The following is a 115,343-nucleotide window of genomic DNA, read 5'->3' on the forward strand; positions in this document are numbered from 1 at the left end:
CTCGAATACCGTTTTTATAGATTTTATTTATAAAATGCTGTATTGAATAACCTGTTGTAATCAATGCAATTCTGCGTAATAGTTTTATGTTATCTGTTTCATACTTTAAGTATCTCTGCGTAACAATTCTTATATTTTTCTTATCTTCATGCTTGCTAATCTAAATTTGACCACGCTTTATTTAAATAGACTTTTCGTCTGTTTTTATATATTGTGTTTACACTATAAATTCTATGAATAAACTTAACATTCATGCTCTAGCCTTAGGCTTAGCTATATTATTTTTCCTTATTAGCTTAGGTTTTATTTTTACTGGAAATATTGAAAACTCAGGACCTTTTATGATTGGGTTCTTTTGTTTACTGGCCTTTGGGTTTAAAGGTTATGAAGCCCTAGATGGTTTTGTTTTTACGGCTTGTGTTTTAGCCGGAGTTGTTCTGGCGTTGTACTATCCGCAATATTTTGTACAAGTAGGTGATGTGAAATTAACGATTCTCATCATTCCTTTAATTCAACTCATTATGTTTGGTATGGGGACTTCAATGGGTATTCAAGATTTTGGAGCTGTAATTAAGTCTCCTAAAGGTGTATTTGTTGGTGTTTCAGCCCAGTTGGGGATTATGCCTTTAATGGGCTTTTTCTTAGCAAATATCAGTGGTTTTTCACCTGAAATTGCTGCTGGGATTGTTTTAATAGGGTGTTCTCCTAGCGGTGTGGCTTCTAACGTGATGGCATATTTGGCTAAAGCTAATTTAGCCCTTTCGATTACTATTACCTCAATAGCTACTTTAATTGCGCCGTTTGTGACGCCGCTTTTAATGAAAGTCTTTGCAGGGGAATTTGTCGAAATCGATGTCTTAGCTATGATGTGGAGTATTGTTAAAATGATTATCCTCCCTATTGGCGCTGGTTTACTGGTTAATCATCTTTTTAAACATAAAATTGATGGTTTCAAAAAAGTTTTGCCCTTAATTTCTATGTTCGGTATTGCAGCTATTATTATCGTGATCACTGCTGCTGGTCGTGACAACCTTATTGATATTGGTGGTTTATTAATGGTTTTAGTCTTAATCCATAACCTGTTTGGGTACTTCTTGGGGTATTGGTATGCCAAATTACTAAAACTTAATGACCAGGATTCGCGTACAATTGCTTTAGAGGTAGGTATGCAAAATGGTGGCTTAGCTTCAGGTATTGCAAATTCGCTAGGAAAAATAGCTACTATGGGATTGGCTCCTGCTGTTTTCGGACCGTTAATGAATATTACAGGGTCTGTTTTAGCCTCTTATTGGCACAAAAGACCACCTAATGACGGCCGTGATAAATCTCAAGTTACAATGAGAAAGGTTTAAAGCACCATATCTTCATAAGAAATAATGGTTTCGAACTTTTTTGCTTTGAAATATGGAGTTGGGTCCTTTTCTGAAGCCACTAATACAAAATCACCTCCCCAAGCACCTAAACTTTTTATAGCGCCGTCGAAATCTTGAAAATAAACATCTTTTACCGGCGTTTGTTTTGTGATTTCCGAAATGTAATCTTCATGAAATTGCATCAATTCTTGGAATTCTTCAAGTTTTGTTGCTCTAATCATTTTTGACGTGATGTTATTAATCGTTTCCATGGAAAACTGAGAAGTTGATTTAGCTTCTTTGTAATGTTTTATGCCTTCTCGACTGTTTTGCTTTTTATTGAGATGAACAAAATAGAGGTTCTTTTTAAAAGGAGGATTAAAGTCAACTTGTTTTACAGCTGGTTTCTTCTTGAGAAGCTGATACCTTATAGGCGTATCATTTTCCGCACAAGCGATATCATATCCACTACCACCAAATGTTTGTTCTAAAAGTTGATAAGCATCAATATTGGCCCAATGGGCAATATTATTAATGAGTGTTGAAGAAGTGCCTAATCCCCAGTTTCTTGGAAAATCTAATCTAGTTTTTATTTCAAAACCTTCCGAAGCACTCAAAAACTGTGGGTTTAATGTTTTGGCTGCTTTTAGAATTTGAATAATACGTTTCGATATATCATTGTCTTCTTCCGTAGAAAAATTTTCTAAACTGAAAGTGCCTTCAAACCAAATGTGATTTTCGTGGTCATAACTGGTCCAAATAATTTTAGATTCAGCAATAGGAGTAATGCTTAATGATTGCCCATATTTCGTTGGAACCGCTAAAGAAACAGCACCATCAAGAACGACGTACTCTCCAGAAATCAACAATTTTCCGTTGCTATAAAAGGTATTACTATCAAACATAAATAAAGACATAACTTCCTAACTCCTTCAACTCCTTAACTTCTCAAAATCTTCAACTTCTCAATCACCGCATTGTGTGTTACGGCATGCTTTTGAAAATGGGCGACTAAATGTGTTTTCTCAGCGTCATTAGCACCACATTGATTTAATATATTCATTAAATGCATTTTCATGTGTCCTTGTTGAATACCAGTTGTTGTGAGTGAACGTAAGGCTGCAAAATTTTGAGCCAATCCAGCAACGGCCACAATTTTCATGAGTTCTTTGGCTGAAGGTTGATGAAGCATTTCTAAGGCTAGTTTCACTAAAGGATGTAATCCGGTTAACCCGCCAACGGTACCAAGGGCGAGTGGAATTTCAATCCAGAATTTAAAAATGCCATTTTCTAATTGAGCATGAGACAAACTGCTATAACGACCGTTTCTAGAAGCGTAAGCATGTACCCCAGCTTCAATCGCTCTAAAATCATTTCCTGTGGCGAGTACTACAGCATCAATACCATTCATAACCCCTTTGTTGTGCGTTACGGCGCGATAGGGTTCTATTTCAGCGATGTTCACTGCTTGAATAAATTTACGAGCAAAGGCTTCCCCTGAAACATTAGGGTCTTCGCTTAAATCTTCAACAGGACAGCTTACTTCGGCACGAACCAAACAATCTGGAACATAGTTGGATAATATGCTCATAATGATCTCGATTTGTTTTTCTTCCGCAGAAAATAAATCGAAAGTTAAGGCTTCAGTTTTAAAAGTTTTAGCAAACTGCTCTAAACAAGAGTTTATGAAGTTGGCACCCATGGCGTCTAGCGTTTCAAACGACACATGCAACTGATAATAGCTGGGCAGCTCTACTGTTTTATCACGTAGTTCAATATCTAAGATACCACCGCCACGTTTGGTCATATTTTTAGTAATGCCTTCGGCTTCCTTAATGAGATTAGGCTTTACCTGATTGAAAAATGACTTTAGTTTTTCAAAATTACCATCATAGATGAAGTGTACTTGTCCGATTTTAGTGGTAGAAAGTACGGAGGCTTTAAATCCGCCACGGTCCAACCAAAACTTTGCCGCTTTACTAGCAGCGGCAACAACCGAGCTCTCTTCAATAGCCATCGGGATGGTGTATAAGGTGTCGTTTATTAAAAAATTTGGAGCAACACCAAGGGGTAAATAATAATTGGTTATGGTATTTTCTATAAACTCATCATGAAGTTGTTGGAGTTTATCATTTGTATTCCAATATTGCTTTAATATGGTTTTGGCATCTTCAGCATTAGAAAAATACGTGTCAACAATCCAATCTATTTTATTTGATTTAGATAGTTTTGAAAAGCCAGAAATTGTTTTGCTCATAACCTTAAAATTTGCTGTGCAAAGATAGTACTCTTCAAAAGATTATCTATAATGGCTTTTTGATTAAACACGGTATTATGTCCTGTAATCATATAATTAAGGATAAAAAGTCTTGGTGTAGGGTATCAAATTAAAACCGAAAAGCGGAAATATTGTTTCAATCGTGTTATTTAAGTGTTAATAAACCTTGTTTTTTGTATATTTTTTAGTAATCTTGGGTTCATTTTGAAGGAAGCCTTTGTTTTTAATGAAACGCCTAGAATTGACAACATTTTTTGTATTGATTATGGCTTTTTTGACATTTCTTGTACTTCCTAGAACCAATTGAAAATACCACATGAATTATCTTAAATTATCGTTTTGTGTTTGTTTATTTGTAACTTCTTTAATTTCAGCACAAAACAAAGCTATTACCCTTGAAGATATTTGGAAAACCGGAAAATTTAGAACTGAAGGCATGGATGCTTTGCATTCTATGGCTAATGGTCAGCAGTATTCTGTTTTAGATTTTAATAGGTCAACGCGCAGTACTTCTGTTGATATCTATGATTACCAAACCCTTGAAAAAGTGAAGACTTTAGTGAGTTCATCTGATTTGGCAGAGATGCCTTATTTTACAAGTTACACGTTTAGTAATGATGAACAGAAAGTGATTTTAGCAGGGAACGAAGAAGCTATTTACAGGCATTCGGTGGTTGGTCATTATTATGTTTATGATATTGCTTCAGAAACTCTGACGCTAATTTCAGAAGACGGGATTCAAGAACCTACATTTTCTCCTGATGGTGAAAAAGTGGCCTTTGTGAAAGATAATAACCTATATGTTAAGGATTTAGTTTCTGGTGAAACTAAAATGGTGACTTCAGATGGTGAAAAAAATAAAATTATTAACGGTATCACCGACTGGGTTTATGAAGAGGAGTTTGCTTTTGTTCGTGCGTTCGATTGGAACGTCGATAGTGATAAAATAGCTTTTATAAAGTTTGATGAATCTGAAGTGCCTGAATTCTCTATGGATGTTTATGGTAAAACACTTTACCCGCAACAACAGGTTTTCAAATACCCAAAAGCTGGTGAAGCCAATTCAAAAGTATCATTGCATTTGTATGATTTAGAGTCTGAAAAATTATCAGATTTGAAGGTTGATAAAAAGTATAAAGATTTTTATATACCAAGAATTCTATGGACTAATGATGCTGATGTTTTAAGCGCTCAGTTTTTAAACAGACATCAAAATGCTTTAGATTTATGGGCTATTGATACGGAAAAAAATACTTCAGCTTTAATTCTTGCCGAAACGGATAAGGCTTATGTTGATGTCACCGATAATTTGACTTTTTTAGAGGATAATAGTTTTATCTGGACCAGTGAGAAAGACGGTTACAATCACATTTACCACTACGATAAAAAAGGAAAGTTAATCAATCAAGTCACCAAAGGAAACTGGGAAGTTACAGCCTACTATGGTTATAACGATGATAAGGACGTGATTTATTATCAATCGGTTGAAAACGGTTCGATTAACCGTGATGTTTACGCTATTAAATTGAACGGCCGTAGTAAAAAACGTTTAACTTCAGAAGAAGGGACGAACAATGCTTCCTTTAGTGCCGATTTCTCCTATTTCATAAATACTTTTTCAAATACTTCAACGCCGCCAGTGTATACTTTAAATAGTTCGAAATCTGGTGATGTTATTAAAAATATAAAAGATAACAAAGCTTTATCTCAGGCACTTAAAACTTATACATTTTCAAAAAAAGAGTTTAGCACCATTTCGATTAATGGAAACGAGTTAAACATGTGGATGATTAAACCGGCTGATTTTGATGCTAACAAGCAATATCCGCTATTTATGACCCAGTATTCTGGACCAGGTTCTCAGGAAGTGGCTAATTCTTGGAATTCTTATAATGATTATTGGTATCAGTATTTAGCGCAAAAAGGTATGGTTGTAGTCTGTATTGATGGACGAGGTACCGGATTTAAAGGTGCCGATTTTAAGAAAGTGACTCAAAACGAGTTAGGAAAGTACGAGGTAGAAGATCAGATAGAAGCTGCAAAAACCTTAGGGGCCCTACCTTATATTGATGCTGAAAAAATTGGTATTTGGGGTTGGAGCTATGGAGGTTTTATGAGTAGTAATTGTTTGTTTCAAGGGAATGATACCTTTAAAATGGCTGTTGCCGTTGCTCCGGTAACAAGTTGGCGATTTTATGATTCGGTTTATACCGAACGTTATATGACCACACCTCAAGAAAATGCGAGTGGGTATGATGAGAACTCACCCATTAATCACGTTGATAAATTAAAAGGTGATTTTCTTTTAATTCACGGTTCGGCTGATGATAATGTGCATGTGCAAAATACCATGCGATTAGTAGAAGCGCTAATTCAAGCCGATAAACAGTTTGAATGGGCCATCTATCCTGATAAAAACCACGGGATTTATGGCGGGAATACCAGGCTGCATTTATTTAAAAAAATGTCGGACTTTGTGATTGAAAAATTAATAGACTAATTTTAAGAACATCAATTAAAAATAATAACCAACTCAAAAGAATATTATGTCAGATACGGCACTGAAACCACATCAAAAAGAATTGTTTGGCCAACCTATAGGCTTGTATATTTTATTTTTAACCGAAATGTGGGAGCGTTTTTCGTACTATGGAATGCGTGCTATTTTGGTTTTATACATGACGGCGTCGACTTTAGGTGATGACGTGAGAGGTGTTGGTTTAGGTTGGACCAGCAAAGAAGCTCTTGCTTTGTACGGTTGGTATACCATGTTGGTTTATATTATTGCGATTCCCGGTGGAATGATTGCCGATAAGTTAATCGGACAGAAAAAAGCGGTGCTCTATGGGGCCATTATTCTTTGTTTGGGACATGGGGTATTAGTACTTACCGACATCTGGGCGTTCTATACCGGTTTAGGCTTAGTGATTTTAGGAGTAGGCTTGTTAAAACCGAATATTTCAACTATGGTTGGTGGTTTATACCAACAAGGGGATATTCGTCGAGATAAAGGCTTTAGTATTTTCTATATCGGTATTAATTTAGGTTCGCTCTTAGCTACTTTAATCGTTGGTGTTGTTGTTGCTAAATATGGCTGGCATGCTGGTTTCGGCCTAGCAGGCGTGGTTATGGTTTTAGGACTTATCAACTACATAGGCGGACAAAAATACCTGGCCCAAGTTGGTAACCATGCAGAAGTAACGAACGCTGAAGATGAAGTGTCTTACGGAAAGTTATATGGTAAGCTAATAAAATCTCCAAAACAACTTTTAATTACAGGAATTCTGGTTGTGGCATCTTTTGTAGGATGGTATTTCATGGATTGGGGCTATGGCTTGTTATTTTTGTTCTTAACAGCTATTGCAGCGCTTTTAATGATGATTTACAGAGAACTGGAATCACAAGTTTTTAAAGACCGTTTTATCGTTTTATTACTGTCTTTTATTATGGTAATTATTTTCTGGGGTGCTTTTGAGCAGGCTGGAGGATTAATGAATATTTACACTGATACCAAAACAGACCGTATGTTATTAGGCTGGCAAGTGCCAACCATTATGTTTCAAAGTTTAAATGCGGGGTTCATTATCATATTTGCCACGTTAGTCGCTGGGCTTTGGGCGAAACGTAAGTTAAAAGGTAATGAAGCTTCTTCATTATTTAAAATGGCTATGGGTATTATCATCATGGGCTTTGGTTTCCTTTTTATGGTATTTGCGGTTATGGAATTTGAAAAATCAGGTTCGTCTAGCATGCTTTGGTTAGTTTTAGCTTACTTATTTCATACCATAGGTGAGTTATGTTTATCGCCAGTAGCGTTATCATTCATTACAAAATTAGCTCCTGCAAAATACGCTTCCTTAATGATGGGGGTTTACTTTGCTTCTTCAGGACTAGGAAATAAAGTGGCTGGGATTTTAGGAGAGTCTGCTTCAGATTTTGGTGAATTTGCCATCTTTGCAGGAATATTTGTTTTTACAGTCATCATAGGAGGTTTGTTTATTTTAATATTGAAACCATTAAAGAGATTAACACATGGTGCTGAAGATAATGAACACGTTATTGAAGCTGAAGAAATAGAAATCGCAGAAAACTAAAATACATAAGTAATGGAAATGACGAAAGTAAGATTTGAAGGTTCTGATATCAACCGAAAACTTTTAATGGGCCACCCATCTGGTTTATTTGTTTTATTCTTTACTGAAATGTGGGAGCGCTTTTCATACTATGGAATGCGAGCTATTTTAGTGTTGTTTTTAACATCATCTATAATTGATGGTGGTTGGGCTTGGTCTAGAGAAGAAGCTCTAGGACTTTATGGAACTTATACCATGCTGGTATATTTTTCTCCAATTTTAGGAGGTTTGTTGGCTGATAAGTATTTAGGCTATAGAAAAGCTGTTGCTATTGGTGCTTTTATTATGACGTCTGGGCATGCAGCCATGGCTTTAGATACGCCTTGGAGTTTGTATTTAGGAATTGGCTTATTAGTGGCAGGTAACGGATTGTTTAAACCAAATATTACTTCTATCATTAATGGGGTTTATAAAAATGCTCAAGATAAAAAGGATGGTGCTTTTACTATTTTTTACATGGGGGTAAATGCCGGGGCCTTTTTAGGTATTTTACTTTGTGGTTACATCGGTGAAATGGTTGGATGGCATTATGGCTTTGGTTTAGCTGGAGTTTTTATGTTTTTTGGCATGTTACAGTTTTGGTTTTCTCAAAAGATTTTTGGTCGTATTGGATTGTCACCTTCAGATTCGCTAGAATATGATGACGCTATAGAGACTAAAAGTGAAGACCCTGTTGTTGAAGAAGAAGTCGTGCCTGCCAATGTGCAGCGTGATCGTTATATTGTGGTTGGGATTTTGGCCTTTTTCACCATTTTCTTTTGGGCAGCCTTTGAGCAAGCTGGTGGTTCTATGACCATTTTTGCGGCAGATTATACCGATCGTGTTTTAGAAGGTAATGCTGCTAATATTTTTAGAGTAGCCAATACGTTGCTTACTGTTGTGCCACTTTTAATCATTACTTACGTATTGTGGCAATTATTCAGAATAACATTCAGTAAATACGCTTTATCTAATATTTTCCTAGGAACGAGTTTTGTGATTATTTGGGGTATTGTAATTTGGATGCTTAAAAATCAATTTTCAGAAGTTGAAACTGAAGTACCAGCGTCATGGTTTTCTATTTTAAATTCATTTTATATTATTGCGTTTGCACCGCTAGTTTCAAAAATTTGGGAAAGTAAATACAATCCACCGGCAACGGTTAAATTTGGACTAGGTTTAGTGTTACTAGGATTAGGATTCGGTGTTTTAGCTTATGGCTCGGCAGGAATTCCTCAAGGGGCACAAACAGCCTCAGTAAGTATTATGTGGCTTATTCTAGCTTATTTATTACATACTTTAGGGGAACTTTCATTATCTCCAGTAGGACTCTCTTATGTGAGTAAACTAGTGCCAGCAGCAAAAATTGGTTTGATGTTTGGTCTTTGGTATATTGCCGTTGGTCTAGGAAACAAGGCTGCAGGAACCATGGGAGGTATGATTGATAAAATTACAGCTCAGTACGATTTAACAACGTTCTTCTTAATTTTCACAATTGTTCCAATTATAGCAGGACTCATTGTAATGGGGTTAACACCAGTGATGAAAAAATTGATGCATGGTGTAAAATAATTACAGAAACTATATATTTTATAAAGAATGCTCTGTTTTGGAGCATTTTTTGTAAGTTGAACCTCTGTATTACTACAAATAAGATTATGAAAAAAATAGTATTAGTGACCTTAGTTCTAAGTGTGTTTTCTTTTAAAGCTTTAGCTCAAGAAATAAATTGGGTGAGCTTTGAAAAAGCTTTAGAACTTCAAAAAAAGACACCTAAAAAAATCATGATGGACGTTTATACCGGTTGGTGTGGGCCATGTAAGATGTTAGATAAGAATACCTTTCATGACAGTGATGTGGTAGAATATGTCAATGCCAATTATTACGCTGTAAAGTTCGATGCTGAAGGGAACGATCAAGTGACTTATAAAGGGAAGACCTTTTCAAATCCAAAATACGATCCTAAATTAGCAAGTCGAAGAAATTCAGTACATGAATTAACCCGTTATTTACAGGTTAGTGCTTATCCTACCGTAGTGTTTTTTGATGAGAATGCAGAACTCATAGCGCCAATACGTGGGTATCAAGCGCCAGAACAAATTGAGTTGTACTTGAAAATGTTTTATAAAGACGATCATAAAAACATACAAACTCAGGAGCAGTTCGCAGAATACTCTAAAAAGTTTAAATCAGAATTTTAAAACCTTATGGTTTAAAAAGTTTTTAATATTTAATGATAAAAGCTCCTTTTTCGCCTGTGTGGTGAAAAGGGAGTTTTCTTTTTTTACAAATAGCTTTCCATTGGTTAATATAGGATTTGTAATTGCTGCCATCGGCAATAATATGATTCGGTTTGATGGAGTCAATAAGTCGGCTTAGGTTAATTCGCGGGGATTGGCGTAGTAATACATAATTTGGGCTGAAATCCTTGATGCCATAAAAGCCTAAGCTATCTACCAAAAAGAGCACCTTGTTATCAAGTTGATAGACGTTTTTGATGCTATCCTGTTTTGTCAAGGTTGCCTGGCTACCTATCAAATAATTTCGAATCATGTAATCTTCTGCAAGGTCAAGGGAGTCCAAATCATGATAGAGTTGAATGTTTTGATTTTTAGAATGCCCAATAATACTATGTCTATTTTTATGAAAAACAATGAATTCTTTTGAAGTCGGATTGTATTTGTTGTAAAGTCCTGTAGATTGAAATAATAGAATGGCACATAAGGCTAACGCTAAGGCTGGGTAGTTTTTCTTTATAGAAAATCTAAAGCAGGACGTAATAATTATATAAGACAGGAAAACATAAAAAAGTGTAAAAGGAATGTCTCTAAAAATGAAAGCTTCTTGCTGTGCTATCCAATTCATAAAAGTGTTCATCAGGCTTATTATTTTTCCGAAGAAATCAGCTAGAAAATGGGGGAGTAGGTTTACGAAAGCTAATAGAAGTACGATAAGTCCGAATGCTAAAACGACACTTAATACCGGTATAACGACGAGGTTTGAAATAAAAAATAAACCAGGAAATTGATGAAAATAGTAAAGACTTAACGGTAAAATTCCAATTTGAGCTGCTAGGGTTACCGTAAAGGTGTGCCAATACAAATCAAGGATTCTATGTTTAGGTTGCCATAATTTATACAAATGCGGGTCAATACTCACTATCGAAAACACAGCTATATAACTCAGTTGAAAGCCCACGTCAAATATGAAAAGTGGCTTGAAAAGCAAAAGCACAAACATGCTAATCGCTAGGGTATTGTATATGTTTGTGGGGCGCTTGAGATTTAATGCGATGGCTAATATGCTAAACATGGTTACGGCTCTGGTCACCGAGGCTGATAATCCTGCTATCACCGCAAAAGCCCATAATAAGGAAACTAGTAAAATGGTTTTTATGATTTTGCCGTGTTTAAGGGCGTCTATAGGTTTCAGTATAAAACTTAAAATCATTAATAAAATCCCTACATGCAAACCAGAAACAGCTAAAATATGAATGGCACCAGCATTGGTATAATCACTATAGAGTTCTTTACTGATATCTTGTCTTTGTCCTAACAAAAGGGCGTTAATGATAGCAAGCTGATTTGGTTGGAAATGGTAGGTTTCGAGGTTATGATTGATGTGTTTGCGTATGCGATCTGCGAGGCCGTAAATGCTTTGGGTATGAGTAGGGGCGTTTAAAAGAGCTTCGGGTTTTACTGAAATCTGATGATATACATATTGCTTTTCAAGATATTGTTTGTAATCGAATTGATACGGATTTAAAGGTGTATTTATCGGTTTAAAAGACGTTCTGCTTAAAAAGGTATCATCTACAGAAAGGGGAGGTGTTAAAGAATCTTTTTTGATGTATAATAATACCTTGCCTGTTGTTTTAACCTGGTCTATTTCCAGAATATCAACAATATATTTATCGTGGAAATGACTTGGTTTTAAAATGGTTTTTATTCGGAAGCTAAAGTTGTGTAATGTATTGACTTCTGGTGTTAGTTGCTTTGTATAGTGAGAACTGAAAAGCTTCTGGTCATGAAGTTGAACGCTTAGGACTCCAATAGTAGTCATGGCTATAAAAGCGGAAAGTCCGAACCAAATAGTTTTACGAAACTGGTTTTTGGCAAGGAAAAGACCTATTAGAACAAGCGCTAAAGTAGCCCCAGTGACACCTATTATAAATAAAGGAGTGGGCTGCGCGTAATAACCAACAAGAATACCTAGAATAAGGCAGACGGTTAGTTTTATAATGGTGAAATTTAGCAGCTTCATAGTTGCTAAATATATAAAAAATCTTACAAAATACGTCTAGCTTCTTCGAAAGCGTTTAACCAGTATTTTTCGTTTAAATGAGAAATAATAACTCCACGACTGCTTGTAGAATGAATAAATTCGATATCATTATCTCTAATGGCAACAATAAGGCCTACGTGATTTATAGAATTTCTTCGGCCACCGGTTTTAAAGAATAATAAATCACCAGTATTAACTTTTTTTAATGGAATTTTAGTGCCTTTTTTGGCCATATCCCGAGATATCCTTGGCAATAGTATATCGCTATCTCTAAAAGATTCAAACACCAAACCCGAGCAATCCATACCTGATTTTGTCGTGCCTCCCCATTTATATCGGGTGCCTTCAAACTGTTTGGCGAACGCAACAATATGATCAGCTTGAGATTTAGGGGACTTCTTTTTCTTCTTTTCTACTTTTTTCTCCTTGTCCTCTATTACTTCCTTCGAACTTATTTTGTATTCTGAAGAGGTTTCCTCAGCACTTTTTATTTCTGAAGTTTGTGAGCTTGTTGTACTTTGTTTTTTAGAACGTTTGGAAGATTTACAATTGCTAAAACAAATAATACATATAATAAGTAGGATACTTTTTTTCATATAAATTTAGGCTTTAATACCATTGTAAATCAATTGGGCTGTTTTTTTACTAGCACCTTTTCCGCCTAAGGCACGTTCTAACTCGTAGTAATCTAAAAATAATGGTTTACGAAAATCGGGATTTAAAATTTTATCGAGCTCTGTGCGAAGTCTTTTTTTATTGAAATCATTTTGAATGAGTTCTGTAACCACTTCACGATCCATGATAAGATTGACCAAAGAAATAAATTTCAAGGTGATGATACGCTTGGCAATTTGATATGAAATATTACTGCCTTTGTAGCAAACCACCTGAGGAACTTTAAAAAGAGCGGTTTCTAAAGTTGCGGTTCCCGAGGTTACTAATGCCGCGTATGAGATGCTTAATAAGTCGTAAGTTTTGTTTGCTATAAATTTCACATTATCAGAGTTCATAAAACTTTTGTAAAACGCATGTTCTTGACTTGGAGCACCAGCAATCACAAATTGATAATCGGGGTAATGTTCAACTAAGCTTAGCATCACCGAAAGCATTTTAGTAATTTCTTGTTTTCGGCTTCCAGGAAGTAAAGCAATTACGGGTTTATCACTAAGGTTGTGTGTTTTTCTAAACTCAAGTTCATTTGTTGGGTTTCTGTTAGCAATAGCATCAATTAAAGGATGCCCCACAAAATCTACCTCATAATCATATTTCTTGTAAAAGTCTTTTACAAAAGGCAAAATAACAAACATGTTGTCAATGTCGCGCTTGATGGCTGTGACTCTGCTCGCACGAGAGGCCCAAACTTGTGGTGAAATGTAGTAATTGGTTCTAAAGCCTTTTTCTTTAGCCCATTTGGCAATACGTAAGTTAAACCCTGAATTGTCAATAAAAACAATAACATCAGGCTTAAAATCTTCAATGTCACTTTTACAAAAGGCGATGAGTTTAAAGATTTTATTGAGGTTCATAATGACTTCTGAAAATCCCATAAAGGCGCGTTCCTTGTAGTGTTTTACCAAATCACCACCAGCATCTTGCATGAGGTCCCCACCCCAGCATCTAATATTTGCTTGGGAATCGGTGTCTTTCAAGGCTTTAATCAGGTTAGAACCGTGTAAATCGCCCGAAGCTTCGCCAGCTATGATGTAATACTTCATATTATGATATGATTTAAGTCAAAATGTGACCTTGATCCTTCCCTTTAAAACAATTTAATGACAAAAGTTAAAACGGCAATAAATACGGTGATGAGTAAAACACCACGCGCTCTGTAATCTTGTCGTTTTTTTATAAAAACAAAAAAGGCAATGAGGTTTAAAATAGCCCCTAAACTTATTAGTTTTCCAAGGAAACCTTCCTCAGAAGCGGCTTTAATAACAGTAATAAAATCATCACCTTGCCTCAATAATGTTGCCGTAAAATATAATCCGATGCTATTCGCGATTAAGCCAACTAGCATACCTATAATAACATCTTTTTTAATCATTTAAATTCCATGTGTTTAAGTCTTTAATAAAATGATGCGCAGTTAAATCAAATTGCGTAGGAACAATAGAAACATAACTATTTTCAAGCGCCCATTCATCGGTGTCTTCTCCGCCGTCTAAATTAACAAATTTCCCGGTAAGCCAATAATAATCCTTGCCTTGAGGGGTTTTACGCTTATCAAATTCTTCAACCCAATTCGCTTTCGCTTGGCGGCAAACTTTAATGCCTTTGATATCTGTTTCAGGAATGTTAGGAAGGTTTACATTTAAAACAATACCGTTAGGAATACCATTTTTTAATACGTTTTCAGTTATGGTTTTTACATAGCTTTTACAGGCTTCAAAATTGGCATTCCAGCTGTAATCCAAAAGTGAAAAACCAATAGCCGGAATTCCTTCAATACCCGCTTCAATCGCAGCACTCATGGTACCAGAATAAATAACATTAATCGAGGCATTTGAACCATGATTAATTCCTGATACACAAAGGTCTGGTTTACGGTCTAAAATTTCCCGAATGGCAATTTTCACACAATCAGCTGGAGTACCTGAGCAGGTAAATTCTTTTTGAGGGCCATCGTTCATGAAAACTTCTTCCGCGTAAAGCGTTGAATTTAGAGTTATGGCATGACCCATACCGCTTTGAGCACTATCGGGAGCTACCACAACCACATCACCTATGGTCTTCATTACAGAAATTAAAGTTCGTATTCCTGGTGCGCTAATGCCATCGTCATTAGTGACTAAAATAAGTGGTTTTTTTGTCATGTTTATCTTTTAAATAGCGTGGGCTAAAATACGGAATTTCGACTGTTTAACCCTAATTTCCTTGCTTTAACAAAAAATTAGTTGCTTGGCATGGTTTTTTCTTTATTTTAGTGGCAAATTGGCTATTCCCTCTATTGAACTAAATATTTATATGATGAAGAAAATTATGAAAAGGAATTATAAAGTATTCTCACTTTTGTTCTTATTAGCGTTCGCGTCTTGTAGCTTTACGACTAAAAAATTTAGTAACCCAGATAAAGATAAATTACTCATTCAAATCATAACCTTTGTTTTAGAACAGGGGCATGTAGATCCTATTAAAATTGATGATCAATTTTCAGAGAAATTATTTAATCATTACATTCAGACGGTAGACCCTGTGAAGCGTTATTTTTATGCTTCTGATATTGAGTATTTTGAAAAGTATAAGTACCTGTTAGATGAGCAAATTCAGAATAAAGAAATCACCTTTTTTAATGTGGTTCATGAGCGTTTATTAGAACGTATAGGAGAAGGCGAAGCTATGTATAAAGACATTCTGTCAAAACCTTTTGATTACCGAATTGATGAGACTTATGAAACAGATTATGAAAAAACGGATTTTGTGCGTTATAAAAAACAGATGCGTGAGCGCTGGAGACAACTGTTAAAGTTTTCTACCATTTCTAATTACGATGATTTAATAAAGCAAGAAGAAATGGCCAAGGAAAAGGATCCTTCTTACGTAATGAAGTCTAAAGAGGAATTGGAGAAAGAAGCGCGTGAATCCACTTTAAAATCTATAGATATACATTACCACGATAATATTGACGACTTAAGCCGTGAAGATTATTTTGCTGTTTACGTGAATTCTATTGTTGAAGAATACGACCCACACACCTATTATTTAGCTCCAAAAAGTAAGGAAGATTTTGATCAACGTATGTCAGGAAAGCTTGAAGGAATTGGCGCTAGGTTGCAAAAACGTATGGATTACATCAAAATTGTAGAGTTAATTTCTGGTGGGCCGGCTTGGCGCAGTAAAAAACTTGAAGTTGAAGATGTTATTTTAAAAGCGAGACAAGAACACGAAGACCATCCTGTAAGTCTTGTAGGTATGCGTATTGGTGATGCTATAAAGTATATTAAAGGTCCTAAAGGCAGCAAAGTCACATTAACCATAAAAAAGGTTGATGGTACCATTAAAGATGTTACCATTGTGAGAGATGTTGTTGAGTTGGTTGAAACTTATGCTAAGTCATCGGTTGTAGAAAAGGATGGGCATAAGTTTGGAATTATTAATTTACCAGCTTTTTATGTAGATTTTAAAGATTATAAAAACGTCAATGCCGCCAAGGATGTTAAAGAAGAGTTAGAGCGTCTTAAGGCTGATGGTATGGAAGGTTTGGTTTTAGACTTGCGTAACAATGGTGGAGGGTCTTTACCAACGGTGGTTGAAATGGCTGGTTTATTTATTAAGGATGGACCAATTGTTCAAGTAAGGTCTTCAGGTGAAAATAAAGAAGTTTTAAAAGATAAAGACAAATCAGTTACTTGGGATGGGCCTATGGTGATTTTAGTCAATGAAATTTCTGCTTCAGCCTCTGAAATTATGTCGGCTGCTATGCAAGATTATAAACGTGCCATTATTATCGGAGGAAAGCAAACCTATGGTAAAGGAACCGTTCAAAATGTGATTAATTTGAATAACATGTTAAGGAATAATACGAGTGGTGATTTAGGGGCGTTGGCCGTAACCACACAAAAGTATTATAGAATTACTGGAGGATCTGTGCAATTGGAAGGTGTTAAGAGTGATGTGGAAGTTCCTGGTCGTTTTAGTTATATTGATGTGGGTGAAAAGGATAAAGAAAACCCGTTGCCTTGGGATGAAATTGATGCCGCACCATTTACGCCATGGAAAAGTTATTACGATTACGATGAAACCGTAAAGCGAAGTAAACAGCGTATGAGAAAAAATGAACAATTGAGGCTTATCGCAGAAAATGCAAAATGGGTTAAAACCAAGATTGATGAAACGGTGTATTCATTAAATTATGATTCTTATAATGCCGAGAATAAACGTAATGAAAGTGAAGCAGAAAGTTTTAATGCGATTTCAGATTACCAAACGCATTTATTATTTCGTTCAACAAGCTACGAGCAATCACTTTTTAATAAAGACACTACAGATTTAAGAGAAAAACGTGAGCGCTGGCACGAGCATTTAAGTCAAGATGTGTATGTAGAAGAGGCTTTAAATGTGTTAGAAGATTTAAAAACCACGCTTCCAGCAAAAAAAGTAGCAGCCACTAATAGAAGCTCAGAAAAAAAGTAATTTGATTTATGACGCATAAATCAAAATCACTTAAACAATTAGCGCTCCAAAAGTTTAAAAAGAACTTTTGGGGCGTATTTAGTTTGTATTTTATTGTTTTTGTGGGGCTGATTTCGGTATTTGCCTATGTAGTGGCTCCTGATAATTCTCAGCATGCTAATCAAATGCATTTGGCAATACACTCTAAGAAACCTGGTTTTAACGTTACCATGCTTACTATTCCTTCTCAAATTAATGTTGAGCAAAATATTTTTGATAAGATTTTCTTCGGAAAAAAAAATACAGACACTGAAGTACCCATCACTGATTATGGACTAGAAGGTGATCAATTGGTTTATAAGGAATACGCTTCAGAAGGTATTGAAGGTGCTGAGAAATCGATTCAATTGGATGTCTTTCCTAGTGAATCAGTAGGAGCTTTTATTAAGGAGAAAACCTTCATATTTGGAACTGACAAATACGGACGCGATTTACTGAGTCGGGTTTTAGTCGGAGCGCGTATCTCGTTTTTTATAGGTTTTGTGGCTGTCTTTATTTCCTTACTTATTGGAATATTAATGGGGAGTTTGGCAGGTTATTTTGGAGGTAAGGTTGATGTTGTAATCATGTGGATAATAAATGTAACTTGGTCCATTCCAACCTTGCTATTGGTTATTGCAATAACCTTGGCACTGGGTAAAGGGTTTTGGCAAGTTTTTATTGCGGTTGGCCTGACCATGTGGGTAGAAGTGGCTAGGGTTGTTCGCGGACAAATTATTAGCGTTAAGGAAATGCAGTATGTTACCGCCGCTAGAGCACTGGGTTATAATGATTTTAGAATCATAACCAAACATATTTTACCCAATATTATGGCGCCGGTTATTGTGATTTCTGCAGCCAATTTTGCGGCAGCTATCTTAATTGAAAGCGGTCTAAGTTTTCTGGGTATAGGAGCGCAATCACCTATGGCTAGTTGGGGCGCTATGATTAAAGACCATTATAATTATATTATTCTAGGGAAACCTTATTTAGCCATTATTCCAGGGCTTTGTATCATGAGTTTAGTTATGGCTTTTATGCTTATAGGAAATGCCTTGCGTGATGCTTTAGACGTGAAAGGGTAGTGGAATAAACTAAAAAGAGGTAAGAAGATTGAAGATTAAAGACTATTTAATCTATAGCCATGTTATTGTTGAGTTCGTCAATATATTCCAAAAGGTCGTCCTTTCCAGTTTCATTACTTGATGAAGTGATAAAATAATTTGGCATGTCTTCCCAAGACTCTAAAAGAATGGTTTTATAAGCTTCAACATGATTTTCAATAGCCTTTGGTTTTAGTTTGTCAGCTTTCGTGAACACGATAGAAAAAGGAATACCATTTTCACCAAGCCACTGCATGAATTCTAAATCTACAGGTTGTGGGTTATGGCGAATATCAACCAAAACAAAAGCTGTAACCAGCTGTTCTCTTAGTCCGAAATACTGAGTAATAAACTTCTGGAATACCTTTTTAGCTGTTTTAGAAACGCGTGCATAACCATAACCAGGTAAATCGACAAGATGCCAGTTTTTATTAATTAAAAAGTGGTTTATTAATTGTGTTTTTCCTGGTCTCCCTGACGTTTTTGCTAAACTTTTTCTTTGGGTAAGCATGTTGATAAGCGAAGATTTTCCAACATTACTGCGTCCGATAAAGGCATATTCTGGTAGTCTGCTTTTTGGGCATTTCTCAACATCGGAATTACTCATTACAAATTCGGCAGACTTAATTTTCAAAACGTGCTAATTTTAGTTTTTCCGCTTAGGAATCTTAATTAATATTATAGAGAAGGTACTTTTTTTCTTAGAAACCCTTTTTTTCTAACCAATCACTCATGATTTTATTAAAGGTTTCAGGGTGTTCCATCATCGCTGCGTGACCGCATTTGTCTATCCAAAACAGGTCTGAATTAGGTAAAAGATCGTTGAACTCCACACCAACTTCAGGAGGTGTTACCTGATCATTTTTACCCCAAATGATACAAGTAGGGGTTTGCATATTCGGTAAGTCTTTAGACATATTATGTCTAATTGCACTTTTTGCGATAGCTAGAGTTTTAACCAGTTTATTGCGGTCATTTACGGTTTCAAAAACTTCATCAACAATTTCTTTTGTTGCTACTTCAGGATCGTAAAAAACATCTTGAGCCTTCTTTTTGATAACTTCATAATCACTACGTTTGGTGTATCCGCTGCCCATGGCGCTTTCGTAAAGCCCTGAACTGCCTGTGATTATCAGTGCTTTGACGGTTTCTGGATACATTTTAGTGTGATACAATCCAATGTGTCCACCTAATGAGTTTCCTAATAGAATCACTTCGTCGTATCCTTTAAAAACAACGAAATCATGCAGGTAATTAGCAAAAGTTTTTACGTTGGTTTTGAGTAAAGATAATGAGTAAAGTGGGAGCTCTGGAATAAGAACTTTATAACCTTTGTTACTGAAAAATTCAATCACAGCCTCAAAGTTACTTAGTCCTCCCATTAGTCCATGTAGTAGGATAATCGGAGTGCCTTCACCAGCTTCTATATAATTGAATTTACCTTCTTTTTTTAAATGATGCGTCATTAATCTAGTAGTCTATCATTAAAAACAAATATAGTTATTTCATTCATATATCCGCTAAAATAATTGGTTTCAAGGAAATGAATTGCCTAAGAAATTGAATTAAAAAGGGTTACGGGTGATTAAGATGTTAACAACGTATAAAAACCTAGTATTCAAACTTCAATATGCTGAAATATAGTGGTTGTGGGGATTTAGTGTGCTTTTTTTTGAGTTTTTGGTGTGAGATTGTGTACAATTTATTAACAATGTGGTACAAAGTGGTAATTAGTGGTATAATTTTCAATATATTTGACTTTGAAACGTTTAGATTCTTTAAAAACTACTTTGGACTTAATAACAGGCACATACGATTGTAAAGTTGATGCGAAAGGGCGCTTAATGATGCCTGCTTCGATCAAAAAACAGCTGTCTGAGATTATTGAAGAAGGATTTGTATTACGTCGATCTGTGTTTCAGCAGTGTTTGGAGTTGTATCCAATGGCTGAATGGCAGGCTTTAATGCGAAAAATGAATAAGCTGAATAAGTTTAAAAAGAAAAATAACGATTTCATTAGAAGATTTACTGCAGGAGCCAAAATGGTGGAGGTTGATGTGAACGGTCGTTTGTTGATTCCGAAGGATTTGACGGTTTTTGCAAATATTTCAAAAAATATTGTTGTGGCATCAGCTATCAATATCATTGAAATATGGGATAAAGATTTATATGAACAAGCTATTGATGATGCTGCAGTTGATTTTGCAGATTTAGCTGAAGAAGTAATGGGACAAGACGACGAAGATTATGGAATATCATAAGCCAGTACTGTTAGAGGAATCTGTAGATGGTTTGAATATCAAGCCTGATGGAGTGTATGTGGATGTGACTTTTGGTGGTGGCGGTCATAGTAAGGAGATTTTAAGTAGGTTGAATGAAAAAGGGAGGTTGTTTGCTTTCGATCAAGATCAGGATGCTTTAGAAAATGCGCTTGATGATAGTCGTTTTACTTTAATTCATGAGAATTTTAGGTTTATAAAACGTTTTTTGAGATTTCATGGTGTGAAAAAAGTAGATGGTGTTTTGGCAGATTTTGGAGTGTCTTCACATCAGTTTGATGTCGCTGAACGCGGATTTTCAACACGTTTTGAAGCCGATTTAGATATGCGCATGAATCAGAGTAGTGAACTTTCTGCTTTTAATGTGGTTAATGATTATGATGAGGAGCAGTTGAAAAATGTGTTTTATCAATATGGTGAGTTGCGAGCAGCTCCAGCCATGGCGAGGCTGATTGTAGAATATCGGGAAACAGTAAAACCTATTGTAACGAGTGAACAGTTGAAAACGGTGCTTGCTAAATTTTTGCCACCGAGACATATGAATAAGGTGTTGGCTCAAATTTATCAGGCGATACGTATTGAGGTGAATCAAGAAATTGAAGTGTTAAAGGAATTTCTGTTACAGACTCCGGAGCTGCTAAATGATAACGGTCGGTTGAGTTTTATATCCTATCACTCGCTTGAAGATCGTTTGGTTAAGCGTTTTATTAGAAACGGTTTGTTTGAAGGGGAGCCTGAACGTGATATGTTTGGGAATTTTGAAGTGCCTCTAAAAAAAGTTAACGGATTGATTGTGCCTTCAAAAGAAGAGATAAAAGAAAATAATCGCGCACGAAGTGCCAAATTGAGGTTAGCAGAGAAGAAGTCGTGAAAAAAAATATTAACAACATATTAAGAGGGACTTTTTTAGTTAGCGATGATTCGTTTAAAAATTGGCGTGTCATTCTTTTTATTTCTGGTCTGGCCTTGATTATGATTGCGAGCTCTCACAATGCTGATAAAAAGGTATACGAAATCGCGCGATTGAAAAACGAGGTAAAAGACATTCGTTCGCAATTTGTAGATGGGCGTTCCAGACTGATGCGATTGAAGATGGAGTCTCATGTGGTTGGTGTGATGAATGAAAAAGGATTGGCGTCTTCAGAGACACCACCAAAAAAAATAAAAGTAATAACAAAAGATAAGGATCAATAAAAGTAAAGTGGCAGATAACGACAAAGGCATATCAAACCGATTGTATTTTGTGGCAGGATGTATGTTCGTCTTCGCTGCTGCTGTCGTGTTTAAACTTTTGACTATCCAGTTTGTTCATGGTGAAAAATATAAAGCCTTAGCAACTAAACGAGTTGTGAAAAATGTGGTTATTCCTGCCAATCGTGGTAATGTGTATTCTGTAAATGGCAACCTATTAGCGACTTCTATTCCAAAATACGATATCCGTTTTGATGCTTTAACGCCTTCTGTTAGAGCTTTTGAAAAACACATCAAGCCTTTGTGTGATTCCCTTGCAAAGTATAAAGGCAATTCAAATTCTGCACAAATAGAAAAACGCTTAAGACGAGCTCGTGCTAATAGGAATAGATATTATTTGCTGGCTAGGAATATTGGTTATGGTGATTATGTGCGATTAAGAAAATTTCCATTATTAGAGTTGGGAGCTTTTAAAGGTGGATTGATTGTTGAGCAGACCACGAAACGTGAACATCCTATGGGTGGAATTGCTGAACGCACCATTGGTTACGAGCGTATAGATGATAAAGGAAATGTAACGCGTCCAGGAATTGATGGGGCGTTTGGAATAAAATACTTGAGAGGTGTTGATGGGCAGCGTAAAAAACAAAAAATAGGTAACGGACAATGGAAACCTTTAACCGATGCTAATGAAATTGAACCTCAAGATGGTTATGATGTTTATACAACCATCGATGTCAATATTCAAGATATCGCACATCATGCGCTTTTAGAACAGCTAGAAAAATACAAGGCCGATCATGGTTCTGTGGTGGTTATGGAAACCAAAACGGGTGAGATTCGTGCGATTTCAAATTTAGGAAGAAATAAAAATGGTCATTATTATGAACGCTTGAATTATGCTATAGGTGAAAGTCATGAGTCGGGTTCAACTTTCAAATTAATGGCTTTAGCGGCTGCTTTTGAAGATAGGGTGATTGATACTAGTGATGTGGTGGATACTGAGAATGGCATATTGACCTTTTACGGAAAAAAAGTACGTGACTCCAAGCGAGGTGGTTATGGAAAAGTCACGGTTTCAAGAGCTTTTGAGGTGTCTTCGAATACTGGGATTGTGAAAGTGATTGATCAGGGCTATAGCAAGCATCCAGAGAAATTTGTAGATCGTCTGTATGAAATGGGGCTTAATAGGAATTTGGATTTACCTCTAATTGGAGAGCCAGATCCTGTTATTCCTGATCCACGCGTGAAAAATAACAGATGGAGCGGTATTGCCTTGCAATGGATGGCTTATGGTTATGGAGTGTCTTTTACACCTTTACAAACACTGGCCTTTTATAACGCTGTGGCAAATGACGGTGTCATGGTAAAACCACGCTTTTTAAAAGAAGTTAAAGAGTTTGATAGAGTGGTAGAGTCTTTTGATCGTGAGGTTATCAATGAAAGGATTTGTTCTGAAGAAACTGTAGGGAAGTTGCAAGCATTGCTTAAAAATGTGGTAGAAAAAGAACACGGTACAGGGCATAGGTTGTATTCTGAGAATTTTTCAATGGCTGGAAAAACAGGGACCTGTCAGAAAAACTATTCCGATAAATCGAAATTAGCTTATATCTCATCTTTTGCAGGGTATTTTCCTGCTGATAACCCAAAATACTCATGTATCGTAGTGGTGCACGAGCCAGATAAAAGTGTGGGGTATTACGGTGCAGATGTATCTGGGCCTGTATTTAAAAAAGTAGCTCAAAAAATATTTACGGCCACACCAATTACGGATGAAGTTGAAACGCTTTCTGTGAAATCGGTGGCTGTTGAAAAGGATTATGAACATTTTTATGAAACGGCTCAGACCTATAAAACCATTATGCCTAACCTGATTGGGATGCCTGTCATGGATGCAGTTGTACTTCTAGAGAATATGCAAGTTGATGTAAGGGTAGAACTGGAAGGAAACGGTGTTGTTGAAGGGCAGTCTATTGCAAAAAACACAAAACTAAAGCAGAATCAAACGGTAATATTAAAAGCATCATGATCGCACTAAAAGATATACTATATAAGGTTACTATAAACGCAGTAACAGGCTGCACTGATTTAATGGTTAATCAGGTGGTGTTTGATTCGCGAAAAGTGGAAACTAATGATTTGTTTGTGGCTATAAACGGACTCCTTGCTGATGGTCATAAGTTTATTGATGTGGCTATAAAAAATGGCGCTAAGAGTGTTGTTTGTGAAGTCTTGCCAGAAAATCTTGTAGAAGGGGTGACATATGTTGAAGTAGATAACTCTCATAAAGCTTTAGCGGTAATGGCGGCTAATTTTTATCAGAAGCCTTCTGAGAACTTAAAATTAGTTGGTGTAACTGGAACCAATGGAAAAACAACTGTTGCGAGTTTGCTGTATCAACTATTTAAAAATGCAGGCTATAAAGTAGGTTTATTGTCAACCGTAAAAATTATGGTTGATGATGTCGAGTATAAAGCCACGCATACCACTCCAGACTCTTTGACGATTAATGGGTATTTGAGCATGATGAATGAAGCCGGAGTTGAGTTTTGTTTTATGGAGGTGAGTTCACATGGTATCCATCAGCAAAGAACGGAAGGTTTGCGATTTGAAGGTGGTATATTTACTAATATCACCCATGATCACCTCGATTATCATAAAACTTTTGCGGAATACCGCGATGTGAAAAAGAAGTTTTTTGACGGGCTTCCAAAAGACGCTTTTGCTGTAGTGAATGTAGACGACAAGAATGGCTTGTTTATGCTTCAAAATACTAAAGCTAAAAAATACACTTATGCCTTAAAACAGTATGCTGATTATAAATGTCAGATTCTAGAAAATCAGTTTAGCGGTTTACTGCTAAAGGTTAATGATAATGAGGTTTGGACCCGACTAATAGGTGAATTTAACGCCTATAATATTTTGGCTATTTACGCTACTGCGGAATTATTAGGACTTGAAAAAGTAGAAATTCTTCGCTTAATAAGTGACTTAGAAAGTGTGAGTGGGCGTTTTCAATATGTCATGTCTAATAATGATGAAATAACCGCTATCGTAGATTATGCACATACGCCAGATGCCTTAAAAAACGTGTTAGAAACTATAAATGGTATTCGTACTAAAAACGAAACGTTGATTACAGTGGTGGGTTGTGGTGGTGATAGAGATCGCACAAAAAGACCAGAAATGGGGCAAATAGCCTCCGTGCTAAGTGATCAAGTCATTTTTACTAGTGATAACCCAAGAACGGAAAAGCCAGAAGTGATTTTACAAGAAATTGAAGCGGGTGTGGAGCCTCAAAATTTCAAAAGGACAATCACGATAGCGGATAGAAAACAGGCTATTAAAACGGCTTGTCAAATGGCAAAAGGAAATGATATTATTCTAATTGCTGGAAAAGGGCATGAAACTTATCAAGAGGTAAACGGTGAGCGAATGCATTTTGATGATTTAGAAACGGTCACCGATTTGTTGAAACAATTGGAGAAATAATAATAAGGAATTAGGATAGAAGAAACCAACCAGAATAAAAATAAAAGATGTTATACTATTTATTTGAATATTTAGAAAAACAGTTTCAGTTTCCTGGAGCAACGCTTTTTGGGTTTATAACTTTTAGAGCAGCTTTAGCGGTGATTTTGTCCTTGCTTATTTCAACTATTTATGGAAAACGTGTAATCAGATTGTTGTTAAAACAGCAGGTAGGAGAAACCATTAGGGATTTGGGTTTAGAAGGTCAGCAAGAAAAAGCAGGTACGCCAACCATGGGTGGGATTATTGTTATTCTGGCCACCTTAATTCCGGTGCTTTTACTGTGTGATTTAGGAAATATCTATATCATTCTTTTAATTGTGACAACCATTTGGATGGGTGTTATCGGTTTTTTAGATGATTATAAAAAGAAGTTTAAAAATGATAAGGAAGGCCTAAAAGGAAAGTTTAAAGTGCTTGGTCAGGTAGGTCTCGGACTTATTGTTGGGGCAACCTTGTATTTTCATCAAGATGTCACGATGAAAGAGCAATTACCTGCTGATGTGCGTCAAGAGCTTAAAGCGGCTAACCCAAATATTCCAGCATCAAAATTATTTAGAGCAGAAGAACGAGCCCCTAAAACAACCATTCCGTTTGTTAAAAATAATGAGTTTAATTATAGCGATATGATTACTTGGATTGATCCAGCCTTAGCGAAGTATGCCTGGATTGTTTTTATTCTGGTAACCATTTTTATTATAACAGCAGTATCTAATGGCGCGAATCTTACCGATGGTATTGATGGCTTAGCCGCAGGGACATCATCCATTGTGGTGCTGACTTTAGGGATTTTTGCTTGGGTGTCAAGTAACATTGTTTTTGCTGATTACTTAAATATCATGTATATCCCAGGCACTGAAGAAATTACGATTTATATCGCCGCGTTTGTTGGAGCGCTTATCGGGTTCTTGTGGTATAACACCTATCCAGCTCAAGTTTTTATGGGTGATACTGGTAGTTTAACTATTGGAGGTATTATAGCAGTTATTGCTATTGCTGTACGTAAAGAATGGTTGATTCCTGTGTTGTGTGGTGTGTTTTTAGCTGAAAATTTATCGGTAGTGATGCAAGTAGGCTGGTTTAAGTATACTAAGAAGAAGTATGGGGAAGGCCGTCGACTTTTACAAATGTCGCCCCTACATCACCATTATCAGAAGTTGGGGTATCATGAAAGTAAAATAGTAACCCGTTTTTGGATCGTGGGTATTTTGCTTGCGATTGTATCAATTGTAACTCTTAAAATTAGATAAGCCATTTATGTTTCCGCGAAAGCGTAAAACAGAAGAAATATAGAGATTATGATAAAAAATAGATTAGTTGTTTTAGGAGGTGGAGAAAGTGGTGTTGGTACAGCGCTTTTAGGAAAAGCAAAAGGCTATGATGTTTTTGTTTCCGATAAAGGAAAAATAAAAGAGAAGTATAAAGAGGTTCTTATAAATAATGAGATTGATTGGGAAGATGAAAATCATACCGAGGCAAAAATTTTGAATGCCAATCTAGTCATGAAAAGTCCTGGAATTCCTGATAAAGTAGAGCTGATTAAAAAAATTAGAAATGCTGGGATTTCTGTGGTTTCTGAAATTGAATTCGCTTCAAAATTTACTAATGCGACCATTGTTGGGATCACTGGTAGTAACGGGAAAACAACCACAGCCACTCTAACGCATTACTTGTTAAAGAGTGAGTTGAATGTTGGTTTGGCAGGGAATATCGGCGATAGTTTTGCTAAGCAGATTTTAGAAGATGATTTTGAAAATTATGTTTTAGAAATAAGCAGCTTTCAACTGGATGATATTGTTGATTTTAGACCGCATATTGCAGTGTTAACCAATATCACTCCAGATCATTTAGATCGCTATGATTACAAGTTTGAAAATTATATCGAATCTAAGTTTAGAATCGCTATGAATCAAACAAAAGATGATTATTTGATTTATGATGCTGACGATGAGGTGATTGTGGATCATTTAAAAAACAATCCTATTCAATCCATTTTATTACCGTTTTCATTAGAGAAAACCATTGAAAACGGCGCCTATTTAGATAAAGAAAATATTAAAATAACAATAAATAATAATCAGATAATTATGCCAACATCAAAACTTGCACTAGAAGGGAAGCACAATGTTAAAAACGCTATGGCTGCTTCTACTGTGGCACATTTATTAAAGATCAGAAAACAAACCATTCGTGAGAGTTTAGAAAGCTTTCAAGGTGTAGAGCACCGTTTGGAGCAAGTTCTTAAAATAAATAAAGTACAATATATAAACGACTCTAAAGCAACCAATGTTAATGCTACTTATTATGCTCTTGAGAGTATGGCGGCACCAACGGTATGGATTGTAGGAGGTGTTGATAAAGGGAATAATTATAAAGAGTTGTTTTCTTTTGTGAATGAAAAAGTAAAGGCGATCATTTGCTTGGGTGTTGACAATGAGAAGTTAATGAGCACCTTTGGGAATATGGTTGATGTTATTGTAGAAACTCAATATATGAGTGAGGCTGTAAAAATCGCTTATAAATTAGCCGAAACTGGAGATAATGTGTTGTTGTCACCTGCTTGTGCTAGTTTTGATTTATTTGAAAATTATGAAGATCGCGGACGTCAATTTAAGGATGCGGTAAGAAACCTGTAAAAAATAAAATTTGCAAGCAGTATTTAAAAATATAAAAGGAGATCGACTCATTTGGGCTATTGTGGCATTGCTTGCTATATTGTCCTTCTTGCCTGTGTATAGCGCAGCTAGTAACTTGGCTTATAGAGGCGTTGGGAGTAATACCTTTTCTTATTTTATAAAACACTTTGTGCACTTGGCTTTAGGGTTTGCAGCGATTTATATGATTCATAAGGTGCCCTATAAATATTTTCAAAAGGCTTCGTTGTTTATGCTGCCTATTGTTTTGGTTTTGTTGATTATTACCTTGTCTCAAGGCACAACAATTGGAGGGGCAAATGCGAGTAGATGGATTCAAATACCGTTTGTGGGCGTATCATTTCAAACTTCTACTTTGGCTGGAGTTATATTAATGGTTTATGTGGCGCGCTATTTGTCAAAAGTATATGGTAAAAAAATTACGTTTAAAGAGTCTATATTGCCCTTGTGGCTTCCAGTGTTTTTGATCTTGATTTTTATTTTGCCAGCAAATTTTTCAACCACAGCTATTATTTTTAGTATGGTGGTGATATTGGTGTTTTTGGGCGGATACCCGCTTCGTTATTTAGCGGTGATTATAGGTTCTGGGCTGTTATTTTTATCCTTGTTTGTTATGGTGGCTAAAGCCTTTCCTGAAGCTATGCCGAATCGTGTAGATACCTGGATGGGACGTATTGAAAGTTTTTCAAACCCGGAAGATACTGAAGCCGATTATCAAATAGAAAAAGCTAAGATAGCCATAGCCTCAGGAGAAATTTGGGGAGTTGGTCCGGGGAAAAGTTCACAAAAAAACTTTTTGCCACAATCTTCTTCAGATTTCATATTTGCCATCATTATTGAGGAGTATGGTTTGTTGGGTGGTTTTTTTGTAATGTTTTTATATATGTTGCTGTTGTTTCGAATAGTGATTGTTGCTCATAAGTCAGATTCTGTTTTTGGAAAATTGGTCGTGCTAGGATTAGGGTTGCCTATTGTGTTTCAGGCCATCATTAATATGGCTGTAGCGGTAGAGTTGTTTCCTGTTACCGGGCAAACCTTGCCTTTGTTAAGTAGTGGTGGAACTTCAATCTGGATGACTTGTTTAAGTATTGGAATTATATTGAGCGTTAGCGCGAAAAGAGAAGAAATAAAAGAAAAGGAAATAAATAATGATAAGGCCTTAGATGTTTTGTCGGAAGCAATTTAGAATGTTATGTATAAAGTGATTTTATCAGGTGGAGGCACCGGAGGACATATTTACCCTGCTATTGCTATAGCAAACGAAATAAAATCAAGGTACCCAGATGCTGAGTTTTTGTTTGTTGGTGCTAAGGATCGTATGGAGATGGAAAAAGTTCCTCAGGCTGGATATAACATTAAGGGCTTATGGATTACGGGTATTCAACGTAGTTTTACCTTAAAGAATTTGAGCTTTCCTTTTAAAGTGATTAGTAGTCTTTTGGGGGCTCGAAAGATTATAAAGCAATTTAAGCCAGATATTGTTATTGGAACCGGAGGTTTTGCAAGTGGACCGTTACTTAAAATGGCTGAAATGGCTGGTGTTCCTGTTTTGATTCAGGAGCAGAATTCTTATCCTGGAATTACAAATAAGTTGCTCGCAAAACAAGCAAACAAAATATGTGTGGCTTATGATGGTTTAGAACGTTTCTTTCCGAAGGAAAAAATTGTAAAAACTGGAAACCCTGTTCGTAAAGGTTTGTTGCATATTGAAAATAATAGTGAAGAGGCTAAGAAGTTTTTTGATTTAAAAGAAGGAAAAACAACACTTTTAGTGATAGGAGGGTCTTTAGGGGCCAGACGTATTAATGAGCTCATCGAGAAGGAGCTTGATTATTTTGATACTCAAAATGTACAAGTGATTTGGCAATGTGGGAAACTCTACTATGATAAGTATAAGCTTTACGATAATACTAAAAATGTACAAGTTCATGAGTTTTTAAATAACATGGACATGGCTTATGGTGCTGCAGATGTAGTGATTTCTAGAGCGGGAGCAGGATCAGTTTCTGAGCTTTGTATTGTTGGTAAGCCCGTGATTTTTATTCCGTCGCCAAATGTAGCGGAAGATCATCAAACAAAAAACGCCATGGCTATTGTAGATCAAGATGCAGCTTTGATTATTAAGGAAGAGGATTTAAATGCCGATTTTGAAAATAAGTTCTCGCAGCTCATCGCACAGCCTGAACGAAAAATAGAATTAGGAGAAAATATAAAGAAATTAGCTTTGGTGGATGCAACCAAAGAAATTGTTAATGAGGTAGAAAAGCTTCTGAATAAATGAATTTAAACACCATACATAGGGTCTATTTTATCGGCATTGGAGGGATTGGAATGAGTGCTATTTCGCGATATTTCGAAGCTAACAAAAAGTTAGTCGCTGGCTACGATAAAACACAAACAGAGATTACAAACGGTTTGGTTGATTTGGGTATAGCGATTCACTTTGAAGATAGTATAGAACAAATTCCACAACCTTTTTTGGATCCAGAACATACCCTTGTGGTTTATACGCCTGCGGTTCCTAAAGATCATGCCGAGTTGAATTATTTCCAAAACAACGGATTTGATGTGGTTAAGCGTTCGGCGATTTTAGGTTTGATTACTGAGCATACTTTTTGTTTGGCGGTTGCTGGTACTCATGGTAAAACCACAACAACTAGTATTTTAGGACATTTGTTAAATACTTGTCATGTGCCACTTACCGCGTTTTTAGGTGGTATTAGTGAAAATTATAACTCCAATTTAATTTTAAATGGAACAGAGGTGTCTGTGGTAGAGGCCGATGAGTTTGATCGTTCGTTTTTAACCTTATCACCAGATTTTGCTTGTATCACCTCTATGGATGCTGATCATTTGGACATCTATGGTGATGCTTCCGAATTAAAAAAATCATTCGTTCAATTTTCAGAACGACTAAAGCCTGGCGGAAAGCTTTTTGTAAAGAATGGTTTGGATTTAGAAGGAATCACTTATGGTATTGAAGATGATGCTGATTATAGCATTCAAAATATAAGAGTACAAAACGGAGCTTATGTGTTTGATGTAAAAACACCAAAAGACCGTATTGAAAATTTAGAATTTAACCTGCCGGGAAGACATAATTTGTCTAATGCATTAATTGCCTTGGCGATGGCTGTAGAGTATGGTTGCCCTTACCAACAGCTCGCCGAGGGGTTAGCGTCTTATAAAGGTGTAAAGCGTAGGTTTTCGTATCAAATTAAAAGGGAAGATTTTGTGTATATCGACGATTATGCGCATCATCCTCAAGAGATAAATGCTGCGCATCAGGCGGTTAGAGAAATGTACCCTGGTAAAAAAGTGTTGGCTATTTTTCAGCCACATTTATTTAGTAGAACCCGTGATTTTATCGATGATTTTGCAGAAAGTTTATCACAGTTTGACAAATTAATATTGTTAGATATTTATCCAGCACGAGAGTTGCCTATTGAAGGGGTAACCTCAAATTGGTTGTTAGGTAAAATAAAGAATGAAAATAAACAATTGGTAAGTAAAGCCAATTTGTTGCAGGCTATTCACAATAGCGATGCGCAAGTGGTGTTAACTATTGGAGCAGGGGATATAGGAGCAGAGGTAAACCGAATTAAAAAAGAATTTAGTCTTGAGAATTAACTGGAATTACATAAAAATGATAGCCTTATTTGGGGTGGTGATTTTTCTTTTTGCTTTTGCTTCAGGCAGAAATGATAAAAGGGTAATCTCGCAGCCTCAGGTTAAGTTTTTAGGCGAAAACAATCTTTTTATAACCAGTAAGGCTGTTAGTAAATTGTTAATACAAAATTACGGAGGGGTTACAAACGTGCCAAAAGAAGCTTTAGCTTTGAATGAATTAGAGCAGGCCCTAAAATCTAATCCCATGATAAAGACGGCAGAAGTGTATGTTTCAGTAAGCGGGACACTTAAAGCCGATATAGAACAAAAAACACCTATTGCGCGAGTAAGCACTAATGCGTCTTATTATATTGATGCTGACGGTTTGTTCATGCCGTTATCCAATAATTATTCTGCAAGAGTACCCTTGGTTACAGGTTATGTTGAAAAAAATAATTTGAATAGCGTATACCAAGTCGCCCTAAAGACAGAAAATGACGCTTTTTTAAAAAAACACGTGTTTGAAATTCATCAAGATGAAAAGGCACAGCTTTTTTTAAAACTTAGAAAATGTAATTTTTTAGTGCAGTTGGGAGATGTGAGCGCTTTAGATAAAAAAATAAATAACCTTAAAGCTTTTTATAAAAAAGCACTTAAGGACCAAACATTAAAAAACTATAGTAAAGTTAATTTACAGTTTGATAACCAAGTAATATGTACCAAAATTTAGGCTATGGAGCATAATTTATCAGTAGGATTAGACATAGGAACCACGAAAATTGTGGCCATGATTGGTCGTAAAAACGACTACGGGAAGTTGGAAATTTTAGGTATAGGAAAATCTAAGAGTTTAGGCGTTCACCGTGGTGTCGTTAATAATATTACGCAAACCATCCAATCGATTCAACAAGCGGTTCAAGAGGCTGAAGCGGCATCAGGTTTAAAAATTGAAGATGTCACCGTAGGTATTGCTGGGCAGCATATTCGTAGTTTACAGCATAGTGATTATATCACTAGAGAAAACTCAGAAACGGTAATTGATGAAGAAGACATTGATCTGCTCATCAATCAAGTGCATAAACTGGTCATGCTTCCTGGAGAAGAAATTATTCACGTACTACCGCAAGAATATAAAGTCGATGGTCAAGCAGAAATAAAAGAACCAATTGGCATGTATGGTGGCCGTTTAGAAGCTAATTTTCATGTGGTTGTTGGTCAAATCACTTCCATTAGAAATGTTGGGCGTTGTATAAAAAGTTCTGGATTGAACCTTGAAGGGATCACACTAGAACCTTTAGCGTCATCAAATGCCGTATTAAGCCAAGAAGAGAAAGAGGCTGGTGTGGCTCTAATTGATATCGGTGGTGGAACTACTGATTTAGCTATTTTTAGAGATGGTATTATTCGTCATACTGCCGTGATTCCGTTTGGTGGAAATGTCATTACGGAAGATATCAAAGAAGGCTGCTCAATTATAGAAAAGCAAGCCGAATTATTAAAAATCAAATTTGGTTCAGCTTGGCCAGGAGAAAATAAAGACAATGAGATTGTTTCAATTCCTGGTTTAAGAGGAAGAGAACCGAAAGAGATTACCCTTAAAAATCTTTCTAAAATTATCCATGCCCGTGTGGTGGAGATTATAGAGCAGGTCTATGCCGAAATTAAAAATTACGGACATGAAGAACAAAAGAAAAAACTCATTGGCGGTATTGTTTTAACCGGTGGTGGAAGTCAGTTAAAACACCTAAAACAATTAGTTGAATATATCACCGGAATGGATACCAGAATCGGTTACCCTAATGAGCATTTAGCTGGTGATAGCGATGATGATATTACGAGTCCGTTATACGCCACAGCTGTTGGTTTAGTGTTAGACGGTTTAAAACGTCAGGAACGTAAAAAAATAGAAGAACAAGAGGAGGAAGAGATTGTAGAAGAAAAGATAGTTGAAGAGGGTACAACTGAACCTATTGAAGAGCCTACAGTGCAAAAACCAAAAAAGCAACGTTCTTCATTCCTCGAAAAGTTAACAGATCGTCTTAAAGATTTTTTGGACGATGCCGAATAGGCGATAAATATAGATGACAAAGTAGTACTAAAGTTGTTTAAGTAACAATTTTAAAATTATAGCCGAAAGGCGCAAATATTGATCCATAGAAATTAAAATAGTAAGTACAAACCCTAGTAAAACAGAATTTATGAGCAGCAATGAAAAATTCGAAACAAACATTTCATTTGATTTACCCAAAAATAAATCAAATGTTATTAAAGTGATTGGCGTTGGTGGCGGCGGTAGTAACGCCATTAACCACATGTTCCAACAAGGTATTAAAGGCGTAGATTTTTACGTGTGTAATACAGACTCCCAAGCCCTTGAAAATAGTGGAGTTCCAAATAAAATACAATTAGGAGTACACTTAACAGAAGGATTAGGTGCAGGTGCAAACCCTGAAATTGGTGAGCAGTCTGCTGTAGAAAGTGTAGAAGATATTTCTCAAATGCTAGATACCAACACTAAAATGGTATTTATAACAGCCGGAATGGGTGGAGGAACCGGAACAGGTGCTGCTCCTATCATTGCTAAAATGGCTAAAGAGAAAGATATCCTTACCGTGGGTATTGTAACCATGCCATTCCAGTTTGAAGGAAAAATGCGTTTAGAGCAATCTCAAAAAGGGATTGAAAACTTACGTGGGGTAGTAGATTCATTAATTGTAATTAATAACAATAAGCTTCGTGAAGTTTATGGAAACCTTGGTTTTAAAGCAGGTTTCTCTAAAGCAGATGAAGTTTTAGCTACCGCTGCTCGTGGTATAGCCGAAGTAATTACACACCACTACACTCAAAATATTGATTTACGTGATGCCAAAACAGTGTTAAGTAATAGTGGAACAGCTATTATGGGATCGGCTTTGGCTTCAGGTCAAAATCGTGCTCAAGAAGCCATTAGAAAAGCCCTTGACTCACCGCTATTAAATGATAATAAAATTACCGGAGCGAAAAAAGTATTGCTGCTAATCGTTTCTGGTGCTCAAGAAATTACCATTGATGAAATTGGTGAAATTAATGACCATATCCAAAGTGAGGCCGGACATAGTGCTGAAATTATTATGGGTGTTGGTGAAGACGAAGGTTTAGAAGAATCTATTGCTGTTACTATTATCGCTACGGGTTTTAACATCGAACAGCAAGACGAAATTTCTAATACAGAAACCAAAAAGGTAAAACACGTTCTTGGTGAAGATCAGGAAGCCGAAACTCAGGAGAAAGAGCCTGTGGTTATTGCGCCAAATGTTGAAATGAAAGCAAAACCACAAGCCCCTAAAGTGGTTCGCCATACTTTAGATCTTGAAGAAGAGACTCCAAAGCCTGTGCAGCAACCGAGAAAACCACAAGCTTCAAAAGACGATTTTGATTTAATACCAACTTCTGAAATTATCAGAAACATTGGTGTGACTTATGAAGAGGTTACCGATAAGGTTGATGAGGTACATGAAGATGATTTTGTTATTAATCCGGTTTCACGTACCACACCTCAAATTTCAGAAGAGAGCGAGGTTGAGCTGGAGTCAGACTTTATTGAAGACGAACAGCAAATTACTTTAACTTTTGATATGCCTATTTCATCAAATCAAGAGGTTTCAGAGCCCGTTGAGGATGAGTTTGAGAAGCCAGCTCAAGCAGAGGCAGAAGAAATTATTTCTCATGATTTAATGAGTGATGATGTAAAGGATATTCCGGTTAATGACCATATTGAAGTGATTTCAGTTACAGAAACCAATAAAGGTGGTGATATTCGATATGCTTTAGATGACTATGATGATACAGAGTCTTCAAAAGCACAACAAAAGTCTAATGAAGTCTTAGAACAAGAAGAAGATATTGTTTTTGAAAGAAAAGTGGTTGAGAAACCAGTAGCTGAAGAGGAAGAAAGAGAGGAGATTGATCCTATGAATACGCCTATTTCAGAACTACTTAAAGACCGTGCTGAGGAGCGTAGACGTAAAATGAAGGATTTCAATTATAAATTCAATAGTTCTAAAATTGATGATATTGAAAAGGTTCCTGCTTATAAGCGTCAAGGTGTGAATCTAAACGCGTCTAAGCATTCATCAGAAACCGATATGTCTAGAACGAGTATAGGTTTTGATGATAATGACGACATTCAATTAAGAAGTAATAATTCTTTTTTACACGATAATGTAGATTAATTTAGAGTGACTAACTTGGTAAGAAACCCGAAGTGAAAAAAAATATCGCTTCGGGTTTTTTGATGCTTAAATTTTACAATGTGATAGCTGTGAGTACAGCATTTTTCTTAGTATCTTCGCATATAAATATGTTAATAAAATGAGTTTACAAGCAGAAATAATGACGGCTTTAAAAGAAGCAATGAAATCTAAAGACCAAACGGCTTTAACAGCATTAAGAGCAGTTAAATCTGCGATTTTATTAGCTCAAACTGAAACCGGAGCCAAAGAAGAATTAAGTGAAGAACAGGAGTTGAAAATACTTCAAAAACAAGTGAAACAACGTCGTGATAGTGCCACGGTTTACCAAGAGCAAGGTCGCGAAGATTTAGCAGCACCAGAACTCGCTGAAGCCGATGTCATTTCACAATTTTTACCAGAAGCCTTATCTGAAGATGAAATTACTAAAGTTGTAGATGCTACTATTGAAAAACTCGGTGCAGTAGGCATGAGGGATATGGGTAAGGTCATGGGCGTGGTGAGTAAAGAACTGGCAGGAAAAGCTGATGGTAAAACCATTTCTAATGTGGTAAAAGCTAGATTGTCTTAAATTAAATTAATAATAGTGATACCGTGTCAACCACGGTATTTTGGCTGCGTAGTTCAACTGGATAGAATATCAGATTTCGGCTCTGAGGGTTGGGGGTTCGAATCCCTTCGCGGTCACAAGTAGCTTGTTTAAAAAGCATTAAAACCATGTAATTCTTATGAATTACAAAGGTTTTGAGAATTATGGCAATCCATTTGAATTGGTATAATTCCATCTTAAATGGTTGCCAATCGGTTACCTTTTTTTTAAGGTGTCTGCTTAGCAGACACCTTAAAGAAACTTTGTAATAGTATAGTTGAATTGACTTTCGTACTTAATCATTTTAATTACGACAACTATGCAAAAGCAAAACACTTTTTCTATACTCTTTTGGTTACAAACTTCAAGGGCTATAAACAATGAAGCATTAATTTATGCTAGAATTACTGTAAATGGTAAGCGTTTAAATATAAGTTTAAAACGTAAAGTAACTGTTTCACTCTGGGATTCTAGTAAAAAAAGGGTTAGAGGCAATTCAATTCAGGCTCGGCAAATAAATCAATCAATCGACCAGACCCACACCAAGCTTTTTCAAATTTATCAAGATTTAAAGTTTAAAGGTGAACTCATAACAGCTCATCTTATAAAATCACATTACACAGGTGAGACTAATGAGTCCAAAAGCCTTCAAGAGCTCCTTAAATATCATGCTAAAAAAATAGAAAATACTTTAGCAAAAGGATCTATAGAAAATTTTGGTGTTACCGAAAATTATATAAATCGATTTTTACTTAAGAGCAGAAGAACTACAGATATTTATTTAAACCAATTAGATTATAAATTTCTATGTGACTTTGAAAGTTACTTATACGATTATTGGCCAAAGGGGCATCCAAGGACTATGAGTCAAAATACGGTAATGAAACATATCCAACGGTTTCGTAAGATTATAACTTTAGCTTATCATATCGAGTGGATTGAAAAAGACCCCTTTGTTAAGTGGAAACAAGTATATGAGAAAAAAGAAAGAGAATTCCTTTCAGAAAATGAATTGTCTAATCTTGAAACGCTTTCATTTAAGATAGAGCGATTAGAGCGTGTTCGCGATTTGTTTGTCTTTAGTTGTTATACCGGTATTAGTTATGTCGATATTATGCAGCTAACAGATTCTAATTTAGTTAAGGGAATGGATGGCAGTACTTGGATTGTTACACACCGACAAAAAACGAAATCTAAGGTTAAAATCCCCTTATTGCAACAAGCAGAAAACCTCATAAAAAAGTATGAAAATCATCCGTTAACCACTAGTGCTCAAACCTTATTTCCAATAATTACAAACCAAAAACTAAATGCTTATTTGAAGGAGTTAGCAGATATCTGTGGTATTAAAAAGAATCTAACTTTTCACATGGCAAGACATACATTTGCTACAACGGTCACATTAAGTAATGGTATGCCAATTGAAACTGTTTCCAAATTGCTTGGCCACACTAAAATAGCAACCACTCAAATATACGCCCGTGTATTAGAAGACAAGCTAAGCCAAGATATGAACAATTTAAGGCAGCAATTAGAAGGTAAATCTAAAAATAATGATAGTGCTTCCAAATTAGGTTAAAGAAGGGTGTTATGTTTTAAAAAGCAAGATAGTTTTATTTGTCTTGCTTTTTTTTCATACAAATTAAAGTTGTTTGTTATTTAGGAGTTGTTAGTTTTAGGCCTCAATTTATATTAAACTAAATAACCAACCCAAAACTATGGAATTAACGATTTACAAAACTATTACAAACCTTTTAAATCAAAAACTAGAAGACATTGATCAATCCAACGATGATACCATCCAAAAATTAGAGAGAAGTTATTCAGTGTCTTACAAAGCTCTTAAAGAACTTAAACAACATTATTCTAATAGTAATTTACTCAATCAACAAAAGGAAATAGAGTTTTTTAAACACATAAAGCCTTATGTCTTGAGCAAAGTTATTACCTTTTCTCAGCTTTATAATTTAGAAAATAGAAAACCAACAATTTCAGATAAGGCCATTTTAAAATACTACAAAAGTTATATTGTAGGTCTTCAGGAGTATATCGATTCAAATATTAGTTTTTATAACTATTACCGAACGGAGAGCTCGATGTATGATCAACAATATTTCACTAGAAGTGAAATCGATTTAAAACTCTATCCAGAAGCTGCGTATTTCTGTACAGACAATAATTTTTCAACAAGCCATGATACCATTCTTGCCACTATTATGGCAAATGAAGAGATTATTATGTATGTAAAGCAGGAGATGACAAACTATAGTCAGCAGGTTTTAAATAGCCATAAAGGTTTTAATAATAATTTAAAATGGACGGCAACCAAAAGTGATTTAGTGGAGTTATTGTATGCGCTGCATTCAAGTAATGCTATAAATAATGGGAATGTCACATTAAAGGAATTAGCAACTTTTTTAAAGGAAGCTTTTAGCTTGAAATTAGATGATTATTCCAGAGTTTATTACGAACTACAATCTCGAACACAAAAAACTAAGTTTATAGACAATTTAAAAGAAACTTTAGAAAATAGGATTGAAAATTCGTTAGAAACGAGAAGGTAAATCCTTTTACATTTCATACGTTTTTTAGCTAAAAATAATGAGCATTTAGCCTTAGAAAGTAATTTTTTGTAGAGCTATGGTATTTTATTAAGAAAAAAAAATAAAAATTTTTAATTCATTTTATTCTAATTAAGTTCTATTTGGAGGTAATACTCTAAAATTACGAACATGTTTGCATGTTACTTGATTTTCTTGCTGCGGGTTTCCCGTAATTTATTGACTTTTAAATGTGTTTTATAGTTCTGTTTACTAAAGTAAAATAGTCTAAACCATTAATAGACAACTATGTTTTTTAGGTTTATTGTTTATAGTCATAAACACCCAACTAGTACCCAACTTGTGTATAGGTAAATTTGTTTGTAAATAAAATCATACACATGAATTTTATTGAAATAAGTTTAAAAGCTCAATTATATAGTAATATAATATGTTACAAATTATACCAAACATTACTGCACACATATAATCCCAACTTCGATATCATTGTGGATAATTTTCAAAAAGGAGTTGCAAATTTGCCAAACGAAAGTCAAATTCAACTAATACTAACCATTAAAAACCTTTTTTTAAAAAGGTAAACTTTTAAACTCAATTATTAACGAAACTATGAGCATTAAAATTTTAACGCTAGAGGATTTAAATGAATTTAAATCAGAATTACTTGGTGATATCCAAAACTTAATGGCCGAGCCTCAGAACGAAAAACCTAAAAAATGGATTAAGTCATCAGAAGTTCGAAAGATGCTAAGTATATCAGCAGGAACACTTCAAAATCTTAGAATCAATGGTACTTTACCCTACACAAAATTTGGAAGTGTCATTTATTACAATGCCCACTTAATTAATGAAATCCTCGAAAGTAATCACATTCAAGGTTCCTAAATAGATTTAGTTCTCCAGTTTAATATTTAAAAAGCAATCGCTTTTAAATTCTCTCTCTTAAGTTTTAATCAATGCTAAACCTCCAGTTTTATGAAATTGGAGGGTATTAGTCATGCCGTAATTTAAATAAAGAGCTATGCAATCCATTAATTATATAAGCCATTTAAATCAAGTCTTTAATGTGTTTTCATCAGATAGCAGATTAAACACGACCCATGTAAGCATGTATATGGCGCTTTTTCATTTCTGGAATAATGCCCGATTTGCTGATGAGTTTTTTATAAACCGTAACGATGTTATGTTGTTGTCTAAAATAGGCTCTAAAGGAACCTATCATAAATGCATGAGGGATTTAGATACCTGGCAATATTTTAAATATCTGCCTTCAAGGAACCCGCAAATGGGAAGTAAAATTAAGATGTTCGATTTAGGTACAAGTACAGAACAAGTAGAGGTGCGGCATTGTACCAAAAATGGTACAAGCCCTGTACAAGTATCGGGGCGTTATATAAACAATACTAAACATAAAAAACCGGTAAACATTTTTAAACCAAAAAATTTAGAAAATGTTACTGATTTTTTTATTTCAAAAAATTGGCATACTAATCATGCTGCGAAATTTTTCAATCATTACGAGTCTGTAGGTTGGAAAAAAGGAAAAAGTCAAATTGAAAATTGGCAAGCAGCAGCACAAAGTTGGATGCTTCAAGCTGAAGCTTTAGAGAAAACAAAAAATGTCGAACAAAAAGCAACAGACAGCCTGCATACTATCCGCAATAAAAATTATAACCAACCGCTATGAATCATTCAACAACCATTTTCAATGCACAAAAACCGCACATTATCGTTGAAGGTGCAATTACCTATCAGTTGGGCGAATTAAAGGGAAATCAAATCAATTACAACTTTCAGAAAATTTTAATCTACCTAGAAGCTAAAGGTAAATTGCTTTTTGGCAAGCATTTTAAAATCCATCAAGAAGACCATGAAGTGCTATTAAAATTAATAAGTTATTATGTGCATGACGAGGCCTTTTGTGTCAACCTGGGTATCGATATCCAAAAAGGTATTCTTTTATCGGGTCCCGTGGGCTGTGGTAAAACAACATTAATGAAACTCCTTCCTTTTGTCGCACCTCATAAACGACCATTCAAATGTATTCCAGCAAGAAACATTGTGTTTAGTTTTAATAACATTGGGTATAAAACTATTGAAGATTACACCGACCAGGATACTTACTGTTTCGACGATTTAGGAGTCGAACAAAAAGGAAAACATTACGGTGCCGACTGCAATGTCATGGGGGAAATTATTTTGTCACGTTACGATCTCTTTTGCGATTCTGGTCGTATTCCAAACCAAACATCTAAAAGGAAAATTTTCACCCACATTACCACCAACCTCAACGCTCAAGAGTTAGAAGAAAAATACGGCGAGCGTGTTCGTTCCCGAATGCGCAGTATGTTTAATCTTGTTGCTTTCGATGGTAATACTAGAGATAAGAGAAAATAATGTAGTTCGTCGTAATTTCTAGTTTTTGGTGTGTTCAATTTCTTAAGTAAAAGTGAAAGTAATATATTTATGAACTTAATTTATACCTCTTAGGATAATCCGAACAAATTTTAAGTCTATTTTTTTTAAAGGCTAGACTAATGACGTTTAAAATTGTAATTAATGAAGCCTAAAATTTGGACATCTATTTTATTATTCATAAGTGCCTATTCTCCTCTCTTTTTGATATTGGCTGTAAAAGATTTTGACTTTGATTATACTTGCAGATTTCAACACCCTTTTGTGATTTATGTCATGTTAGGATTAAGTATTTTGAGTGTTTTAATTCTTTTTTTAATAATAAAATTTATGCCAAGAGGCAATATGCCTGTAGTTATTAAAACAGTCAGTAATCGCTCTGTAGACTTAATTAATTACACCATTCCTTATATACTTTCCTTTTTTGGGTTTGATCTTTCAAAGTATGAAGATATTATATCACTTGCTATTTTCTTGACTATAATGTTAGTTTTGACAATTACTAGTCGCTCATTATTTCTTAATCCTATACTTGCATTTGCAGGATATGGCCTTTATGATATTGAGTATCAATTTAACGAAAGAACAAAATCAATTGCTGTACTAAGCAAGCATGAATTAAAATCAGGACAAAAGTTTTATATAAAAAGTCTCACACGCTTTTTATATCTCGTAAAAGAAAAAGTTAAAAATGACTAATCAACAAAAATTTATCGAACTCAAGGAATTGAATCTTAATGAGTCATTAGTTTCCTTAGCAATAGTAAAGGAATATAAAAAAGACCGAATTTCTCACTATAATATAGAATATGTAGAAATCGAAGAAGAACTAGAGTCAAAGCTTCGCAATATAATAGTAAACCGAGTAGAGAAGGCTGGTAGTTTTGAAGAATATACGTTCGATTGTCCTGAACCAGAAGAAGATTTGGTTAGGACTATTCCGTATGAAAGTACAGATTTTTATAAAATAATGGAATCACTTTTAACTTTAAATCCTGAAGAAGATAAAGTGGATTCTGTTGAAGATTTGGTTAAGGCCAAATCATATATAATTTTATTGAGAAATAATGAAGGTATTCAAGTAGCAGCTTTTAAAGCTATACCCGAAAATTGGAAACTTAAAAAATCAAAAGGGCTGATTCCTTTACTATTTGAGAACAATACTTTTAAAGATTTGGAGACAGATAATATTTTCAGTATTTCTAGTACAGTGGATTTTTTATACTATAAAGAGTTACTCTTCATATTATCAAAAAAGGCGTTTGAGCAAGGAATGAATTTTAGAGACGGTATGATTGCCAAAGCCAATTCACTTTATAAGGAAACCGAGGAATTAAATCTTTTTGTAAATATGGATATCCTTAAAAGTAGAGTAGGTAACAACCAGAGATATTTAAGGAAATTAGCAACAATTAAGAATTTAGGTTATTATAAAGATCAAAATTATTTGACAAAATTTAAGGTGATTAATGAAGCGAAAAACTGGGGTGTTGTATTTGAAAATGGACAAATTGTAATAACTGAAGATACTCTAGATGATGTTTTGACTGTTTTGCAAAATAAAAGATTACACTCGGAATTGTCAGAGGAAGATTTTGATGTAGAAAGTGTAAAGAAGTTGGGGTAACTTCAGGTTTCAAACCCTCATTCAAGTTGAATTAACCAAATTATCCCACAACCCTAAATCGCTATACATGACAACTAAATAGGGCTTAAAACAATATTGAAGCGAAATTCGGCTTGAAATCACTACGCTCCCATTCAAAATGAAACAATAACACCATCTCCTGGGTTTTAAATCCTTATTACGGATGCGATAAATTTACATGTACAGATTTTTTGGTAGTCAATTGAAAATTCGGAAAATCTTGAGATATATCGACTAGGAATAATTATATAGAATGAATCCAAAAAACTATACTAATAGAATTTGTGAAATAATTAATGCTCCTTCATTTAGTGAAAAAATGGGGGCTATAATTGAGAACTATTCTAATCTTAAACAAGAAAGTTTTATTCGTAATCAAATATTGGTAGAATTAAATAAATTATTTACAAAAGAGAGTGGTAGTCTTAGAGCATTTGCAGAGCACCCTCGAATAAATAAATCTAGAGTAGATTTATCTATAGTAAACAGTGCTGATAATAAGAATCCATATAAAATTGAGTTTAAATTTCAATTTTCTAAAGATTGTTGTAACATGCTAAACTATCAAGGAGTAATTAATAAGGATTTTGAAAATAGGCAAAGTGATTTATTTATCCTAACCATCGCGCATTGGGATATCAATGAGAAAAAAGATTTTGATAAAAAATGGGGTATAACATCAAACTTATCAAGGTATATTTCGAAAACCGATACCTGGAAGCAAAATATTCTTAATTCCTTTAAGCAATTTCAAAATACCGAGTTAATTGAGTTTGAGAAAATAGTAATATCTAAGCCATACAATATCGAATACTACTTTTATATCCTTAGAAGGCAATAATCAATTTCCCTCCAAAACCAACCATCCCAATACAATTAAATATCCTATTTTTAAGCTTTCTTATACAATCCAATACAATCAATGTCAGAAGAACAGAAAAAACAACTCGAAAAACAATTATGGGCTATAGCTAACTTGTTAAGAGGCAAGATGGATGCAGACGATTACAGAAATTACATCTTAGGCTTTATATTCTTTAAATACCTTTCAGAGAAGTTACATCTATATGCCGATGAGATTTTAGAACCAGACAATATAACCTACGAGCAAATAGACGAGAATACTGCAGATGGCAAATTATATATCGATGCTGTTAAAAAAGCATGTATTAAAAATTTAGGCTACTTCTTAAAACCCAGCGAATTATTTACCTCTATTGCTCAAAAAGGAAATAACCTAAGTGATATACAAACCAACGATAACGACGAAGCAACACAGTTTTTTATTATCGAAGATTTAGAACACATCCTAAATAATATCGAACAAAGTACTATGGGTACCGACTCCGAAGACGATTTCATCCGACTCTTCGAAGACTTAGACCTAACATCTTCCAAATTAGGAAAAACCGTAAAAGCTAAAAATGAAATCATAGCCAAAATCATTACCCATTTAGATGAAATAGACTTTCAGTTACAAGATACAGAAAGCGATTTGTTAGGCGATGCCTACGAATATTTAATCGGTGAGTTTGCGGCAGGAGCAGGTAAAAAAGCAGGCGAATTTTATACCCCTCAGGAAGTATCAACCATATTAGCAAAAATTGTAACCACACGTAAAAAACGAATCAAATCGGTGTACGATCCAACATGTGGTAGTGGGTCCTTATTACTGCGTGTAGCTAAAGAAGTAGACGATGTAGGTATGTTTTACGGTCAAGAACTTAACCGTACCACTTACAACTTAGCACGTATGAATATGATTCTGCACGAAGTACACTACTCCAAGTTCGACATCAAGCAGGAAGACACCCTAGAAGAACCGCAGCACCTCGATATCGATTTAAAAGCAGAAGCCATTGTAGCAAATCCACCTTTTTCTGCAAACTGGTCGGCAAAAGGCATTTTTAGTACAGACGATAGGTTTAGCCAATACGGTAAACTAGCCCCAAAAACCAAAGCCGATTTCGCATTTGTGCAACACATGGTACATCATTTAGACGAAAACGGAATCATGGCAACCGTACTGCCACACGGCGTGTTATTTAGAGGAAGTGCCGAGGGCCATATTAGGCGATATTTAATAGAAGACCGCAATTATATCGATGCCGTTATAGGTTTACCGGCAAACATCTTTTTTGGCACCAGCATACCAACCTGTATCCTGGTACTTAAAAAATGCCGAGAGGCAAACGAAGATGTTCTGTTTATAGACGCCTCCAATCATTTCGAAAAACAAGGCAATCAAAATAAGCTATTACCAGAGCATATTGCCGAAATTACAAACACCTATGCCAATAGGGAGGTGAAAGACAAGTACAGTTATAGAGCCACCTTACAAGAAATAGCCGATAACGATTACAACCTCAACATCCCCCGTTATGTCGATACCTTTGAAGAAGAAGAGCCCATCGATATTAATGCAGTTGCAGAAGAGATACAAGCTTTAGATTTAGAAATTGTTGAAACAGATAAACGCATCGCTTCTTATTGTGCTGAGCTAAATATTAAAACCCCTTTTTAATGATGGAAAAACAATTAAGTTCTATTGTGCCTAGTCGAAATATACCACAGTTGAGGTTTCCAGAGTTTGAAGGGGTATGGGAAACAATCAAGTTAGATAAAATTGTAAGTAAAGTGGGTAGTGGTAGCACACCAAAAGGAGGTGTTGAAGTTTATACAAAAACAGGAATCCCCTTTATTAGAAGTCAAAATATATTTAGTAATACACTAAATTTAGATGAAACACATATTCCAAAGACTTTACATGAGAAAATGAAAGGGAGTAAAGTATTGTCTAATGATATTTTATTAAATATTACTGGCGGTTCAATTGGTAGAAGTTGTGTTGTTCCCAATTCATTCGAAGAAGGTAACGTAAATCAACACGTTTCAATTATCAGATTGAAAAAGGATAGCCCTAAGTTCTTACAAGCATTGCTTTCATCTTTTCATGGGCAAAAACTTATATTTCAAGGTATGACAGGAAGCGGTAGGGAAGGTTTGAATTTTCAAAGTATAAGAGCTTTTAAATTTAAATTACCCCAATTCCCAGAACAACAAAAAATAGCAGCATTCCTTACAGATGTAGATACTAAAATAACCCAACTCACAAAAAAGAAAACTCTTTTAGAGCAATACAAAAAAGGGGTAATGCAAAAAATCTTTAATCAAGAATTAAGATTTAAAGATGATAATGGGAATGAGTTTCCTGATTGGGAAGAGAAAAAGCTTAAAAAATTTATATTAGATTTTATAGTGCCAATGAGAGATAAGCCTAAAGATTTAACAGGTGATATTCCTTGGTGTAGAATTGAGGACTTTGATGGTAAATATCTATCCACATCAAAATCGAATCAAGGGGTAACAATGGAGACAGTTAAGGATATGAAGTTAAAAGTATATCCAGTTAATACGTTACTTGTTTCTTGTAGTGCTAACTTGGGGTTTTGTGCTATTGTTAAAAAAGAGCTTGTTACTAATCAAACATTTATTGGTCTTTTCCCAGATCAAGAGAAAGTTGATGTCAGCTATTTATATCACATTATGAAACTATCAAGTAGGAGATTGAATGTGTTGTCAAGCGGTACTACTATTTCTTACCTGTCAAGAAAACAATTTGAGAATTTTTCTATCCAATTTCCTTGCCTTGAAGAACAAACCAAAATAGCCAATTTCTTATCAGATATCGATAAAAAAATAGAAGCCGTAACCACTAAAATAGAAAAGGCACAAAGCTTTAAAAAGGGCTTGTTACAGCAAATGTTTGTGTGAGGTCATTTCAAGGCACGAAGTGGTCTCATCCTACAGTATTGAATATAATAGCGGCCGTATTGAAAAACTAGGCTTAAAAAAAAATATGATTTAATGCCTTACATCAAGTTAGGGAAATAAAATGAAAATTATGTTGGAAGAAGTTAAGAAGGTAGGAAAGCCATTTGTTTTCAGGTATAGGCCTAATAATGATTTTACTTTGGATGAAATTAAAAAATCTTATGTTTACTTTCAAAAACGTGAATTATTAAATGACCCTTTAGATTCTACACCAGATTTAATTGACTTAAAAAAGATAAACTATACTAAACTATTTAAAGCATTTGAATTAATCGTTGGGAAAGAGAAAAAAGAGTATCTGGAAAGGCGATTAAGTCCAGTACACTTGGAAACAACTATACGTGAGTTAATTCCTAAATTTATAAACAAGCACGGAATAGCTTGTTTTTCAATGCTTCCAGGTATAAACATGCCTTTGCTTACGAATTATGCTAACAATCATGAAGGATTATATTTACAATATAATATAGACTTAGATTCAGAGTTTTTTAAAGGTTTAAGACTTATAAATTATCAAAATGAATTGAAAAAAATTCCTGTTGAACTGGTTGAAAATGAAAATGATATTTTCAAAATTTTTTACCTCAAGCAAAAGAACTGGGAATATGAACAAGAATTGAGACTAATAAAAGAAGATTTTGGTAAACATAAGATAAATAGGAAATCATTAAGGAATATAGTATGTGGTTATAATTGTAGTGAAGAGTATCTTGGTAAGGTGCTGGAGGCTAACATGTTAAATGATCATGTTTCTGTTTGGATAATGGAGAAACCTACTGAACACAATAGGTTGAAATTACATTTAATAAAGTAATATTGTCCTGTTTAGGTGTAACCTTTAATACGTTCGCAAAGAAGGTAAGGATGTCTTGAAATTATAAACAAAAAATACGAAACCAGGGTTTATTTATAAAACAACCACTAAAAACTTCGAGATTATTGTTAAATCTCGAAGTTTTTAGTAGTTTTACCTCCATGATAGAACAAGCACCAAAATTTGAGTTCTCTAAAAAAGTGGTCACTAACCTGCAAGAGTCAGAAATACTAAGTACCATTAAAAGTATTAATGATGACTATTTGTATTGGGATAAAGTAAAGTACAAAAAAACCAAGTTTAAACCCCATGAGCTTTGGAATATTGTTAAGCTAAGTAGGCTTTTAAAGTCCGATTCTTTAGCTTTTGGTAATTACACTTTTAAATATGTAAATACAGATTACATACAAAAAGTAGTACATTTTTTCGACATGAATATTGGTGGCTATATGGGCGCTAAAAACATTATTCCAGAAGAAGACAAAACACGATATTTAGTAAGTTCTATTATGGAAGAAGCTATTTCTAGTAGTCAAATAGAAGGAGCTAACACCACTAGAAAACATGCAAAAGAAATGTTGCGTAAAGAAATTAAACCGCATACAAAATCTGAGCAAATGATTGTGAATAATTACCTTACAATCAAGCATATTACACAAAATAAATTAGAAAATTTAACACCTCAAAATTTATTAGAGATACACCGTTTAATTTCTAAAGATACTTTAGAGACTAAAAGCGAAGAAGGTGCTTTTAGAACAAGTAACGATATTTATGTGGTCGATCATTTAAAAAGCGAAGTAGTGCATACACCACCACACTATAAAGAGGTGCCAGATCTAATAAATGAATTATGTGTGTTTTTTAATGAAGATGTAGATAAAGATAATTTTATTCACCCCTTGCTAAAAGGTATAATTATTCATTTTATGATTGGTTTTATCCATCCTTTTACAGATGGTAATGGACGTACTGCAAGGGCTTTGTTTTATTGGTACTTACTAAAAAAAGGTTATTGGTTAACAGAGTATTTGTCTATATCTAAAATAATTCAAGATACTAAAAATCAATACGAAAAGGCGTTTATTTATACCGAAAACGATGAAAATGATTTGTCTTATTTCATTACCTATAACTTAAAAGTTATGGAGAAAGCTTTTGAGGCTTTAAAAAATTATATTCAAGAAAAGCAAAAAAATCATTTTAAAATCGCACGTTTTATTAAAATTCCAAATATTAACGAACGTCAAGCTCAGTTACTTAAATTAGTGTACGACAATCCAGAAATAGTTTTTAATACTAAAGAAATAGAAAACAGGTTTAATGTCTCTAATTACACTGCCAGAACAGATTTAAAAGGTTTGGTTGAATTAGGGTTTTTAGAAATTATTCCAGTCAATAAAGTAAAAAGAAATTTTATAAAATCTATTCACTTTAATGAACTTTTAAAAAAACATAAAATCGTGTAAATACTTCGAGATTATTAAAGAATCTCGAAGTATTTAAAAGAGGAAACGAATGACAACCCAACCAGAACAAGTACTCGAGGTCGCCTTACTTAGTGAAGTTCAAGCAACAAAAATAAGGCTTCAAGACGTTCACAATGGCCGTAATGGAAAAAGCCATAACCACCAAAATAGAAAAGGCACAAAGCTTTAAAAAGGGCTTGTTACAGCAAATGTTTGTGTAGCATAAAATTTAAAAACTTTAATAAAAATGTTAATACCTATGGCTAAATGGTATAAAAAGTATACTTTTGTGGCAACAGTACACACCACGCTACCCATTAGAACAGCGTCCCAGGGTGTGTCTTTTGCTTTTTATAAGGTACGTTTAGCTCAAAATCAACCTTATGTTTAGTAAACCTGCATTTACACTTTCCCAACAAGTAGAGCAACTACAAGAGCGTGGTTTAATTATTAAGCACCCACGTATTGCCGAAAAATACCTGATAAATATTAGCTATTACCGTTTAGGTGAATATTGGTATGTCATGCAATCCGATAAAGAAAAACATATATTTAAGCCTAATAGTAAATTCGAAGACGCTATTGCTTTATATAATTTTGATGCCGAACTCAGGCTCCTGCTTTTTGATGTGATAGAGAAAATTGAAATTAGTTTACGTACCAAATTAATTTACTATTTATCCCATGAATCAGATCCGTGGTGGTTTCAAAATTTCGAACTATTTAATGATTGTAAGGCCTTAGTAAAAACACTTTCTAATTTAGAAGAAGAAATTACCCGTACTAAAGACGAATCAATAAAAAAACACCTTAAAAAACATAAGGACGATGGTAGGTTTCCACCAGCATGGAAATCTTTAGAGCAAACCAGTTTTGGTGCATTATCAAAGTTGTATGGTAATTTAAAAAATGGTGTTAAAGCTAAAAATGATATAGCTAAAGATTTTGGTGCTGTAAATCATACCTATTTGCCAAGTTGGTTACAGTCTATTGCTCAAATTCGTAACTTTTGTGCGCACCATTCAAGATTATGGAACCGTAATTTACCAGGTACCGTAAAATTATTACCTAAACCTCCAAACTCTTGGATACTAGACCCTTTAAACGTGCCTAAACAACATGAGTTTTCAAAACTATATGTGCACATGTGTTTAATGAGGTATATGCTAAATACGATTTTGCCTAAAAATGAATTCGCTAATAAATTGAATGCCCTGTTTGTTAAATACCCTAACGTCGACCCAAACGCTTTAGGTATGAAACCCAATTGGCAAAATGAACCTTTGTGGAAATAATAATTTATGACAACCCAACCAGAACAAGTACTCGAAAATAATTTAGTAAGCCAGTTAATAGCGCTAGGTCATAAACCAATTACTATTAAAACGGAAGATGATTTATTAAGCAACCTAAAAACACAGTTAGAAAAGCATAATAAAACCACCTTTACCACACCAGAGTTTAACCGTATTCTATTACACCTTTCTAAAGGTAATATTTTCGATAAGGCGAAAACATTACGCGATAAATATGTTCTTCAAAAAGATAATGGCGACAAGGCATATATCGAGTTTATCAATCAAGATTTCTGGTGTCAAAATCAGTTCCAGGTTACCAATCAAGTAACTATAAATGGCAAACGAGAAAACCGTTACGATGTTACTGTTCTAATAAACGGATTGCCACTAGTTCAAATTGAGCTAAAGCGAAGAGGTATTGAACTTAAAGAAGCCTTTAATCAAATTCAACGCTACCAAAAGGAATCCTTTGCTTTCAATAATGCACTGTTCAATTACGTACAAATTTTTGTTATAAGTAATGGGGTCGATACTAAGTATTATGCGAATAGTCAAAAACAAAGTTTCAAATTTACTTCGTTCTGGAGTGATGAAAAGAATAAAAAAATCACACAATTAGAGCCCTTTGCCAATATCTTTTTAGAGCCTTGTCACATCGCAAAAATGATAACCAAATACGTGGTACTGCATGAAAGCGATAAAACTCTTATGGTACTTAGGCCATATCAGTTTTATGCAGTCGAATCAATTATTGATAGGGTAAAAAATAGCGATAAAAACGGCTATATCTGGCACACAACAGGATCGGGTAAAACACTTACATCCTTTAAAGCAAGTCAAATATTAACACATAACCCTAAAATTAAAAAGGTTGTTTTTGTGGTAGACAGACAAGATTTAGACGACCAAACCGTTAGAGAATTTCAGGCATTCGATAAAGAAAGTATCGATGGTACCGAAGATACCAAAACACTAGTAAAACAATTTTTAGATAACAGTAGGCCACTTTTAGTAACCACAATACAAAAATTGAATAGTGCCATATCTAAAGCCAAATTTAAAAAACAAATCGAAGCTTTAAAAGATGAAAAAATAGTCTTTATTTTCGATGAGTGTCACCGTTCTCAATTTGGCGATACTCATAGACGTATTGTTAATTTCTTTACCAACCATCAATTATTTGGCTTCACGGGTACACCTATTTTTGTTAAAAATGCCATTAGTAAAAAAAGCATAAAACAAACCACCGCAAACCTATTTCACGAGTGTTTACACCAATACGTAATCACAGATGCTATTAGAGATGAAAATGTTTTAAAATTTTCAATTGAATATTACAATGTTTTCAAAAATAAAGAAGGCATAGAAGATGTTAAAGTTGAAGATATCAATAAGCAAGAAGTATATGAAAGTAATGAATATTTAAATTCCATTACCAATTACATCATAGCAAACCACAACCGTAAAACACATCACAGAGCATTTACAGCCATGTTTTGTGTAAGCAGTGTCGATATTCTAATTAAATATTACGAGCTATTAAAGGCTAAAAAAGAAGCTGGAGAACACCGTCTAAATATTGCAACAATTTTTTCCTATGCCCCAAATCCAGAAGATAAGGAGGCTACTGGTGAAATTCCAGAAGAAGATTTTCCAGATCAACCCATGGCAGCAGAACCTAGAGCAGCCTATGGCATCATGCCTCATAAAGATAAATTAGACGAATACATTACAGATTATAACCTGCAATTTGGCTCTAAACATTCGGCTAAAGACGGTAAAACCTTTCTTAGCTATAAAAAGGACATTTCGCAGCGTGTAAAAAACAAACAAATTGATATTTTATTGGTGGTAAACATGTTTCTTACTGGTTTTGATAGTAAGACCTTAAACACCCTTTACGTAGATAAAAATTTAAATTACCATGGCTTAATTCAAGCCTATTCCCGCACTAACAGAATCTTAAACGAAAAGAAATCTCAAGGAAACATTTTAGCCTTTCGTAACCTAAAACAAAACACCGACGACGCCATTGCTTTGTTTTCAGATAAGAACGCTCAAGAAACTATAATTATAGCGCCATATGAAGAACAAATAAAGAAATTTAATGAAGCATATAAGGTCTTAATGAGTATTGCGCCAACGGTAGACAGTGTAAACGATTTAGTTACCGAAAATGATGAATTAGAGTTTGCCAAAGCCTTTCGTGAAATTATGCGGTTAAAAAACATCCTGTCTTCTTTCGTCGAATTCACTTTTGATGATACCTATATGAAAGATCAGGAATTCGCAGATTATACAAGTAAGTATTTAGACCTCTACGATAAAATTAAAACCAATAGCCAAAAAGAATCGGTATCTATATTAGATGAAATTGATTTCGAATTAGAGTTAATTCATCGCGATGAAATCAATGTAGCATACATCATGAAACTGTTAGCCAAATTAAAAGATGCCAAACCTAAAGACCAGGCAAAACAGAAAAAGCAAATTATCGATTTAATAGCAGGCGAATCAGAATTAAGAAGCAAGCGCGTTTTAATAGAAAAATTCATTCAAAACAATCTGCCTAAAATCACCGATAACGATAATGTAGAAGATGAATTTAAAACTTATTGGAAAGAAGAAACTAAAAATGCATTAGCCGAATTAAGTACAACCGAAGCTTTAAAGCAAGAGAAGGTAGAAAACATTATAAACGATTTACTTTTTACAGGAAGAATGGCTACTGAAGATGAGGTTATTGCCGCCCTAGAAAAACGCCCAAGTGTATTGCATAGAGAATCTATAAGTACAAGAGTAACTCAAAAAATTAAAGATTTCATTCAAACATTCATCAACGGAATGGATAATTAATGAAACACAGTAGCATGTAAGGAATAAATTCCGAGTTGAGTTTTCTTATGGGGGGCAAATACACTTTTCATATCGAACGCAGTGGGATATCTCAACATCATAAATCTTGTTTTAACTACCAAAATCAACTAATTTACACCCTTAAAATGTAACCCTTATCAATTGCCTAAATTACTGAATCTACTTTTTCTTTTCCCGTTATGTTGTTTTGCTCAAATCCCAGAGTATTACAATAGCATCGACTTCACTAAAACCCCAATTGAAATAAAAGAGCAGCTTTCAAACCTAATTATACAAACGCATACAGACCAAATTCCTTATACCTCAACAAGTACCGATACCTGGGATATCTTAAAAGAAAGCGATTTAGTAGTAGTAAATTCTGCTGAGGTGCTACTCGTTTATGGTAACAATAATGCCGATTCTAATATTAGAAATCACAGAACCCGAAGTAAAAATCTATCCTGTCATACAAACTCTTGTAAAGGCTATTGGACAAGAGAACATATTTTTCCAAAATCATTAGCAGCACCAAAATTAGCAACCAGTTATGCAGGTGCTGGTACCGATGTACATAATCTAAAGCCAGCCGATAGCGATATGAATTCATACCGTAGCAATAGAATGTACAATGTTGGTTCTGGTAATGCAACAGTAACTAGTATGGGTGATTTTTATCCAGGAGAAGAGTGGGTAGGTGATGTCGCTAGAATAATCATGTATATGTATCTACGTTACCCAACACAATGCTTGCCAACCGCCGTTGCAGGTGGGTCCATCAATTACTCTAAAAACGATGCTTTGCCCGATATCCTATTAACTTGGAACGAACAAGATCCTGTGTCTCAAGAAGAAATATACCGAAATAATAAAATAGCCGAGTACCAAGGTAATAGAAACCCATTTATCGACAATCCTTATTTAGCAACGTTAATTTGGAATGGTCCTAAAGCTATTGATACTTGGGGGATTTTCACTATTGATGATTTTTCACAAATTGAAATTGCAATTTATCCCATAATAAAATCGGTTCATATCTGTGTTAAAAATCAGCCAAACAAGATAGCACCTAAGAAGTTTGTAGTTCCCATGGTTAAAAGGTAGGCGTACCAACATTAACCCCAATAGAGAGGACTAACAGGTGTTAAGAAATTTATTTTCTAAACTTATTCAATCAAACCATCATCCAACCTATTAAAGTTAAGGTCAAACCATAGCTTTATATTCAATACTCTTTTTTGAAAATGTAATGATACATTAAAAGCAATGTGTGTTTTCCATAGATTTTAAAATTGAAAATAAAAGTTAATAAAATGAATGAGGTTTTTTGCACAACCATTGCATTAATTAATTTATATATTTGTTTAAATTATATGAAAATATTCTTTTCCATATCAATGTCTATTTTATTCCTTTTTCAAGGAATTAGTTTAGATATGGACTTTTGTGGGTCAATTAAAGAAATTTCAAGCATCATTGCCCATTATCAAGATCATAAAGTCTATGGAGACTCTTTCCTTGAATATGTCGTTGAAGACTACTTTGCCAGTGAAACTAAAAATGAAGAGCATCCTCATAACCACGATAAGGAAAATATACCAGTCCATTCACATAATCAATGTTGCCACCCTTTGGTATTAATTATAGCGAACAACACTTTGGCTATAACCAATCAACTAAAATTTGATGAGAAAAAACAGTATAACTTACATAAAGTAAACTTTACTTCCAGATATTTGGAATCGCTTTTCCAGCCTCCAAGGGCATAATTCAGTTTTTTTAAGGATAACTCTATCCAATTTTGAACCTATAAGGTTCTTTTCATTTCGCGCAATTCTATTTTCTTATCAGAATTGTATCGAAAAGTTTAACTGAATTAAAACATTTTCTATGATTAATAAAATCATTGATTTTTCAATCAATAATAAATTCATTATTGGTTTGCTAACGCTTACCATAATAGGAGCGGGCATTTGGAGTATGACCCAAGTACCCATCGACGCTGTTCCAGATATTACCAATAACCAAGTTCAAGTGATTACGCAAGCACCTAATTTAGGGACCGAGGACATTGAGCAATTTGTAACCTACCCAGTAGAAGTGGCCATGAGTAATTTGCCCCAGGTTCAGGAAATTCGATCCATTTCTCGTTTTGGTTTATCTGTAGTTACTATAGTTTTCGACGATGATATGGGTACCTATTTACCACGTCAATTAGTGGCTGAAAAGCTAAACGAAGTCAAAGACCAAATACCAAATGGTTTTGGTGAGCCCTCAATGGGACCAATTTCTTCAGGTTTGGGAGAAATTTATCAATACACACTTAAAGTAAAACCGGAATATAAAAACAAATATTCGGTAACAGATTTACGAACGATGCAAGATTGGATTGTGCAACGTCAAATGGCAATGGTAGAGGGAGTAGTTGAAGTTAATGCCATTGGTGGCAAAATTAAGCAATATGAAGTCGCTGTCGACCCCAACGAGCTCCAAGCGATCGGCTTAACAATTACCGAGGTTTTTGAAGCCCTTGAAGCCAACAATCAAAACACAGGTGGTGCATATATCGAGAAAAACCATCAAGCTAATTTTATTAGAGGTGAAGGTTTGGTACGAAGCTTAGATGATATTAAAAAAATCACCGTGAAAACCATCAATAATATTCCAATTACCATTGGAGATATTGCTAAAGTACAATTTGGTTCTGCTATTCGTTATGGCGCATTAACCCAAGATGGCGAAGGCGAAGTTGTTGGGGGGTTAGTAATGATGCTTAAAGGTGCAAATTCAAATGATGTTATCGAGAATGTAAAAGAACGAATGGCTCAAATCGAAAAATCATTGCCAGAAGGTGTGATTATCGAACCCTTGTTAGACCGTAGTAAATTAATAGCAGAAACAACTTCAACAGTGTCAGGAAACCTTATTGAAGGTGCACTAATAGTAATATTTGTTCTAATTTTTTTATTAGGTAATTGGAGAGGTGGTTTAATAGTCGCTTCAACAATTCCTTTATCGCTATTATTCGCATTTATACTAATGAATGTGTTTGATGTATGGGCTAATTTAATGAGTCTAGGCGCCATAGATTTCGGTATCATTGTCGACGGGGCAGTAATTATTGTAGAAAGCACTGTTTTTTTAATAGCTTCTCAAGTCTTAAAAAAACGAAAATTGACATCAAAAGAACGTGATAATGTTGCTGCCGATGCCTCAAAAAAAATGATGAATGCTGCATTTTTTGGTCAGCTAATTATTCTAATAGTATTCCTGCCCATATTGGCATTAGAAGGCATTGAGGGCAAGATGTTCAAACCAATGGCATTAACTTTTATTTTTGCAATGATTGGAGCCATGGTACTTTGTTTGACGTATGTACCAATGATGTCCGCCTTGATTTTAAGAGCACCTAAAAATAACAAACTGTCGTATGGCGATAAATTTGTGCATTGGGTTGAGGACAAATACCAACCCTTATTGGTAAAAGCCTTACATAAAGGAAAATGGATTATTGGCATTGCTGTCATGCTATTTGGTATTACAGTCTTTATGTTCACGAAAATGGGTGGAGAATTCATTCCTCAATTGGATGAAGGTGACATTGCCTTCCATGCCATTTTAAAACCAGGAAGTTCCCTTACAGAAACTATTGAAACAACGACAAAAATTGAGCAAATTGTAAAAGCTAAATTTCCTGAAGTCGAAAAAATTGTTAGTCGTATTGGAGTTGCCGAAATTCCAACCGATCCCATGCCTATGGATATTGCAGATGTATTTGTAATACTGAAACCAAAAAGCGAATGGACTACTGTAACATCTAAAGATGAACTCATCGAACAAATGAAAAAAGCCGTAGAAATGGTTCCTGGAGTAAATTATGAATTTACACAACCTATTGAAATGCGTTTTAATGAGTTACTTGAAGGTGTTAGAGAAGATATTGCTATAAAACTCTATGGAGAAGATATCAATGTATTGTCGCAAAAGGCAGAAGAAATAAGTAAAATTATAGCAGGTACAGATGGTATTGGCGATATGAAAGCAGAGGCTACAACCGGATTGCCACAATTAACAATCACCTATAACAGAAATAAATTAGCCCAATATGGACTGAAAATAAATACCTTAAATCAAATCGTTCAAACAGCCTTTGCAGGTGGTACAGCAGGTGTTATTTTTGAAGGTGAAAAGCGATTTGATTTAGTAGTTAGATTAAGTTCTCGTAATCGTAAAGACATAACAGATGTGCAAAATTTGTATATCAACTTGCCTTCTGGTGCGCAAATTCCGCTTCGCGAAGTAGCTGATATAAGTTACAAAGCTGGTCCAATGCAAATCAGTAGAGACAATACAAACCGAAGAACTTATGTAGGGATTAATGTAAGAGGTCGTGATGTAAAATCCTTGGTAGGTGAAATTAAAACTAAACTAGATGCAAAATTAGAACTGCCTTCAGGTTATTTTATTCGCTATGGAGGAGCTTTTGAAAATTTAGAGCGTGCCAGTAATCGCTTGCTAACGGTTGTGCCAATAGCGCTTTTACTCATTTTTGTTCTTATTTATTTTGCTTTAAAATCCTTACCTCAAACTTTAATGATCTATATCGCAATTCCTATGGCAACCATTGGTGGAGTCGTAGCATTGTGGTTAAGAGATATGCCATTTAGCATTTCGGCAGGTGTTGGGTTTATTGTTTTGTTTGGTGTTGCTGTTTTAAACGGCTTGGTTATGATTAGTGGACTTAATGAATTAAAAGAGGAGGGCGTAACAAACTTAAAAGATAGAATTGTAGAAGGAACTAAACGAAGAATTAGGCCTATTATGTTAACCGCTTTTACAGATGTTTTAGGCTTTTTACCTATGGCAATTTCAGCATCAGCTGGAGCCGAAGTACAACGGCCTTTAGCAACAGTTGTAATAGGTGGCTTGTTAACTTCTACATTATTAACCTTATTCGTTTTACCTATATTGTATCATTGGGTAGAAAACAAATCATTCCATTTTAGAGCTAACAAAAAAGTAATTACAGTTACTACCATTATAGCTTTTATCTTTTTGTTCCCAATATCTGGAAACGCACAGCAAGAAACAGACAAGTTGCCTACAATTTCTATGCAAGAAGCTGTGAACTTGGCCAAAAAAAACTATCCAAGCTTAAAACAACGACAGCTTGAAATTGATAAGCAGAAACAGTTAAAAGGTACGGCTTTCGATTTTGGTACCACACAAATTTTTACAGGGGGAGAAGAACTAAAGAATGATTCTGGTATTTACACGACTATTGGTCTTGGTCAGTCAAATATTGATGTATTTGGCATAGCACCAAAACAAAAATTATTTGAGCAACGTATTCAATTAGCAGAAAAAGCTTTTCAGCTTTCAGAGTTGGAATTAGAGTTGGAAGTTAAAAAAATGTGGGCAAATGCCTTTAAAAGTAAGCGAAATTATAATCTATATAAAGAGCTGGATTCCATTTATGTAAACTTTGAAAATGCAGTAGCATTAAATTATGAAGTAGAAGCTATATCAAAATTGGAATATTCCGCTGCTAAAAACCAAGCCTTACAGATAAGAAGTAAGTTAATGCAATCAAAAAGTGAATACACTATGGCATTACAGCAATTAAACCTTTGGCTGGTTTCAGATGTACTTTATACGGTATCAGATAACATTGAGATAGCGAGCGAAATAAATGTAGAAACCTTTAATTTAGAAGCGCACCCTTTATATGCATTTTCGCAACTTCAAGTAGCAGAAGCCGAAGCAAACTATAAAGCTGCTAAAGCTGAAAACCTGCCAAAATTCAATATTCAAGGTGGCTTGCAAAAAGTTAATGGGAATTCTGGATTTTATACCTATCAAGCAGGTATTTCCATGCCGTTTTTATCTGGTACAACTAAATCACAGATTAGAACTGCACAGATCGATAAACAAATTGCCGAAACCAATATGCTGTTTAAACAACAGGAAGTGCAATCTAGATTTAATCAAGCCAAAGAGAATTACAAAAAATGGGAAACGACCTGGCTGTTCTATAAGAATGAGGTATTACCACTTATTAAGGATCAAAAAACAGGAGCTTTGTTTGCTTATCGAGAAGGCGAAATTGATTACTCAGCTTTCACGCAACTTATAAATGAAGCAATTCAATCAGAATTGCAAGCACAAATAGCTTTAGTAAACTATCTAGAAAGCATATTTCAACTACAATATTTTAATCAATAAGAAAATGAAGCCCATAATGGGTATTTGTAAATAAAGGTCAATACACTTACAAAATTTTAGACAATGAAAAATATACTAAATATAATCCTCACACTTTTTATAGTATCAATTATAGCAACAGCGTGTGGAAATAAAGAAAGCCATAAAGAAGGTGATGGTCATGCACATAATGAAGATGCAAAACCAGAAAATGATGACCACCATAATGAAGAAGAAGTGATGCTATCACAAAATCAGTTTGATGCGTTAAAAATGAAAATAGACGCCCTAGCAATGCGTAATATGAGTGGTTATGTAGAAGCCAATGGTACATTAGAAGTGCCTCCGCAAAGTGAAGCGGCAATAACTTCGGTAGTTGGTGCAAATGTCGTATCAATAAAAGTAATTGAAGGTGATAAAGTAAATAAAGGTCAGGTTGTTGCCTATCTATCGCATCCTAACATAATAAAAATACAGACCGATTATTTGAATGCTTTTAGCAATAGTAATTTTTTAAAGAAGAATTTCGAACGTCAACAAAAGTTATATGATGCAGGAGTTGGTTCTGGTGCAAATTTTCAAAAAGCTGAAGCCGAATATGAGGCTTCTAAAGCTATGGTAAATGGTTTGGAGGCCCAGTTGAAACTATTAAATATTAATACGTTAGCTGTACGAAATGGAACTATAGTACAAAGTATTTCATTGCGAAGCCCAATAGATGGTTTTGTTCAAAAGGTTGAAGTCAAAACAGGGCAATTTGTAGAACCCCAAACCGAACTTTTTGAAATCGTAAATACAGATCACGTTCATGCAGATTTAATGGTGTTTGAAAAAGATGTGCATAAAGTAAAAAAAGGTCAAAAAGTAATCTTTAATGTCCAAACAATGCAGGGTGAAGAACTAACAGCAGAAATCTATTCGGTAAGTAAAACATTTGAAGACAACCCTAAAGCGGTACATGTGCACGCAGAGATTGAAAATAAAAAAAATAGCCTTATTCCCGGAATGTATATACAAGGGAAAATCTTAATAGAAAATTCGGAAATAGTGGCCTTGCCCGAAAGTGCAATAGTAAAAGAGGGTAATAAATTTTTTGCGTTTTCCGCTGAAAGGGAAAATGAAGCATGGGCTTTTAAACCAGTAGAAGTGATTTTGGGCGCAAAAGATGGCGATTGGGTAGCTATCCAATTTGTGGAAGAAATTAAACCAGATATAAAATTTGCTTATAATAATGCCTATTACCTTATAGCAGAAATGAAAAAGGGAGAAGCAGAGCACGCACATTAATTATGCAAACAATCGAACAATTATTAGAGTCAAAAAATATTCGCGTTACGGCAATGCGCTTATTAATTTATAAGTTTCTTGTAAATAAACAAGTAGCGGTGACCTTAAGTGATATAGAAAATACTTTTGAAAAAGCAGATAGAACCACCTTGTACAGAACTATTAAAACATTTGAGGAAAATGCTATTGTACATCAGATAGATGATGGAACAGGAATTACAAAATATGCTTTGTGTGAAATTGGATGTAATTGCGAAATTGAAACCGATTTACATTTGCATTTTCATTGCAATAACTGTGGTGAAACCATTTGCTTAACAGAACATAAAATTCCACAAATTAAAGTGCCTGAAGGTTTCGTTTCTGAAAACGTAAACTTGGTTGTTAAAGGTGTTTGTGATAAATGTAGCGGACAATAATTGCACTTCCATTGCACGAATTATTAAACTACTTTTAATCAAAAGTATAAGGACATGAAGTTTAATGTAAAAATTCCAAAACATCTTAAACAAGTCTACCATAAAGAATTGAAATATTATCGCTACTATTTAAGAGTTAAGCAGTATAGCAAGGCTTGGTATCATTTAGAAAGAAGTCATATTATTGGCCAATCTTACCCTGTTCAGCACATGAATTCGCATTGGTTAATGCTAAAGTTTGGTTTGATGCAAAAAGATACTAAAGAAGTATTCGGACAAATATTAAGGTTGCTTGTTGGTGGTTGGAAATCATTTATAAACCACGTGCCTCTTGGTAATACCGGAGGTGCCAATGTGCCTCCATTAAAGCCTATGCCTATTCCTGATGATATTAAGAATTTAATGCAAATGAGATGAAAAAAAAGAAAGTCAATTTAAGACATTTAAAACCAAATTCAGAAGAGCAACATAGTTACGATGATGGTCACAATCATAGTGGCAGTTCAAGTAATATTAAAGCCTATATTCCAGCAATCATAAGTTTTACAATGCTAATTATTGGTATCGCATTAGATTATTTTGATGTTAACTTCTTCAAGGATTGGGTGCGTATTATTTGGTATGGCATAGCTTATTTGCCAGTGGGGTTACCTGTAGTTAAAGAGGGTTGGGAGAGCATTAAAAAAGGTGATGTGTTTACAGAGTTTTTATTAATGTCTATAGCCACTATTGGAGCATTCATTATTGGCGAATACCCAGAGGGGGTTGCGGTTATGTTATTTTATGCTGTTGGTGAATTATTTCAAAATGCAGCAGTTAACAGAGCAAAAGGAAATATAAAAGCTTTATTGGATGTCAGACCAAATGAAGCCTTAGTATATCGAAATAATGATTATGTATCTGTAAATCCAGAAACGGTTCAAATTGGTGAAAAAGTGCAAGTACGTGTTGGCGAAAAAATCCCTTTAGATGGTGTTCTACTTTCCGACAAAGGTTCATTCAACACAGCAGCATTAACAGGAGAAAGTAAACCAAGTACGATTTTAAAAGGAGAAAAAGTATTTGCAGGAAGCATCAATTTAGATGGTGTCATTGAAATAGAAACCACCAAAGAATTTAAGGATAGTTCCATTGCACGTATTCTCGATATGGTGCAGAATGCAACATCTCGTAAATCTAAAACAGAATTGTTCATTAGAAAATTTGCTAGAATATATACACCAATTGTCGTGTTTTTAGCAATAGGTGTTACGTTACTACCGTATTTTTTTGTAGACGATTATGTGTTTAGAGATTGGCTGTATAGAGCATTAATATTCTTGGTAATCTCTTGTCCGTGTGCATTAGTTATTTCTATTCCGTTAGGCTATTTCGGTGGCTTGGGCGCCGCTTCAAAAAATGGAATTTTATTTAAAGGCGCTTCGTTCTTGGATGTCATGACCAAGGTAAATACTTTGGTAATGGACAAGACAGGAACGGTTACTAAAGGTGTTTTTAAAATAAAAGAAATCAAAGCTATTGGATGGGATGAAAAAGAATTTATGAAGTACCTAATGGCTATGGAGGAGCAATCCACGCATCCCATCGCAAAGGCTATTTTAGAATATAAAGATGAAAGTTCAGCTTGTAAAGCTTCAGACGTTACTGAAATAGCTGGAAAAGGATTAAAAGGTAACATAAATAGTAAGATTGTTTTAGTTGGAAATAAAGCGTTGATGACTGCTAATAAAATCGATGTACCAACCGAAACCCAATCTATTGTAGAGTCCATTGTATTAGTTGCTATAGATAATAAATTCGCAGGTTATGTGGTTATTGCAGATCAATTAAAAGAAGACGCAAAAGAAACAATTACAGCCTTACATAAAGTTGGTGTTAATAGTATAATGATGCTCTCTGGAGATAAAGATTCCATTACGCAACAAGTAGCAAGAGAATTAAATATTGAAAAGGCTAAAGGTGGTTTGTTACCAGAAGATAAATTAAATGAAGTTGAGCTTTTAAAACAAAATCCTGAAAATAAAATTGCTTTTATAGGTGATGGTATTAATGACGCACCAGTTTTAGCAGCAAGTGATGTAGGAATAGCAATGGGTGGTTTAGGAAGTGATGTCGCTATTGAAACAGCAGATGTTATCATTCAAACAGACCAACCTTCAAAAGTGGTAAAGGCGATTAAAATTAGTCGTTCCACACGTAAAATCGTTTGGCAAAATATCGTATTAGCTTTTGGGGTAAAAGTAATTGTAATGATTTTAGGAGCAGGAGGTTTGGCTACCATGTGGGAAGCGGTATTTGCAGATGTAGGAGTGGCATTATTGGCTATTTTAAATGCGGTTAGGTTGCAGCGCATGCATTGGGATTAATAGTTTAAACTTTTGTTAATCAAATCAACATATTATTAAATTTTGTAACTTCGCATTCAGTATGAAGCAAGTAACCCATAAAATAATGTCCGTGTTAATGGCTTTTGTAGTGTTATTCTCTACATTGTCATTTACGCTCAATATCCATTATTGTGGGGATAATTTGGTTGAAACAGCTATATTCCATAAAGCGAAAGGTTGTGGAATGGAAATGCAAAACCCTTTAGCCGAAGGTTGTTCGATTACTAAAAAGAACTGCTGTAATGATGTGCAATTGCTAGTCGATGGTCAAGACGAACTACAACTTCAACTTGACAAAATTACTTTTGAGCAACAAGTTTTTATCGCCACCTTCGTTTACACATACATTAATCTTTTTGAAGGTTTAGATAACAATGTATCTTCTTACGAAGAATACAAGCCGCCACTCGTCATAAAAGAAATCTTCAAGATTGACGAGACTTATTTAATTTGATTTTTAAACAATAGACTGTTTTATCCTATGGCTGTATGTCATAAGGATATTTTGTTGTATTCGGTGTTTTCTCAATGCCAATGTCTAACTGTTTAATAATCAAATAATATGCTTAATAAAGCAATCAAATTTCTTATCGAGAATAAACTCGTTGCCGTGCTATTGCTCGTCCTTTTTGTGGGCTGGGGAACGGTAAATGCACCTTTTAATTGGGATACAGGATTTTTGCCAAGTCATCCTGTGGCTGTTGATGCCATACCAGATATTGGCGAAAATCAACAAATAGTATTTACAAAGTGGGATGGTCGTTCACCCCAAGATATAGAAGACCAAATTACTTATCCATTAACCACTTCGTTGCTTGGTATTCCTGGAGTAAAAACCATTCGTAGTTCTTCAATGTTTGGCTTTTCAAGCATCTATATCATATTTGAAGAAGATATAGAATTTTATTGGAGTCGAAGTCGCATACTTGAAAAGCTCAATTCATTGCCAAGTGGGTTATTGCCCGAAGGTGTAAATCCTGCATTAGGTCCAGATGCCACTGGCTTAGGACAAATATTTTGGTATACGCTGGAGGGACGTGATGAAAACGGAAAGGTTACTGGTGGTTGGGATTTACATGAATTGCGTAGTATTCAAGATTACTATGTAAAGTACGCTTTGTCTTCAGCAAGTGGCGTTTCTGAAGTAGCTTCCATTGGAGGGTATGTTCAGGAGTATCAAGTGGATGTCAATCCGGAGTTAATGCGTCAATATAACATAAGCTTAAATCAGATCGTAAAAGCTGTTAAAAGTAGTAATCAGGATATTGGTGCGCAGACTTTAGAAATCAATCAAGCCGAATATTTAGTGCGTGGCTTGGGCTATGTAAAGTCTATTTCAGACATTGAAAATGCAGTTGTTACTTCCGCAGATTTTACTTCAATTAAAATTAAAGATATTGGTAAAGTATCATTGGGACCAGCAACCCGAAGAGGTTTATTGGATAAGGAAGGTGCAGAAGTCGTTGGTGGTGTGGTTGTGGCACGATACGGTGCTAATCCCATGGAAGTCATTAACAATGTAAAATCACAAATTGAAGAATTGAAAGGAGGGTTGCCAACAAAAGTACTGGCAGATGGCCGCACTTCTCAAATAACCATTGTTCCATTTTATGACCGAACAGAATTGATTCAAGAAACTTTAGGAACTCTTAATGAAGCATTAACCTTAGAAATATTAATTACTATTCTGGTTATTATTGTGATGGTTTTCAATTTAAGAGCATCCATTTTAATTTCTGGGTTATTGCCTGTTGCTGTATTAATGGTTTTTATTACCATGAAACTGTTTCATGTAGATGCTAATATTGTGGCGCTTTCGGGTATTGCTATCGCTATTGGTACCATGGTAGATGTAGGGGTTATACTTGCAGAGAATATGATTCGCCATCTTGATGATGATAAATTACGCCTGCGAGAAGACGGTACAGCGTTAACTACAAATGAAGTGATATATAATGCAACAGCAGAAGTATCTGGCGCTATTTTGACTGCAGTATTAACTACAATTATCAGTTTTGTTCCGGTATTTACTATGATTGGAGCAGAAGGGAAACTCTTTAGACCTCTTGCTTTTACTAAAACCATGGCGCTGTCTGCCTCATTAGTTATAGCTTTGTTTTTAATCCCTCCTTTCGCAGCTTATTTATTCAGGAAAACTAGCTTTAAAAAGTCGTATAAATACATTTTAAACGGTGTATTAATAGTCGCAGGAATCGTGTTTATGGCATTTGGTTACTGGTTAGGTGCCATATTAGTGGCTTTTGGGGTTACAGGATTATTGAGTGTTTTGGGTAAACTGAACAAAAAAAATAGCAACCTTGTAAATATTATTATTTCATGTGCTGCTATTGTTTTCCTACTTGCAGAATATTGGAGACCACTAGGTTTTGATAGAAGTATCTTTATAAACTTAATTTTTGTAGCTATTATCTGCTTCGGGATTTTAGGGATATTTTCAATTTTTAGAAAGTATTACGAACAGATTTTAAACTGGGCTTTAGCTAATAAAATTTTGTTTCTAATGATACCAACGACGGTGCTTATTTCTGGAATTTGGATAATGAATAACACAGGAAAGGAATTTATGCCGTCTTTAAATGAAGGTTCGTTTTTGTTAATGCCAACCTCATTACCTCATTCGGGGGTAGAAGAAAACAAAAGAGTACTTCAGCAATTAGATATGGCAGTAGCCACAATTCCAGAAATTGAAACTGTAGTTGGAAAAGCTGGTCGAACCGAATCAGCTTTAGATCCTGCACCTTTGTCAATGTATGAAAATATCATTCAATACAAATCAGAATATCTGCGAGATTCCGAAGGAAAAAAACAACGTTATAAAGTAAATGAGGATGGATTATTCGAGTTACAAGCCGGTGGTTATATAGCAAATCCTAATAACACTAAAAATGTCAATATAAGTGACATCAAAAGTTCTCAATTAATTGAAGATGATAACGGAGAGTTCTACAGAAACTGGCGCCCAGAAATTCAATCACCAGACGATATTTGGAATGAAATTGTTAGAGTTACCAAACTACCTGGTGTTACTTCTGCACCAAAATTACAACCCATAGAAACCAGGTTGGTCATGCTTCAAACAGGTATGCGCGCACCAATGGGCATAAAAGTAAAAGGCCAAGATTTAAAACAAATTGAAGCATTTGGTTTGCAATTAGAAACTCTTCTTAAACACGCAGAAGGTGTTAAAGTTGAAGCTGTTTTTGCAGATAGAATTGTTGGAAAACCGTATTTGCTAATTGATATTGATAGAGAAAAAATAGCACGCTACGGTGTGTCAATTGAAACGGTGCAAAACGTACTAAAAGTAGCCATAGGAGGTATGGCTTTAACCCAAACTGTTGAAGGTAGAGAACGTTATGCTGTTCGTGTACGTTATCCAAGAGAATTACGTAGTAACCCTGAAGCTATAAAAGGTATTTATATTCCTGTTGAAAAAGGAAGTCCTGTGCCTTTAAGTGAATTGGCAACCATCCGGTATGAGCAAGGTCCGCAAGTCATAAAAAGTGAAGACACCTTTTTAGTTGGGTATGTGTTGTTTGATAAATTAGATGGGTTTGCAGAAGTTGATGTGGTTGAAAATGCGCAAGCCTTATTTCAGCAGAAAATTGATTCAGGAGCATTGACGGTTCCAAAAGGTATCAGTTATAAATTCACAGGAACTTATGAAAATCAATTAAGAGCAGAAAAAACATTGTCTGTCGTTGTTCCATTAGCCCTGATTATTATTTTCTTAATTCTTTATTTTCAATTTAAATCTGTTACCACCTCATTAATGGTATTTACTGGAATAGCAGTGGCTTTTGCTGGTGGTTTTATTATGCTATGGCTGTATGGTCAAGATTGGTTTTTCAACTTCAGTTTGTTTGGCGAAAACATGAGAGACCTATTTAATATGAAAACGGTCAATCTAAGTGTGGCTGTTTGGGTTGGGTTTATTGCGCTTTTCGGTATTGCTACCGATGATGGTGTGGTCATGGCAACATACCTCACGCAAACTTTTGAGCGAGACAAACCAACTGATAAAAAGAATATTAGAATGGCTGCTTTGCAAGCAGCAGGAAAACGTATTCGCCCGTGTTTAATGACAACCGTTACTACAATTTTGGCGCTTTTGCCTGTACTAACATCCACAGGTAAAGGAAGTGATATAATGATACCTATGGCAATTCCAATTTTTGGAGGTATGGTAATTGACATTACTTCTTATTTTATTGTACCTGTTTTATATAGCTGGAGAGAAGAGTTTAAGTTAAAAAGAGTAAACAAATGAAAAGACTAATTTATACACTACTAGGTTTATTCATTTTTAGTATTTCTAATGCACAGGAATTGGAAACACTTGTTAATGAAGCATTGAACAACAATCCAGAAATACAAAAGTTTGAATTGCAATACAGCATAGCTTCAGAAAAAGTCAATGAAGTTAATACCATTCCTAATACAGAATTTGGGGTAGGTTACTTTGTAAGTGAACCAGAAACACGTACTGGGGCGCAGCGATTTAAATTGTCGGCCAAACAAATGATACCCTGGTTTGGTTCAATTACCTCACGAGAAAATTACGTTAATGCTTTAGCTGATGCAAAATTTGAAGACATTGTTATTGCTAAGCGAAAACTAATGGCTTCGGTATCACAATCTTATTATAATTTATATGCTAATAAAGCAAAGCAAGAAGTGTTACAGGAAAATATCAAGTTGTTAGAAACTTATGAAACATTAGCATTAACAGCTGTTGAGGTTGGTAAAGCATCTGCTGTAGATGTGTTGCGATTGCAAATGCGTCAAAATGAAATGAAACAATTAAAAGATGTATTGCATCAACAATTTTTAGCTGAACAAACTAAATTTAATAAGCTTTTGAATAGAAAAAGTGATGTCGCTGTAGTGGTAGTAGATAATTTAATGTTGCCTTCAGAAGACTTTGAAATGAGTACAAATAATCTAGAGTTGCACCCAGAATTGTTGAAGTACGATAAACTATATCAATCCATAGAACACTCAGAGTTACTAAATCAAAAAGAAAGTAGCCCAATGATTGGTTTTGGTTTGGACTACATAAATGTAGAGCCAAGACCAGACATGAATTTCTCCGATAACGGTAAAGATATTGTAATGCCTATGGTTACACTTTCAATTCCAATTTTTAATAAAAAATATAAGTCTCAAACGAAACAAAATGTGTTAGCGCAACAAGAATTAAAAACTCAAAAGCAAGAACGTTTAAACATATTGGAAACACTTTTAAGCAAAGCGATTAACGATCGTATTTCTGCTAAAATAAGTTTTGAAACGCAAACCAAGAATTTAAAACAAGCTAAAGACGCAGAGGATATTTTAATTAAAAGTTACGAAACAGGAACCATAGATTTTAATGATGTTTTAGATATTCAAGAACTACAACTCAAGTTTCAAATGAACCAAATTGAATCTGTGAAGACCTACTATGTTCAAAGTACTATAATTAATTATTTAATTCAGTAATAATGAAATGAGCGGTTGTATTAATATGAACCGATTAAAGGTTTTTTAAAAGAATTAATGACATCTGATCATTGAGAAAATATATAACAACAAATGAAACATACATATCACATACACGGCATGACATGCAACGGCTGTCGCAGTCACGTTGAAAAAACACTGTCAGAAGTTTCAGGTGTGTCAAAGGCTTCTGTTAATTTAGAAAAGGCTGAAGCAACCATCGAAATGGATTCTCATATTCCTTTAGAAACGTTTCAAAAAGCGTTAGAGGAAGATGGCGGCAATTACAGTATTCATAACCAAGGAGAACACCAACATACCAAAGAGGAAAAAGCGCCAAAGCCAAAAGGTAAGGGTACAGGCACATTTTATTGTCCAATGCATTGCGAAGGCGATAAAACTTATAACCAACCAGGAGACTGTCCTGTTTGCGGAATGGATTTGGTTGAAGAACAAAACCTTTCAACTTTACATTCAGAACAATGGACATGCCCTATGCATCCAGAAATTATAAAAGATGAAGCAGGTGCTTGTCCTAAGTGTGGAATGGATTTGGTGCCCTTGGAAGCCGATAGTTCGGCAGAAGAGAAAGCCTATAAAAAGTTATTGAAGAAGTTTAAAATAGCCGTTGCTTTTACATTGCCAATTTTTCTTATTGCAATGAGTGAGATGCTTACCAATAATCCATTATTTGACATTATGGAGCAAAAATATTGGAATTGGGTGCAATTCGCTCTGTCCATTCCTGTCGTGTTTTATGCAACATGGATGTTTTTTGAGCGTGCCTACAAAAGTATAAAAACATGGAATCTAAATATGTTTACACTCATTGGAATAGGAGCAGGTGTAGCTTGGTTGTTTAGTGTTTTTGGCATGTTTTTTCCAAATGTATTTCCTGCACAGTTTAAAACAGAATCGGGTGCAGTGCATGTTTATTTTGAAGCAGCAACAGTAATTCTAACCTTGGTGCTTTTAGGTCAGCTTTTAGAAGCGCGTGCTCATAGTAAAACCAATTCTGCAGTTAAGGAACTATTAAAGTTAGCGCCTAATAAAGCTATAAAAATAATAGATGGTGAAGAGATTGAAGTCAGTATTGATAAGATCGCATTAAATGATATTCTCAAAGTAAAACCTGGTGATAAAATACCTGTTGATGGTGTGATTACCGAAGGCGAAACAACCATTGATGAATCTATGATAACAGGGGAACCTATTCCTGTGAACAAATCACAAGATGATAAAGTTAGTAGCGGAACCATTAATGGCAATCAATCCTTTTTGATGAAAGCTGAAAAGGTAGGAAGCGATACGTTACTTTCACAAATCATTCATATGGTTAACGATGCGAGCAGAAGTCGCGCTCCAATTCAAAATTTAGCAGATAAAGTATCTGGATTTTTTGTGCCAGTGGTCGTACTCATTTCTGTAATTACATTTATTGTTTGGGCCATTTGGGGGCCAGAGCCGGTGTATGTATATGCGTTTGTCAATGCCATAGCAGTTCTAATTATTGCATGCCCATGTGCTTTAGGGCTAGCAACACCAATGTCTGTAATGGTTGGTGTAGGCAAAGGGGCTCAAAATGGTGTGTTAATTAAAAACGCCGAAGCACTTGAAAAAATGGATAAGGTAGATGCTTTAATTGTCGATAAAACAGGTACGATCACAGAAGGTAAACCAACAGTAGTAACTATAGGTGCTTTTGGAGAGGGTTTCAATGAGAAAGAAGTACTTCAATACATAATGTCATTGAATACGAATAGCGAACATCCTTTAGCTGAAGCCACAGTAAAATACGGAAAGGAGCATCAGGTAGAAATACTAAAATCAGATAATTTTAGTGCCATCACAGGAAAAGGTGTTGAAGCTATAATTAATGATAAAAAAGTAGCATTAGGAAACCCTAAAATGATGGAATATGCGAAGGCAGACATTACATCTAAAATGGAAGCCAAAGCTCAATCTTATCAAAAGCAAGGTAAAACAGTGTCATATTTATCATGGGGAGAAACTGTTATTGGGTATGTTGTTATAGGTGATAAAATTAAGGAAACTAGTGCAAAAGCCATTAAAGAACTGCAAAGTAACGGTATTGAAGTCATCATGTTAACAGGCGATAATTACGATACAGCACAAGCTGTAGCAGCAGAACTTAATTTGGCAGATTTTAAAGCCAGTATGCTTCCAGAAAATAAACTTAAAGAAGTAGAAAAACTTCAAGAAAAAGGAAAAGTAGTTGCCATGGCAGGTGATGGTATTAATGATGCACCAGCATTGGCTAAAAGTGACATTGGTATCGCCATGGGAACGGGTACATCTGTAGCTATTGAAAGTGCCATGATAACATTGGTTAAAGGTGACTTACATGGCATTGTGAAAGCAAAAAACTTGAGTCATGCTGTTATGAGAAATATTAAACAGAATTTATTTTTTGCCCTCATTTATAACACTTTAGGAGTGCCTATTGCAGCGGGAGTGTTATTTCCATTTTTTGGCATTTTATTGTCTCCAATGATTGCAGCATTAGCCATGAGTTTCAGCTCGGTTTCAGTAATAGCCAATGCCTTAAGATTAAGAACAATTAAAATTTAACTATAAAATCAAATAATTATGAAAAATTCAAAGGATAATCATAAAAAGGGAAATTATAAAACTTTCTTTTTAATGTTGGCTTGCTCTTTTGTAGCAATGTATATAACGATGTATTTAAATACGTATGCAATAGATCATGTTTGGTTTAGCTTAACACGTTTCTATATGACCTGTTTAGGGATTTCTACAATGGCAGTCATTATGTGGTTTTTTATGCGAAAAATGTATAATGATAAAAAAAAGAATATAGCAATACTTGCAGGAAGTTTTATTCTGTTTGTAAGCGCATTAGGTTTAGTAAGAACGCAAGCTCCAATAATTGGTGATGTACTCTGGATGAAAGCCATGATTCCACATCATTCTATAGCCATTTTAACAAGTGAAAGGGCAGATATAAAAGACCCAGAAGTTAAAAAATTGGCTGAAGATATCATTAAAGCACAGCGTAAAGAAATAGAAGAAATGAAAGGAATGATAAAACGATTAGAAAATGAAAAATAATAAAATAGTGATATACATAGGCTTAGTTGCCACTGGCCTTTTGTTGGGATGGTTACTTTTTAGTGGTTCGTCTAAACAAGAAAAAGTTCATAATCACGATGAGGTTGCAGAAACCAATCAAATGTGGACCTGCTCAATGCATCCACAAATTATGCAACCTGAACCGGGCGATTGCCCTATTTGTGGTATGGATTTAATTCCTGCCGAAGCTGGAGCAGATGGTTTACTTGCAGATCAATTTAAACTTACTGAAAATGCGATGGCATTGGCTAATATTCAAACTACAGTTGTAGGTAAAGATTTAACAGCTGATGGAATCGTTAAACTATCAGGAAAAATAGTCGAAAACGAAGAAACCAATGTTGTTCAGGTCAGTTACTTTTCTGGTAGAATAGAACGCTTAAATATTAGTTTTACAGGTGAAAAAGTGCGTAAAGGACAATTGTTGGCTTCTATTTATTCGCCAGAACTGTATGCAGCACAACAAGAATTGATTACTGCAGCTTCCTTAAAAGAGTCACAACCTACCTTGTACAAAGCGGTACGTAATAAATTAAAACTTTGGAAACTTTCTGAAAACCAAATCAACCAAATAGAAACGTCAGGTAAAGTCATTGAAAATTTCCCTGTACACGCCACGGTTTCAGGTACAGTTACCAAAAAATTGGTAGAACAGGGAGATTATATTAAACAAGGGCAAGCTTTGTTTAATATAACAAACCTAAATACGGTTTGGGCAAACTTTGATGTGTATGAAAATCAAATTGAACAATTTAAAAAAGGTCAAGAAATTAATGTGATTTCAAACGCTTACCCTAATAAAGATTTTAAAGGAAAAGTTGACTTTATTGATCCTGTTTTAAATACTAATACACGTACTATAGATTTACGAGTAGTTTTAAATAACAAGGAAGCCCTTTTTAAGCCAGGTATGTTTGTAACCGCAGAAATTAAAAGTGGTAAAGCCAATTCCAATGAAACCATAACCATTCCAGCTTCAGCAGTGCTTTGGACAGGCGAACGCTCTGTTGTATACATCAAAACATCACCTAATGAACCTGTTTTTGAATTGAAAGAAGTGACTTTAGGTAGTAAAATAGGTGCTAATTATGAGGTGCTAGAAGGGTTGAGTAGTGGTGATGAAATAGTAACCAATGGCACATTTACAGTTGATGCAGCAGCACAATTACAAGGTAAAAAATCTATGATGAATAAGCATGGTGGTAAAACAATGACAGGTCATGAAGGACATTCAGGAATGGAAAAAAATAATTCCAGTACCGAAAATGAGCGTTCTGGTATAAATAAACGTGTAACTGTTTCAGAGAAATTTCAAGAACAATTAAAAGCTGTGTTTAACGACTATATCAAATTAAAAGATGCGTTAGTAAAAGATGACTCAGAAGGAAGTTCCAAAACAGCATCCTCATTATTATCTAGTTTAAGTCGGGTAGATATGAAATTGCTTAAAGGTGAGGCGCATAATCATTGGATGTCACTAATGAAAGAAATAAAACCCTCTGCAATGTCCGTTTCTAAAACCTCAGATATAAATGAGCAAAGAAACCATTTCAAACACCTCACAACACAACTAATAACTGCAGTACAGCTGTTTGGGGTTAATGAGAAAGTTTATGTGGAATTTTGTCCGATGGCAGATAACAATAATGGTGCATATTGGTTGAGTAGAGAAAAAAAAGTAGTTAACCCATATTTTGGTAGTGCCATGATAACTTGCGGTGAAGTAAAACAAGTCATAGAATAATAAATTAAGTAGTAATAATTAAATTTTAAAACAATGAAAGTAATTTTAAGCGTAGCGGTAATAGCAGTATTAGGTTTAACAAGTTGTAAAAACGAAACCAAAAAAGAAATGGATACTCCAACTACTGAAATGTCAAAGGAAATGGCATATACAGACATATCCTTTGGTGTTAGAGGTAATTGTGGTATGTGTAAAAATACCATTGAAAAGGCGGTCAATAGTGTAGAAGGTGTTGCAAGTGCTAACTGGGATGTTGATAAGAAAAAAATTGACGTTTCTTTTGATGAAAGCAAAACGGATGCCATGGCAATTCATAAGGCCATAGCAGCTTCAGGTTACGACACCGAAAAAGTTGCAGGTAGTGAAGAAGCCTATAAGGAATTGCCAGGTTGTTGTCAATACGATCGTGAAATGATGATGAATCAATCTGGAGATAAAAAGGAAGAAGGGCATTCAAATCACGATCATTAATTTTATATTTTAAGAGTCTTTTTCGGAAGGCTCTTTTTTTATTCCCCACAACACAAAACCCAGCATTTTGCGAAAAGCAAAACACCTCTGTCTTTTGTGTTGTTCCCCGCGCCACCGCCATGTTGTTTTTATATCACGGTATTTGTAGCCACCGCGCAAATAGCACATTACTTTTTTTAGCTCGACCTGTCTCGAGCCGCCAGGTCGAGCTAAAAAAAGCAATAAGCTATTGCCAAACACCAAAACAAATACAGCGCCATAAAAACAACCCCAAGCTATATTTACATAACGGGTAGTTATAATAGCAGCCGCTACACCCACCACATTACCAAAGCTGTAGTTATAACGCCATTATGTAAAATAGCCGCTTATCCCAGGCTCACATCCGAACTTTTAACCATATTTTGAACAAGCTTTAAGCAGTCGGTCATTTCAAGAGTTGCGATAATTGAACATCATATTCGTTATCTCATTCAAGCTGCACAAAACCATCGTTAAGTCCAGGTATTCCTTACCTCAAGTCTTTGCTTGTTTCTTTTCGTTAACAAATATTAAAGGCCACTTTTCCCCACCACCCCAAGTAATAGGTTATAAAAAAACAGGTTTAAGAAGCTTTCGTTTACTATGGCACATTGCTTTTTTAACCAACCACTTCATCAAAAAGAACAGTCAGGTTTAAAAAAGTAATAAGCCATTTAAGTTGTCCGGTACAAGTACCTTAATTATAAGCTAGGCTATGGCCTAACCATATAATTAAGGCACCTATACTCTCGCACCACCCATCTCTAAATCCAGTCGAATAAACCTGTTTTTTTAAATGTTAATTCCCCAGAAAAGTTTGAAGTTTTAGTTGTAATACAACGTCTAAGTAAATTATAATTATTTAAGGTAAATAGGTATATAAAAATAAAAAAGGATGCAAATATATGTGGATCCCATCAGCCAACCCGCAAGGCTGTAAAGGTCAAGCCCTACGGGTTTTGAATAAAATTTTTTTAATAGATTTCTTTTATTTAATTAATGTTCAAACTCAAAAAACTTTGATCCAAAAACCTTGACAGCCTCATCCTCACCACAACAGACATGGCTTTCTTTTTTATTCTTTCTAAAAAAATATTGGCGCGAAATGAGCGTAAGCGAATTCGCGAATCCGTTAAGAAACAAATAGAAGATTGAGCAAACGTAGCGAAGCAATTAATTTTAAATTGTATAGCTATGTCAAGTTTTGAAATCAAGACGCACCAAATCGGAAGAACCTACTCAAACCCTCACTTTTTTATTTTGAATAAAGGTCAAAACAGCGGAAAACCGTTAGAGCAGCCATGCCCAAATTGTTTTGTGATAATTACAACTTCAGAAGAAGTTAAAAACAACCTGTATCATTTAACTATGATGCTTCAATTGGGGCAATATTTTTCATATTGTCTAAAGGGGAGTGTGATACCCTTTATAACCAAAAACGATTGTTCAAAAATCATAAACAAGGCCTTTAATATGAATAACCTGATCCTTAAAAAACAGCTTAAAACAATGCAGATATTGAATCAAAAAGAAGCGGAGTATCTGTTTTTGCTTCAAAAAATCCAGCAACTTAAATTGGCTTATATTAAGGGAGCTTTTAAAAAGATGATATAAATAGCAAAAAAAAAGAGACTTTTAAGGAGTCTCTTTTTTAGTTTTACTTTTCAATCTAATCTGAATAATTCGGTATAATTTTTTCAAAATTAAAGATGCTATAAAACTTACCACAGCACCAAACACAGCCATGATAAATGTGGTTAAAAATTGATCGGAACCTATATTAGGTAAGGCCGAAAAAACCGTTCCACCAATAATCGTGTGTTTAGCATGTAAATCGAAATAGGACACCTTTTTACTATTAATAATTAAACGAATTCTATACTTTAGAATCTGAATTCTGAGTTTTCAAACTTGTGTTTGAAGTATCAGTAACCGCAGTCTGACTTACAGCTGTGGCAACCGTTCCTGCAACTGTTAGATAGGTTGCAATAGTTACAACTAAAGAAGGTAGTGAAATAGGGGCAGATAGTATAGCTCCTCCTGCAGCAGCTAAGCCGAGGCCAATATTTCGTAGTACTCTAAAAAATTTAGGTGTAGGTCCTGTTAATCTTTGAATAATAGTCATGATTTTATGATTTTATAGTGAGTGTTAATGTATTGTTGAGGTCGAGGTGTTGATAACACAACGAAATTAATTTGGTGTGTAATGCTCTTGATAAGGCACCTTTTCCGATACCAGATAACTGCGTAACAGGAGCGATACAACCCCTAAGGTCTTTTTTAGCATCATTACCAGGATGGATTAATATGAGCTTCCTATTATAGACATCAATAAGTTGTAAGTGATGTTTGAATTTGGAAGAATACCTTTTTTTAACCGTATAAGTTCCTTCCTTTATGCACGATATATTTCTTTCGTTATCATGCCAAGGCAGCTCAATAGTAAATCCTAGAAATGTGTTATTAAAGAAGAGCGCACCATTGGTGCCCTCTTCAAAATAGGTTCGGTGCAAGATTAGCATAATCTATACAGTGTCCATAGTAGCCACCATAAGGGCATTATACGAACCGTTTTTTAGTGGGTACATTTGCCCATTTACCTCTTGAAAAAACTCAACACCAACAACCTGTAAAACAGGTAGAACGGAGTTTTCTGTAATATCGGCGCTCAAATTAATAGCAGCTGTATCAGCACCATCATACGGTAAAATAGCCGTTTCATCACTTTCGAAAGTTGAAGTTTCATTAACGAAATCTAATTCAGCAGCACCAGAAACCACTTTAAAATGTGTAGTTCCATTAGGAGCAGCAATTCGAATAGTAGGAGCGAAGGGTGCTAAATCGGTGGTCGCGGTACCCGTCACACGATCAAAAGCAGTAACAAATGGAGCAAAAAGGGTAGCACCAAGTTTGGCGTTGGCGTTAAAATTGAACCCCTCCAAAACAGTCATGTTACCATCTTGAATAGTACGTGAACCACGTGGATTAGTTGGGTCTGTTTTAACAACGGCTAATAAGTTTTTTGTCAAACGGCTTACCACTTGTTTGTCTTTAGCATTCTGTAAAAGAATACGGATGGCATTTCTAATAACCTTGCCGCCTTTTCCTGCGCGACCAAACTCCGAACCGTTTTCACGAGTTCTTTGAAATGCGGGGTCAGTAGCAATTCTACTCGCATCAACACCTCCTTTAGCACGAGCTAAATGCCCGTCTGCACTTTTGTAAAAGGAAATATCTCCGATAGTTCCCTTTAATTTAATAATACCTGTTTGTTTTGCCATAATATTTAATATTTTAAATTCTCAACAAAACACAGTAGATTTATAGAACAAATCAAAAAAGTGACGTCACCCATGCCGTTAGTGAATACTTCTTCCGAAAAAGAATATGGATTCCTCAACCTAACAGTACGGATAAAGCATAGATAAAGTACCAATGAAGATAATTAGAGCTTGCATATATCCAAAGGACATTCAGCGTATCACAGGCAGAAGTGAACGCTACGGACGCAAGTTATTAAACGACATAAAAACTTACCTGGGCAAAGACCAACATCAATTCATTACCGTTGAAGAATTCGCAGACTACACAGGCATAACTAAAGAGATAGTTAAAGAGTATTTATAACAACTTTAATACAGTTTGTATGATTCTAGTGCCTTTTGTTTCGTATCTTTATTGAGTATTGAAGTTCAAAATACTTCTAATCTATTACAAAGTATATGTGTGCTATTCGGTTACCTTTTTATTAGTATAAAAATAAACCTAGCGCTATAAAGGGCTTACAACGAGGGGTACAATCCCTTCGCGGTCACGAATAAAAAGAAAAGGAAAAAATTAATTTGAGCTTGCTCAAGGTTTAATTTTTTCCTTTTCTTTTTTCAAAGCGGAGCTTTGAGGGAAGCGCGCAGCGAATCCCCTTCGTGTATAAAAAATGTAACGCTCTATTATGTTCTAATCGCGCGCATTTGCAGTTTAAATTTGCATGTTCGAATTTGTAAGAGAAGCTTTTTGAGTGTCAGCACGACCTGTTGAGGGATATTCAATCCCTTCGGTCAAATCAAGTTTACTTGAATTTGTAAGTGGAACTTTTTGATTTTCAACATGGAGTGTTGAGGGATATTTAATCCCTTCACGGTACAAAAAGCTAAAATTAATAAGTTGTTTTTTTTATTCTTTAGCAAATTTTTTGTCTTATAAATTAAGTTATAGATTTGTGTAAATAATGTAAAAAAGACCATTAACGCTCTTCATTGTACTTTTTTTAAATTGTAAAATAAATTAATTTTAGTTTGCCATTTGAAAAAGGTAGTAGTTGCACCGCAGTCAATAAATCATACGAATATGGAAAAGAACACCACTGTAAAATGCCCAAATTGTAAAGAAGCCTTTAAAGTTGATGATTCGGTGTACACTGATATTGTTAAGCAGGTTCGTGACCAGGAGTTTTCTGCAGAATTAAGCAATAGATTGACAGCAGCCGAAAAAGAAAAAACATCAGCGATACAACTTAAAGAATCACAGTTACAACAAGTTTTTCAGCAGCAATTAGCAGCCAAACAAAGTGAATTGGAAGCGCTAAAGCTTAAGTCTAGAACAGCATTGATTGATGAGGTTTCTAAAAAAGATCAGTTAATAAATGAACTAAAGACTAAAATTCAAATGGCTGAAACCGAAAAGAAACTAGATGTGTCTTCGGCGGTGAGTCAAATAGAAAAGGAACGCGATCAGCTTAAAAATGAATTAAAGTATAAGGATACTGAAAAAGAACTGTTAGAAAGTTCGCTAAAACAACAATTTAGCAATCAATTGGTGGGTAAAGATGCCTTAATAAAGGTTCGTGACGAAGAAATAGAGCGCTTAAAAGACTACAAGCAAAAACTTTCGACTAAAATGATTGGGGAATCTCTTGAGCAGCATTGTGAAACCGAGTTTAATAAGTTGCGTGCTACAGCTTTTCAGCAAGCTTATTTTGAAAAGGATAATGATGCTTCTGCAGGTACAAAAGGCGATTATATTTTTAAGGAAACTGATGTAAATGGTAATGAGATTGTTTCTATCATGTTTGAAATGAAAAACGAAAACGATCAAACAGCCACTAAAAAGAAAAACGAAGACTTTTTTGCAAAACTTGATAAGGACCGTCGTGATAAAGGCTGTGAATATGCAGTATTGGTGTCGTTATTAGAGGCAGACAATGAGTTTTATAACACAGGTATTGTAGATGTGTCTTATAAATACGAAAAAATGTATGTGGTGCGTCCGCAGTTTTTTATACCAATGATTACCTTGCTACGAAATGCAGGAATGAAATCTTTAGAGTATAAACAGGAGCTGCATGTGATTAAAAATCAAAACATAGATATTGCCAATTTTGAAGAAAAGATTGATGCGTTTAAAACTGGTTTTGCTAGAAATTACGATTTAGCGAGTCGTCAGTTTAAAACAGCTATTGATGAAATTGATAAAACTATGAATCACCTTCAAAAAACGAAGGATGCCTTGTTGTCTTCAGTGAATAACCTGCGTTTAGCAAATAATAAAGCAGATGATTTAACCATAAAAAAACTGACTCATGGTAATCCTACTATGAAGCAGAAGTTTAATGATTTGAAATAACCAGGTGAAATAATTGTTATTTTGTTGATTATCAGCTCTTAATGTTGTTTGTTTTCTGTGAAATTTTGTAACTTCAGCATAAAACAATGAGCTGTGTTTTAAGGGCACAAATCATGAATTACGCTGAGTTATGCCAAACATTTTAGATCAACCGCCGTTAGAAGTGATACAAAATGTAGAACTACTAAAACAAGATTTACATCATCATATCCCTTCTAAAAAGTTAGATGAAAATTTACTGATAGCCAGTTGGAACATTAGAGCCTTTGGTAATTTAACACGGAAGTGGGAGAGTGTTGATAGCGATAGTCCAAAACGAGATCTTCATGCCATATTATGTATTGCTGAAATCATAAAACGCTTTGATGTCATAGCTATTCAAGAGGTGAAAGCTAATATTCGAGCTTTACGAGATACTTTAAAGGTTTTAGGGGTTCATTGGTCACTTATTTTAACCGATGTGAACAAAGGTGACGCCGGGAATGGTGAGCGTATGGCTTATTTGTTTGATACGCGCCGTGTGCAACTTTCAGGCTTAGCGGGAGAGCTTGTGGTACCTCAAGAGTGGTTAAACGCGACTTCACAAGAAGCCCTAACCGAACAGTTTGTAAGATCACCCTATGCGGTTAGTTTTAAATCGAATCATCAAACTTTTATTTTGGTAACCTTACATATTCTCTATGGTAAAAAATCTAGCGACCGCGTAAAAGAATTGAAAGGCGTGGCAAAATGGTTAAGTGATTGGTCTGAAGATGTTAACGCTTACCACCAGAATATGATGGTGTTGGGAGACTTTAATATTGATGAGCGCGGCGATCTATTAGACGAAACCTTTTTGTCTGAAGGCTTGTTTGTGCCTTCGCAACTTCAAAACCCCGATGTAACCCGTTCAATTTTCAACGAAACCAAATATTACGATCAAATCGCCTGGTTTAATGGAGACAACAATAAACCACGATTGTCCATGAATTTTCTAAATGGAGGGAATTTTGATTTTATGAAAACCGCTTTAATAAATAGAAATTTATCGAAACAAAGCTTGTCTTTTCATATCTCCGATCACTATCCGCTGTGGGCAGAGTTTCAATTGTGAAGGAAATCGAAAGAGTACTTTCTCTATATATTTAAACAAGGTTCTTAAAACCAACTTATTTTGAACGTATTGTATGATGTGATATTTCTTATCTTTATAATATAATCAATCAAATAAAGTTTAATATCATGAAAAAAAATAGAGGCATCATTAAGTACTTTTTTACAGGTATGTTCTTTTGTGTTGTGCCTACATTTTTGGCTATAATTTTATTCTCTAAAGTTTTACATATCTTAGGGCCAGTTACTCATAAAGTAACAACGGCTTTAGACTTAAAATCGGTTTTTGGCTCAGCAGCAGTGTTAATTGTAGGTGTTTCTATTATTTTTCTAATTGGCTTATTGTTTGGTTATTTTTTGCTGAACGGTTTTTTAAAACGTTGGAGCAATAGTTTTGAAGAACGTTTGTTTTACTTTATACCTTCGTTTCAAATCATGAAATATCGCATGGTGGAGGAAGATGTTTATAAAGAGCAGCAGTTTTGGGAACCTATTTTACTAAAAGAAGACGCTTTTTACCGCGTCGCTTTTATCACAGATAAGAGCAACCCTGATTTACTGGTGGTTTATGTGCCAGATGCACCAAGAATGGATGCGGGTGAAGTTCGTTATTTTCCAAAAAACTCCTGTGAATATGTTTCAATTACTATGAAACAAGCCATGAATACCTTGCATCATTTTGGTCGAGGGGTGGATATTAAACTGCCACAAACATAATTTTTACATAGAATAGTTTTTATGCCTATTAACCTCTTTTGCTGATATGCATTTTAGTTCTTTTGCCTAAAATAGCTTAATATTGATATTTAATACATGGTATGAACCTCCCCATAATCATAGAGAACGAAAACCTTACAGGTCAAATTATTTTAGGTGTTTTATTTGCGATATTATTTTACATGATATTGCATTTTTTAGTTAAAACCCTAGAAATGGGTTATGTGTTGCGTAACATGAGGCCTTGGTATACTCATTTGTACCTCTTCCCGAAGAAACTGAATAAAAATCAGAAAGAGATTTTAAAGAATAATTTTCCGTTTTACAATAGACTAGATAAAAAACGACAGGGTTATTTTGAGCATCGGGTAGCTTGCTTTAAAGCAGATAAAGATTTTATAGGCAGAGATGGTTTCGTGATTACCGATGAAGTAACGATTTTAATTTCCGCTACAGCGGTGATGTTAACCTTTGGGTTTAGAGATTTTTATATCAGTATCATTTCTAAAATTGTAGTATATCCTGATGCCTATTATTCTAATTTAAACAAAGCTTACCATAAAGGGGAGTTTAATCCGCACTTACAGACCTTGGTTTTATGCTGGAAAGATTTTAAACAAGGCATCGATATCGATGATGATAATCTTAATTTAGGTATTCATGAGTTTACTCATGCTATTCATATTAACAGCATCAAAGAACGTGATATAAGTTCAACGATTTTCAGCGATACTTTCAAAGAACTTACAGAACTCTTGCAAAATGAACCCGAATTACGCGCAAGGCTAATCGATTCGCATTATTTTAGAAAGTATGCTTTTACCAATCAGTTTGAGTTTTTAGCAGTTCTTATGGAAACTTTTATTGAAACCCCTGCTGAGTTTAGGTCTAAGTTTCCTAAGGTTTACAAGAAAACCAAACAGATGCTAAATTTTCATTTTGCGGGGTATTAAAAATTGATGCGATTGCGTTAAACTTACATCTGTTTTTTATACATATTGCTTTACCTTTATACATGAACCTGAAGGGGTAGGAAGTGTGTTAATCATTTAAAAAAAAGCGGTTGTTATGAAAATATTTCAGTGTAGTAGATGTGATTTTCCTGTGTTTTTTGAGAATACAATATGTGAAAATTGTGACGCTAATTTAGGATATTTAGATTCTGAAAATGACATATTTGCCAAACCCCCTGAGGATGAAAACTGGCTCGTTAAAGGAAAGCAGTATAGCTATTGTAAAAATGAAGCCTTAAATACGTGCAACTGGTTGGTTCCTGCCGAAAGCGAAATCGGACTTTGTCAATCCTGCTACTTAAACCGTACCATTCCTGATACTTCTAATCATAAACTCCATGAGCGCTTGCAAAACATGGAAGCAGCTAAACACCGCTTGGTTTACACGTTGCAGTGTTTAGGACTTCCTGTAAAAAGTCGTTTTGAGGATACGCAATCAGGTTTGTTTTTTGATTTTTTATCTAAAGGAGATGTTAATGTAGAGGGGAATAAAGTGATGACTGGTCATGCCAATGGGGTGGTTACCATTTTATTAGGTGAAGCTGATGTGGTGAATAGAGAAACCATGCGTGTGTCACTTAATGAAAAGTATCGCACCTTAATCGGGCATTTCAGACATGAAGTGGGACATTATTATTGGGATGTTATCTTTCAGAATAACGATGAGTTTTTATCTGAGTTCAGAACATTATTCGGTGATGAACGCGAAAGTTATGCTGATGCTTTAGAAGTTCATTACCAGAATGGCGCTCCTAAAAACTGGAAAACAGATTTTATTAGTGAGTATGCTTCATCTCACCCTTGGGAAGATTGGGCTGAAACCTGGGCACATTACTTACACATTTTAGATACTATGGAAACGGCTTATTATTTTGGGTTAAATGGTGACCCTAAGCTTAGAAATTCACCACACATGCGGGTGGAGACGCTTTATCCTTATCGAGAAGATTTATCTTTTAAAACCATTTTAGAAGAAACGATTCCTTTGTTTTACGCGGTGAATAGTATAAACCGTTCAATGGGCATTAAAGATGTGTATCCTTTTGCGATTTCCGCTAAGGTGAAGGATAAATTAGAGTATGTTCACTATATTTTACAGCGTTTTAAAGCTGAAAAAAAATAAAGCTGTAACCTGTTTAATTATTTTCTTCAGCATTCATGTGAATAAGATGCGCTAAGTTTTTAACTAAACGGTCGTGCTTTTTTACAAATGGATTGCTCTCATCCCAAACATACCCTGCTAGAACAGCGCAAATTTGTTTTTTAATATCAGGGTTTTCTGGGCGATGAAAAAATAAGGTTTGTAAATTTCCGGTGTACCATTCTTTCACGTAAGTAGCAAATACTTCTACGCCTTTCATGATATAATCACTGTATTCTACTTGCCAGTTTACCTCCTGATTGTTTAAGGCTTTGTCTATTAATTTGGCAGCTTTTAAAGCAGATTCTGTAGCAAAAGTAACCCCTGATGAAAAAACAGGATCTAAAAACTCAGCACTGTTTCCTGTTAAAATATAACCTTTTCCAAATAATTGGGTTACTGATTTGGCGTAGTTTTTTATAGAGATAGGCTCGAATTTAAAATCAACACCTTCAAAACGCTTATGGTAATATTTAGAAAGTTTCAGCATGTCCTTCATGTTACCTTCGTAAGATTCAATAAGCTCTGTTTTTCCAACAAAACCAATGCTAGTATCGCCATTTGAAAAAGGAATCACCCAAAACCAAGTATCGCGGTCAAGCACATCAAAAGTAATCAAGGTGCCTTCTTCTCCTTCAGGACGCTTGATGTCTTTAACGTGGGTAAACATTGAGGAGTGTTCTGGAATAGCAGAGGGTTTGTCTAGGCCCAACAAACGTGGTAAAACACGTCCGTAACCACTCGAATCAATAATGTATTGTGCTTTTACGGTGTATTCTTCACCGTTTTCATCTTTTATACGTGTTATAGAAACACCTTCATCGTTTATATCAGTGTCAATAACCTCGTGTTCAAAACTGAGGTCAACACCTTGCTTTTGTATTTCTGTTGCTAATAAATTGTCAAAATCGGCACGCGGTACTTGCCAAGTCCAATCCCAGCCGGGTGTATGTTTTTTACTGAAATCAAAATTACAAACTATATCATCTCTTAAAAAACGCGCACCACGCTTAATTTCAAAGCCGTGGTTTTCCAAAACATGCAATAAACCGGCCTCTTCAAAATGTTCCATACACTTAGGAAGCAAACTTTCACCAATCACAAAACGCGGAAATTTACTTTTTTCTACCACCTTAACCTGTATACCTTTTTTGTTGAGGTAGGCAGCAGCCACACAGCCTGAAGGTCCGGCGCCAATAATTAAAACATCAACTTCTATTAGATTTGATTTCATAGGGAATAATTATTTGTTGCAATATTTTGGTAAATCAAAATTAAGGGAAATTTAGTAATAGAAGACCTCCAAGTTCACATTAATTAAAATTATGGAAGTCAAAATTCTTAGAGTTTATGAGCATAGCTATGTGGTTTCTAGGTGCGTTTTCTGGAGAGGTAAGTGAAGGATGGTGTTTAAAAGGTTTATTTTGTGGTGGTTACATGTCAAAATGTTGAAATATTTTTTAACTGAAGTCAAGGGTGTTTCGTAATTTGTTGTTATATTTACTATACAATTTTATCTCTCCCTTCTTTTTAATAGCGTTAAACGACAAATATTCTTTTAAAATCTTAACGTTAAAACAATTCTATTATGAAAACAAAAGCATTTTTAAGCATACTATTTTTATGTGCTATTTTTAGTCATGCCCAAGAATTAGCGCTTGCCAGTGTTGATGACAAGGCTGGTTATTTAACTAAAACAGGAGCTTGGGGGATTGAACCTACATTTGAAATGGCTAAGAGTTTTTCTGGTGATTTGGCCGAAGCTATGAATGATGACAAACAGTGGGGCTTTATTAACCGCTCTGGTGAATGGGTGATTGAACCTCAATTTGACAAAACAAAAGCCTTCAATTCAGGATACGCCTTGGTTTACAAGGATAAAAATTGGTTTTATATCAATGAGAAGGGGGAAAAGGCACTTACTAATGTAAAAACCGATAAGTATTATGATTTTAGCGAAGGGATGGCGATTGTTAGAAACGGAGATTATGTAGGTTTTATAAACATCAGCGGAGAAGTGGCTGTGGCTACAAAGTTCAAAAAGGTGTTCGGTTTTGTAAATGGCTATGCTAAAGTTCTAGAAAATGATAAATGGGGCTTAGTTGATAAAACAGGAAATTATTTTGTTAAAACCGAGTATGATGGGGTAAGTAACAATTATCACGGGAATGTTGTAGCAGAAAAAGGTGATGTTTATGGTTTAATTATTGACGGAACATTTAAACCTGTTGACGGAGCTGAAAAAATTTGGGATTTTTCTGTTCATGAAGATATGGCTTATGCCAAAAAAGATGGAAAAATGGGTTTCATTAATGGTCAAGGGGAGTGGGTTATTCAGCCAGAATATGAGAAAGCTCGTGCTTTTGTGAATGGTTTGGCTCCTGTTTATGACGGTAAAAAATGGGGCGCCGTTAATCCTTCTGGTTCCGTTGTAGTACCTTTTGAATTTAAGGATATGGAAATTTTTAGTGATGACGGCTATGCGCCTGCAAAACCTAAAAAAGAATGGGGTTTTATTGATAAAACAGGGAAGTTGGTGGTTGAAGATAAGTATGATATTTCAGCTTTTGGTATGAGTATGTTTGAGAAAAATGCCGTAAAAGGTTTTGTTGATGGGTTAGCTCGTGTGAAACATAAAAAGAAATGGGCGTTTATAGATACTAGTGGAAAGGTGTTAAATGATACTTGGTACGAACACCTTGAGCTGTTTAACTAAAGGATATAAACATGAATAAGGCTGTATGAAACTCGTTTTTATACAGCTTTTTATTTTGTGAGTAAATTGTAATTAACTCACTATCAATCCGTAATATGCAAGAATGTTAATTAAATTTAATGAGGGAAACTATAGATGGAAAAATTGATGTATTTTTGCAAATCTCACTTGGATTTGATACCCTCGATTAATTAAATAGAAATATTGATAGAAATGAATAAAGCGCTTATTGTTGAAAAGATAAACGACTTTCTTGTTGATGAGTTTGAAGTAGATGAAGAGGCTATTACTTCTGATGCTAACCTTAAAGAAACCTTAGATTTAGATAGCTTAGATTTTGTAGACCTTGTGGTGGCCATTGAATCTAATTTTGGTGTGAAACTAAAAGGAGAAGACTTTGTAGAAGTGACTACGCTTGAAGATTTTTATAATCTTATTGAAAATAAACTTAGTTAATTGATGCCATGTTAAAGGAGTGGCGAGGAAAGTCAAGAGGTACCGTTCTTGGTTACAGGATTTTCGTTTTTTGTATTAAAAAACTAGGCTTAAGGTCAGCCTATTTTGTATTGTACTTTGTTTCTTTTTATTTCTTCTTTTTTGCTTGGGGAAATACACAGTCAAATTATCACTACTTCAGAAAAAGACAACAGTTTTCAGCGTTTAAAAGTATTATTAGCATTTTTAAAAGTTATTATGTTTTCGGTCAAACCATCATAGATAAAATTGCTATTTCTTCTGGGTTAAGGGATAAATTCACCTATCATTTTGATGGAGGGGAACTCATTAATGACACTCTAAAAGAGAAAAAAGGCGGTATTTTAATTAGTGCCCATGTTGGGAATTTTGAAATCGCCGAGTACTTTTTTGGTGAATTAGAAGAAAAAGCTGCTATAAATATCTTGACTACAGATTCAGAACACTCTGATATTAAAACCTACCTGGAGACGGTAACCAACAAGCCTAACGTCAACTTTATTTATATTCAAGAAGACTTGTCTCATGTTTTTGAAATTAATGCAGCTTTAGCTAGAAACGAATTGGTTTGCATTACCGGTGACCGCTATGTAAAAGGTTCGAAATATTTAGCAGAATTATTTTTAGGTGAAGAAGCCGCTTTTCCGGCAGGACCTTTTTTAATATCTTCACGCCTTCGTGTTCCTGTTTTGTTTGTTTATGTGATGAAAGAAACAAGAACACATTATCATTTGTACACCAGAATGGCCGATTTTAAACAGCGTGACGCTAAGGCCTTGCTGAAGGAATATACAAAAAGTTTAAGCTGGATTTTAGGGAAGTACCCTTTACAGTGGTTTAACTATTTTCACTTTTGGAGTACACATAAATAATAAAGCTTTTGAAAAATATTTTAGTCATACACTATTCGCAGTCTGGGCAGCTCACCGAAATATTAAAAAACATCGTGTCGCCGCTTGAACAGGATGTATCAATTCAAGTTGATTTTCATAATATTAAAATGGTAAACGATTTTCCGTTTCCATGGACCAAAGATAAATTTATGGGGGTGTTTCCTGAAACATTCCTTCAAGAACCGGCAGAAATTTATCCGCCAGATTCTGAAATTCTTAATAAAACTTACGATCTAATTATTTTAGGTTATCAAGTTTGGTACTTGTCGCCATCTATTCCTATAAATTCATTTTTAAAAAGTATTGAAGCCAAACAACTTCTTGCAAACACGCCTGTAATTACAGTAAGCGGAAGTAGGAATATGTGGATTATGGCTCAGGAAAAAATAAAGCAGGAACTAAAAACATTACAAGCTAATTTAGTCGGGAATATCGCCTTAGTTGATAGACATATTAATCACATTAGTGTGATTACAATTGTACAATGGATGTTCTCTGGAAAGAAGGAACGGTTCTTAAACATTTTTCCAAAACCAGGGGTGTCTCAGAAAGATATTGATGAAGCGACCAAGTTTGGTGAGGTCATTCTAAACCATATAAATTCTTGTGATTACAGTACCTTACAAGAAGGGTTGTTAAAAAAAGATGCGGTAAAGATCAAACCTTTTTTAGTAGTCACAGATAAGCGTGGCAACGTTATTTTCAGCAAATGGGCGAAGTTTTTAAAGTCCAAAGGTGAAATAAATGATGATAAACGTAAGATTTGGGTCAAGATTTTCACGAAATATTTGTTAATTGCCATCTGGGTCATTGCTCCTATCGTTTTTATCTTATTTTTGCTAACCTATTTACCAAGCTATAGAAGGATTAAAAGAGAAAAGGTCTATTACGAATCGGTAGCATTAAAATAGAAGACTTTTACATATGAAAGACGTTTACATTACACGAACATCTAAGTTTTTACCGAATAATCCTGTTAGTAATGAGGAAATGGAGTCTAAACTAGGGATGCTTAACGGTAAAGCTTCAAAAGGAAGACGTATTGTTTTACGCAATAATAAAATTACAACGAGATACTATGCCTTGGATGATCAAGGTAATATGACGCATAATAATGCCGAACTCACCAAAGAAGCGGTTCAAAATCTTTGTGATGCAGATTTTACTTTACAAGATATCGAACTTTTATCTTGTGGTACTACAAGTCCAGATCAACTCATACCTTCACATGCAGCCATGGTTCATGGTGAATTAAAAAATGGAAATTTAGAAGTTAATTCACCTTCAGGCGCTTGTTGTTCTGGTATGAATGCTCTGAAATATGGTTATATGTCAGTCAAATCGAATCAAACGAATAACGCTGTATGTACCGGGTCTGAAAGGTCTTCATCATGGTTGATGTCAAGTACCTATGAAGAGGAAATGAAGCATTTGAAAACTTTAGAAGAAGATCCTATTTTAGCCTTTAATAAAGATTTTTTACGCTGGATGCTTTCTGATGGAGCTGGCGCTTTTTTATTAGAAAGTGAACCTAAAGGTGAACAACCATTAAAAATCGAATGGATGGAAGGCTATTCTTATGCTTTTGAAATGGATGCCTGTATGTATGCAGGTGGTGAAAAGCAGGAGGACGGTTCGTTGAAATCGTGGACTGATCATACAGCTGCAGAATGGAGTACCAAATCTTTATTTGCCGTAAAACAAGATGTTAAACTGTTAAGTGAAAATATTCTTGTAAAAGGGGTTGATAGCTTTAAAAAAACATTAAAAAAGCACCAATTAAAGCTTACAGATGTCGATTACTATTTACCACATATTTCTTCATACTATTTTAAAGAAAGCTTATATCAAGAAATGGTTAATCAGGGCGTTGAAATCCCTTGGGAAAAATGGTTCATGAACTTAAGTAAAGTAGGTAATGTTGGAGCGGGATCTATTTATTTGATGCTAGAAGAATTGGTGGCTTCAGGGAAACTTAAAAAAGGTGAAAAGATATTATTGTCGGTACCTGAAAGTGCTAGATTTTCTTATGCTTACGCACTTTTAACAGTATGTTAGCTTATGAACGATAAACAATTACCGCTTAATCAAATCGGCCATCTTATTCCGCAAAAGGCCCCTTTCGTTATGGTAGACCACTTGCTAGACTTTACTTCAGATAAAGTGAGCTCTAGTTTTTTAATTTCAAAAGAAAATATCTTTGTTAAAGATGACCAGTTTTTAGAGCCTGGTCTCATAGAAAACATGGCACAATCGGTAGCCCTGCATACGGGGTATGATTATTTTTTAAAAGGTGAAGCTGCTCCTACAGGTTATATCGGTGCGATAAAAAAAGTTGAGGTATTTAGTTTGCCTAAATTGAATGATACTATTAGAACTGAAGTAAAAATTCTTCAAGAATTTATGGGTGTGACTATGGTTGAGGTCGCGGTTTTTAATGCTCATGATGAAAAATTAGCTCAAGCAGAAATGAAAACCGTAATAGCACCAGATGCGTAATATTCAATCCCTTGATATCAAAAAATTCCTTCCGCATAGGGCGCCATTTTTAATGGTAGACTATGTCATTTCTATTACAGATGAACATGTAGCGACAGCTTTTGAAATTCGAGAGGATGATATTTTTGTGGTGGATGGACTTTTTAGTGAAGTGGGATTGGTTGAAAATGCTGCACAAACCTGTTCTTCCATAGTTGGAAAAAGTTATTTTGATGAGGATGACATTGAAGGGAAAGGCGCAAAACTCATTGGTTTTATTAGCGCTATTAAAAGTGTGAAAGTTAGTGCCTGCCCAAAAGTTGGGGAAACCATCAGGTCTGATGCTAATTTAGTCTCTCGCTTTGATGCCGATGATTACAGCATATGCACCTTATCATGTACCGTTTCTACTTCAGGTAAAGAATTATTATCTTGTGTTTTGAATTTGTTTATTCAAAAAATAGATGAATATTAAGTTATGAAGAAACAAGATGTACCTCAGGATAAAAGTAGTTTAGAAACCACCAATTCAAAAGAATTGTGTTATGCGGTTAACGAAGATGGTGAATATACTACAGCGCACAGTTCGGGCTGGGCACCTAAAACCATTGCTTTAGATAATGCTATTGCTGAAATTAATGAACGCATCGCACATGCTAAAGAAAACGTAGAGCAGGGGAAATCTAGTCCTTTAGAATATTATATGGAAGTTCATAAAATGGATATCGGTATTCTAGCTAGCTACGTAGGACTTTGGAAATGGCGTGTAAAACGTCATTTTAAACCCAAAGTTTTTAATAAGTTATCAAATAAAATACTTCAAAAATACGCTGATGTTTTTGAAATCACTATAGAGGAATTAAAAGAGATAAAGCATGGAAATTAAATTTACACACCATCAATCGGCACATTGTGAGAATGGTGTTGTATCTAACTTAATGAAGCATAATGGCTTTGATGTTAGTGAGCCTATGGTATTTGGAATAGGTTCCGGATTGCTTTTTTGTTACATTCCTTTTTTAAAGGTCAATCATGCACCTGCCATAACCTATCGTGCGATGCCTGGTGCTATTTTTAAACGTTTTGCTAAACGCGTAGGGATAAAAATTAAGCATGAAAAGTTTAAGAGTCCGCAAAAAGCCAAAGCCAGATTAGATGAGAATCTTCAAAACAACAATCCGGTAGGTTTGCAAGTCGGGGTCTATAACCTCGAGTACTTTCCTGATGAATACCGCTTTCATTTCAATGCGCACAACTTAGTGGTTTACGGCAAGGAAGATTCGAATTATCTCATTAGTGACCCCGTTATGGAAACCGTAACGACGCTTAGTGATAAACAACTTGAAAAAGTAAGATTTGCCAAAGGCGCTTTTGCTCCTAAAGGTCATATTTATTACCCAACTGGTTTTCCTGACACTTTAAGTTTAGAATCGGCCATTAAAAAAGGCATCAAGCATACTTGTAAAGATATGTTGGCTCCTGTTCCTATTGTTGGGGTGAAGGGTATTCGCATGGTAGCCAAACTGATTCGTAAATGGCCAAAGAAGAAAGGGGTTCGTAAAGCCAATCACTATCTGGGGCAGATTGTAAGAATGCAGGAGGAAATTGGTACCGGTGGCGGCGGTTTTCGTTATATTTATGCCGCTTTTCTACAAGAAGCGAGTAAAGTTTTAAAAAATGATACCTTAGCAGAATTATCTAAAGAAATGACCGTAATTGGTGATTTATGGCGTGATTTTGCACTAGACCTTTCACGCATTTATAGAAATAGAAAAGCAAAGATGGACGCTTATAACGATGTCGCGTCACAATTGGAAGCCATTGCTGAAAAGGAAGAATTGTTTTTTAAAAAATTAAGGAAAGCCATAAAGAACGATGATTAATATTGAACAAATTTCTAAAAAATATAAATCTGCTGAATCGTATTCGGTTAAGGATTTAGATTTGTTCATTGCTGAAAAAGAAATTTTTGGCTTGCTTGGACCTAACGGTGCGGGAAAAACGACCTTGATCTCCATGTTGTGTTCACTCATTAAACCAACTTCAGGGGCTTTCACTATTAATGGTTTGAATTATAAAAATCATAAAAATCAATTAAAACAACTTATAGGCATTGTACCTCAAGAGTACGCTTTATACCCAACACTTACAGCTTTTGAAAATTTAAAATACTTTGGAAGTATGTACGGTTTAAAAGGGAAAAGTTTAGATGATAAAATCAAAGACAAACTCGATCAATTAGGCTTGTTAAAGTTTTCAGATAAAAAAATAGAAACCTTTTCAGGAGGGATGAAACGTCGTGTAAACCTCATTGCTAGCTTGCTGCATGAACCACGTGTGCTGTTTTTAGATGAACCTACAGTAGGGGTAGATGTGCAGTCGAAAAACGTCATCATAGATTTTCTTCAGAATTTAAATCAAGCCGGTGCTACAATCATTTATACCTCACATCACTTAAATGAAGCCGAATTGTTTTGTACTAAAGTAGCGATTATTGACCAAGGGAAACTCATTGCAGAAGGCAAGCCGAAAGCCTTAGTAGAAAGTCAAGAAGGCGCCCATAATTTAGAAGATGTGTTTTTAGGATTAACGGGTAAAGGATTAAGAGATAGTGCATAAACTTTGGGCCTCAACATATAAGGAACTGTTATTACTAAGTCGAGATATTGGTGGTGTAGCGATTTTATTCGTGATGCCGTTGGTCTTGATAATTACTGTGACTCTTATACAAGATAGCACCTTTAAAACGGTTTCAGATACTAATATTCCTATCATATTAGTAAATAATGATAAAGGAGACGTTTCAAAAACCATTGAAGAAGGACTAGAAACGGCTAATGCTTTTAAAATTATTTCAGATAAAACCGAAGCACAAGCTAAAGAATTGGTGTATAAAGGCACTTACCAATTAGCCATTGTCATTCCGGAAAATTTATCGGTTGACCTCGAGCGAAAGGTCAATCAAAATGTAAGCAGTATTATCGCTAAATTCATGATGGAAGAAACGTCAGAAGAAGATTTAGTTGAGATTCCTAAAAAAGAAGTGCGCCTTTATTTTGATCCAGCAACGCAGCAGTCTTTTAAGTCTTCCGTGAAAAACGGTATTGATAAAATGGTGTCTCAAATAGAAACAGAATCTATTTACAAAGCCTTTCAAAAGCAAATCACTGACGACCCTTCCGAAGCTATTTTTGAAACTGAAAACTATATAACCTTCAAAGAAGTACTCGCAAAAAAGGGCGATCAAGTATTGTTACCTAACTCGGTGCAACATAATGTGCCAGCTTGGACACTCTTTGCCATCTTTTTTATCATCGTGCCACTTTCCATCAATATCGTGAAGGAGAAAAGTCAGGGCACCTTTGTTCGCTTACGTACTAACCCCGTGTCTTATACCACGGTTTTAGCTGGTAAGACCTTAGTGTATTTAGTGGTTTGTATCATTCAATTTATATTGATGCTCCTGGTGGGGATTTTCGTTTTCCCTGAGATAGGCTTGCCTACTTTAGATGTGTCAGGACGCTTGCCTTTATTACTGTTAGTAACTATTTTTACAGGATTGGCAGCTATTGGTTTAGGGTTGTTATTAGGAACCATAGCAACAACGCAAGAACAATCTGCCCCTTTTGGCGCCACCTTAGTGGTTATCTTGGCTGCCCTTGGAGGTGTGTGGGTGCCTGTTTTTATTATGCCGGAAATCATGCAAATATTATCAAATATTTCACCCATGAATTGGGGTTTAAATGCCTATCTTGATATCTTTTTAAGACATACCAGCCTTGTGGAGATTCTCCCTGAGTTAGGTTTGCTATTTTTGTTTTTTATAGCAACCACTTTAATTGCCATAATATATAATGAAAAGAAACATGCCGTCTAAGCACAAAGAAATTGAACATATTAGTGAAGTGAGAGTGCGTTTTGTTGAAACCGACCCGTTGGGAATCGTTTGGCACGGCAATTATATTCAATATTTTGAGGATGGTAGAGAGTCCTTCGGAAGGGAGCATGGTATTTCGTATTTAAATCAGAAAGAACACGGTTTTGCAACACCTATTATAAAATCAAGTACCGACCATAAGAGACCATTACGTTACGGCGATGTGGCAACGATTAAAACCATTTATGTAGATAGTCCAGCGGCAAAAATGATTTTTAGATACGAAATCTATAATCAAAATAAAGCGTTGGTTTGCACTGGAGAAACCGTTCAGGTTTTTGTAGATGATATTGGTAATGGCGAACTGTGGTTAAATATTCCGGAGTTTTTTATGGACTGGAAAAAACAAGTAGGACTCCTTTAAATTAAGATTAATAAAGCATTGCATAAAGTTCACGTTTCATATAATAATATCGTTTCTGCTCTCGGTTTTTCAACCGATGAGGTTGTTAAAAATATAGCTTCCGGGAAAACCGGACTTCAGGTTATTGATGATAAAAATATTTTTCAAGAAGCGTTTTGTGGAGCCCTGATAGATAATCAAGCTTTAGATTCAGCTTTTAATACACTAGCGCCACAAAAGGACTATACACGCTTAGAAAAAATGATGATTACCTCTTTAAATGAAGTGGTAAAATCTTCAGGTATAGACTTAAATGAACGAGTTGGCCTTATCATTTCAAGTACAAAAGGTAATATTGATGTTTTAGAGCCTAATAATCCCTTTGATGATTCTCGAGCTTACCTAGCAGAGTTAGGGCAACAAATCAAATCTTATTTCAATTTTAAAAACGAAGCCATAGTGGTTTCTAACGCTTGCGTTTCGGGAGTATTGGCGGTTTCAATAGCAAAACGTTATATCGATTACGGCGTTTATGATCATGTATTTATAGCTAGCGGAGATGTGGTGAGTGCCTTTACGTTGTCTGGCTTTCATTCGTTTCAGGCTTTAAGTAAAGCACCTTGTAAGCCCTACGATGCCAATCGTATAGGGATAAATATCGGTGAAGTAGCCGCTTCGGCACTAATCACAAATGATACAAACAGCCTTTCAAATGATGCCGTTGAGGTTTTAGGTGAAGGCTCAAGTAATGATGCTAATCACATTTCAGGGCCTTCAAGAACAGGTGAAGGGCTTTATCGTAGCATGCAATTGGCTTTTAAAGAAGCGCAAATCACTTCAAAAGACGTCGACTATATTTCCGCACACGGCACAGCTACCTTGTTTAATGATGAAATGGAGGCCATTGCCTTTAATCGTATGGACTTGGCTGAGGTACCACTTAATAGTTTGAAAGGTTATTTCGGACATACACTTGGGGCTTCAGGACTCGTTGAAACTATTGTTGGGATGCAGTCTTTAAAAAACCAAACGCTCTATAAATCGGCTGGTTTTGAAACTTTAGGGGTCACACAACCACTAAATATTATAGAAAAAACAGAACAAAAACCATTACAAATATTTTTAAAAACAGCCTCTGGTTTCGGGGGGTGTAACACCGCAGTATTATTTAAAAAAGTAAATTAAAATATGTCAAATCAAAGCATTAAAGCTATAGACGCTATTCAGGAAGCTCAAAAAATTGCCTTTGCACCATTCGTTTTTCAAGCGGTTGTGGCCCTTCGAAAACTGGGTGTTTTCCAACTTATTTTTGATCGCCGAAGTAAAGGAGGGATCACACTTGAAGAACTTTCTGAAAAACTAGATATTAGTGATTATGGCATTGGCGTGTTATTAGAAATTTCAGAATCCTCAGAGATTGTTAGTCAAAGCGAAACCGGTCATTATGAGTTAACAACGACAGGTTATTTTTTAGCTTTTAACGAAACGGTAAATGTGAATATTAACTTCACGAATGAAGTGTGCTATAAAGGTTTGTTTCATTTAGATGAAGCCATTAAAACAGGGAAACCTGAAGGTTTGAAAGAACTAGGAGCGTGGAAGACTATATATGAAGGCTTGTCAAAATTAACACCTTTACAACAGAAATCATGGTTTGAGTTTGATCACCATTATTCTGATGATATTTTTAGTGATGCGGTGAAATTTGTGTTTGAAAAAGATAGAAAAAACATCTTTGATATTGGTGCTAATACCGGAAAGTTCACTATTAAATGCTGCCAAAGTAACGATGCTGCACACATGACCATGATTGACCTTCCGGGGCAGTTAAATAAAGCTTTAAAAAATGTAAAAGATGCTGGTTTTGAAAATCGTGTGACTGGTCATGAAATTGATTGGCTGTCTGAAAATCCACAAATTCCAACTGGAGCAGATACCATTTGGATGAGTCAGTTTTTAGATTGTTTTTCCAAAGGAGAAATTTATAAAGTGCTGAAAACTTGTGTAGATGCCATGGATGATGATGCCGAGTTAATCATTGTCGAAACTTTTACCGATAGACAAAAATTTGATAATGCGAAGTTTATTTTAGAGGCGACCTCTATTTACTTTACGGCTTTAGCCAATGGGAACTCTAAAATGTATAAGGCCACCGAGTTTATGGATATCGCTGCTGCTGCAGGTTTAGAACTTCAAGAGGATATTGCTTTTGGAGAGTATCACACCATGCTTACTTTCAATAAAAAATAACATGTCACAAGCATATAAAATAAAATCATATTGTCACATTGAGGAAGGGGGGTTATCACTTAACGGTCAGGTTTTATATGCAGATACATCAAAACCATTTGCTGAATTTATAAAAGCGGCCTATAAGGCTGAAAACACCAAGTATTCCAAGTTTTTTAAAATGGATAACTTGAGCAAGTTGGCCTTTTTAGCGGCTGATGTTTTACTGAAAAATGAAAAAATAAACCCTGAAGAAGCACAGGATATTGCCATTGTGTTTTCTAACAAATCTTCCAGTTTAAACACCGATAGAAAACACCAAAATACTATTGAAGATTCATCAAATTACTTTCCTAGTCCAGCCATATTTGTGTACACTTTACCTAATATTTGCATCGGGGAGATTAGTATAAAATATAAATTGAATTCCGAAAATAGTTTCTTTATCTTTGAGCGGTTTAATGCCAATCATTTAAAGACCTATTCCGATATTTTGTTGTCTAAAAATAAGGCTAAAGAAGTACTTTGCGGATGGGTGGATTTTGATGATGAAGGCCATTATAAAGCCTTTTTATATTTGGTTGCTTTGGAAGGAGATATAGACAATAACGAACAAGAAATTAACAAATTATACAATATTTAATATGGATGCTTTAAAGCAAGAATTAAAAGAATTTATCATAGAACAATTAAACCTAGAAGATATCAATGTTGAAGATATAGGGAATGACGATGCGCTTTTTGGAGATGGCCTAGGTTTAGACTCTATTGATGCTCTAGAACTTATTGTAATGTTAGATAAAAACTATGGTATTAAATTAACTGACCCAAAGCAAGGGCGTGCAATTTTCGAATCGATTAATACGATGGCCGATTATATTACAGCACACAGAACAACAAACTAAAAAACGCTTAAAGTATTCTAAATTTATGAGTAAAGGCGTTGCTATAACGGGAATGGGAATCATTTCTGCCATTGGAAACAATGTTGCAGAAAACTATCAGTCTTTAATTGAAGGCCGAAAGGGGATTTCTAGAGTCTCAAAAATAAAAACCAATCATGTGAATGATATTATGGTTGGTGAAATTGCCTTTACAAATGAAGAACTTATTGCGCAAATAGGTTTAAATCCTGATAACAGCTTTACAAGAACGGCTTTACTGGGATGTTTAGCTGCTAAAGAAGCGGTTAACAATGCTGGAATAGATAATATAACAGCATATAATACAGGGTTAATTTCCTCAACTAGTGTTGGGGGTATGGACATGACCGAGCAGTATTACTACGAGTCTTTTGAAAATGAAGCTGTTCAAAAGTATATTGAGAGTCATCATGCTGGCGATTCTACCCAAAAAATAGCACAGCAATTAGGTATTGATAAGAGTTTAGTGACTACCATTAGTACGGCTTGCTCTTCCGCAGCAAATGCGATTATGCTAGGGGCGCGTTTAATTAAATCAGGAGAGCTTGATCGTGTCGTGGTTGGTGGTGCAGATTGCCTATCTAAGTTCACGATAAACGGATTTAAAACCCTGATGATTTTATCAGATACTTACAATACGCCTTTTGATGAAAATCGTAAGGGGTTGAACTTAGGCGAAGCTGCGGCTTACTTAGTTTTAGAGTCTGATGCTATTGTTCAAAAAGAAAACAAAGCAGTTTTAGCTTACGTAAAGGGCTATGGTAACGCGAATGATGCTTTTCATCAAACCGCGTCATCTGAGAATGGTGATGGCGCCACTTTAGCCATGCAAAAAGCCTTAAAGGTAGCAGGTTATACTCCTGAGAATATCGATTATATTAATGCTCACGGTACGGCAACAGGAAATAATGATTTATCGGAAGGCCGGGCGATTATTCGAGTTTTTGAAGATAGAGTACCTGATTTTAGCTCTACAAAAGCCTATACAGGACACACCTTAGCAGCAGCCGGAGCGATTGAAGCGGTTTATTCCATTTTAGCACTTCAGAATGATGTGATTTACCCAAATTTGAACTTCAAAACGCAAATGAAAGAGTTTGATATACGTCCACAACTTGAGGTCAAGAAAAAAACATTAAATGCTGTGATGTCGAATTCCTTTGGTTTTGGTGGGAATTGTTCCACGGTAATTTTTTCAAAAGAATCCTAAATAAAAAACATTGAAAAAGGTTTACATAAATAGTATCGCTTCTATTTCAGCTCAAAAAACATTTGATCAAGCTGAGTTTTTAACTGATCTTATAGATCATGAAGCAATTGTGATTCCTGTTGTAAACCCTAATTATAAAGCTTTTATTCCACCAGCGGCAGCAAGACGTATGGCTAAAGGAATAAAAATGAGTATTGTGGCTTCAAAAATGGCTGTTCAAGAAGCAGGACTAGAGCAAGTTGATGCGATTATTACCGGAACAGGTATGGGCTGTTTACGAGATTCTGAAAAATTCTTAAGCAACCTCATTGATAATGATGAGCAGTATTTAACACCAACGTCTTTTATCCAGTCAACGCATAATACGGTTGGCGGACAAGTGGCATTAGAATTAAAATGCAAAGGTTATAACTTCACGTACGTTCACTCGAGCAATTCGTTTGAGTCGGCCCTGTTAGATGCAAAACTGCAACTAGCCTCAGGAGAAGAAGACGATATTTTGGTTGGTGGTATTGATGAAATTGGAGACCACACGTTCAAGCTTCAAGAGTTAGTTGGTCATGTGAAACGAGAAGCTGTAAAGACTTCAGAATTATTAAAATCTAAAACTTCGGGTGCTGTTTTTGGAGAAGGTGCCAACTTTTTTGTGCTTTCTAACAAAAAACAAGCCTCGTCATATGCTGAGTTAATAGCAGTAAAGATGTTTAATACTTTGCCTAAAATTAGCGTGCCGGAAACAGCAACCGCTTTTTTAGCCAATAATGGTTTCTCAGCAGAAGATATTGACTTAGTGGTTCTTGGCTATAACGGTGATGTAGATTATGATAGCTGCTATGATGTTTTAAGTCATGAGCTATTTAATGATACCCAACAAGCCTATTACAAACATCTCTCTGGAGAGTTTAATACGGCTTCGTCATTCGGTTTTTGGTTGGCTTCAAAAGTTTTAAAGCTTCAGTCGCTTCCAGAAGTAGTTAAGTTAAACGACATCAAGTCTTCAGGGTTTAAAACCGTTTTACTCTACAACCAATATCGTGGTGAAAATCATAGTTTTACTTTATTAAAAACATGCTAAATTTTAAATCGGTAAATATTATAGCAGGCTTAACGTGTTTGGGTTTGTTAGCATTATGCCTTTTTTATGATTTATCTCTAATCTACCTTTTTATTATATTATTGCTGTGGCTTTTAATCACAGGTTTAGGTTCTGCTTTTATTGGTTGGAACTACCATTTGTCTTCTTTAAACGCGAATTACAAAACCAACAAAAACCAAATAGCCATTACCTTTGATGATGGTCCGAATCCCGAATTCACACCAAAAGTTCTAAAACTCCTTAAAACTTATAATGCCAAAGCGACCTTCTTTTGCATAGGAAAACATATAGAAGCATACCCTGAGATTTTTAAGAGTATTTTAGAAGCCCAACATGTGGTTGGTAACCATACGTATTCGCATAGCAATCGTTTTGGTTTTTTCGGAACTGAAGAAGTGGTTAAAGAGTTGCAACGCACTAATACTGTTATTGAAAAACAATGCGGACTAAAAATGAACCTGTATCGTCCGGCTTTCGGAGTTACAAACCCCAATATAAGACGCGCTTTGGGAATAACCGGGCTCCAATCGGTGGGCTGGAGTAAACGTTCATTAGATACTACCAAATTAGGCAAAAAGGCGATTTTAAAATGTATTACAACTAATTTAAAAGCGGGAGACGTCATTCTATTGCATGACAGCAGTGAGAAAACTGTTCTTGTTTTGGAACAGTTATTGTTATTTTTGCAGGAACAAAACTTGAAACCCGTCACTATAGACACCTTATTTGATATCAAAGCCTATGCGTAACCTTGTATTTCTAATCTTTTTTATTGTTTTCGCAACGCAAGGACAAACTAAAATGACGACCGAAGAAGCTTCGGCTCTAAAATTGAAAGCCCAGGCTTTTGCCAAGGATACTGAAAGCATCTTTAGTGATTTCACCCAATACAAGCACCTCGATTTTTTAGATAATGATATCAAATCAACCGGAAAGTTAGCCTTTAAAGCGCCCGATCTTGTAAAATGGGCTTATGAAACACCGTTTTCTTATGCCATTATTTTTAGAGATAACAAGATTTTCATAAACGATGAAGGCCGTAAAAGTGATATTGATATTGGGCGAAACAAAATGTTTAAGCAATTAAATAACCTCATAGTTAGTAGCGTTAAAGGCGACATGTTTGATGATGAAAAGTTCGTCATTGATTATTACAAACTTGAAAATGCAAGTTTAGTACATTTCAAACCCAAAGATGAAAAGCTAGCTAAATTTATAAAAGCCTTCCACATCACTTTTAATGAAGCTGCCGATGTGGTAGAAGTTAAAATGATAGAATCTTCTCAAGATTACACTAAAATTGTATTTACTAATAAAGTTTTAAACCAGCCTATAGATGATACGGTTTTTAAGCCTTAGCCTGGTTTTACTTTTTGTTTCTTGTGCCTCGTATCCTGAGAAACAGCAATTTCAATCCATAAACGACCAAGCTGACTTCCATAATGTGTATTTTTCAAATGTAGAAAAGGACTATGTTTACAAGGCTTCTATTGAAGTTTATGACAAAGTTTTTGGAGGAATTTTTATTGTAAAAAAGATTGATGACCTACATCATAGAGTAGTTTTTACTACCGAAATGGGAAATAAAATATTAGATTTTTCCTTTGATAAAGAAGCCTTTAAAGTCAATTCTATATTAGAAGCCCTTGATAAAAAAATACTCATTAATGTCTTAAAAAAAGACTTTAAAGTATTAATTACCGAAAATTTAAAGCTAAAGGCAGCCTTTAAGAGTGATAAACAAACGGTGGGTCAAACGGTTATCGATTCTGATGATTATTTTTACTTCGGAACAAACCCCTTGAATAAAATAGTGAAGAGTAAATGCGGAAAGGCACAAGTTGTGTTTACATTCTCAGAAATTAGTAATAATATTGCCCATAATATTAACATACAACATTTTAATATTAAGTTTAAAATGGGACTCAAATCAATCAACTAAAAGGAACCAATTTTTATGAAAAAAACGATATTAGCACTCTGCTTATCTACATTAATGACAGTGTCTTATGCTCAAAATAAAGCCTCTTTTGGATTAAAAGGCGGTGTTAATTTATCAAATATATCAAAGGCCAACCTGGAGACTAAAACTGGATTTAACTTGAGTATGTTTGCTAATATTCAATTCACAGAACTTTATGCCCTTCAACCAGAATTAGGCTATTCGCTTCAAGGCGGACAAAGTGATGGGTATTCAGAAGCCGATATGGATATTCACTACATCTCGGTGGCTGTTGCTAATAAATTTTTTATAAAGGATTCTGGGCTCCATTTTATCGTAGCGCCTGGTTTAGATTTTGATGCCGATGATACTTTGGTGGGCTTATACAATGACGCCGACGGGAATGATGTGACTTTTGTGGATCTTACCTTTGCCTTTGGTCTTGGTTATGAGTTTGATAACGGATTAGGTTTTGAGGCGCGATATAAACAAGGAACTATAGATGTTTTCTCTGATGCTTTTAATAGTTTTGATTCTGATCTACTGAGCAGAGAAACCCAATTGAATTCGACCTTTCAAATAGGGGTGTTTTATAAATTCAAGTTTTAATGATATGCAACTAAAAGATTTTTATACGGTAAATGATTTATTAGTAGATGACGCGGTAACAACTGCACAAATTACAATTAATAAAGATCATGATATTTTTAAAGGACATTTCCCTGGTAATCCGGTAACCCCAGGGGTTTGCATGATGCAAATCATTAAAGAACTGACCGAAGAAGTAGTTGGTAAAAAGTTATTTATGCAAAGCTCGAGTAATATCAAGTTTATGGCAATTATTAACCCTGAAAAAACACCAGATTTAGAAATTCAATTGAATATCACCGAAACTGAAACAGGGTATAAGGTTAAAAACACAACACGTTTTGAAGATACTGTGGCATTAAAATTGTCGAGTAGTTATACTGAAAAACAATAGTTATGAAGTATGTATTGGCATTTACTCTTTTATTTATAGCTCAGTCTGTCGATTTAGACACGATTAGAGCGGCCTATAAATATGCGGCTCAGGATTCCAGTAAAATTGAAACGCTTTACAACGATTTAGAAGGTGTGACTAAAGCCGATAGCGTAGAGCTTGTAGCCTACAAAGGGGCTATAGTGGCGCTTATGGCTAGGAGTGCCAAAAGCATAAAGGGAAAGAAGGAAGGTTTTCTAGACGGTGTTGGCTTGGTTGAATATGCGGTAGATAAAGATTCAAGTAACATTGAAGTACGTTTTGTAAGGCTTAGTATTCAACAGAATGTGCCAAAATTTTTGAGGTATAATGATGCTATTGAAAACGACAAAGCGTTTATTTTAGAGAATTTTAACGGAATTACCAGTCGTTCTTTAAAAAGTCATATTGCAGATTATGTTTCCCATTCCAAACACTTTACAGACGAAGAAAAAGCACGAATGATAGGCTTATAAATAACTGTAGTTTTCCATGGCTTTTCCTTACTCTAAAAAAGTAGTGATTGCTTTGTTTACAGCTTCCGATTGGTCAATACTTAGAAAATGCCCTGCACTCTCAATAACTTCTGTTTTGTCTCTAAATAATAATTCATCAGCTTTTTCTAAACTTTCTTCAGAATTAATAACATCAGCATCGCCTATTAAAACCAATACAGGAATGGTAATAGATCTTAATTCTTCGTCAGAAAAAGGTTTCATCTGCAGCATACTGGTATTGGTTTTTGCATATTTATTAGCCAGATAAAACTGTTTTTTATAAATCGAATTAATTTTTTCTGGATGTGATGAAAAGGTTTCTAAGGTGCGCTCAAATTTTTTCTTACTTGGAAATAGTTTTAAAAATAAAGCTTGAGAAGTTTGTCTCAAATTATCTACATATTCAAAAGTTTGCGCCGGACTTAGCAGTACCAATTTGTTAATGTTTTGGTTTTGTTGAATAGCTAACAAGGTGGCTATCCAACCGCCACGAGAGGCTGCCACTAAATCAAAGTTTTTTAAATGGTAGTGTTCAAAAATACTGTTGTACCAAATGATAATTTCTTCAGAAGTTAAGGCGTTTTTGGTTAAGGCTGACTTTCCAGGTTCCATTAAAAAGTCAATCGCATATACGCGGTGTTTTTCAGATAAGGCTTTTATATTAGGATACCACATAGTTGAACTCGCGTCCATACCGTGTAATAGCACCATTTGTTTGCCGTCTTCGGGTCCAGAAATAATAACATGAGCTGGGCCGTATGGCGTATCTACGGTATCTTCTGTATACGGTACTGGCCATAAGTTTAGAGCTTGGTTATAAGCGTTGATATAGGTGTTTTTTTCTTTTTTATTCTGAAAAACATAATCATCAAACCCCGTTTGCTTAGAGGAAGCACATCCGAAGCATAAAATTAGTATGGTAACTTTTAAAATTAACTTTCTCATTAATTTGTAATTCAAATGGTAAATGCACTTTTCCTAAAAGGCATATGATTGACCTAATATAGCTAAAAAAACGAGTGGTAAATTTAATTTAATTAACCCTATAGCTTTAAAAAGGCATAAAAAAACCTCGATTTAGCGTAATGGAGCCAATAGAGGTTTGATTAATAAAAAATGGCTTTTTGCTATTATGAATTAGCAATCGCTTTTAAGTCTTTTATAGTTTCTATTTGAGTACTGCTTTTAAACACGTAACTTCCAGCAACTAAAACATCGGCACCGGCATCTGTTAGTTGCTTGGCGTTTTTATCGGTTACACCACCATCTATTTCAATAAGTGTATTGGCACCTCTTGTCACAATAAGTTCTTTAAGTTGTTGTACTTTTTTATAGGTGTTCTCAATGAAACTTTGCCCGCCAAAGCCAGGGTTTACACTCATGATACATACCAAGTCAATATCGTTAATTACGTCTTCTAAAACGTTGATATTAGTGTGTGGATTTAGTGCCACACCAGCTTTCATGCCTTCAGCCTTTATAGCTTGTAGCGTGCGGTGTAAGTGGGTACAAGCTTCGTAGTGTACAGTTAAAATATCACTACCTAGTTCTGCAAAAGTTTTGATGTATCTATCAGGATCGACAATCATTAAATGCACATCAATGGTTTTTTTAGCATGTTTGGAGATGGCTTGTAAAACAGGCATACCAAAGGAAATGTTTGGTACAAAAACACCATCCATAATATCAATATGAAACCAATCGGCTTCACTTTGATTAACCATTTCTATATCACGTTGAAGGTTAGCAAAATCTGCTGCTAATACCGATGGAGCAATTAATTTAGAACTCATGAGATTGTTGATTATAATTTCGGCAAAAATAAAGGTTTTGTGTTTGTTAGGGGATTAGTTTTCAATAAAATTTTCAACCATCCCAATAACTTCATTGGCTATTTTGTTGTGGCCTAACTTTAGCCATTCGAGGTATTCGTAAAGGTTTTTTAGGTCGGCCTTTTCATTAATGATAGTAAAACCAAAGTTATAATCTTCAAAAATACGTTCGTCAATATTGGTGTTGATGACCTTAAAAAGATTATCGTGTCGAGGGTCTGAACTTATTTTTTTGTAGACGCTATCTACGACTTCTTCTTCACCTTCTAATACCTGAAGGAAATTAGAGTTTTTATACACAAGAACACCAGTAATGTTGTTTATTGTGTTGTTAGACTTAGCTTTTAAATAAATATTATCTTTAATGTTGTAATCAAGGGGTCTAGCGGCATCACTTATATAACAAATGGTTTTTAGCATGGTTCTTTATGGGTGAGATAGGTTGGTATTTTCTATAAAAATATTGAAATGTATCAACTTAGAAAAACTATTTCCTTTTTAATCTCAAATCAATAGTTCATTAAAAAATAAACCCTCGGTAATCAGCCGAGGGTTCTTTCATCAATCAAACAACGAACAGTTATGAGTAACTGTTTGTTGTTGTCATTTAGTCGTAAATTAAATGTATTACTAACCTAAATAAGTCTTTAAAATTTTACTGCGTGAGGTATGTTTTAGCCTTCTAATCGCTTTTTCTTTAATTTGTCTAACACGTTCACGGGTTAAATCGAAAGTTTCTCCAATTTCTTCTAAGGTCATTGGGTGTTGGTTTCCTAAACCAAAGTATAAACGAATAACATCGGCTTCACGAGGTGTAAGCGTTTCTAAAGCACGTTCAATTTCAGTGCGTAAAGATTCGTGTAATAATTCTTTATCTGGATTTGGTGACTCACCACTATTTAATACATCGTATAAGTTAGAATCTTCACCTTCAACTAATGGGGCATCCATACTTACGTGACGGCCAGAGTTTTTCATCGACTCTTTAACATCGTTGATAGTCATGTCTAATTCTTTTGCGATTTCTTCTGCAGAAGGCGGACGCTCATGACTTTGTTCTAAAAAGGCAAAGGTTTTATTGATTTTGTTAATCGACCCAATTTTGTTTAGCGGTAAACGTACAATACGAGATTGTTCAGCTAAAGCTTGAAGAATGGATTGACGAATCCACCATACGGCATACGATATAAATTTAAAACCACGTGTTTCATCAAAACGTTGTGCTGCCTTAATTAACCCTAAGTTACCTTCATTAATTAAATCTGGTAAGGTTAAACCTTGATTTTGGTATTGCTTAGCCACAGATACTACGAAACGTAAATTCGCCTTTGTTAATTTTTCAAGAGCAATTTGGTCTCCCGCTTTAATACGCTGTGCTAATTCAACTTCCTCATCGGCAGTAATTAAATCTACTTTACCAATTTCTTGTAAATATTTGTCTAACGAAGCGGTTTCTCTATTGGTTACCTGCTTCGTAATTTTTAGCTGTCTCATTTAATGTTCTCCTGTAATTTTAATTGTGAATAATTGGGCATTCAATAGTTATACGTATATAAAAAAGATAATGTTACAAAAAAGAGGATCTTTTTTGTAACATTATTATAAAGTACCTATTATGGTCTATTTAATTACTTGAGAATAGTTCTTATTTTTTTATTGCTAGTTCACGGGTTAACCAACCACTTTTACTAGCTGTAGCAATGGCGTAAGGTGTGATCCAAAATAGTGCGAAGGTGTATAAAATACTATAAGTATATGCCCAAAATGATTCTGAAACATCATAGCGATTAGCATAAAATAACATAGAAAATGTAGATAGTATTAATGTACCAACAAGGGTTGAGCTAATAAATAATAGAGGATGCGTTACTACGAAAAACATCATAAAGATTAAGAATGGGTAAGTCATTATAATTTCTGAAGACTGACTTAAGAATAGAAGACGTGTTCCAAGTTTTGATTCTTTTTTGAAGTTTGTGAAAACATATTTAGACATTTCAATATTTTCACGAACGTTACTACGACCCCATCTGATAAACATCTTATATAATCCCTGATATTTCTCAGGCACATTAGTATAAGCATAAGCGTTTCTTTGAAACAAAACATGCTTTCCTTGTTTTAAAATCATGTTAGTCATGGCACGGTCTTCACCAATATCTGATGGTTTACCCATAAACGTTTGGTTAATCCATTCAGGAAGGCAAGCAAAAACAGTAGAAGCTCTATAGGCAGCTAGGGCTCCAGGAGTACAAAGTACGGAGTTAAGTGTACTTTCTGCAGAACGTACAAACTCAAAACTTAAAACAAAACTCACGTCAAGCATTTTTGGGAGTAATGCTTTTTTATTGTTTAATACACGAATGTTTCCTGCAACAGCACCACATTTTTCATTCTTAACAAACGGGCTTACTAAAAGTCTTATAGTATCTGGGTTAACTATAGAATCACTATCAACGGTAACAAAAATTTCACCTGAACCTTGATTAAAACCACGGTATAATGCATGACGTTTTCCTTTGTTTTCAGGTTGTTGAAAAATTTCTAGTCGGTCACCTAACTGTTCTTTAGCTTTAAGCATCCATTGCCAAGTATCGTCTTTACTACCATCATCAATGGCAAGTAACTGTAGTTTTTCATCTGGAAAATCACTATTAGCTAAACTTAAAAGGGTATCCCAAACTTGTTTGCCCTCATTATAAGCAGGAACAATAACTGTACAGGTTGGAAGTTCGTCGTCTGAAACGGATTCAACAGGTTTATAGCAGAAATATTTGTATAAGGTGTAAATAAAAAAACTAGCCTTAAAAACAAGTAAACCTGTACAGAAGATTAAAAAGACAGATCCAAATGTTGAGCTAGATTGTTGTAAATTAAATTCGTAGAAATCACTTTGAACTAAATAAAACAGATAAACAGCATTAGCCATTAATAAAAAGGTACTCACTAAAACCAAAAAGCCCCATGTGCGTCCTGTTTTATTTGTGAGTAGGTTTTTTATAGAGTCAACTGTTTTGTTGACGGGAGGTGTCTTTTTTGTTTCGGAGATTTCGTTTTGTACTGAATTTAATGTGGTTCTAGTTCCCATAGTTTTTAAGCTTGTGTTTGTTGATTATACGAGGGGGTGTAGGGTTTAGATTTTTTTTAGTTCAGTTTAACATTTTCATAACATGAAGTGGTCAGTAGATTAAAGACATGTTTTTTGTCTTAAGTTGTGTTTTGTAATAATTTGTAGAATAATTCTGTGGTTTTTGCTACGATTATTTACCTTTGAAAACACTTATTAAAAGTGAAATACCACAAGTACAGAAAATGAGTGCATCAAAACCAAACCCACCTGAATGGAGACACCATTTAAATACCGAATACATTTATATTGATTTTTCAGGATTGTCATCAGATCATGAAATTTTGGATCAAATAGAGTTAGCTGTAGCTATGGGACTTGAGCGTCCAGACAAATCTGTTCGCGCTATGGTTTCAATTAAAGGAGCGAGAACAAACCATGGTACGACAAGGCAGATGGCGGTATTAGGCAAAAAGGTGCAACCTAAGATAAAGAGATCAGTTATTGTTGGGTCTAATGGATTTATGGCTTTGTTAGTTAAAATCTATACTTCAAATACAGGGAGTAAAATTAAATACTTTACAGATAGTAATGTGGCCTTAGATTATTTAACAAGTGATTAAAATGCCTAATCTAGAACATATTGTTAAGGTTTTATTGTTGTCTGATAAAATCGAAGGTGAAGAGAGCGCATACCTTAAAAAGTTTGGTTTTGAGTTGATGGTGACTCAAGAATTTTCTGATATATCATTTCAAAATACAGAAGTGTTCATAGTTGATTATGGTTTTGCAACTGACATTGAGAGCACTATTGAAAAATTGAAATCTTTCGGAGAAACAACGGTGCCTATAATACTTTTAACTCTTGTTTCAAACGAAACATTACTACAAACCACCTTGGAATACGATGTGTTTTGTGTCGTAAATTCTTTAAAGTCTCAAAACGCTGTTATGATTTTACATGCGGCAAAGCGGCAGTTCCAGAGAGACATTGAAAACAAATTAAAAAATAACGAACTTAACAGGCTATTGAGTACCAATTATCTTGTTTTAGATACTAAAAATCAGTTTTTGGAGCAAACTAATACGCGTTTAGAAAAGTTAATAATTGACGATATTAAGCTAAATAGAGGTGAGTTAGAAAAGCTTAGAGATGGCATTCAAAAACATCTCAAAGACGAGTATCAATACCAGTTATTTAAAGTGCATTTTGAGGAAGTACATCCTTTATTTTACAAACGATTATTAGTTTTAAACCCGGGTTTTACAGATAGTAATTTAAAATTAGCGTCCTTTATAAAAATGGGGTTTAATAACTCTGAGATTGCCTTTTTTCTAAATATTACACTAGCTGCTGTAAAGAAAGGCATACAACGTATGAAACATAAATTAAATTTAGCACCTGAAGATTCCTTAAGGTTATTTCTTTTCAATATATAATACCATTTATAACCTAAAATGTGTCCTATAATTTGTTTCTATTAAACACATAATTCAATAAAAAATAAAACCGTAGCGCTTCTGCCCGCCTGCCGGCGGGCAGGTGCTTTGATTTTGTATTTCATATGAATCCAATATATTCCAAATTATTTAGGGCGCCTTTTAAATCATAATTGGTGTAATTTCAAAATTCTTCAAAAATTAGTATTTTTTTTAGGTTTATTTGATTTTTTACTAGGTACTCTATTGAAAATTTAGACACCGAACCTAAATGTCTCCTATTTGTCCCCCTGGTAGAAGATAAAACTTATTAAATATATAGCTTTATTTGTATTAATGAAATAATTATGAGAGCTAAAGTTCTTGTGTTGTTTCTGCTCTCAAATCGTTTACAAAATGAGTTCAAAACAAATCAAATGTGTACTGCATAAATCCTTGCCAATTTTGTTTATTGGAAGTATAGCCTTTATTTATATGATGTTAATCATATTATTAATTGCAAGATACTGTTTTTAAAATTTTTCTAAATTTTTATTCATAAGGGTATTGTCATGGTAATATTAAAAAAAAACAAACCCCATAAAGTTCAAACTTTATGGGGTTTTAAGTATAAGAACAAAATTTTATTATGCTGCTAATTACTTTTTAAAGTAAGAAGCTTATTCTTCCAGGCCGATGCTTACAGAACTGTTAATTTTTAATTTTTTTCCTTTTAACCTGGCTTCAGTTAAAAATTTTTGTACCTCATGTTTAGCATTTATTAGTTCTGTAATTCGATCACTATCAAACATACAGGAATCATTCATATTTCCTTCTGTTTTGGAGAGTCTTTGAAGTTTGTGAAAATTTATTTTTACGTCTAAAATTCTACTTAATATATCGTTCGATTCAGAAGAAGTAAAGGTTCCGTCAATAAGTTTTAGATGTTGGTCTAATAGGCTCACTTTTTTTGATTTTAATGTTGTTTCCATGATTTTAAAATATAAATAGTTAAAATTTATTAATTAAGCATAAGTATAAAGGCATTCCTAAGGTGATATTAAAAGGGAATGTAATTGCTAAGGCCATGGGTATGTATAAACTAGGGCTAGCTTTTGGGGCCGCTATTTTCATGGCCGCAGGAACAGCTATATAGGAAGCACTAGCTGCTAGTATGGCAAATAAAAGCCTGTTTCCTGTTCCGGTAACAAACGCACTAGTTACTATAGCAACCAAACTACCGTTTATTATTGGTATAACTATGGCAAATATTAGAGCAAACCATCCTTTTTTTATGAATTCTGAAAGCTTTGTACCACTAGTAATCCCCATATCTAGGAGGAAAACGGCAAGAAAGCCTTTAAAAATATCTGTAGTAAAGGGCTTTATACCTTCTGCTTGAGCATCATTCGCCAAATAACCAATCACTAAACTGCCAATTATGAGAAGAACACTTCCATTGAATAAAGCATGACGTAGTACGTTGCTAAGAGGTATGTTAGACTTGCCTTTGTTTCCTTTAGAAATCATCATCAATAGAAGTCCAACCATAATTGAAGGGGCTTCCATGAGCGCCATAACTGCCACCATGTGGCCACTAAATGGAATCTGTTCTAACTCTAAAAAGGAAATAGCAGTTACAAAAGTGACGGCACTTACCGAGCCGTATGATGCGGCAATTGCCCCAGCATTCTCTACACTAAACTTTTTTCGTAATATAAAATAGGTGTAAATAGGAACAATGATAGCTAATAAGATACCAAATAGTAAACCCCATAATATTTCTATGTTAAATGTACTATGCGCTAATTCTTGACCGCCTTTAAAGCCTATGGCTAATAGTAAATACAATGAGATAAATTTTGATGAGTTTTCAGGTATTTTTAAATCGCTTTTTAATTGGACAGCTATTACACCTAAAAAGAAAAACAATAAAGCGGGGTTTGTTAGGTTGTCAATTAGTAAATGTAAATCCATATATTATTAAATTTCTGTGTTTAGATTAGTTTATAGTGTTTTTGTGCATTAAGGTGAGACTGGTGATTACGCTACAAAGCATTATTTCCTTTACAAATAAGCCTTTGTTTAGAACAGAAAGACTAGTAAAAAATAGAAGTAGCGCTATCAAAAGACCCAGGTTTAGTGTATCAGTTCTAGTCTTTTGTTTTTTAATAGGTTGCAATAGTTTTTTCTTCATGTTATTATTTTGATGCAAAGTTGATTTTTTTAATCCATTAATTTTTATTTATATTTACTATATAATATATAAGTATTATTTATGAATTACACATTGCATCAGTTAGAGGTTTTTCTTAATGTATTTGAATATCAAAGTGTTACTAAGGCTTCGGAGGCGATGTATCTTACACAGCCAGCGGTTTCAATTCAATTAAAAAAATTTCAAGAACAGTTTAAAATTCCCTTGTTTGAGGTTGTTGGACGCCAGATTTACATTACTGAATTTGGAAAAGAAGTTGCCCATGCTGCTCAAAAAATCATTGAAGAAGTGAAGGCTATAAACTATAAAGCCTTAAGTTTTCAAGGAGAACTTGCAGGAACTTTGAGAATAGCTATTGTTTCTACAGCAAAATATGTAATGCCTTATTTTATTTCAGATTTTATGGATAAAAATCAAGGTGTCGACTTGATTATGGATGTTACTAATAAAGCCTCTGTAATTAAGGCTTTAGAAAACAATGAGGTTGATTTTGCAATGGTGTCCACTATTCCTAAAAAGTTAAAAATTAACAGGATAGAATTGATGAAAAATGAATTATACATGGTAGGAGGAAAGGATTATAATCATAAAGGAAAGTGGTTGTCAAAAGGAGAATTTCAAAAATTACCTCTAATTTATAGAGAGCAGGGGTCTGCAACTCGGCTTGCTATGGAAAAATTTATTGAATCTCGTAAGATTTCAACGTATAAAAAAATGGAATTGACCTCAAATGAAGCTTTAAAGCAAGCCGTAATTTCTGGACTGGGCTATTCTATTATGCCACTTATTGGTATCAAGAATGCCTTAGCGATAGGAGATTTGCAAATTATTCCAGTTAAGGGATTGCCAATAGTGAGTAACTGGAATTTAATATGGTTAAGTTCGAAGAATATGACAACCATAGCCAAAGCCTTAATAACTCATGTCAATGAAAATAAGCAAGCTATAATAAGGAAACATTTTAGTTGGTTAGAAACATCAAATAGTTTACTGTAAAAATGGATTGATACACCAATACGGATATTGTAGTTAATAAAGGGTATCTTTTATTTTCAATAAAAAATGTTTTTAAAAAAATAAACCGATGAGCCAGGATACTTAATTTCAAGTAGAACTTGAACAGCTATTTACTCAAAACCTAAATTCGACTTAATATTTGTTTCCAGTTTGAATAAAAATTCATCAAACGCTTAGGTCGTTCAAAATACCGCAACCTTTTCGTATAAATTCAATGAAATATCTCGATATTACTTCCTATTTTATACTTCAAATTTCACCTTTTTTATAGTTCTGAAATTTAAATGCTACGTCGTTCTTTCGTTCTAAAAAAAGCCTGTTTCAAATTTTGAAACAGGCTTTTTAATTTTCAATGAAAAAGAATTAATCTTCTTTTTTATCATTTCTAGGTTTTCTATCGTCACGACGGTTATCACGTCCGCGATTATCTCTACCTCTGTTATCACGTCCACCAGAACGTTTGTCATCTCTTGGTGGTCTTGCTACATAACCTTCTGGTTTTGGCAAGATGGCTTTACGAGAAACTTTTTCTTTACGAGTTCTTGGGTCTACACCAAAGTACTTCACATCAAAAACATCTCCCATATTAACAACGTCACTTACGTTTTCAGTACGTTCCCATGCTAATTCGCTTACGTGTAATAATACTTCGTTTCCTGGAGCATCTGTATATTCAACTACTGCACCAAAGTCAAGCATTTTAATCACTTTAACTTCGTAAACGCTTCCAACTTCAGGTTTAAATAATAAAGAATCTATTTTAGCTTGAACCGCATCAATACCTTCATTACCTACACCCAATATTTCAACGATTCCTTCTTCTGTAACAGGATCTTCATTGATAACGATTGTAGTGTTTGTCTCTTTTTGTAGTTCTTGAATTACTTTTCCTCCAGGTCCAATTAATGCACCAATGAATTCATTAGGAATTCTTCTAGTGATCATTTTAGGAGAGTGCTCTTTTACATCAGCATTAGGAGCAGAAATCGTATCGGTAATTTTACCTAAAATGTGTAAACGACCTTCACGAGCTTGTTTTAAAGCATTTACAAGGATTTCATAAGACAACCCTTTTACTTTAATGTCCATTTGACAAGCGGTAATACCGTCAGCAGTACCAGTCACTTTAAAGTCCATATCACCTAAGTGATCTTCATCACCTAAGATATCAGATAACACTGCGTATTTTCCAGATTCAGCATCAGAAATTAATCCCATTGCGATACCAGAAACAGGTTTTGTTAATTGTACACCAGCATCCATAAGGGCCATTGTTCCAGAACAAACTGTTGCCATAGATGACGAACCGTTAGATTCTAAAATTTCTGAAACCACTCTTACTGTGTAAGGACAATCTTCAGGAACCATACCCTTTAAAGCACGTTGTGCTAAGTTTCCGTGTCCTACTTCACGACGAGACGTTCCACGAATTGGACGCGCTTCACCAGTTGAAAAAGGAGGGAAGTTATAGTGTAAATAGAAACGCTCTTCACCTTCATAAGATGGCATATCTATTTGGATTGCATCTCTAGATGTTCCTAAAGTAACCGTAGCTAAAGCTTGAGTTTCTCCACGTGTAAAGATAGCAGAACCGTGAGTTGATGGTAAATAATCTACCTCACACCAGATTGGTCTAATTTCATCAGTTTTTCTACCGTCTAAACGTAAACCTTCGTTTAATGTTAAATCTCTAACAGCTGCTTTTTCAGCTTTACTGTAATATTTAGAAATTAAGTCACCTATGTCTTCTAATTCTTCTTCAGAAAAAGTCGCTTTAATTTCTTCTTTAATTTCACCAAAAGCAGCACCTCTTTCGTGCTTAGATGAAGCCGATTTTGCTACAGCATAAACTTTATCGTAAGCTAAATCGTGAATTTTTTGTGCTAAATCAGCATCTTCACGTTCTGGCTCGTACTCACGTACTTCTTTTTTACCAAAAGCTTCAGCTAATTTTACTTGAGCCGCACATTGTACTTTAATCGCTTCGTGTGCAAACTTGATAGCCTCAGTCATTTCTTCTTCAGAAATCTCATCCATTTCACCTTCAACCATCATCACAGAATC

Annotated in this window: 105 protein-coding genes and 1 tRNA gene (1 of these 106 running past the window's edge); 84 read left to right on the forward strand and 22 right to left on the reverse strand. The window is 34.9% G+C overall.

The features are described from left to right. Positions 1-233 precede the first annotated feature (233 nt). The gene (locus tag F6U93_RS04085) at positions 234-1,352 is read left to right on the forward strand and encodes a bile acid:sodium symporter family protein (protein WP_150937109.1); all 1,119 of its coding nucleotides are present in this window, start codon (positions 234-236) and stop codon (positions 1,350-1,352) included. On the opposite strand, the gene F6U93_RS04090 is transcribed toward F6U93_RS04085, so the two are convergent. Together F6U93_RS04090 and F6U93_RS04095 are read right to left on the reverse strand one after the other, a co-directional pair. Further along, on the reverse strand, positions 1,349-2,269 hold the full coding sequence (locus F6U93_RS04090; RefSeq protein WP_225312554.1) for a GYDIA family GHMP kinase: 921 nt from the start codon (positions 2,267-2,269) through the stop codon (positions 1,349-1,351). The genes F6U93_RS04085 and F6U93_RS04090 overlap by 4 nt on opposite strands. Before the next feature lie 23 nt (positions 2,270-2,292). After that, positions 2,293-3,609, reverse strand: a complete 1,317-nt coding sequence (locus tag F6U93_RS04095) for a hydroxymethylglutaryl-CoA reductase, degradative (RefSeq protein ID WP_150937111.1) — start codon at positions 3,607-3,609, stop codon at positions 2,293-2,295. Between the two features lie 337 nt (positions 3,610-3,946). Between F6U93_RS04095 and F6U93_RS04100 the strand changes: the two genes are divergently transcribed. The 4 genes from F6U93_RS04100 to F6U93_RS04115 all read left to right on the forward strand — a co-directional run bounded on the left by F6U93_RS04100 (position 3,947) and on the right by F6U93_RS04115 (position 9,943). Further along, a complete protein-coding gene (locus F6U93_RS04100) occupies positions 3,947-6,130 on the forward strand; it encodes a S9 family peptidase (RefSeq protein WP_150937113.1) in 2,184 nt (727 codons plus the stop codon). A 46-nt stretch (positions 6,131-6,176) separates the two neighbouring features. Further along, positions 6,177-7,724: a peptide MFS transporter gene (locus tag F6U93_RS04105; RefSeq protein WP_150937115.1), complete on the forward strand. Its 1,548-nt coding sequence runs from the start codon at positions 6,177-6,179 to the stop codon at positions 7,722-7,724. 12 nt (positions 7,725-7,736) lie between these two features. Further along, positions 7,737-9,314 (forward strand): peptide MFS transporter, encoded by a 1,578-nt coding sequence (locus tag F6U93_RS04110; RefSeq protein WP_150937117.1) that lies wholly within the window; start codon positions 7,737-7,739, stop codon positions 9,312-9,314. 86 nt (positions 9,315-9,400) lie between these two features. Next, the gene (locus F6U93_RS04115) at positions 9,401-9,943 is read left to right on the forward strand and encodes a thioredoxin family protein (protein ID WP_150937119.1); all 543 of its coding nucleotides are present in this window, start codon (positions 9,401-9,403) and stop codon (positions 9,941-9,943) included. Between the two features lie 22 nt (positions 9,944-9,965). On the opposite strand, the gene F6U93_RS04120 is transcribed toward F6U93_RS04115, so the two are convergent. From F6U93_RS04120 to surE, 5 genes are read right to left on the reverse strand one after another with little or no spacing between them, the layout of a single operon-like run. After that, on the reverse strand, positions 9,966-12,005 hold the full coding sequence (locus F6U93_RS04120; RefSeq protein WP_150937121.1) for a ComEC/Rec2 family competence protein: 2,040 nt from the start codon (positions 12,003-12,005) through the stop codon (positions 9,966-9,968). Positions 12,006-12,028: 23 nt separating this feature from the next. Continuing rightward, positions 12,029-12,622, reverse strand: a complete 594-nt coding sequence (locus F6U93_RS04125; RefSeq protein WP_150937124.1) for a C40 family peptidase — start codon at positions 12,620-12,622, stop codon at positions 12,029-12,031. A gap of 6 nt (positions 12,623-12,628) precedes the next feature. Next, entirely contained in the window at positions 12,629-13,741 is a 1,113-nt protein-coding gene (lpxB, locus tag F6U93_RS04130; protein ID WP_150937126.1) for a lipid-A-disaccharide synthase, read from the reverse strand. Between the two features lie 44 nt (positions 13,742-13,785). Beyond that, a complete protein-coding gene (locus F6U93_RS04135) occupies positions 13,786-14,070 on the reverse strand; it encodes a hypothetical protein (RefSeq protein ID WP_150937128.1) in 285 nt (94 codons plus the stop codon). Next, positions 14,063-14,839: a 5'/3'-nucleotidase SurE gene (gene surE / locus F6U93_RS04140; RefSeq protein ID WP_150937130.1), complete on the reverse strand. Its 777-nt coding sequence runs from the start codon at positions 14,837-14,839 to the stop codon at positions 14,063-14,065. The genes F6U93_RS04135 and surE overlap by 8 nt, the downstream gene beginning before the upstream one ends. Before the next feature lie 166 nt (positions 14,840-15,005). Here surE and F6U93_RS04145 point away from each other — a divergent pair, with 166 nt between their 5' ends. Next, positions 15,006-17,156 (forward strand): carboxy terminal-processing peptidase, encoded by a 2,151-nt coding sequence (locus tag F6U93_RS04145; RefSeq protein ID WP_150937132.1) that lies wholly within the window; start codon positions 15,006-15,008, stop codon positions 17,154-17,156. Positions 17,157-17,164: 8 nt separating this feature from the next. Further along, positions 17,165-18,259: an ABC transporter permease gene (locus F6U93_RS04150; protein WP_150937134.1), complete on the forward strand. Its 1,095-nt coding sequence runs from the start codon at positions 17,165-17,167 to the stop codon at positions 18,257-18,259. 46 nt (positions 18,260-18,305) lie between these two features. On the opposite strand, the gene yihA is transcribed toward F6U93_RS04150, so the two are convergent. Together yihA and F6U93_RS04160 are read right to left on the reverse strand one after the other, a co-directional pair. Next, positions 18,306-18,911, reverse strand: a complete 606-nt coding sequence (yihA, locus tag F6U93_RS04155) for a ribosome biogenesis GTP-binding protein YihA/YsxC (protein ID WP_150937135.1) — start codon at positions 18,909-18,911, stop codon at positions 18,306-18,308. A 67-nt stretch (positions 18,912-18,978) separates the two neighbouring features. After that, complete coding sequence (locus tag F6U93_RS04160; protein WP_150937137.1) at positions 18,979-19,743, reverse strand: alpha/beta fold hydrolase; 765 nt, start codon at positions 19,741-19,743, stop codon at positions 18,979-18,981. 324 nt (positions 19,744-20,067) lie between these two features. On the opposite strand from F6U93_RS04160, the gene mraZ reads away from it, so the two are divergent. From mraZ to F6U93_RS14990, 45 genes are all read left to right on the forward strand, one after another. Continuing rightward, positions 20,068-20,538 (forward strand): division/cell wall cluster transcriptional repressor MraZ, encoded by a 471-nt coding sequence (gene mraZ / locus F6U93_RS04165; RefSeq protein WP_150937140.1) that lies wholly within the window; start codon positions 20,068-20,070, stop codon positions 20,536-20,538. Then, the gene (gene rsmH / locus F6U93_RS04170) at positions 20,525-21,427 is read left to right on the forward strand and encodes a 16S rRNA (cytosine(1402)-N(4))-methyltransferase RsmH (RefSeq protein ID WP_150937142.1); all 903 of its coding nucleotides are present in this window, start codon (positions 20,525-20,527) and stop codon (positions 21,425-21,427) included. The genes mraZ and rsmH overlap by 14 nt, the downstream gene beginning before the upstream one ends. Further along, positions 21,424-21,750: an FtsL-like putative cell division protein gene (locus F6U93_RS04175; RefSeq protein ID WP_150937144.1), complete on the forward strand. Its 327-nt coding sequence runs from the start codon at positions 21,424-21,426 to the stop codon at positions 21,748-21,750. Before rsmH ends, F6U93_RS04175 begins: the two co-directional genes overlap by 4 nt. 61 nt (positions 21,751-21,811) lie before the next feature. Beyond that, on the forward strand, positions 21,812-23,776 hold the full coding sequence (locus F6U93_RS04180; protein ID WP_150937601.1) for a penicillin-binding protein: 1,965 nt from the start codon (positions 21,812-21,814) through the stop codon (positions 23,774-23,776). Further along, entirely contained in the window at positions 23,773-25,239 is a 1,467-nt protein-coding gene (locus F6U93_RS04185; RefSeq protein ID WP_150937147.1) for a UDP-N-acetylmuramoyl-L-alanyl-D-glutamate--2,6-diaminopimelate ligase, read from the forward strand. Before F6U93_RS04180 ends, F6U93_RS04185 begins: the two co-directional genes overlap by 4 nt. Positions 25,240-25,286: 47 nt before the next feature. After that, positions 25,287-26,528 (forward strand): phospho-N-acetylmuramoyl-pentapeptide-transferase, encoded by a 1,242-nt coding sequence (mraY, locus tag F6U93_RS04190; protein ID WP_150937149.1) that lies wholly within the window; start codon positions 25,287-25,289, stop codon positions 26,526-26,528. A gap of 48 nt (positions 26,529-26,576) precedes the next feature. Then, the gene (gene murD / locus F6U93_RS04195; RefSeq protein ID WP_150937150.1) at positions 26,577-27,914 is read left to right on the forward strand and encodes a UDP-N-acetylmuramoyl-L-alanine--D-glutamate ligase; all 1,338 of its coding nucleotides are present in this window, start codon (positions 26,577-26,579) and stop codon (positions 27,912-27,914) included. 10 nt (positions 27,915-27,924) lie between these two features. After that, positions 27,925-29,118, forward strand: coding sequence for an FtsW/RodA/SpoVE family cell cycle protein (locus tag F6U93_RS04200; RefSeq protein ID WP_150937153.1), 1,194 nt, complete (start codon positions 27,925-27,927; stop codon positions 29,116-29,118). A gap of 6 nt (positions 29,119-29,124) precedes the next feature. Then, the gene (gene murG / locus F6U93_RS04205) at positions 29,125-30,213 is read left to right on the forward strand and encodes an undecaprenyldiphospho-muramoylpentapeptide beta-N-acetylglucosaminyltransferase (RefSeq protein ID WP_150937154.1); all 1,089 of its coding nucleotides are present in this window, start codon (positions 29,125-29,127) and stop codon (positions 30,211-30,213) included. Continuing rightward, positions 30,210-31,562 carry a UDP-N-acetylmuramate--L-alanine ligase gene (gene murC / locus F6U93_RS04210; protein ID WP_150937156.1) on the forward strand — a complete coding sequence of 451 codons (1,353 nt, stop codon included), beginning with the start codon at positions 30,210-30,212 and terminating at the stop codon, positions 31,560-31,562. The genes murG and murC overlap by 4 nt, the downstream gene beginning before the upstream one ends. A 16-nt stretch (positions 31,563-31,578) precedes the next feature. After that, a complete protein-coding gene (locus tag F6U93_RS04215) occupies positions 31,579-32,271 on the forward strand; it encodes a cell division protein FtsQ/DivIB (protein ID WP_317132822.1) in 693 nt (230 codons plus the stop codon). A gap of 3 nt (positions 32,272-32,274) precedes the next feature. Next, complete coding sequence (gene ftsA / locus F6U93_RS04220) at positions 32,275-33,609, forward strand: cell division protein FtsA (RefSeq protein ID WP_150937160.1); 1,335 nt, start codon at positions 32,275-32,277, stop codon at positions 33,607-33,609. Positions 33,610-33,739: 130 nt separating this feature from the next. Continuing rightward, on the forward strand, positions 33,740-35,752 hold the full coding sequence (gene ftsZ / locus F6U93_RS04225) for a cell division protein FtsZ (protein WP_150937162.1): 2,013 nt from the start codon (positions 33,740-33,742) through the stop codon (positions 35,750-35,752). 139 nt (positions 35,753-35,891) lie between these two features. Beyond that, the gene (locus F6U93_RS04230; RefSeq protein WP_150937163.1) at positions 35,892-36,341 is read left to right on the forward strand and encodes a GatB/YqeY domain-containing protein; all 450 of its coding nucleotides are present in this window, start codon (positions 35,892-35,894) and stop codon (positions 36,339-36,341) included. Positions 36,342-36,383: 42 nt separating this feature from the next. Continuing rightward, positions 36,384-36,457 (forward strand) — tRNA-Arg (locus F6U93_RS04235). Positions 36,458-36,678: 221 nt separating this feature from the next. After that, a complete protein-coding gene (locus F6U93_RS04240) occupies positions 36,679-37,938 on the forward strand; it encodes a site-specific integrase (RefSeq protein ID WP_068603913.1) in 1,260 nt (419 codons plus the stop codon). A 139-nt stretch (positions 37,939-38,077) separates the two neighbouring features. After that, on the forward strand, positions 38,078-38,923 hold the full coding sequence (locus F6U93_RS04245; RefSeq protein ID WP_068603912.1) for an RteC domain-containing protein: 846 nt from the start codon (positions 38,078-38,080) through the stop codon (positions 38,921-38,923). Positions 38,924-39,529: 606 nt separating this feature from the next. Beyond that, on the forward strand, positions 39,530-39,805 hold the full coding sequence (locus F6U93_RS04250) for a helix-turn-helix domain-containing protein (RefSeq protein ID WP_068603910.1): 276 nt from the start codon (positions 39,530-39,532) through the stop codon (positions 39,803-39,805). A gap of 136 nt (positions 39,806-39,941) precedes the next feature. After that, entirely contained in the window at positions 39,942-40,607 is a 666-nt protein-coding gene (locus F6U93_RS04255; RefSeq protein ID WP_150937165.1) for a hypothetical protein, read from the forward strand. After that, complete coding sequence (locus F6U93_RS04260; RefSeq protein WP_150937167.1) at positions 40,604-41,317, forward strand: ATPase; 714 nt, start codon at positions 40,604-40,606, stop codon at positions 41,315-41,317. Before F6U93_RS04255 ends, F6U93_RS04260 begins: the two co-directional genes overlap by 4 nt. Before the next feature lie 162 nt (positions 41,318-41,479). Continuing rightward, positions 41,480-42,034, forward strand: coding sequence for a hypothetical protein (locus tag F6U93_RS04265; protein WP_150937169.1), 555 nt, complete (start codon positions 41,480-41,482; stop codon positions 42,032-42,034). Continuing rightward, positions 42,027-42,962, forward strand: coding sequence for a Kiwa anti-phage protein KwaB-like domain-containing protein (locus F6U93_RS04270; protein ID WP_150937171.1), 936 nt, complete (start codon positions 42,027-42,029; stop codon positions 42,960-42,962). Before F6U93_RS04265 ends, F6U93_RS04270 begins: the two co-directional genes overlap by 8 nt. A 274-nt stretch (positions 42,963-43,236) precedes the next feature. Then, positions 43,237-43,824 carry a hypothetical protein gene (locus F6U93_RS04275; RefSeq protein WP_150937173.1) on the forward strand — a complete coding sequence of 196 codons (588 nt, stop codon included), beginning with the start codon at positions 43,237-43,239 and terminating at the stop codon, positions 43,822-43,824. 81 nt (positions 43,825-43,905) lie between these two features. Then, positions 43,906-45,507, forward strand: coding sequence for a type I restriction-modification system subunit M (locus F6U93_RS04280; protein ID WP_150937175.1), 1,602 nt, complete (start codon positions 43,906-43,908; stop codon positions 45,505-45,507). Then, positions 45,507-46,757, forward strand: coding sequence for a restriction endonuclease subunit S (locus tag F6U93_RS04285; RefSeq protein WP_150937177.1), 1,251 nt, complete (start codon positions 45,507-45,509; stop codon positions 46,755-46,757). The genes F6U93_RS04280 and F6U93_RS04285 overlap by 1 nt, the downstream gene beginning before the upstream one ends. Before the next feature lie 130 nt (positions 46,758-46,887). Next, positions 46,888-47,631 (forward strand): hypothetical protein, encoded by a 744-nt coding sequence (locus F6U93_RS04290; protein WP_150937179.1) that lies wholly within the window; start codon positions 46,888-46,890, stop codon positions 47,629-47,631. 161 nt (positions 47,632-47,792) lie between these two features. Next, positions 47,793-49,100 carry a Fic family protein gene (locus F6U93_RS04295; RefSeq protein WP_068603902.1) on the forward strand — a complete coding sequence of 436 codons (1,308 nt, stop codon included), beginning with the start codon at positions 47,793-47,795 and terminating at the stop codon, positions 49,098-49,100. Positions 49,101-49,149: 49 nt separating this feature from the next. Beyond that, the gene (locus F6U93_RS14595) at positions 49,150-49,290 is read left to right on the forward strand and encodes a hypothetical protein (protein ID WP_191963451.1); all 141 of its coding nucleotides are present in this window, start codon (positions 49,150-49,152) and stop codon (positions 49,288-49,290) included. A gap of 193 nt (positions 49,291-49,483) precedes the next feature. Continuing rightward, complete coding sequence (locus tag F6U93_RS04300; protein ID WP_150937181.1) at positions 49,484-50,395, forward strand: Abi family protein; 912 nt, start codon at positions 49,484-49,486, stop codon at positions 50,393-50,395. A 6-nt stretch (positions 50,396-50,401) separates the two neighbouring features. Then, positions 50,402-53,254, forward strand: a complete 2,853-nt coding sequence (locus F6U93_RS04305) for a type I restriction endonuclease subunit R (RefSeq protein WP_150937183.1) — start codon at positions 50,402-50,404, stop codon at positions 53,252-53,254. 162 nt (positions 53,255-53,416) lie between these two features. Further along, positions 53,417-54,358, forward strand: coding sequence for an endonuclease I family protein (locus F6U93_RS04310; protein WP_150937185.1), 942 nt, complete (start codon positions 53,417-53,419; stop codon positions 54,356-54,358). A gap of 188 nt (positions 54,359-54,546) precedes the next feature. Beyond that, positions 54,547-55,023, forward strand: coding sequence for a hypothetical protein (locus F6U93_RS04315; RefSeq protein WP_225312556.1), 477 nt, complete (start codon positions 54,547-54,549; stop codon positions 55,021-55,023). A 121-nt stretch (positions 55,024-55,144) separates the two neighbouring features. Next, positions 55,145-59,479 carry a CusA/CzcA family heavy metal efflux RND transporter gene (locus F6U93_RS04320; protein WP_150937187.1) on the forward strand — a complete coding sequence of 1,445 codons (4,335 nt, stop codon included), beginning with the start codon at positions 55,145-55,147 and terminating at the stop codon, positions 59,477-59,479. Between the two features lie 63 nt (positions 59,480-59,542). Beyond that, complete coding sequence (locus F6U93_RS04325; protein ID WP_150937198.1) at positions 59,543-60,745, forward strand: efflux RND transporter periplasmic adaptor subunit; 1,203 nt, start codon at positions 59,543-59,545, stop codon at positions 60,743-60,745. 2 nt (positions 60,746-60,747) lie between these two features. Continuing rightward, a complete protein-coding gene (locus F6U93_RS04330) occupies positions 60,748-61,164 on the forward strand; it encodes a Fur family transcriptional regulator (protein ID WP_068603888.1) in 417 nt (138 codons plus the stop codon). A gap of 54 nt (positions 61,165-61,218) precedes the next feature. Beyond that, on the forward strand, positions 61,219-61,581 hold the full coding sequence (locus F6U93_RS04335) for a DUF3703 domain-containing protein (RefSeq protein WP_150937200.1): 363 nt from the start codon (positions 61,219-61,221) through the stop codon (positions 61,579-61,581). Continuing rightward, entirely contained in the window at positions 61,578-63,530 is a 1,953-nt protein-coding gene (locus F6U93_RS04340) for a heavy metal translocating P-type ATPase (protein ID WP_150937202.1), read from the forward strand. Before F6U93_RS04335 ends, F6U93_RS04340 begins: the two co-directional genes overlap by 4 nt. 61 nt (positions 63,531-63,591) lie before the next feature. Further along, positions 63,592-64,005, forward strand: coding sequence for an HYC_CC_PP family protein (locus F6U93_RS04345; RefSeq protein ID WP_150937204.1), 414 nt, complete (start codon positions 63,592-63,594; stop codon positions 64,003-64,005). A 108-nt stretch (positions 64,006-64,113) separates the two neighbouring features. After that, on the forward strand, positions 64,114-67,842 hold the full coding sequence (locus F6U93_RS04350; RefSeq protein ID WP_150937205.1) for an efflux RND transporter permease subunit: 3,729 nt from the start codon (positions 64,114-64,116) through the stop codon (positions 67,840-67,842). Further along, complete coding sequence (locus F6U93_RS04355; protein WP_150937207.1) at positions 67,839-69,056, forward strand: TolC family protein; 1,218 nt, start codon at positions 67,839-67,841, stop codon at positions 69,054-69,056. The genes F6U93_RS04350 and F6U93_RS04355 overlap by 4 nt, the downstream gene beginning before the upstream one ends. Positions 69,057-69,149: 93 nt before the next feature. Next, a complete protein-coding gene (locus F6U93_RS04360; RefSeq protein WP_150937209.1) occupies positions 69,150-71,648 on the forward strand; it encodes a heavy metal translocating P-type ATPase in 2,499 nt (832 codons plus the stop codon). Positions 71,649-71,666: 18 nt separating this feature from the next. Then, positions 71,667-72,149 carry a DUF305 domain-containing protein gene (locus tag F6U93_RS04365; RefSeq protein ID WP_068603875.1) on the forward strand — a complete coding sequence of 161 codons (483 nt, stop codon included), beginning with the start codon at positions 71,667-71,669 and terminating at the stop codon, positions 72,147-72,149. Then, positions 72,139-73,914, forward strand: a complete 1,776-nt coding sequence (locus tag F6U93_RS04370; protein ID WP_150937211.1) for an efflux RND transporter periplasmic adaptor subunit — start codon at positions 72,139-72,141, stop codon at positions 73,912-73,914. Before F6U93_RS04365 ends, F6U93_RS04370 begins: the two co-directional genes overlap by 11 nt. A gap of 33 nt (positions 73,915-73,947) precedes the next feature. Beyond that, the gene (locus tag F6U93_RS04375) at positions 73,948-74,385 is read left to right on the forward strand and encodes a heavy-metal-associated domain-containing protein (protein WP_150937213.1); all 438 of its coding nucleotides are present in this window, start codon (positions 73,948-73,950) and stop codon (positions 74,383-74,385) included. Positions 74,386-75,600: 1,215 nt separating this feature from the next. Further along, positions 75,601-76,020, forward strand: coding sequence for a DUF6943 family protein (locus tag F6U93_RS14990; RefSeq protein ID WP_150937215.1), 420 nt, complete (start codon positions 75,601-75,603; stop codon positions 76,018-76,020). Between the two features lie 21 nt (positions 76,021-76,041). Here F6U93_RS14990 and F6U93_RS04385 read toward each other — a convergent pair whose 3' ends face one another. The 4 genes from F6U93_RS04385 to F6U93_RS04400 are packed head-to-tail and all read right to left on the reverse strand — an operon-like array spanning position 76,042 to position 77,687. Beyond that, the gene (locus tag F6U93_RS04385) at positions 76,042-76,254 is read right to left on the reverse strand and encodes a hypothetical protein (protein WP_068603865.1); all 213 of its coding nucleotides are present in this window, start codon (positions 76,252-76,254) and stop codon (positions 76,042-76,044) included. A gap of 28 nt (positions 76,255-76,282) precedes the next feature. Beyond that, a complete protein-coding gene (locus F6U93_RS04390) occupies positions 76,283-76,531 on the reverse strand; it encodes a hypothetical protein (protein WP_150937217.1) in 249 nt (82 codons plus the stop codon). 4 nt (positions 76,532-76,535) lie between these two features. Next, positions 76,536-76,931, reverse strand: a complete 396-nt coding sequence (locus tag F6U93_RS04395) for a DUF5675 family protein (RefSeq protein WP_150937219.1) — start codon at positions 76,929-76,931, stop codon at positions 76,536-76,538. Further along, positions 76,932-77,687 carry a hypothetical protein gene (locus tag F6U93_RS04400; protein WP_150937220.1) on the reverse strand — a complete coding sequence of 252 codons (756 nt, stop codon included), beginning with the start codon at positions 77,685-77,687 and terminating at the stop codon, positions 76,932-76,934. It lies immediately after the preceding gene. A gap of 1,063 nt (positions 77,688-78,750) precedes the next feature. Here F6U93_RS04400 and F6U93_RS04410 point away from each other — a divergent pair. From F6U93_RS04410 to F6U93_RS04430, 5 genes are all read left to right on the forward strand, one after another. After that, a complete protein-coding gene (locus F6U93_RS04410) occupies positions 78,751-80,025 on the forward strand; it encodes a DUF2130 domain-containing protein (RefSeq protein WP_150937224.1) in 1,275 nt (424 codons plus the stop codon). 130 nt (positions 80,026-80,155) lie between these two features. After that, on the forward strand, positions 80,156-81,118 hold the full coding sequence (locus F6U93_RS04415; RefSeq protein WP_150937226.1) for an endonuclease/exonuclease/phosphatase family protein: 963 nt from the start codon (positions 80,156-80,158) through the stop codon (positions 81,116-81,118). A 128-nt stretch (positions 81,119-81,246) separates the two neighbouring features. After that, positions 81,247-81,834 carry a DUF502 domain-containing protein gene (locus F6U93_RS04420; RefSeq protein ID WP_150937228.1) on the forward strand — a complete coding sequence of 196 codons (588 nt, stop codon included), beginning with the start codon at positions 81,247-81,249 and terminating at the stop codon, positions 81,832-81,834. A gap of 101 nt (positions 81,835-81,935) precedes the next feature. Next, on the forward strand, positions 81,936-82,787 hold the full coding sequence (locus tag F6U93_RS04425) for a zinc-dependent peptidase (protein ID WP_150937230.1): 852 nt from the start codon (positions 81,936-81,938) through the stop codon (positions 82,785-82,787). A 115-nt stretch (positions 82,788-82,902) separates the two neighbouring features. After that, positions 82,903-83,970 carry a zinc-binding metallopeptidase family protein gene (locus F6U93_RS04430; protein ID WP_150937232.1) on the forward strand — a complete coding sequence of 356 codons (1,068 nt, stop codon included), beginning with the start codon at positions 82,903-82,905 and terminating at the stop codon, positions 83,968-83,970. 13 nt (positions 83,971-83,983) lie between these two features. On the opposite strand, the gene F6U93_RS04435 is transcribed toward F6U93_RS04430, so the two are convergent. Beyond that, on the reverse strand, positions 83,984-85,222 hold the full coding sequence (locus tag F6U93_RS04435) for an NAD(P)/FAD-dependent oxidoreductase (protein WP_150937234.1): 1,239 nt from the start codon (positions 85,220-85,222) through the stop codon (positions 83,984-83,986). 354 nt (positions 85,223-85,576) lie between these two features. On the opposite strand from F6U93_RS04435, the gene F6U93_RS04440 reads away from it, so the two are divergent. The 24 genes from F6U93_RS04440 to F6U93_RS04555 all read left to right on the forward strand — a co-directional run bounded on the left by F6U93_RS04440 (position 85,577) and on the right by F6U93_RS04555 (position 103,705). Next, on the forward strand, positions 85,577-86,704 hold the full coding sequence (locus F6U93_RS04440; RefSeq protein ID WP_150937236.1) for a WG repeat-containing protein: 1,128 nt from the start codon (positions 85,577-85,579) through the stop codon (positions 86,702-86,704). A gap of 213 nt (positions 86,705-86,917) precedes the next feature. Further along, a complete protein-coding gene (locus F6U93_RS04445; protein ID WP_150937238.1) occupies positions 86,918-87,160 on the forward strand; it encodes an acyl carrier protein in 243 nt (80 codons plus the stop codon). An 8-nt stretch (positions 87,161-87,168) separates the two neighbouring features. Then, a complete protein-coding gene (locus F6U93_RS04450; RefSeq protein WP_150937240.1) occupies positions 87,169-88,050 on the forward strand; it encodes an LpxL/LpxP family acyltransferase in 882 nt (293 codons plus the stop codon). Between the two features lie 8 nt (positions 88,051-88,058). Continuing rightward, entirely contained in the window at positions 88,059-88,982 is a 924-nt protein-coding gene (locus F6U93_RS04455) for a dialkylrecorsinol condensing enzyme DarA (protein ID WP_150937242.1), read from the forward strand. Between the two features lie 13 nt (positions 88,983-88,995). Continuing rightward, positions 88,996-90,129 (forward strand): beta-ketoacyl-ACP synthase III, encoded by a 1,134-nt coding sequence (locus F6U93_RS04460; protein ID WP_150937243.1) that lies wholly within the window; start codon positions 88,996-88,998, stop codon positions 90,127-90,129. Positions 90,130-90,132: 3 nt separating this feature from the next. Beyond that, a complete protein-coding gene (locus tag F6U93_RS04465; protein WP_150937244.1) occupies positions 90,133-90,570 on the forward strand; it encodes a hypothetical protein in 438 nt (145 codons plus the stop codon). Then, positions 90,563-91,024: an ABC transporter permease gene (locus tag F6U93_RS04470; protein WP_150937246.1), complete on the forward strand. Its 462-nt coding sequence runs from the start codon at positions 90,563-90,565 to the stop codon at positions 91,022-91,024. Before F6U93_RS04465 ends, F6U93_RS04470 begins: the two co-directional genes overlap by 8 nt. Before the next feature lie 3 nt (positions 91,025-91,027). Continuing rightward, positions 91,028-91,435: a hypothetical protein gene (locus F6U93_RS04475; protein ID WP_150937248.1), complete on the forward strand. Its 408-nt coding sequence runs from the start codon at positions 91,028-91,030 to the stop codon at positions 91,433-91,435. Further along, positions 91,425-92,432, forward strand: a complete 1,008-nt coding sequence (locus F6U93_RS04480; RefSeq protein ID WP_150937251.1) for a BtrH N-terminal domain-containing protein — start codon at positions 91,425-91,427, stop codon at positions 92,430-92,432. Before F6U93_RS04475 ends, F6U93_RS04480 begins: the two co-directional genes overlap by 11 nt. Next, positions 92,425-93,168, forward strand: coding sequence for an ABC transporter ATP-binding protein (locus F6U93_RS04485; protein WP_150937253.1), 744 nt, complete (start codon positions 92,425-92,427; stop codon positions 93,166-93,168). The genes F6U93_RS04480 and F6U93_RS04485 overlap by 8 nt, the downstream gene beginning before the upstream one ends. Beyond that, on the forward strand, positions 93,161-94,426 hold the full coding sequence (locus tag F6U93_RS04490) for an ABC transporter permease (protein WP_150937255.1): 1,266 nt from the start codon (positions 93,161-93,163) through the stop codon (positions 94,424-94,426). Before F6U93_RS04485 ends, F6U93_RS04490 begins: the two co-directional genes overlap by 8 nt. After that, positions 94,404-94,850, forward strand: a complete 447-nt coding sequence (locus tag F6U93_RS04495) for an acyl-CoA thioesterase (RefSeq protein WP_150937257.1) — start codon at positions 94,404-94,406, stop codon at positions 94,848-94,850. The genes F6U93_RS04490 and F6U93_RS04495 overlap by 23 nt, the downstream gene beginning before the upstream one ends. An 18-nt stretch (positions 94,851-94,868) precedes the next feature. Continuing rightward, a complete protein-coding gene (locus F6U93_RS04500; protein ID WP_150937259.1) occupies positions 94,869-96,014 on the forward strand; it encodes a beta-ketoacyl-[acyl-carrier-protein] synthase family protein in 1,146 nt (381 codons plus the stop codon). A 3-nt stretch (positions 96,015-96,017) separates the two neighbouring features. Continuing rightward, positions 96,018-97,079, forward strand: a complete 1,062-nt coding sequence (locus F6U93_RS04505; protein WP_150937261.1) for a class I SAM-dependent methyltransferase — start codon at positions 96,018-96,020, stop codon at positions 97,077-97,079. A gap of 1 nt (position 97,080) precedes the next feature. Continuing rightward, positions 97,081-97,701: a 3-oxoacyl-ACP synthase gene (locus F6U93_RS04510; RefSeq protein ID WP_150937263.1), complete on the forward strand. Its 621-nt coding sequence runs from the start codon at positions 97,081-97,083 to the stop codon at positions 97,699-97,701. A 1-nt stretch (position 97,702) separates the two neighbouring features. Further along, entirely contained in the window at positions 97,703-97,963 is a 261-nt protein-coding gene (locus F6U93_RS04515; RefSeq protein WP_150937264.1) for a phosphopantetheine-binding protein, read from the forward strand. Positions 97,964-97,988: 25 nt separating this feature from the next. After that, positions 97,989-99,191, forward strand: a complete 1,203-nt coding sequence (locus tag F6U93_RS04520; protein WP_150937266.1) for a beta-ketoacyl-[acyl-carrier-protein] synthase family protein — start codon at positions 97,989-97,991, stop codon at positions 99,189-99,191. A 10-nt stretch (positions 99,192-99,201) separates the two neighbouring features. Beyond that, on the forward strand, positions 99,202-100,266 hold the full coding sequence (locus F6U93_RS04525) for a beta-ketoacyl synthase N-terminal-like domain-containing protein (protein ID WP_150937268.1): 1,065 nt from the start codon (positions 99,202-99,204) through the stop codon (positions 100,264-100,266). Next, a complete protein-coding gene (locus F6U93_RS04530; protein ID WP_150937269.1) occupies positions 100,260-101,036 on the forward strand; it encodes a polysaccharide deacetylase family protein in 777 nt (258 codons plus the stop codon). The genes F6U93_RS04525 and F6U93_RS04530 overlap by 7 nt, the downstream gene beginning before the upstream one ends. Beyond that, a complete protein-coding gene (locus F6U93_RS04535; RefSeq protein ID WP_225312558.1) occupies positions 101,029-101,646 on the forward strand; it encodes a LolA family protein in 618 nt (205 codons plus the stop codon). The genes F6U93_RS04530 and F6U93_RS04535 overlap by 8 nt, the downstream gene beginning before the upstream one ends. Continuing rightward, a complete protein-coding gene (locus tag F6U93_RS04540; RefSeq protein WP_225312560.1) occupies positions 101,624-102,229 on the forward strand; it encodes a hypothetical protein in 606 nt (201 codons plus the stop codon). The genes F6U93_RS04535 and F6U93_RS04540 overlap by 23 nt, the downstream gene beginning before the upstream one ends. Positions 102,230-102,244: 15 nt before the next feature. Further along, a complete protein-coding gene (locus F6U93_RS04545) occupies positions 102,245-102,838 on the forward strand; it encodes an outer membrane beta-barrel protein (protein ID WP_150937271.1) in 594 nt (197 codons plus the stop codon). Positions 102,839-102,842: 4 nt separating this feature from the next. Further along, positions 102,843-103,211 (forward strand): hotdog family protein, encoded by a 369-nt coding sequence (locus tag F6U93_RS04550; protein WP_150937273.1) that lies wholly within the window; start codon positions 102,843-102,845, stop codon positions 103,209-103,211. A gap of 2 nt (positions 103,212-103,213) precedes the next feature. Beyond that, a complete protein-coding gene (locus F6U93_RS04555; protein WP_225312561.1) occupies positions 103,214-103,705 on the forward strand; it encodes a hypothetical protein in 492 nt (163 codons plus the stop codon). Positions 103,706-103,732: 27 nt separating this feature from the next. Here the strand turns inward: F6U93_RS04555 and F6U93_RS04560 are convergent, their stop codons facing one another. The 5 genes from F6U93_RS04560 to F6U93_RS04580 form a co-directional block, all read right to left on the reverse strand. Beyond that, on the reverse strand, positions 103,733-104,671 hold the full coding sequence (locus F6U93_RS04560) for an alpha/beta fold hydrolase (protein ID WP_150937276.1): 939 nt from the start codon (positions 104,669-104,671) through the stop codon (positions 103,733-103,735). A gap of 185 nt (positions 104,672-104,856) precedes the next feature. Further along, the gene (gene rpe, locus F6U93_RS04565) at positions 104,857-105,519 is read right to left on the reverse strand and encodes a ribulose-phosphate 3-epimerase (RefSeq protein ID WP_150937278.1); all 663 of its coding nucleotides are present in this window, start codon (positions 105,517-105,519) and stop codon (positions 104,857-104,859) included. 54 nt (positions 105,520-105,573) lie between these two features. Continuing rightward, positions 105,574-105,978: a BLUF domain-containing protein gene (locus F6U93_RS04570; RefSeq protein ID WP_150937280.1), complete on the reverse strand. Its 405-nt coding sequence runs from the start codon at positions 105,976-105,978 to the stop codon at positions 105,574-105,576. Positions 105,979-106,188: 210 nt separating this feature from the next. After that, positions 106,189-107,052 carry a sigma-70 family RNA polymerase sigma factor gene (locus F6U93_RS04575; RefSeq protein ID WP_019387909.1) on the reverse strand — a complete coding sequence of 288 codons (864 nt, stop codon included), beginning with the start codon at positions 107,050-107,052 and terminating at the stop codon, positions 106,189-106,191. Between the two features lie 151 nt (positions 107,053-107,203). Further along, positions 107,204-108,646 (reverse strand): glycosyltransferase, encoded by a 1,443-nt coding sequence (locus F6U93_RS04580; RefSeq protein WP_150937282.1) that lies wholly within the window; start codon positions 108,644-108,646, stop codon positions 107,204-107,206. Positions 108,647-108,870: 224 nt separating this feature from the next. Between F6U93_RS04580 and F6U93_RS04585 the strand changes: the two genes are divergently transcribed. Then, on the forward strand, positions 108,871-109,248 hold the full coding sequence (locus F6U93_RS04585; RefSeq protein ID WP_150937285.1) for a hypothetical protein: 378 nt from the start codon (positions 108,871-108,873) through the stop codon (positions 109,246-109,248). Position 109,249: 1 nt separating this feature from the next. Further along, positions 109,250-110,065, forward strand: coding sequence for a helix-turn-helix transcriptional regulator (locus F6U93_RS04590; protein WP_150937286.1), 816 nt, complete (start codon positions 109,250-109,252; stop codon positions 110,063-110,065). A 659-nt stretch (positions 110,066-110,724) separates the two neighbouring features. Here the strand turns inward: F6U93_RS04590 and F6U93_RS04595 are convergent. Together F6U93_RS04595 and F6U93_RS04600 are read right to left on the reverse strand one after the other, a co-directional pair. After that, on the reverse strand, positions 110,725-111,036 hold the full coding sequence (locus tag F6U93_RS04595) for a hypothetical protein (RefSeq protein ID WP_150937288.1): 312 nt from the start codon (positions 111,034-111,036) through the stop codon (positions 110,725-110,727). A 19-nt stretch (positions 111,037-111,055) separates the two neighbouring features. Next, a complete protein-coding gene (locus F6U93_RS04600; protein ID WP_150937290.1) occupies positions 111,056-112,021 on the reverse strand; it encodes a sodium-dependent bicarbonate transport family permease in 966 nt (321 codons plus the stop codon). Between the two features lie 301 nt (positions 112,022-112,322). On the opposite strand from F6U93_RS04600, the gene F6U93_RS04605 reads away from it, so the two are divergent. Next, positions 112,323-113,258: a LysR family transcriptional regulator gene (locus tag F6U93_RS04605; RefSeq protein ID WP_150937292.1), complete on the forward strand. Its 936-nt coding sequence runs from the start codon at positions 112,323-112,325 to the stop codon at positions 113,256-113,258. 384 nt (positions 113,259-113,642) lie between these two features. Here F6U93_RS04605 and F6U93_RS04610 read toward each other — a convergent pair whose 3' ends face one another. Continuing rightward, a protein-coding gene (locus F6U93_RS04610) for a polyribonucleotide nucleotidyltransferase (RefSeq protein ID WP_150937294.1) crosses the window boundary here: on the reverse strand, positions 113,643-115,343 show its 3' portion. It continues 552 nt past the right edge of the window; the window shows 1,701 of its 2,253 coding nt (coding positions 553-2,253); its start codon lies off the right edge, out of view; its stop codon occupies positions 113,643-113,645.

The organism is Pseudotamlana haliotis, assembly GCF_008806375.1.
Classification (GTDB): Bacteria; Bacteroidota; Bacteroidia; order Flavobacteriales; family Flavobacteriaceae; genus Pseudotamlana; species Pseudotamlana haliotis.

What these genes read in the sequence shown, in the direction of transcription:
- F6U93_RS04085 (WP_150937109.1), top strand. Translation starts at nt 234, where the DNA reads ATGAATAAACTTAACATTCATGCTCTAGCCTTAGGCTTAGCTATATTA.
- F6U93_RS04090 (WP_225312554.1), bottom strand. Translation starts at nt 2,269, where the DNA reads ATGTCTTTATTTATGTTTGATAGTAATACCTTTTATAGCAACGGAAAA.
- F6U93_RS04095 (WP_150937111.1), bottom strand. Translation starts at nt 3,609, where the DNA reads ATGAGCAAAACAATTTCTGGCTTTTCAAAACTATCTAAATCAAATAAA.
- F6U93_RS04100 (WP_150937113.1), top strand. Translation starts at nt 3,947, where the DNA reads ATGAATTATCTTAAATTATCGTTTTGTGTTTGTTTATTTGTAACTTCT.
- F6U93_RS04105 (WP_150937115.1), top strand. Translation starts at nt 6,177, where the DNA reads ATGTCAGATACGGCACTGAAACCACATCAAAAAGAATTGTTTGGCCAA.
- F6U93_RS04110 (WP_150937117.1), top strand. Translation starts at nt 7,737, where the DNA reads ATGGAAATGACGAAAGTAAGATTTGAAGGTTCTGATATCAACCGAAAA.
- F6U93_RS04115 (WP_150937119.1), top strand. Translation starts at nt 9,401, where the DNA reads ATGAAAAAAATAGTATTAGTGACCTTAGTTCTAAGTGTGTTTTCTTTT.
- F6U93_RS04120 (WP_150937121.1), bottom strand. Translation starts at nt 12,005, where the DNA reads ATGAAGCTGCTAAATTTCACCATTATAAAACTAACCGTCTGCCTTATT.
- F6U93_RS04125 (WP_150937124.1), bottom strand. Translation starts at nt 12,622, where the DNA reads ATGAAAAAAAGTATCCTACTTATTATATGTATTATTTGTTTTAGCAAT.
- lpxB (WP_150937126.1), bottom strand. Translation starts at nt 13,741, where the DNA reads ATGAAGTATTACATCATAGCTGGCGAAGCTTCGGGCGATTTACACGGT.
- F6U93_RS04135 (WP_150937128.1), bottom strand. Translation starts at nt 14,070, where the DNA reads ATGATTAAAAAAGATGTTATTATAGGTATGCTAGTTGGCTTAATCGCG.
- surE (WP_150937130.1), bottom strand. Translation starts at nt 14,839, where the DNA reads ATGACAAAAAAACCACTTATTTTAGTCACTAATGACGATGGCATTAGC.
- F6U93_RS04145 (WP_150937132.1), top strand. Translation starts at nt 15,006, where the DNA reads ATGAAAAGGAATTATAAAGTATTCTCACTTTTGTTCTTATTAGCGTTC.
- F6U93_RS04150 (WP_150937134.1), top strand. Translation starts at nt 17,165, where the DNA reads ATGACGCATAAATCAAAATCACTTAAACAATTAGCGCTCCAAAAGTTT.
- F6U93_RS04160 (WP_150937137.1), bottom strand. Translation starts at nt 19,743, where the DNA reads ATGACGCATCATTTAAAAAAAGAAGGTAAATTCAATTATATAGAAGCT.
- rsmH (WP_150937142.1), top strand. Translation starts at nt 20,525, where the DNA reads ATGGAATATCATAAGCCAGTACTGTTAGAGGAATCTGTAGATGGTTTG.
- F6U93_RS04180 (WP_150937601.1), top strand. Translation starts at nt 21,812, where the DNA reads ATGTTCGTCTTCGCTGCTGCTGTCGTGTTTAAACTTTTGACTATCCAG.
- F6U93_RS04185 (WP_150937147.1), top strand. Translation starts at nt 23,773, where the DNA reads ATGATCGCACTAAAAGATATACTATATAAGGTTACTATAAACGCAGTA.
- mraY (WP_150937149.1), top strand. Translation starts at nt 25,287, where the DNA reads ATGTTATACTATTTATTTGAATATTTAGAAAAACAGTTTCAGTTTCCT.
- murD (WP_150937150.1), top strand. Translation starts at nt 26,577, where the DNA reads ATGATAAAAAATAGATTAGTTGTTTTAGGAGGTGGAGAAAGTGGTGTT.
- murG (WP_150937154.1), top strand. Translation starts at nt 29,125, where the DNA reads ATGTATAAAGTGATTTTATCAGGTGGAGGCACCGGAGGACATATTTAC.
- murC (WP_150937156.1), top strand. Translation starts at nt 30,210, where the DNA reads ATGAATTTAAACACCATACATAGGGTCTATTTTATCGGCATTGGAGGG.
- F6U93_RS04215 (WP_317132822.1), top strand. Translation starts at nt 31,579, where the DNA reads ATGATAGCCTTATTTGGGGTGGTGATTTTTCTTTTTGCTTTTGCTTCA.
- ftsA (WP_150937160.1), top strand. Translation starts at nt 32,275, where the DNA reads ATGGAGCATAATTTATCAGTAGGATTAGACATAGGAACCACGAAAATT.
- ftsZ (WP_150937162.1), top strand. Translation starts at nt 33,740, where the DNA reads ATGAGCAGCAATGAAAAATTCGAAACAAACATTTCATTTGATTTACCC.
- F6U93_RS04230 (WP_150937163.1), top strand. Translation starts at nt 35,892, where the DNA reads ATGAGTTTACAAGCAGAAATAATGACGGCTTTAAAAGAAGCAATGAAA.
- F6U93_RS04240 (WP_068603913.1), top strand. Translation starts at nt 36,679, where the DNA reads ATGCAAAAGCAAAACACTTTTTCTATACTCTTTTGGTTACAAACTTCA.
- F6U93_RS04245 (WP_068603912.1), top strand. Translation starts at nt 38,078, where the DNA reads ATGGAATTAACGATTTACAAAACTATTACAAACCTTTTAAATCAAAAA.
- F6U93_RS04250 (WP_068603910.1), top strand. Translation starts at nt 39,530, where the DNA reads ATGAGCATTAAAATTTTAACGCTAGAGGATTTAAATGAATTTAAATCA.
- F6U93_RS04255 (WP_150937165.1), top strand. Translation starts at nt 39,942, where the DNA reads ATGCAATCCATTAATTATATAAGCCATTTAAATCAAGTCTTTAATGTG.
- F6U93_RS04260 (WP_150937167.1), top strand. Translation starts at nt 40,604, where the DNA reads ATGAATCATTCAACAACCATTTTCAATGCACAAAAACCGCACATTATC.
- F6U93_RS04265 (WP_150937169.1), top strand. Translation starts at nt 41,480, where the DNA reads ATGAAGCCTAAAATTTGGACATCTATTTTATTATTCATAAGTGCCTAT.
- F6U93_RS04270 (WP_150937171.1), top strand. Translation starts at nt 42,027, where the DNA reads ATGACTAATCAACAAAAATTTATCGAACTCAAGGAATTGAATCTTAAT.
- F6U93_RS04275 (WP_150937173.1), top strand. Translation starts at nt 43,237, where the DNA reads ATGAATCCAAAAAACTATACTAATAGAATTTGTGAAATAATTAATGCT.
- F6U93_RS04280 (WP_150937175.1), top strand. Translation starts at nt 43,906, where the DNA reads ATGTCAGAAGAACAGAAAAAACAACTCGAAAAACAATTATGGGCTATA.
- F6U93_RS04285 (WP_150937177.1), top strand. Translation starts at nt 45,507, where the DNA reads ATGATGGAAAAACAATTAAGTTCTATTGTGCCTAGTCGAAATATACCA.
- F6U93_RS04290 (WP_150937179.1), top strand. Translation starts at nt 46,888, where the DNA reads ATGTTGGAAGAAGTTAAGAAGGTAGGAAAGCCATTTGTTTTCAGGTAT.
- F6U93_RS04295 (WP_068603902.1), top strand. Translation starts at nt 47,793, where the DNA reads ATGATAGAACAAGCACCAAAATTTGAGTTCTCTAAAAAAGTGGTCACT.
- F6U93_RS14595 (WP_191963451.1), top strand. Translation starts at nt 49,150, where the DNA reads ATGACAACCCAACCAGAACAAGTACTCGAGGTCGCCTTACTTAGTGAA.
- F6U93_RS04300 (WP_150937181.1), top strand. Translation starts at nt 49,484, where the DNA reads ATGTTTAGTAAACCTGCATTTACACTTTCCCAACAAGTAGAGCAACTA.
- F6U93_RS04305 (WP_150937183.1), top strand. Translation starts at nt 50,402, where the DNA reads ATGACAACCCAACCAGAACAAGTACTCGAAAATAATTTAGTAAGCCAG.
- F6U93_RS04320 (WP_150937187.1), top strand. Translation starts at nt 55,145, where the DNA reads ATGATTAATAAAATCATTGATTTTTCAATCAATAATAAATTCATTATT.
- F6U93_RS04325 (WP_150937198.1), top strand. Translation starts at nt 59,543, where the DNA reads ATGAAAAATATACTAAATATAATCCTCACACTTTTTATAGTATCAATT.
- F6U93_RS04330 (WP_068603888.1), top strand. Translation starts at nt 60,748, where the DNA reads ATGCAAACAATCGAACAATTATTAGAGTCAAAAAATATTCGCGTTACG.
- F6U93_RS04335 (WP_150937200.1), top strand. Translation starts at nt 61,219, where the DNA reads ATGAAGTTTAATGTAAAAATTCCAAAACATCTTAAACAAGTCTACCAT.
- F6U93_RS04340 (WP_150937202.1), top strand. Translation starts at nt 61,578, where the DNA reads ATGAAAAAAAAGAAAGTCAATTTAAGACATTTAAAACCAAATTCAGAA.
- F6U93_RS04345 (WP_150937204.1), top strand. Translation starts at nt 63,592, where the DNA reads ATGAAGCAAGTAACCCATAAAATAATGTCCGTGTTAATGGCTTTTGTA.
- F6U93_RS04350 (WP_150937205.1), top strand. Translation starts at nt 64,114, where the DNA reads ATGCTTAATAAAGCAATCAAATTTCTTATCGAGAATAAACTCGTTGCC.
- F6U93_RS04355 (WP_150937207.1), top strand. Translation starts at nt 67,839, where the DNA reads ATGAAAAGACTAATTTATACACTACTAGGTTTATTCATTTTTAGTATT.
- F6U93_RS04360 (WP_150937209.1), top strand. Translation starts at nt 69,150, where the DNA reads ATGAAACATACATATCACATACACGGCATGACATGCAACGGCTGTCGC.
- F6U93_RS04365 (WP_068603875.1), top strand. Translation starts at nt 71,667, where the DNA reads ATGAAAAATTCAAAGGATAATCATAAAAAGGGAAATTATAAAACTTTC.
- F6U93_RS04370 (WP_150937211.1), top strand. Translation starts at nt 72,139, where the DNA reads ATGAAAAATAATAAAATAGTGATATACATAGGCTTAGTTGCCACTGGC.
- F6U93_RS04375 (WP_150937213.1), top strand. Translation starts at nt 73,948, where the DNA reads ATGAAAGTAATTTTAAGCGTAGCGGTAATAGCAGTATTAGGTTTAACA.
- F6U93_RS14990 (WP_150937215.1), top strand. Translation starts at nt 75,601, where the DNA reads ATGTCAAGTTTTGAAATCAAGACGCACCAAATCGGAAGAACCTACTCA.
- F6U93_RS04390 (WP_150937217.1), bottom strand. Translation starts at nt 76,531, where the DNA reads ATGACTATTATTCAAAGATTAACAGGACCTACACCTAAATTTTTTAGA.
- F6U93_RS04400 (WP_150937220.1), bottom strand. Translation starts at nt 77,687, where the DNA reads ATGGCAAAACAAACAGGTATTATTAAATTAAAGGGAACTATCGGAGAT.
- F6U93_RS04410 (WP_150937224.1), top strand. Translation starts at nt 78,751, where the DNA reads ATGGAAAAGAACACCACTGTAAAATGCCCAAATTGTAAAGAAGCCTTT.
- F6U93_RS04415 (WP_150937226.1), top strand. Translation starts at nt 80,156, where the DNA reads ATGCCAAACATTTTAGATCAACCGCCGTTAGAAGTGATACAAAATGTA.
- F6U93_RS04420 (WP_150937228.1), top strand. Translation starts at nt 81,247, where the DNA reads ATGAAAAAAAATAGAGGCATCATTAAGTACTTTTTTACAGGTATGTTC.
- F6U93_RS04425 (WP_150937230.1), top strand. Translation starts at nt 81,936, where the DNA reads ATGAACCTCCCCATAATCATAGAGAACGAAAACCTTACAGGTCAAATT.
- F6U93_RS04430 (WP_150937232.1), top strand. Translation starts at nt 82,903, where the DNA reads ATGAAAATATTTCAGTGTAGTAGATGTGATTTTCCTGTGTTTTTTGAG.
- F6U93_RS04435 (WP_150937234.1), bottom strand. Translation starts at nt 85,222, where the DNA reads ATGAAATCAAATCTAATAGAAGTTGATGTTTTAATTATTGGCGCCGGA.
- F6U93_RS04440 (WP_150937236.1), top strand. Translation starts at nt 85,577, where the DNA reads ATGAAAACAAAAGCATTTTTAAGCATACTATTTTTATGTGCTATTTTT.
- F6U93_RS04445 (WP_150937238.1), top strand. Translation starts at nt 86,918, where the DNA reads ATGAATAAAGCGCTTATTGTTGAAAAGATAAACGACTTTCTTGTTGAT.
- F6U93_RS04450 (WP_150937240.1), top strand. Translation starts at nt 87,169, where the DNA reads ATGTTAAAGGAGTGGCGAGGAAAGTCAAGAGGTACCGTTCTTGGTTAC.
- F6U93_RS04460 (WP_150937243.1), top strand. Translation starts at nt 88,996, where the DNA reads ATGAAAGACGTTTACATTACACGAACATCTAAGTTTTTACCGAATAAT.
- F6U93_RS04465 (WP_150937244.1), top strand. Translation starts at nt 90,133, where the DNA reads ATGAACGATAAACAATTACCGCTTAATCAAATCGGCCATCTTATTCCG.
- F6U93_RS04470 (WP_150937246.1), top strand. Translation starts at nt 90,563, where the DNA reads ATGCGTAATATTCAATCCCTTGATATCAAAAAATTCCTTCCGCATAGG.
- F6U93_RS04475 (WP_150937248.1), top strand. Translation starts at nt 91,028, where the DNA reads ATGAAGAAACAAGATGTACCTCAGGATAAAAGTAGTTTAGAAACCACC.
- F6U93_RS04480 (WP_150937251.1), top strand. Translation starts at nt 91,425, where the DNA reads ATGGAAATTAAATTTACACACCATCAATCGGCACATTGTGAGAATGGT.
- F6U93_RS04485 (WP_150937253.1), top strand. Translation starts at nt 92,425, where the DNA reads ATGATTAATATTGAACAAATTTCTAAAAAATATAAATCTGCTGAATCG.
- F6U93_RS04495 (WP_150937257.1), top strand. Translation starts at nt 94,404, where the DNA reads ATGAAAAGAAACATGCCGTCTAAGCACAAAGAAATTGAACATATTAGT.
- F6U93_RS04505 (WP_150937261.1), top strand. Translation starts at nt 96,018, where the DNA reads ATGTCAAATCAAAGCATTAAAGCTATAGACGCTATTCAGGAAGCTCAA.
- F6U93_RS04510 (WP_150937263.1), top strand. Translation starts at nt 97,081, where the DNA reads ATGTCACAAGCATATAAAATAAAATCATATTGTCACATTGAGGAAGGG.
- F6U93_RS04515 (WP_150937264.1), top strand. Translation starts at nt 97,703, where the DNA reads ATGGATGCTTTAAAGCAAGAATTAAAAGAATTTATCATAGAACAATTA.
- F6U93_RS04520 (WP_150937266.1), top strand. Translation starts at nt 97,989, where the DNA reads ATGAGTAAAGGCGTTGCTATAACGGGAATGGGAATCATTTCTGCCATT.
- F6U93_RS04530 (WP_150937269.1), top strand. Translation starts at nt 100,260, where the DNA reads ATGCTAAATTTTAAATCGGTAAATATTATAGCAGGCTTAACGTGTTTG.
- F6U93_RS04535 (WP_225312558.1), top strand. Translation starts at nt 101,029, where the DNA reads ATGCGTAACCTTGTATTTCTAATCTTTTTTATTGTTTTCGCAACGCAA.
- F6U93_RS04540 (WP_225312560.1), top strand. Translation starts at nt 101,624, where the DNA reads ATGATACGGTTTTTAAGCCTTAGCCTGGTTTTACTTTTTGTTTCTTGT.
- F6U93_RS04545 (WP_150937271.1), top strand. Translation starts at nt 102,245, where the DNA reads ATGAAAAAAACGATATTAGCACTCTGCTTATCTACATTAATGACAGTG.
- F6U93_RS04550 (WP_150937273.1), top strand. Translation starts at nt 102,843, where the DNA reads ATGCAACTAAAAGATTTTTATACGGTAAATGATTTATTAGTAGATGAC.
- F6U93_RS04555 (WP_225312561.1), top strand. Translation starts at nt 103,214, where the DNA reads ATGAAGTATGTATTGGCATTTACTCTTTTATTTATAGCTCAGTCTGTC.
- F6U93_RS04560 (WP_150937276.1), bottom strand. Translation starts at nt 104,671, where the DNA reads ATGAGAAAGTTAATTTTAAAAGTTACCATACTAATTTTATGCTTCGGA.
- rpe (WP_150937278.1), bottom strand. Translation starts at nt 105,519, where the DNA reads ATGAGTTCTAAATTAATTGCTCCATCGGTATTAGCAGCAGATTTTGCT.
- F6U93_RS04570 (WP_150937280.1), bottom strand. Translation starts at nt 105,978, where the DNA reads ATGCTAAAAACCATTTGTTATATAAGTGATGCCGCTAGACCCCTTGAT.
- F6U93_RS04575 (WP_019387909.1), bottom strand. Translation starts at nt 107,052, where the DNA reads ATGAGACAGCTAAAAATTACGAAGCAGGTAACCAATAGAGAAACCGCT.
- F6U93_RS04580 (WP_150937282.1), bottom strand. Translation starts at nt 108,646, where the DNA reads ATGGGAACTAGAACCACATTAAATTCAGTACAAAACGAAATCTCCGAA.
- F6U93_RS04585 (WP_150937285.1), top strand. Translation starts at nt 108,871, where the DNA reads ATGAGTGCATCAAAACCAAACCCACCTGAATGGAGACACCATTTAAAT.
- F6U93_RS04590 (WP_150937286.1), top strand. Translation starts at nt 109,250, where the DNA reads ATGCCTAATCTAGAACATATTGTTAAGGTTTTATTGTTGTCTGATAAA.
- F6U93_RS04595 (WP_150937288.1), bottom strand. Translation starts at nt 111,036, where the DNA reads ATGGAAACAACATTAAAATCAAAAAAAGTGAGCCTATTAGACCAACAT.
- F6U93_RS04600 (WP_150937290.1), bottom strand. Translation starts at nt 112,021, where the DNA reads ATGGATTTACATTTACTAATTGACAACCTAACAAACCCCGCTTTATTG.
- F6U93_RS04605 (WP_150937292.1), top strand. Translation starts at nt 112,323, where the DNA reads ATGAATTACACATTGCATCAGTTAGAGGTTTTTCTTAATGTATTTGAA.